Genomic DNA, 107,533 nt, shown 5'->3' on the forward strand with positions numbered 1-107,533 from the left:
CGGCGAGGCGGTGTTCGTCGACGAGGCGATGGACATGTCGCCGCTGCCGTACACCGTAATCGTGGTCGACGAGATCGCCGACCTGATGATGGTGGCCGGCAATGACATCGAGGGCGCGATCCAGCGTCTGGCTCAGATGGCACGCGCGGCCGGCCTCCACCTGATCATGTCGCGCCAGCGCCTGTCAGTGGACGTGATCACCGGAGCGATCAAGGCGAACTTCCCGTCCCGGATCGGCTTCCAGGTTGCCAGAAAGATCCAGAGCCGCACGATCCAGGGTGGGATGGGGGCGGAGCAGCGTCGGGGTCAGCGCGACATTGTGTTCTTGGCCGGGGGCGGGCGCCCGACCCGGGTGCACGGGGCGTTCTGCTCGGACAGCGGGGTCGAGACCGTGGTCGCCCAACTCACGCGCCAGGGCCGCCGCAGCTACCTCGACGCCGTCACGGCGGACGATGGGCCCGAGGAGCCCGCCAAGGAGGGCGGCCGCTCCGGCCGGGGCTCGAAGAGCGCCGCCGCCGACCGGGCGGACCGCTCGGAGGAGCCGGCCGAGGAGGCCCCGGTGTTCGACATCGGCGCCTTCGCGGCGGCCACGGGCGGCGACTCGGACGACCTGTACAAGCAGGCCATCGAGGTGGTGCTGCGCGACGAGAAGGCCTCGACCAGCTACATCCAGCGCCGCCTGCAGATCGGCTACAACCGCGCCGCCTCGATCATGGAGCGGATGGAGATCGAGGGGATCGTCGGCCCGGCCAACCATGCCGGCAAGCGCGAGATCCTGGTCACGGGGGCGTCGCACAGCTCGGCCGGGATGTACGACGACGAGTGAAACTCCGTCCGGGCCGCCTGCTCGTGCGGCGGCCCGGACGTCGCATCTTCGCCACAGGGCGAGGCTCTAAGCCTCGGGTCTCGCCCTCGTTTGCCGCTGAGGCCCGCCCGCGGGCCCGCCAGGAGACTCTGCCGATGATCGGCCGCCGCATCCGCACAGCCGGCTCCGTGTTCGCCGCCGGGCTGTGGCTCGCGACCGCCAACCCGGCCGAGGCTCAGGTTGGCGCGTTCATCGACAGCCTGTTCGGCCACAAGGAGGAGCCGGCCCCGCAGCCGGAGGCCGCCCCGGCTCCCGCGCCCGCCAAGAAGGCCGCGCCCAAGAAGGACGCCGCCAAGGACGCGAAGGCGGGCGCCAAATCCGCGAAGGCCGCCGAGAAGGCCGACCACAAGGCGCCCGAGTCCAAGGTTGCGGCGGTCGGCGCGCCTGCGGCGGTCGCCCCCGGCGAGCCGGCGGATGCCGCCACCCTGCTCGCCCAGGCCAACGCCTATTTCAACGGGATCAACACGCTGACGGGCAACTTCATGCAGATCGGCGCCGACGGGCGTCGGATCGGCGGCAAGCTGACGCTGGCCAAGCCCGGCCGCCTGCGCTTCGACTACGACCAGCCCTCGCCGCTGGAGGTGGTGGCCGACGGCACCTCGGTGGCGGTGCGCGACCGCAAGCTCAACACCCAGGATCTCTACTTCATCGCCCAGACGCCGCTGAAATTCCTGCTGCGCGAGAAGATCGACCTCGCCCGCGACCTCACGGTGACCGACGTGGCCAACGATCCCTCCGGCGTGCGCATCAGCCTGGAGGACCGCGCGACGCTGGGCGGGACCTCGAAGATTCAGCTGTTCTTCGATGCCGATCTCAAGACGCTGAGCCAGTGGCGGATCACCGATCCGCAGGGCTACATCACCACGGTGACGCTCTCGAACCTGCAGAGGGGCAAGAGCGTCGACGGCAGCTTGTTCTTCATCAATTACGGGCGCGCCGAGGACAAGGCGATGCAGCAGCAGATCCAGCAGTCGCAGCAGTAGGCGACGTCCTCACGCCGCCGTCGCGTCGAGGCCGGCGCTGCGCCAGCGGTCGAGCTCCCGGTCGATCGCCGCCTCGGTACAGCGCAGGAATTCGGCGGCCGGCAGGCCCGGGGCGACGGCGGCGAGGTAGCTGACCACGACGGTCCCGGCCCGGGTGGCCATCCCCCCTGGCCAGAACAGCCCGGAATTCACCGCCACCGGCACCACCGGCAGGCCGAGCCGCCCGTAGAGCAGTTCGACCCCGCGCTTGAAGCGCAGCGGCGCGGCAATGCCGCCGCGGGTGCCTTCGGGGAAGATCAGAACCGACCGGCCGGCCGCCACGGCGGCGCGCCCCTCGTCGATCATGGTGCGCAGGGCCTGGGTGCCATTGCCGCGGTCGATGATGATCATTGGCGAGCGCCGCAGGAACCAGCCGACCACCGGGATCGACAGCAGCTCCCGTTTGGCGACGATCGCCACGTCCGGCACCAGAACCAGGAAGGCCAGCGTCTCCCAGGTCGATTGGTGGTTGGCCACGATCAGGCAGGGCTCGGCCGGCAGGTGCTGGCGGCCCTCCTCGACGTAGCGCAGGCCGACGATGCCCCGCAGTCCGGCCAGAATCCCGCGGGCCCACAGCCGCGTCGCCCGGCGGATCGGCCGCTGTGGCGAGCCGGACAGCAGGAAGATCACCAGGGGGACGAGGAACAGAGTCGTCCAGGCCGCCCAGTAGACGGCGAACAGGAACGAGCGGGCATGGGCCATGGCTGGGCTTCGACGCGGGGACAGGGCAGCGCCCGGGCATAGCGCGTGCCTGCCGGACACGCACGGCCTTTTGCCTCATCGACGGCGAGCGGACTGTCGCGGACCGCGAAATCCGCTATCGGAGCACAGCCCCGTCCGAACCCAGACCCTGCCCGTGCAACTCTCCGTCACCACCTGGAACATCAATTCGGTGCGCCTGCGCATCGATCTCGTGCTGCGTTTCCTGGCCGAGCACAGACCGGATGTGCTGTGCCTTCAGGAGACGAAGTGCCCGGACGACGCCTTCCCGCTGAAGGCCCTGCGCGGCTCCGGCTACGAGCACGTGATGTTCGCCGGCCAAAAGGGCTACAACGGCGTCGCGATCCTCTCGCGCTTTCCCCTGCACACCCGCGCCGTGATGGGTTTCTGCGAGCGCCAGGATGCCCGCCACATCTCGGCGGTGCTTGGGCCGGAAGCGGGCGCCGCCGCGGGGATCGTGCTGCACGATTTCTACGTCCCGGCCGGCGGCGACGTGCCGGACCGCGACCTCAATCCGAAATTCGCCCACAAGCTCGACTTCCTGTCCGAACTGCGCGCCTGGGGCGGCAAGCGCGTCTCCGGTCCGGCGATCCTGATGGGCGACCTCAACGTCGCGCCACTCGAGCACGACGTCTGGTCGCACAAGCAGCTCCTCGACGTGGTGAGCCACACGCCCGTAGAGACCGAGGCGCTGGAAATCCTGCGCGGCGAGGCCGGCTGGATCGACACGGCGCGCCACCTCACTCCGGAGCCCGAGAAGATCTACACGTGGTGGAGCTACCGCTCCCCCGATTGGGCGGCTGCCAACAAGGGCCGGCGTCTCGATCACCTCTGGGTCTCGTCCGATCTCGCCGGCACGGTCCGCAAGGTCGAGGTGCTGCGCGACGCAAGGGGCTGGGAGCGACCCTCCGACCACGCGCCGGTCACATTGACGCTGGACCTCTGATCCCGAGCACCGGGCGGAACCGCGCTTCTTCCGGGGCATTGCCCGCTCACGAGCCCGTGACGTGAGGTGACCCGATGCGCAAGATCCTGATCGCCTTCCTCCTTCCCCGAGTCGTTTCGTTTCTCCGCAATCGCTACGGCAAGCCGCATGCGAACCGCGGCCGGGCGTTCTAAGCCGGCAGACGACCTGCGCGCGGCTGTGACGGCCGGGCGCAGACGGTTCGATCGGCCGCGGCCCTAGATCCGGCGGGACCCGTCCGCCCAGGAGCCGTACCGATGACCCAGGATCCCCGCGAGGCCGGCCCACGTCCGCCCTACCCCGGCGACCAGCAGCAGCCCCGCCCGGGGCTGACCACGAAGATGACGCCGCGCCCCGACCATGGCGAGGTGAGCTACGTCGGCAAGGGCCTGCTCGTCGGTCAGGCCGCGCTGATCACCGGCGGCGATTCCGGCATCGGCCGGGCGGTCGCCATCGCGTATGCCCGCGAGGGCGCGGACGTCGCGATCTCCTACCTCGACGTCGAGCAGAAAGACGCCGAGGACACGAAGGCCTGGGTCGAGAAGGCCGGCCGCCGCTGCCTGCTGCTGCCCGGCGATATCCGCGACGAGGCCCATTGCCGAAGCCTCGTGGCGTGCACCGTGGAGGCGTTCGGCCGCCTCGACATCCTCGTGAACAACGCGGCCGCCCAGGTGGTGAACGATGGCCTCGACGATCTGAAGGCCCCCGACATCGAAGGCTCGTTCCGGGCCAACGTGTTCGCGATGTACTATCTCACCCAGGCGGCGGTGCCCCATATGAAGCCGGGCGCGGCGATCGTGAACAGCACGAGCGTGCAAGCCAAGGTCGCCGATCCCAGCATGCTGATCTATGCGGCCACCAAGGGTGCGATCGCGAGCCTGACGATCGGCCTGTCGAACCTGCTCGCGCCAAAGGGCATCCGGGTGAACTGCGTCGCGCCCGGGCCGGTCTGGACCCCGATCCAGCCGATCGTGAAGGATCCCGAGCAGATCGCACAGCTCGGCGCGCAGACGCCGCTCGGCCGCGCCGGCCAGCCCGCCGAACTGGCCCCGGCTTACGTGCTGCTCGCTTCCCGGGAGGGCAGCTACATGTCGGGCGCCCTGGTGCCGGTGACCGGCGGCATGCCGATGCTCTGAGCACCGGATGGCGCGCGGGCCGGACAGCCCGGAGCCGTACCCGACTTCTGGCCGGCTGAGGCCTGGCGGATGCGCCCGCGATCGGGAGGACTACGCCGGGCAAACCTGTGCTTGCGTGGGGTGAGATCCGTACGATGGCGCCCAGCGGCGTCATCGGCTCGGATCGCGCCCTGCCGACCAAGCGTATACGGGTTCGGTCATGTGCGTACGCGGCCGACACAGCAGGTCGCGCATTCAATACAACTATAAGTGATTTCGAGAACGCGAAATTAACCACTGTAGAAAGGCGAAAGCAACCGAAGATTGCATATTCGGTTATTGGCGAAAATCGGAGGTGCTCATGTCGTCATCCCCACTCGCGATCCTCAGCCCCACCACGCGCTCGCTCGAATGGCTCGTCGGTCCAGGCGCGTTGCTCTCGTCCACTGCACTCTCGACCGGCCAGCTCGCGAGCCTCGGCCCGATCGCCTCGCAGATCGAGGGGGCGCTCAGCGCCGGCACGGGAAGTGAAGGCGGCTCGCCCCTTCCCGAAACGCTGGCCGAGACCGCCAACACCATCGTCCTCGATACGCATGCGCAGCTTGAGACGGTCGGCCACAACGTCGCGCCGCTGAACGGACCGCTGCACGGCCTCACCAATCTCGGCGAGACGATCGGCCTGGGCCATATCGGCGAGGCCGGCAACCTGATCACCGATCTTTCGGGCGCGGTCGCGAATCCGGCTGGTCTCGATACGGTCGCGCCGCTCCTCGCCGATGCCGGCCATGTCACCGATGCAGCCAACGCGCTGGTCGACTTGGTGGCGGCGGTTCCGAGCGCCGGCAACGGTCTCGTCGGCTCTGGCAGCGTCCTCACGCCAGCGACCGATATCCTCAACCAGACGGTGCTCGATCTCCATACGACGCTCGAGGATGCAGGCCATTCGATCCCGCAGCTCAACGGGCCGATCCACGGCCTCACGGGCCTCGGCGAGACGGTCGGCCTCGGCCATCTCGGCGAGCCGGGCAATCTGCTGACCGACACCCTCCCGGTCGCCGGATCGATCCTGAACGGCGGCGGCCTCGCCTCGGCGAGCCCTGTCCTGTCCGACCTCGGCCATGTGCTGGGTTCGACCGACACGCTGCTCGGCTCCGTCACCGGCGCCGTCAGCGGCGGCAATCTGCTGGCGTCGAATGGGCTCCTCGCCCCGGTCACGAACCTCGCGAACACGGGCGTCCTCGACCTTCACATGACCCTCGAGAATCTCGGCCATGAGATTCCTCTGCTCAACGATGCCATCCACGGCCTGACCAACCTCGGCGAGACGGTCGGCCTCGGCTATATCGGCACAAGCGGAAACCTCGTCACCGACGTGGTTGGTTTGCCTGGCGACGTGCTGGGTGGCCACGGGCTCGGCGCGGTGTCCCCGATCCTCGGCGATCTCGGCGCGGTGACACACTCCGCGGGCGGCCTCGTCGACGGGGTGACCGGCATCGCCGGCGGCCTCGGCAGCGGCGGGACCGGCATCCCGGCCGTCGGCAGCCTCCTCACGCCGGTGACCGCCACGGTGGACGGGCTGCTCGGCGATCACGCCACGGATCCGCTCGCCGGCCTCCTCGGCGGCGTGGCCGGTGGGGCGCAGAGTGGAACCGGTGCCCTGCTGGGAGCCGGCGCCCCGCTTCAGCCGGTGGGCGCTGTCGCCAACACGCTGATTGACACGGTCCATGCGGGCCTGGAGCAGGTCGGCCACGACGTGCCGGTGCTGAACGACCCACTCCATACCGTCATCAACCTCGGCAACACGGCGGGCCTTGGCGAGACGAGCAACCTCGTCACCGACGTGGTCAACCTGCCCGGGGCCGTGCTGGCCGGGAACGGCGTCCCTGCAGCGGGCCAGATCGTGAGCGACGTCGGTCATGTCGCGGATGCGGCGGGCGGGGTCTTGGGCTCGGTGACGGGTCTCATCCCCGCAGGCAGTGGCGCGGGATCGGGCGCGGTGCTCGACGGCGTCCTGACCCCGGTGACGACGGCTTTGGGCTCGGTCGGGTCCGGGGCCGCCGGAAATGCGGCCGGTACCCTGCTCGGCAACCTCACCGGCGGCACGATCGGCGATGGCGGCGCCGGGACGCACCCGCTGGTCGACGTGTCGGCAGGGCCGGCGACCACATCGCCGGTGGCGGACGCCGCGATCCTCACGCCCTCCGCTGATCCCGCCCACACTGTTCAGGTGAGCGCGGTCGCGGTAGGCGCCGATCAGCCGAGCCTGGCGACGGCGAACCTGCTGAGCGGTGACAGCATCCAACTGCCGCAGACCAGCGGCGGCGGCGTGGATTCCCTGGTCGGCCAACTCGCCAACGTTGTCCCGGCTACGCATGCGGGCTCGGCCGATGCCGGGGCGTCCCATGGCGCCAGCATCGATCTCGGGGTCGTCACGCTCGATCTCGGCGGCCACGCCGATGTCCAGCACACCGACCCGACCCCGCACACGACGACGAGCGGTCTGCACCTGCTCGGCCTCTGAGGCCGAGAGCCCCCGCCGCAGCCGCGGCGGGGGCCATTATCGCCGCCGCCGCGCCACACCGAGCAACCGGGGAAGTACCTGTGACCGACGAGCGGTTGTTGCGTGTTGCGAGGTGTCGCGAGTTCTGGGCCGCCCTCCGGGCCGGGCGCGCCAGTCTGATCACCGTGATGGTCGTCAGCGGCCTGATCAACCTGCTGATGCTGACCGCCCCGATCTTCATGCTCCAGGTCTACGACCGGGTGTTGCCGAGCCGGAGCATCGCCACGCTGGTCGGCCTCGCCGGCATCACGCTGATGCTGCTGGTGATCCAGAGCGTCTTCGAGATCTTCCGCGCGCGGATTCTGTCCCGGTTCGGACGCCTCATCGACGAGCGCCTCGGCCACCGGATCTTCCGCACCCTGCTGGCCCGCGGCTCCGAGATGCCGCGCAGCGACGAGGGCCCCCAGGCCCTGCGCGACCTCGATACCGTGCGCGGGTTCGTGTCGAGCATGGCGGTGAGCGCGTTCTTCGACCTGCCCTGGGTGCCGCTCTACGTGGCGGTCTGCTTCCTGTTCCATCCCTGGCTCGGGGCGGCGATTGCCGGAGGCGCCCTGTTCCTTTGCGTCCTGACGGTCCTGACCGACTGGGCCTCGGCCGCCGTTACCCAGGAGGCCGTCCGCGTGGCGGGCGAACGCCGGTCCTTCACCGACATGGCGCACCGGACGGCGCCGCTGCTCTCGGCGCTGGGGATGCGCTCCCGCATCGCGTCGATCTGGCAGGTCCGGACGCGCCGGAACCTCGACGTGGCGACCCAGGGGAACGACCTCGCCATCGGCTTCGGCACGACGGCACGCCTGCTGCGCACGCTGCTGCAATCCGGCATCCTCGGCCTCGGGGCGCTGCTGGTCGTGCGTGAGGAGGCGACCGCCGGGGTGATGCTCGCCGCCACGATCCTGTCGGCCCGGGCGCTGGCGCCGGTCGATCTCGCGATCGCCAACTGGAAATCGTTCACGGCCGCCCGGCAGGCCTGGGGCCGGCTCGTCGCCTTCCTGCCCCTGCGCGAGCCGACCGCCCCGACGCCCTTGCCGGCCCCGCGCGAGAGCCTGCGCGTGACCGCCCTGTCGATCGCCGTACCGGGCACCGACACGCTCGTGCTGCACGACGTGAACGTCGCCCTCGCGCCTGGCAGTGCCCTCGGCGTGATCGGCGCCAGCGGCTCCGGCAAATCGACTTTCGCCCGCGCCCTGGTCGGGCTGGCGCGGCCGAGCCGCGGCGTGATCCGCCTCGATGGGGCGGCCCTCGACCAGTGGGATCCCGACGATCTCGGCCGCGCGATCGGCTACCTGCCGCAGGATACCGAGATGTTCGACGGGACAATCGCCGAGAACATCACCCGGTTCGACCCGGCGCCCGATCCCGAGGCCCTGCTGGCCGCCGCCAAGGCTGCGGGCGTCCACGAGGTCGTGCTCCGGCTGCCGGGCGGATACGACGCCCGGGTCGGCGGGGTCGGCGGGCTCGGGCTCTCGGGTGGGCAGCGCCAGCGGATCGCCCTCGCACGGGCGCTCTACGGCGATCCTTTCCTGGTCGTCCTCGACGAGCCGAACTCCAACCTCGACGTCGATGGCGACCGTGCCCTGTCGGCGGCCGTCCAGGGCGTGCGCGTCCGCGGCGGCATCGTGGTGGTGATCGCCCACCGGCCCAGCGCCCTGGCTGCGGTCGACCGGATCCTCGTGCTCGGCGACGGGCGCGTACAGCTGCACGGGCCGCGCGACGAGGTTCTGACGAAGCTCAGCGCCCTGACCCGGCAGACACCCACGAGGGTCGCATGACGAAGCATCACGATCCCTCCGCCCGGGATGCCGACCCGACCGAGGGGACACGTCGCTCCCTGCGCCGCCACATCGCCGGGGTTGCCGCCGTGATCGCGGTCGCCACCGGCGTGGGCGCCTGGACCGCGGCGACGGATCTGTCCGGCGCGATCATCGCCACCGGGTCCCTCGTGGTCGAGAGCAACATCAAGAAGGTCCAGCATCCGACCGGCGGCGTCGTGGCCGAATTGCCGGTTCAGGAGGGCGAGCGGGTTCGGGCAGGCGACCTCCTGGTGCGCCTCGATGCGACGGCGGCGCGCGCCACCTACGACAGCGTCACAAAGAGCCTGTGGGAGATCGCCGCCCGCAACGCTCGCCTGGAGGCGGAGCGCGATGGCCGCCCGGATCTCGCGATCCCGGCCGAACTCAACGCAGCGGGGCCCGAGGTCGGGCGGATCATCGACGGGGAGCGCAAGCTGTTCCGCTTCCGCCGCGAGGCGCTCCAGGGTCAGAAGGCGCAGCTGCGCGAACGAATCGGGCAGCTCAACGAGGAGATCAAGGGCTTGGTCGAGCAGGCCGCCGCGAAGGAGCAGGAGACCACGATCATCGGCCGGGAATACGCCGGCGTCGAGGAACTGTGGAGGAAGAACCTGATCCAGCTGACGCGGCTCACCAGCCTGCAGCGCGACATGTCCCGGCTCAAGGGCGAGCGCGGCGTCCTCGTGGCCAGCATCGCCCAGACACGCGGCAAGGTCTCCGAGACCGAACTGCAGATCATCCAGCTCGAACAGAATCTGCGCAGCGAGGTCGGCAAGGAGCTGGCCGAGAACCGCGCCAAGACCGCGACCCTGATGGAGCAGAAGATCACCGCCTTCGATCAGCTCCAGCGCATAGAGATCCGCGCGCCGCAGACCGGCTACGTGCATGAACTTGCGGTCCACACCCGCGGCGGCGTGATCGCCCCGGGCGAGTCGATCCTGCTGATCGTGCCGAATGCGGATTCGCTCGTGGCCGAGGTTCGCGTCGCGCCCCAGGACATCGACCGGCTCCAGACGGGCCAAGGCGCGGGCCTGCGCTTCCCGAGCTTCGACCAGCGGACCACGCCGGAACTCAACGGCCGCGTCACCCGGATCGCTGCCGACGTCAGCGAGGACAAGCGGACCGGCAGCTTCTACTACCTCGTCCGGCTCGGCGTGACGAAGGACGAGCTTGCCAAGCTCGACGGGGCCAAGCTGATGCCCGGCATGCCCGTGGAGGCGTTCATCCGCACGGCAGACCGGACAGTTCTGTCGTATCTCACCAAGCCCCTCGTCGATCAGGCGCGACGGGCGTTCCGCGAGAAGTAGGGCACAGGGCCAGGATCGAGTCCTGGCCCTGTCGTACGTCTCCGATGTCGGGGGTGCTGACCCGCGACGAGGCCTAGAACGGGATGTCGTCGTCGAGGTCGTAGCCGCCGCGGCTGCCGCCGCCACCGCTGCCCGAAGAAGCGGGTGCCGGACGGCGCTCGCCGCCCTGAGCCCGACCGCCACCGCCGCCGAAATCGCCGCCGCGGTCCCCACCCCGATCACCGCCGCGACTGATCTGCCCGCCGCCCTCGTCCTCGCCGGCGAATTCGCCGCCGCCGCCACCGCCACGCCCGTCGAGAATCGTCATCTCACCGCGGAAGCGCTGGAGCACCACCTCGGTCGTGTACTTCTCGACGCCGGAATTGTCGGTCCACTTCCGGGTCTGGAGCTGGCCCTCAATGTAGACCTTCGAGCCCTTGCGCAGGTACTGCTCGGCGACCCGGGCGAGGTTGTCGTTGTAGATCACGACCGAGTGCCACTCGGTCTTCTCCTTGCGCTCGCCGCTCGCCTTGTCCTTCCAGGACTCCGAGGTGGCAATCCGAAGGTTGCATACCGGATCGCCCGAGCCGAGGCGGCGCATCTCAGGATCGCGCCCGAGATTGCCCACCAGAATCACCTTGTTGACGCTGCCCGCCATGCTTCTCTCCTTACCGTACGGATCTCACAGGGCACCTGCCCGGCGGCGCGCGAACCATGCGCCCGGGCCTCCGGAGCGGCAACCAGCGGTTCGAGCTTGTGCCCGCTTTCCGCAGTGTCGCCGGATTTGGATGTTCTATATCTGTTCTTTAACGGCAGCAAGCCTCTGTCAGGTCACGCGCACGACCAGCTTGCCGAAATTGCGGCCCTTCAACAGGCCGATGAAGGCCTCGGGCGCCTTCTCCAGGCCTTCGACCACATCCTCGCGATAGTGGACGCGGCCCTCCCGGATCCAGCCGCCGACCTCCTGGCGGAAGGTCTCGGCCTGATCGGCGAAGTCCCACACGATGAAGCCCTGGATGTGGAGGCGGTTGGTCAGCACCGAACGCATCAGGCCCGGCAGACGGTCGGGCCCGGGCGGGACCTCGGTGGCGTTGTAGGCCGAGACGAGGCCGCAGACCGGGATCCGCGCGAAGGGATTGAGCAGCGGCATCACGGCCGCGAAGACCGCGCCGCCGACATTCTCGAAATAGACGTCGATGCCATTGGGGCAGGCGGCGGCCAGCGCCCCCGGCAGGTCGTCGCCGCGATGGTCCACAGCGGCGTCGAAGCCGAGTTCCTCGGTGAGATAGCGGCACTTGTCCGGCCCGCCTGCGATCCCGACGGCCCGGGCGCCCTTCAGCTTGGCGATCTGCCCGACCAGCGAGCCCACCGGACCCGCGGCGGCGGCCACCACCACGGTCTCGCCGGCCTTGGGTCGGCCGATATTGAGGAGGCCGGTATAGGCGGTCATGCCCGGCATCCCGAGCACACCCAAAGCCGTCGAGGGCGGAGCGGCGCTGGGGTCGACCCGGCGCGAGCCCTTGCCGTCCGTGACGAAATACTCCTGCCAGCCCGCGAAGGCGGTGAGCAGATCGCCCACGGCGAAGTCCGGATGGTTCGAGGCGACCACCTCGCCCACTGTCTCGGCGGTGATCGGCGCGCCGATCTCCACGGGTGTCGCGTAGGATTTCGCGTCGCTCATCCGGCCGCGCATGTAGGGATCCAGCGACAGCCAGCGGGTGCGCAGCAGGATCTGGCCGGGGCCGGGCTGCGGCACCGGCACCTCCTCCAGACGAAAATTTTCGGAGCGCGGCTCACCGTGGGGGCGTGAGGCCAGGACGATGCGGCGGTTCATGGCGGTCATGAGAAGACTCCCGGAGACTGGCGGCCTGCCCCGATCTGGGGCGCCCGCCGTCATCCGCAAAGGCGTCTGGCGATCTCCGGGGCGGATCGCGCGTTGTCCCGTCTCGTGAGGCGGAGGCTCGGTATGCGCAGGACGGCACTCGGCCTCGGACTCGCGGCTTTGACGGCGGCGGCCTCCGCGGCGCCCCTCGACACCTATCGGGACCGTTCCCGTGTGCTGGTCCTGTCGGCGCCCGATGCCGCCGACGCGCAGCTCGCGGCCCAGCGCGCTGCGCTGGGGCCGGTCCGCGAGGGAATTGCCGAGCGCGATCTCGTGGTGCTGGAGGCGGTGGGCCCCGGCGCCGAGGCGCGCAACCTGCGGGCCGCGCTCGGGCTGCAGGACGACAGCTTCCGGGCCGTCCTGGTCGGCAAGGACGGTGGCGCCAAGCTCACCGCGGCCACGCCCATCCCGCCCCAGCGGCTGTTTTCCACCATCGACGCGATGCCGATGCGCCGTGCCGAGATGCGCGGCCGCCGGTAGGTTCAAAGTCCTTGGATCGGGTGTGGATGGGCGCGGTTCGGACACCAACGGTTAAGCCTACCGACCTATCACCGAACCGTGTCAACGGCCGCATCCCGGCCGTCCGTTGAGGCCCGTCAGGACGCTCGCACGAGACGCTCGTAACGATGAACCGCCACCATGTTGCCGACGCCATCCGCCGTCTCGTCGCCACGCAGGTCGAGGATATCGAGCGCGCGGTCCGCGACGGTCACAAGACCATCGCGCTGAACGAGCTGACGGACCTGAACCGCCAGCTCAAGGCCTTCGCGGCCGCCCTCAAGAAGGCGCCCGCCCGCATCTGAACGGGTCAGCGCGCTCTACCAGCGTGGCCCGTTCCAGTGTGAACCGCCCCAGTCCGGCCCGCCCCAGCGCCGGGGTGGGACGTCCTCCGGGGGCGGAGGCGGCGGGGGAGTGCCGCGGTCGAAGCCCGGCTCGTCACAGACCCGCACCCGGCGCACGACCGGCGCGCCGTCCGGATCGAACCGGCGCCGGACGAATTCCCGGCATGCCTCGGGAGGCGCCGCGCTGAAGCGCGGCCCGCGGAACCCCGGCTCGGGACGTGGCGGCGGCGGGGGCCGATGCTCGGGCCCGTCCTCCTGAACCGGGCCGCCCCAGCGGTGCTCCGGCGGATAGGGACCATCGAAATCGGCAGCCAACGCCGGGCCGGCGGCGAGTAGCAGGGCTAGAAAACCGGTACGGATGAGGAGACGACGGGCGGGCACGGGTGGCCTCGGCGTGATCGGGCGCGCGGGGATCGCGGCCATTCACCGGAGGTTGCGCCTAGCGGCCTGAACCGCCGCCAGAGCGCCTGTTGGCCGCCGTTCAGCCAGCTACTTCTGCATCGCGTTCACTTCGCACTGCGCGTACTCGCCGCTCGCCTTCACGTAGGCGTTGAGCTTCTGCAGGTAGGCGTCGGCGATTGGCCGGAAGGCCTGCGCCTGCAGGTTATAGGCCTTGATCGCATCGTTGTAGCTGTAGGCCTCCCAACCCGGGCAGCCCTCCTTGGTGTCGAGGCAGGCCGGCTTGTCCGGCAGCGCGGGTTTTGCCGGGCGCGCGGAGGCGGGCGGCGGCTCGGGCGGGCTGCAGGTTGCGACTGTCGGGGGGGCGGCCGGAGCGGCCTTGGCGGGCTTCGCGGCGGCCGGTGGCGCCGCATTCGGGGCCGCCTGGGCGGCGCCGGGTACGAGCAGGCTCGCGATGAGGAGAAGAGTGCCGCGCATGGCGTCCTGACAAGCTCCGCTGCAGCCCGGACCGTCGATGGCGGGGGCCGGCCGCGGGTTCTGCGGCATCAGGCCTGCGGCGACAAGGGTTCCGGCAACGCTTCCTTGGCGGCGGGCCGCCGAACCGGGGAGGCCGTCCGTCCGCCCACAGGTGCGCTCACCGTCCGCGCCCGCTTTCCGCGCACGAGCGCTATCGCCGGCAGGGACAGGCCGACCGCCAGCACCCACCAGGCGGGCCGGATCGGGCCTGAAAAATCCAGGTTGGCGGCGAGCACGAGGCTGGCCGGGACGCCGCTGGCGAGCCCATACCACGCCGCCTCCAGTGCCGCGGTGGCCAGCCCGGCAACGACCGCGAGCAGCAGAAGCGACCACGGCCGCTCCGGCCACTTGAACCGCCGCATCACCCGCCAGCCCATCAGCAGCAGGAACAGCCCGGCCGAGAAGACCGGGTCGCTGACGTCGATCTTCGATTGCAGGAAGTAGTGGACCAGAGCCAGCACCGCGATCGTGTAGACGAGCCGGTGCAGCCGGTTCCAGTTCGGGCCGAGGTTGCGGATCGCCGCATCGGTCGAGGTCAGCCCCAGGGCGATCAGGCCGATCAGCGCAACGAAGCCGATGGTCAGATAGAGCCGGAGCGCGATCTCGGAGACGATCTTGGTGAGAATCAGGTTCTGATCGACGGCGTAGAGGGTGAGGTGGGCCACCGCGTAGGCCATCACGGTGATGCCGAGCATGCGCCGGACCACCAGCACCTTCGGCCAATCGGCGATGCGGCGCAGGGGCGAGATCGCCAGGGAAAACAGCAGGAAGCGCACCGCCCATTCGCCGGTGGCGTGGATCAGAGCGGTGATCGGCTTGGCGCCGAGCGCGTCGAGCCGGTAGGCGGCGGCGAGGTACAGGGCCGGCGCGATGCAGCCCGCGAACACCGCAAGCTTCAGCCATGAGAGGCGTCCGGCCCGGTCGAGCCAGGGGAGGGGGATGCCGAGGGAGCCGGCGAGGCGGTCGATCATGGCTGGCGAACGGGGCTTTGATCGGTGGATGGAGCGCGAACAGGCCCCCGGGAACGGCTGCCTTGGAGCGTCGGTGCCGTCACGGGTCGGTTCGCCGCGGAGCCGCCACGGTTACAGGGCGGATTGACCTGTGTGGTTGACCTGAGCCGGGCTGCGGCGAGATAGCGGGGCGACGGACACCGGATGGATCCCATGCAGTACCGCAATCTCGGCCGCTCCGGCCTCAAGGTCTCGCCGATCTGCCTCGGCACGATGATGTTCGGCGGCCCCACCGATGAGGCCACCGCCGGCCGCATCGTCGCCAGCGCCCGGGACGCGGGGGTCAACTTTATCGACACGGCCAACGTCTACACGGATGGGCGCTCGGAGGAGATCACCGGACGCGCCATCGGGCCTGAGCGCAACGCCTGGATCCTGGCTACCAAGGTCGCCAATCCGACCGGTCCCGGCGTCAACGATCGCGGCCTGTCGCGCGTCCACGTGATGAAGGCCGCCGAGGACAGCCTGCGCCGGCTCGGCACCGAGTTCATCGACATCTACTATCTCCACAAGGAGGACCACGACACGCCGCTGGCCGAGACCGTGCGGGCGATGGCCGACCTCGTGCGGGCTGGCAAGATCCGGCATTTCGGCGTCTCGAACCACCGCTCCTGGCGCGTCGCCGAGATCTGCCGGCTGTGCGACGAGCTCGGCATCGACCGGCCGGTGGTGAGCCAGCCCTACTACAACGCCTTCAACCGCATGCCCGAGACCGAGCATCTGCCGGCCTGCGCGCATTTCGGGCTCGGCGTCGTGCCGTATTCGCCGCTCGCCCGCGGCGTGCTCACCGGCAAGTACGATCCCGACGCGCCGCCGCCGGCCGAATCCCGCGCCGGCCGGCAGGACACGCGGATGATGCAGACCGAGTGGCGGCCGGAATCCCTGCGCATCGCCCGGACGCTCAAGCAGCACGCCGAGGCCCGCGGCATCACGGCCGGCCAGTTCGCCACCGCCTGGGTGCTGAACAACCGCCTCATCACCGGCGTCATCGCGGGACCGCGGACGGAGGCACAGTGGCAGGAGTACCTCGGCGCCCTCGACTACGCCTTCACGCCAGAGGACGAGGCGCTGGTGGACGGGTTCGTGGCGGCGGGCCATCCGACGACGCCGGGTTACAACGATCCGGCCTATCCGCTGGAGGGGCGGGTGCCGCGCAGCGGCTGACGGATCGCCCTTGCACTTGTGTCGTTCCGCCGCTATCTAGCCGTCAACAGTTCTGATGGCAGTCGAGAGGCTGCGGTTCGGGAGTGGGCCCCACCGGGTCCGCTCTTTTTTTTCGCCGCACGTCTTTTTCGCCGCACAGCGCGGGCGAGCCACGCAGAACGCCGCGAAGGGTGTTCACCACCACACATGTCGTCCGAGATCGAAGCGGATCTGTCCGAGAAGCGTCTCGTCCGAGAGACGGGCGTCGCCGCGCGTGTGGCGCAGGCGATCGAGGGGCCCCTCCAGGGCCTCGGCTTCCGGCTGGTCCGGGTGAAGGTCAACAACATCAACGGCTGCACCGTGCAGATCATGGCGGAGCGGCCGGATGGCAGCTTCACCATCGCCGACTGCGAGGCGGTGAGCCGCACGATCTCGCCGCTCCTCGATGTCGATGATCCGGTGGGCGGCGCCTACAATCTGGAAGTGTCCTCGCCGGGGATCGACCGACCGCTGGTGCGGGTCTCGGATTTCGCCCGCTGGGTGGGGTACGAGGCCAAGGTCGAGCTGAGCCCGCCACTCGACGGTCGCAAACGCTTTCGTGGCATCCTCTGCGCGCCGGATCCGGCGGGGCTCACCGTCCCGATCGACCTGCCCGACGTGAAGGAAGGTCTGCCGAGCCGGATCGACCTGCCGCTGAAGGACCTCGCCGAGGCCCATCTCGTGCTGACCGACGAGTTGATCCGCGAATCGCTCCGCCGCGGTGGTCCGCCCGCGGACGACGAGGCCGATGAGGCCGAGGATGGCGAGCCCGCCGAGGAAGATGCGGCGCCGCCCGCGCGCGGCCCGTTCCGCCCGCAGGGGCCGAAGAAGGCCAGCCCGGCGGCCAAGCCCAAGCATCCGGTCCGGACCGGTCCGAAGAAACCGGTCGTGACCAAGGCGTCCCGGATCAAGGACCGCGACTCGCTGCACTGAGACCTCAAGCGTCGACCGCCCCGCGGCCGGCCCGAAGATTTGACGGAAGAGAAGGACCGACACCGATGGCCGTCGTTAGCGCCAACAGGCTCGAACTCCTCCAGATCGCCGACGCGGTTGCCCGCGAGAAGGTGATCGACCGCTCCATCGTGATCGACGCGATGGAGGAGGCGATCGCCAAGGCCGCGCGCTCCCGCTACGGCGCGGAGACCGACGTTCACGCCGAGATCGACAACAAGACCGGGGCGTTGCGCCTGTCGCGCCACCTCTTGGTCGTCGACGAGGTCGAGAACGACGCCCGCGAGATCACCCTGGATCAGGCCCGCCGCTACAATCCGGGTGCGCTGGTCGGCGACGTGATCTCCGACACCCTGCCGCCCTTCGATTTCGGGCGCGTGGCCGCGCAATCGGCCAAGCAGGTGATCGTCCAGAAGGTGCGCGACGCCGAGCGCGCCCGCCAGTTCGACGAGTACAAGGACCGGATCGGCGAGATCCTCAACGGCATCGTCAAGCGCGTCGAGTACGGCAACGTGATCGTCGATCTCGGCCGCGGCGAGGGCATCGTGCGGCGGGACGAGATGATCCCGCGCGAGACCTTCCGGCCCGGCGACCGCATCCGCTCCTACCTGTTCGACGTGCGTTCGGAGGTCCGCGGCCCGCAGATCTTCTTGTCGCGCTCGCATCCCCAGTTCATGGCCAAGCTGTTCGGCCAGGAAGTGCCCGAGATCTATGACGGCATCGTCGAGGTGAAGGCGGTGGCCCGCGATCCGGGTTCCCGCGCGAAAATCGCGGTGATCTCCCGTGACGGCAGCATCGACCCGGTCGGCGCCTGCGTGGGCATGCGCGGATCGCGCGTCCAGGCGGTGGTCGGCGAGCTTCAGGGCGAGAAGATCGACATCATCCCGTGGTCGGAGGACGAGGCGACCTTCATCGTCAACGCCCTCCAGCCCGCCGAGGTGGTGAAGGTCGTGCTCGACGAGGAGGCCGACCGGATCGAGGTCGTGGTGCCGGACGACCAGCTCTCGCTGGCGATCGGCCGCCGCGGCCAGAACGTGCGTCTGGCCTCGCAGCTCACCGGCTGGGACATCGACATCCTGACCGAGGCCGAGGAATCGGAGCGCCGCCAGAAGGAGTTCGCCGAGCGGACCCAGGTGTTCATGGAGGCGCTCGACGTCGACGAGACCGTCGGCCAGCTGCTCGCCGCGGAAGGCTTCCGGAACGTCGAGGAGATCGCCTACGTCGACATTCAGGAGCTGTCCGGGATCCAGGGCCTCGACGAGGAGACCGGCGCCGAGATCCAGGCCCGCGCGCAGGATCACCTCGCCCGGATCGAGCAGGAGCACGATGCCCGCCGCACCGAGCTGGGCGTCGCCGACGAGCTGCGCGAGATCGAGGGCGTCACCACGCCCATGATGGTGGCGCTCGGCGAGAACGACGTGAAGTCCATCGAGGATCTGGCGGGCTGCGCCACCGACGACCTCGTCGGTTACACCGAGGGTCGCGGCCCCGAGGCCGTGCGCCACGCGGGTTATCTCGACGGGTTCGATCTGTCCCGCACCGAGGCCGAGGCCCTGATCATGGCCGCCCGCCTCAAGGCCGGCTGGATCGAGGCTCTGCCGGAGCCGGAGGCCGAGGAAGGTGCTGAAGAGGGTGCCGAAGACGGCACCGAGGGCGAGCAGACCGCCCCCGCCCAGGCCGAGGCCTGAGACTCTCGGCGGGCGGAGGCGCGGTGAGCGAGGTCGAGGCCAACCCGCCCGAGGGCGGACCGGAAGCCGAGGGGCTCGATGCCGGCCCCGGCCGCCGTGCGCCCGGGCGGACCTGCATCGTCACGCGCACCGCACAGGCGCCGGACGCGATGATCCGGTTCGTGCGTGGGCCGGATGGGCGGGTCGTGCCCGATCTGCGCGCCCGGCTGCCGGGCCGCGGCGCCTGGGTCAGCGCCCAGCGGGACACGGTCGCGACGGCCGTGCGGAAAAACCTGTTCGCACGGGCGTTCAAGGGGCCGGCCCCGGCCGATCCCGATCTGCCGGACCGAATCGCAGTCGGGCTGCGCGCAGATCTGCGGCAGGCCATCGCACTCGCTAACAAGGCGGGCTGCATCGTGGCAGGCTTCTCGAAGGTCGAGGCGGCGATCGGTGGCGATCCCCGCGCAGTTGCGGTGATCCACGCGTCTGAAGCCAGTGCGGACGGTCGGCGCAAGATCGCTTCGGCCTTGTACCGGCGCCACGGTGAAGCCATGTCAAGGATACCGATCATCGATGACCTGTCCGAAGATGAATTGGACATGGCCTTAGGTCGGGATCATGTGATACACGCTGCGCTCGTCGCAGGAGCCGGAGCCGCCGGCTGCCTGTCGCGTTGGCGTCGGCTACGCTCCTTCGAGGGCGCCGCCGCGGCGACCGGGGAGCCCGATCCAGCCCGAATCGGCGGGATCGACGAAGCCTCACGTTGACGACGCAGGAATGATCTGACTGGCGCCACCGGGCGTCGGTTCACGGGACGATGGAAACCCTCAGGGTTCAGGCTGAATGAGCGATACGAATAACCCGGGCGACAAGACTCTGAATCGGACTTCCCCGAAGCCGCTGTCCGTCAAGCGGCCGATCGAGGCGGGAACCGTGCGTCAGAGCTTCTCCCATGGCCGCTCCAAGCAGGTCGTGGTCGAGACGGTGAAGCGCCGCGTCATCGGCGCAGCGCCGGCCGCCCCGGCGCGTGAACCTGCACCGGCGCCGCGTCCGGCAGCCCCCGCGCCGACGACGCCACCGCCGCGTCCGGCCCAGCGGGCCGCCTCGGGTGTCGTGCTGCGCACCCTGAGCGAGCAGGAGAGTGCTGCCCGCGCAGCGGCGCTGGCCGATGCGCAGCGCCGCGAGGCCGAGGCACGCCGCAAGGCGGAAGCCGAGGTCGAGGCGCGCCGCAAGGAGGCCGAGGAGCAGGCCCGCCGCGAGCGCGAGGCCGCCGAGGCTCGCCGCCGCGAGGAGGAAGAGCGCAAGGCGGCCGCCGCGGAAGCCGCGCGCGCCGCCGAGGAGGCTGCCAAGCAGGCCGCCGCCGAGGCTTCGAAAGCGGCAGCCGCCGCGCCGGTTGCGGAGCCACCGGCGCCTGCGGCCTCTGCCCCTGCAGCCGCAGCCAGTCCGGCGCCTGCGCCTGCACAAGCCGCGGCGACGCCCGCACCCGCTCGCCCGGCCGCTGCTGCCGCTGCGCCGGCCCGCCCGGCGCCTGCGCGTCAGCCGGCTGGCGCTCGTGCGGCACCGGCCGCCACGGCCGCGCCTGCCCCGCGTCCGCCGCTGACACCGCGGCCGTCCACGGGTGAGCCGCGCAAGACCATCACGGCCGATTCGCGTAAGCCCCGCGACCTCAACTTCATGGCCCGCCCGGCCCCGGCGCCCGAGCCCGAGAAGAGCGCGACGCCGACCACGGCCGCACGTCCCGCCGGTGCCGGTGCGGCGGCACGCCCCGCCGGTCGCGCGACCCAGACCAACGAGGACGAGTCCGAGACCAAGCGGGTGATCCGCCGTCCCGGCATGCCGCTCAAGATCATCGCACCGCCCAAGACCCCGAAGTCGCCGGGCGGCGACCGCAACCGCGGCCGCCTGACCATCGCGACGGCCACGTCGGGTGAGGACGAGCGCACGCGCTCGGTGGCGTCGTTCCGCCGCCGCCAGCAGCGCATGAGCGGTCGCGGCCATGTCGAGCAGAAGGAGAAGCTGTCCCGCGAGGTGACGATCCCCGAGTCGATCACCATCCAGGAACTCGCCAACCGCATGTCGGAGCGGGCCGTAGACGTGATCCGGATGTTGATGAAGCAGGGCGAGATCCACAAGATCACCGACGTGATCGACTCGGACAGCGCGCAGCTCATTGCCGAGGAACTCGGCCACACCGTCCGCCGCGTCGCTGAATCCGACGTGGAAGAGGGTCTTTCGTCCGACGAGCCGGATCTGGAGGAGGATCTCGATCCGCGTCCGCCGGTGGTCACGATCATGGGTCACGTCGATCACGGCAAGACCTCGCTGCTCGACGCGATCCGCAAGGCGAACGTCGTGGACGGCGAGGCCGGCGGCATCACCCAGCACATCGGCGCCTATCAGGTTGCGTCGCCGTCCGGCGACATGATCACCTTCATCGACACCCCGGGCCACGCGGCGTTCACGTCGATGCGCGCTCGTGGCGCCAAGGTCACCGACATCGTCGTGATCGTGGTGGCGGCCGATGACGGCGTCATGCCTCAGACCATCGAGGCCATCCAGCACGCCAAGGCGGCCGGTGTCCCGATGATCATCGCGGTCAACAAGATCGACAAGCCGGATGCCAAGCCGGAGCGGGTTCGCACCGAGCTGCTCCAGCACGACATCCAGGTCGAGTCGATGGGCGGTGAAACCCTTGAATTCGAGGTCTCGGCCAAGACCGGCGACGGTCTGCCGGAGCTTCTGGAGGGTATCCAGATCCAGGCCGAGATCATGAACCTGCGCGCCAACGAGAAGCGCGACGGCGAGGGTACGGTCATTGAGGCGCAGCTCGATCGCGGGCGTGGTCCCGTGGCGACGGTTCTGGTCCAGCGCGGCACCCTGTTCACCGGCGACATCGTCGTGGCAGGCGCCGAGTGGGGCCGCGTCCGCGCCCTGATCGATGACCTCGGCGATAACGTGCAGTACGCCGGGCCTTCGGTTCCGGTGGAGGTGCTGGGCTTCAACGGCACGCCCGATGCCGGCGACCGCGTGACCGTGGTCCCGAGCGAGGCGCGCGCTCGTGAGGTTACCGAGTACCGCGCCCGTCAGAAGCGCGAGCGCCAGAATGCGCGTACCGGCGGTGCCAACCGCTCGCTGGTCGACATGATGCGCGACCTCAAGGAAGGCGCCGGCCGCAAGGAGCTGCCGGTCGTCATCAAGGGCGACATGCAGGGCTCCGTGGAGGCGATCTCGGGTGCCCTGGAGAAGCTCGGGAACGACGAGGTCGCGGCTCGCATCCTCCTGGCGGGCGTTGGCGGCATCACTGAGTCGGACATCACCCTGGCGCAGGCCTCGAAGGCGGTGATCATCGGCTTCAACGTGCGTGCCCTCAAGGAGGCCCGTGAGGCCGCCGAACGGGGCGGCATCGAGATCCGCTACTACAACATCATCTACGACCTCGTGGACGACATCAAAGCCACGCTGTCGGGCATGCTGCCGCCGACCCTGCGGGAGGAGCGCCTCGGCGAGGCGACCATCCAGGAGGTGTTCGAGGTCTCGAAGGTGGGCAAGGTCGCGGGTTGCCGCGTTCAGGACGGCATCGTGGAGCGCGGCGCCTATGTCCGCCTCATCCGCGACAGCGTGGTGATCCACGAGGGCAAGCTGAAGACGCTCAAGCGCTTCAAGGACGACGCGAAGGAAGTCACCTCCGGCCAGGATTGCGGTATGGCCTTCGAGAACTTCGAGAACATGCGCGCGGGTGACACGATCGAGTGCTACCGGGTCGAGGAGATCCGCCGCACCCTCTGAGAACCCGGGCTCATCCGGTCAGGGCGGCCGCGGCACCTGCCGCGGCCGTCTTTTCTTTTTTCAGGACGTGAGCCGGCCACCTGCGGGGCGCCGGCCCGAGACAGAATGGCCCAGAAACCGACCGCCACCGGCCCCTCGCACCGTCAGCAGCGCGTGGCCGAACTCATCCGTCATGCGCTCGCCGAGGTGCTTCAGCGCGGCGACATCCAGGACCCTGTGCTCGGCACGCATGTCGTGACCGTGCCGGAGGTGCGGATGTCACCCGACCTGAAGCTCGCCACCGCCTACGTGATGCCGCTCGGCGGCGTCGACGAGGCGCCGGTGATCGCTGCCCTGGAACGGCACCGGAAGGTGCTGCGCCAGGAGGTGGCACGGCGGGTGAACCTGAAATTCGCGCCGGAGCTGCGTTTCCGGCGCGACGAGACTTTCGACGAGGCGGCGCGGATCGACCGCCTGCTGCGGGACGAGCGCGTGCAGCGCGACCTCGATCACGGCCAGGACGGCGACGAGCAGGACGGCGACGAACCGGAGACCGGGCCGGGGCATTGACCCCGAAAACCGAACGAGAATGGGACGGGGCATGACCCCGGGGGACACGAGGACATGACGGTTTCCATCGAAGATCATCCGCAGGGCGAGCGCCCGGCCGGCAGCTCGGCCGGCGAGCGCCGGCCCCCGGAGGGCCGTCGCCCGCAGCGTGGACCGCGCCCCGACCGCCCCAAGCGCCAGGACGTGTCGGGCTGGGTGATCCTCGACAAGCATGTCGGCATGACCTCGACCCACGCGGTCGCGGTGGTGAAGCGTGCCTTCAACGCCAAGAAGGCCGGCCATGCCGGCACCCTCGATCCGCTGGCCTCCGGCATCCTGCCGATCGCGCTCGGCGAGGCGACCAAGACCGTTCCCTTCGTGATGGACGGCCGCAAGGCCTACCGGTTCACGGTCCAGTGGGGCGTTGAGACCGACACGGACGACGCCGAGGGCCGTCCTGTGGCGAACAGCGAAGCCCGGCCGGATCGCGCCGCGGTCGAGGCCGCGCTGCCGGCCTTCGTGGGCGCCATCGAGCAGGTGCCGCCGCGCTACTCGGCGATCAAGATCCAGGGCGAGCGCGCCTATGATCTCGCCCGGGAAGGCGAGATCGTGGAACTCGTGGCTCGTCCTGTGCAGATCGACCGGCTCGCCGTGATCGAACATGACGGCGAGCGGACCGTGATCGAGGCCGAGTGCGGCAAGGGCACCTATGTCCGCGCGCTCGCCCGGGATCTCGGCCGGATGCTCGGTTGCTACGGCCACGTGGCGGCTCTGCGTCGGACCCGCGTGGGACCGTTCTCCGAAGCCGAATCCTGCCCGGTCGCCACTCTGTCGGAAGGCACCCCCGAGGCGGCGCTCGCTTATCTGCGCCCGGTGGAGACGGCACTCGACGCGATCCCGGAGGTCGCGGTGTCCCGGGATCTCGGCCTGCGCCTGATGCGTGGCCAACCGGTGATCCTGCGCGGCCGGGACGCCCCCGTGGAGGGCAAGGCTTTCGCCACCTGTGCCGGCATCCTGGTTGCCGTCGGCGATGTCGAGCGCGGCGAGCTGGTGCCGCATCGGGTGTTCCACCTCGGTGGAACGGCACCGGGCCGCGGGGTGTAACGCCGACGCCGCATCCCCGATCGAGCCGCAGCGATTCCCCTTTCCCCCGCCGGGAGAAGGGTTGTCGCGCAGCACACCGGCCAGGCTGCGATCCGAGCCGCCCGCAGGCACCTCAGTCCACCTGGGCGGATGCGCGCAGGCGGAACGAACCTCAGCGATAAGACTTTGGCCCCGGCGGGTGATCCGGGGGAATGATGGACGAGCTGGCGTGCGACGTCGCGGTGGTCGGCGCCGGAACGGCGGGGCTGGCCGCCTATCGCGCCGCCACCGAAGCCGGCGCCCACGCCGTCCTGATCGAGCGTGGCCCCGGCGGCACGACCTGCGCGCGGGTCGGTTGCATGCCCTCCAAACTGCTGATCGCCGCCGCGACCGCCGCCCATGCGGCGCGTAACACCGATCTGTTCGGAATTCGCGTGCGGGAGGTCGCCGTGGACGGACCCGCCGTGCTGGCGCGCCTTCGCGCCGAGCGCGACCGCTTCGTCGGCGGCGTCCTTGAGGGCCAGGACGATCTGCCGGAAGAGGCGCGCATCCGCGGCAGCGCCCGCTTCGAGGACGCCGGGACGCTCGCAGTCGGAGAGGGCCTGCGGGTCCGCTTCCGGGCCGCCATCGTCGCCACGGGATCGAGCCCGATCGTGCCGCGGCCCCTGCGCGGCCTCGGCGATCGCCTTCACACCACCGATACCCTGTTCGAGATGCCCGATCTGCCGGACTCGCTGGCCATCCTGGGGGCCGGCGCCGTCGGGATCGAGATCGCGCAGGCGATGGCCCGGCTCGGCGTCGCCGTCACGGTGCTCGACGCGGGCGATACCATCGCGGGGCTGAGCGAGCCACATCTCACCCGCCAAGCGGCCGGGATCTTCGGCGCCGAGCTGGACCTGCATCTCGGCGCCACGCTGGTGAGCGCGGAGCCGGAGGGTGACGGGGTCCGTCTCGACTGGACCGATCGCCAGGGCTGCGGGCAGGTGACGCGGGCCGCGCGGGTGCTGGCCGCCGCCGGCCGTGCGCCGAACCTGGACGACCTCGATCTCCCCGCGGCCGGCCTGCGCCTCGGCGCGGATGGCGTCCCGGACTTCGACCACAGCACCCAGGTCTGCATCGGAGCGCCGGTCCTGATCGCGGGTGATGCCGATGCCTGGCGGCCGGTGCTCCACGAGGCGAGCCGCCAGGGCAGGATCGCCGGCGCCAACGCCGCCGCCCTGGCGTCCGGGCGGCCGGTCCAGGCGGTGGCGCCCTGGACGCGCCTCGCCATGGTGTTCACCCATCCGCAGGCCGCCGCCATCGGTGCCCCCTACGATCCGGATGCTGACAACTGCGTGATCGGCGCGATGGATTTCTCCGATCAGGGCCGCGCCCGCGTTGAAGGACACAACCAGGGCGGCATCCGGATCTGGGCCGATCGGGACGGGCGACTGCTCGGTGGCGAGATGCTCGGCCCCGCCGTGGAGCACCTCGCCCACCTCCTCACCTACGCGGTCGCGGACGGGCTGACGGCCCGGGATGTGATCGAGCGGCCGATTTACCATCCCACAGTTGAAGAAGCGCTGAAGACCGCTCTGACCGACATGGCACGGACGAAAAACCAGTGCTGATCAAGTCGCGATCCCGAGCATTGCGCTCGGCCCATCTCACCGCCATACCCGTTCGATGAGCTGATTGGGTTCCTGATGCCGCCGAGTCCGGCCGACGACAGCACGATTGACCTCGATGTGCTCGCACCCGACGCGATCGACCGCCTGGATCAGGGGGTAATCGGTCTGGATGCCGCCGGCGCGGTGGTGGCCTTCAGCGAGGGCGCGAGCGTGCTTTCGGGCTTCGCGCGCGAGGCCGTGCTCGGACGCGACTACTTCCGCGACGTGATGCCCGGGGCCAACGTCCCGAATTTTCGGGGGCGCTTCCTCGCGGGCGCACGCCGCGGCGCCCTAAACGAGCGCTTCGACTACGTGTTCGGCCGGGTGCCGCAGCCGCTGCGGGCTCGAATCCACATGCGCCATGGGATCATGGCGGGCGGTCCGCCGGTGACGTGGCTGACGATCGATCCGCTCGAGAGCCTGGGTGCCGGCCAGTCCCGGGAAGCGGTCCTGGCGGCGATCGGGCGTCGGGTCCGGGCCGAGCCGGTGGATGCCAGCCTGTGCGAGCGCGAGCCGATCCATATCCCGGGCTCGATCCAGCCCAACGCCGTGATGCTGGCGGCCGATGTCAGCACCCTGATGGTGCTCGCCTACTCGGCCAACATCGATGAGATCGTCGATCCGATCGTTCCGCCCCTGGCGGGGCGCCCCCTCGGGGAGATCCTGCCCGCACCCTTCGTCGAGACCGTCCGGCGTCGGCTGGCGGACCAGACGCTGGATGACGGCCGCTCGGTTCGCGCCCGGCTCACCCTGCCGGGCCGCGACGCGACCTATTATGCGGTCGCCCACGCTCATGCCGGACGCGTGATCGTCGAGCTGGAGCTGGAGCCGGACTCGGCCGCCGATTTCGCCACCGCCAGCCAGGTCGATACGGAACTCGCCGTCGGACGCCTGCGCGCGGCCGAGACCCTGGCGGATGCCGCCCGGATCGCCGCCCTGGAGATCCGCGCGCTCACCGGCTTCGAGGCGGTGCTGGTCTATCGGTTCGACGTGGACTGGAACGGCGAGGCGGTGGCCGAGGACAAGGCGCGCGACTGGTCGCGCAGCCTGCTCGGCCTGCGCTTCCCTGCCTCCGACATCCCCGCCCAGGCCCGCGCGCTCTACACCAAGGCCAAGAGCCGCTTCGTAATCGACCGCGACAGCGTACCGGTGGGGCTGGTGTCGGCCGCGGGCGCCGGCAACGGCCCGATCGACCTGACCTTCGCCCAGCACCGGACGCTGTCGCCGATCCACCTCGAGTATCAGCGCAACCTCGGCGTGAACGGCTCGATGTCGATCTCCATCATGGTCGAAGACCGGCTCTGGGGCCTGATGATCGGGCATCATCGCCGCCCGCATTACGTCACGCCCGAGACCCGCTCGGCCGCCACCGTGCTGACCGATGCCTTCGCCATGCGGGTACAGGAGATCGAGTCGCGCCGGCTCTGGGCCGAGCGGCAGGCGCATCTCGATGTCGAGGGCCGCCTGGTGCGCCGCTTGACCCGCTCCGACGACTTCGTGGGCGCCCTGACGGACGGCGGGACGACGCTGCTCGATCTGTTCAGCGCCACGGGCGCCGGCATCGTCTCGGGTGGGCAGGTCACGCTGATCGGCCGTACGCCCCCGGCGGATCTGGTGACGGCGATCGCGAACTGGCTGCAGGCGCAGGTCCCGGCAGGAGAGTTCAGCTACAGCAGCATCAGCTTCACGGCCGATTATCCGGACGCGGCGCCGCATCGCGAGATCGCCAGCGGGTTGCTCGCGACCTTCGTGGATCAGTCGCGCGAGAACCTGCTCCTCTGGTTTCGCCCCGAGGTGCCCAGCACGGTCACGTGGGGCGGTGATCCGCGTAAGCCGGTGCTCGCCGGCAGCGGCCCGGTGGCGGTGCTGCCGCGGCGCTCGTTCGAGCGCTGGGTCGAGGAGCGGACCGGCTTCGCGGCTCCCTGGGCCGAGTGGCAGATCCAGCTCGCTGGCTCCCTCGCGGAGGCGGTGGAGGGCGTGGTGCTCCGCCAGCGCCGCAAGATCGACGAGCTGACCGGCCTGCTCGCCGAGAAGGAGCGGCTGCTGGAGCAGAAAGATCTGCTCACGCGGGAGATCGACCACCGGGTCAAGAACTCCCTGCAGATCGTCTCGGCCTTCCTGCAGATGCAGCGTCGCCAGATCTCCGACGGCGAGGCCCGTCAGGCTTTCGCCGATACTTCGGCGCGGGTGATGAGCGTCGCCCGGGTGCACGATAGCCTGTACCAAGCCGAGCGCGTGGACGAGGTCGATCTCGGTCAGACCCTCGAGAGCCTGTGCAACGACCTCGCGGAACTCGCGGGCGAGGGCCATGCGGTCGATCTTACCGCCGAGCCGGGCCTGATGGTGCCCTACCGCAAGGCGGTGGCGCTGTCGCTCATCGCCACGGAACTCGTGACCAACGCCTTCAAGTACGCGGCCAAACCAGCCGGCGGCGGCCGCGTCGAGGTCAGCGTCTCGGCCTCCGGCCCCGGCGCGGTGCAACTGCGCGTCTGCGACGATGGCGCCGGCCTGCCCGATGACTGGGCCAACGCGAAGGCCCGCGGCGGCAAGGGTTCGGGGCTCGGCATGAAGCTGATCCGGGCGATGCTCGATCAGATCAACGCCCGGCTCGACGTCGCCAACAATCCTGGCGCCTGCTTCACGATCACCGCGTGAGCCCCGCCAACCCGATCCGGCGCGACGGCCTGCACGCGCGTCTCCGTGCGGCCACCGACCCGGCGCACCGGGCGTTGGAAGCCGGCCTCGATTGGCAGGCGCGGGTGGCGACGCTCGCGGGCTATCGCGACCTGCTGGCCCGGCTTCACGGTTTCCACGCCACCTGGGAGCACGCGATCGGCACGCAGCTCGCCGACGAGCCGTTCCTGGCGCCGCGGCGGCGCCTGGCACGCCTGGCGGCCGATCTCCACCATCTCGGCCTCGCCCCGGCGGCGATCGCAGCGCTGCCACGGCCCGGTTCTGTCCCGCTCCTTGGTCCCGCCGCGGCGACCGGGGCGCTCTACGTGCTGGAGGGCTCGACCCTAGGCGGCCAGCTGATCGGCCGGCACATCGCGGGCCTGCATGGCCTCAGTGAGACGGGGCTTACCTATTACCGCGCCCACGGCCCGCGAACCGGGGCGATGTGGTCCGCCTTCCGGATACGCCTCGACGCATTCGGCGATGATGCGGAGGCGGAGGCTGCGCTGATCGGTGCGGCGGTGGCGACCTTCGCGGCAATGCGGACATGGCTCTGTGCGCCGCACGGGGTGCCGGCCGCGGGCTGACCCCACCGGGTCATCGGCCCACCAACGCGTCCCGCTCCGCCTTCAGGTGGACGATCAGCCGCTCGGCGAAGCGGCTCGTCGGCCGACCGGCCGGGCGCAGCAGCAACGTCTCGATCTGCAACGCGGGCCGGATTGATCATGCCGATCCTGCATCGACGCGCGCCCTTCGGGCATTTGACGGCATCGGCCGAAGCGGCTGTCAATGTCGGCCCAATCCAGCCCGTGAAGGTTCGTCGATGCTCGCCCTTGCCCTCTCCGCCCTGCTCGCTGTCCTGGCGGGCGCCGGTCTCGTCGTGCAGCAGATCCTGAACGCGAACCTGCGCACCGGGCTCGCATCGGCATCCTGGGCGGGGGTGGCCAGCTATACGGTCGGCCTCGCCTGCATGGCGCTTCTGGCTGCCGTCCTGCGCGATCCCATCCCAGCCACGAGCGTGGCTGGGCGCATCCCCTGGTGGACCTGGAGCGGTGGGCTGTTCGGCGCGCTCTTCATCGGGCTTGCGATTCTGCTGGTCCCGAAGCTCGGCGCCGCGACCTTCTTCGCCCTGCTGGTGACGGGCCAGATGCTCGCCTCGGTGCTCTTCGATCAGATCGGCCTGCTCGGCCTCGCGCAGCGGCCCATCGACCTGCCGCGCCTCCTCGGGGTCGGGCTCCTGATCGGCGGCGTCGTGCTGATTCGCCGGTAGGGAGCTTACGATGTTTCGGCCAGCAGCCCGTCCACGAAGGTCGCGAGACCCGTCCGGCGGGCGCGCTTCAGCCGCTCGGCCGCGAGGATCCCCTGCAGGGCCCGGAAGGCGTTCTGCAGGTCGTCGTTGACGATGACGTAATCGTACTCGACCCAGCGCTGGATCTCGGTCCGGGCGTTGGCGAGGCGCTTCTCGATCGTCTCGGCCGAATCCTCGGCCCGGCGCTCCAGGCGCTGGCGCAGCTCCGCCAGGCTGGGCGGCAGGATGAAGATCGTCACCACGTCCTGGGCGAGTTTGGCGCGCACCTGCCGCGTGCCCTGGTAGTCGATGTCGAAGATCATGTCCCGGCCGGCGCCCAGCACCTTCTCCACCGGGCGGCGGGGTGTCCCGTAGAAATTGCCGTGGACCTCGGCCCATTCGAGCAGGTCGTCGCGGGCGCGCAGGTCCTCGAAGGCCTCGCGTTCGATGAAGTGGTAGTGCCGGCCATCGATCTCGGAGGGGCGCCGGGCCCGGGTGGTCACCGAGATCGACAGGTCGAGTGCCCAGGCGGGGTCCTGCGCCACCGCCCGCGTGAGCGTGGTCTTGCCTGCCCCGGAGGGCGAGGACAGGATCAGGATCAGCCCGCGCCGGGCGATGGTGTCGGAGACGGTTCCGGCCGGCTCGGTCATCGGCGTGGCTCTGCGGTGTTGCGCATCCGTACCCTCACGTCACTCGATGTTCTGGACCTGCTCGCGGAACTGCTCGACCACGGCCTTCAGGTCGAGCCCGATCCGCGACAGGCTGATGTCGTTGGCCTTGGCGCACAAAGTGTTGGCCTCGCGGCCGAATTCCTGAGCCAGAAAATCCAGGCGCCGGCCGACCGCACCGCCGGCGGCCAAAAGCTCGCGGGCGCTGTCGAGATGGGCCCGGAGCCGGTCGAGCTCCTCGCGCACGTCGGCCTTGCCGGCGAGCAGCATCGCCTCCTGATGGAGCCGGTCCGGGTCGAGGCCGGTGCCGCCCAGCGCCGCGACGGCCGCCTCCAGCCGGGCGCGAACCGCCTCGGGCTGCCGGGCGGGGTTGTCCTCGGCGGCCTGGGTCAGCGCGGCGATCCGGTCGATCTGGGCGGTGACGACCTGTTGCAGCTGGCGCCCTTCGGAGCCGCGCGCCGCAACGAGATCCGTTACCAGCCGGACCGCCCCTTCGGTCAGGTCCTGGCTGAGTGCATCGCTGTCGGCCGTCTCGTCCTCGACCTCGACGACGCCGCGCAGGCCGAGCAGCCCGTCCATCGTGGCGGGGGCCATGCCGTCGGGGACCGGCACCCGCGCCACCGCCTGCGCGAGGCCCGCCAGAAGCGCCTGATTGATTCGCACGCGCGCGGCCGTCTCGGGCTTGGTCAAGGTAAGAGACAACTGGCACTGGCCGCGGGTGAGCGCCTTCTGGAGCGCGGCACGGGCGGCCTCGCCCGGCCCGTCCTGGCCGGCCGGCACCCGGACGCGCACCTCGAGGCTGCGCCCGTTGACGCTGCGGACCTCCCAGGCCCAGTGCACCGGCCCGGTGGTGCCCGCCGCCCGGGCAAAGCCGGTCATGCTCGCGATCTGGGCCAAGGCGAACCCCGTTGCGGTGAAGATCGGCGCCTGTAGCACGGATCGTCCCACCGGGAAGAGGCGCCAGCCGGGTTCTTCCGGAGTAAACGACCCTCAAGCATAGGGGAGTGGCCGGATCCTGCTCAGCGGCGCGGACCGGGCCCTGGTGGGTGTCCTTCGTCCCTCAACGCCGGCCCTTGGGCGCGGGCGTCGGCGCCGTGAGCGCCGGCACGGACTTCGGCGAGCCCAGATCGTAGCTGCGGTTCTTCAGCGGATCCAGCCGTGTGCCCTCGGAGGCGTCGAAGGCCCGGCTGCCCGGCGTGCCGGTTTCGAGGAAGGCCGCGTTCGTGCTTCCCCCGTTGTCACCGGGCGCATAGGCCGAGGCCCGGCCCGGCGTCGCCGGATCGGGGCCCGGCTCGACCTTGTCGACGGCGTCCGGCGGCGCCTGCCGGCTCTTCTCCACCGCCCGCCAGCGGGCGACGTTGCGCTGGTGCGCCTCCAGCGAATCCGCGAAGGCGTGGCCGCCGGTGCCGTCCGCCACGAAGAAGAGGTCCTTGGTGCGGGACGGGTTGGCCACCGCCTCCAGGGCGGCTTTGCCCGGATTGGCGATCGGGCCCGGCGGCAGGCCCTCGATCACGTAGGTGTTGTAGGGGGTCGGTCGGTCGATCTCGGAGCGCATGATTCCGCGGCCCAGCGTGCCGCGCCCGCCCACGAGGCCGTAGACGATCGTCGGGTCCGATTGCAGCTTCATCCGCTTGTTCAGGCGGTTGATGAACACGCCCGCCACCCGCGGCCGCTCGTCGGCCCGGCCGGTTTCCTTCTCGACGATGGAGGCGAGAGTGACCATCTCGGCCGGTGTCCGCACGGGCACGTCGGCGCTGCGGCGCAGCCAGATCTGGTTCAGCACCTCGCGCTGCTTCGTCTTCATCAGGTCGACGATCTTCTGGCGCGTCGCGCCGCGTTCGAACTTGTAGGTGTCGGGCAGGAGCGAGCCCTCCGGCGGAATCTCGTTGATCTCGCCGGTGAGCACGTCATTTTCATTGAGCCGCGCCACGATCTGCTCGGAGGTCAGGCCCTCCGGGAAGGTGATGGCGTGCTGGACCTGCCGGCCGGTGGCGATCGTGTCGAGCGCGTCGGCGATGCTGGCATGGGCCTTGAACATGTACTCGCCGGCCCGGAGCGCCGGGCGTCCGCCGAAGCGGGCGGCGAACTCGAACAGGCCGGTATGGTCGATCACGCCCTCGCGCTTCAGAGCGTCGGCGATCTCGCCGGTGCCGCTGGGCGGAATCACCACGACCTTGTCGGCCGCAAGCGGCCCCGCCTCGCGCACCTGCCGCTGGAACAGCGTGATGCCGATCATCGCCGCGATGGCGATGACCACCGCGAAGGTCAGCGCGCCGCTGACGACGCCGACGAAGCTGCCGCGCTCACGCTCGGGGCGCTCCGGGGGCGGCGGGGCGACGGTCGGCTTGATCGCCTCGCTGGGCGAGCGCGGCGAAAGCCGCTGCGGCAGGGCGGGCTCGTCCGTCGGATCCCGCACGATGCGTTCGGGCGCGGACGTCTTTGAGCGGCGGAAGAACATCGGGATCCTGTCTGGGTCCGCGCGACCCGTCACGCGTCGCGGGCCGGGATCGGCTGCCAGCAACCGGGTGCGCACGTCGAGGCTTGAGACCCTAGTCGGGTTTGTGGCGAAAATGCCGTTCCGCGGCATCGAAGGGCCGGATCGCCGCCATCGGACCGGGCCGTCAGCCGGGCGGTTGGCAGGTCACGCACAGGAAGGTCGAGCGGTTGGCCTGCACGATGCGGGTGATGGCGCCGCCGCATCCGGGCCGGGTGCAGGCGAGGCCGACCCGGTCGTACACCCGGAAGGCGTGCTGGAAGGCCCCCGAACTGCCGTCGGTGTGGGCGTAGTCGCGCAGCGTCGAGCCGCCGGCCTTCACGGCCGCCTCCAGCACCTGCACGATCGCCTTGGCCAGGGTGTTGGCCTTCGGGGCGGGCCGCCCGTCGGGCCGGGCGAGGGTTCCGGCCGGGGTCTCGGGATGCAGGCGCGCCCGGTGGAGGGCCTCGCAGACGTAGATGTTGCCGAGCCCCGCGATCAGGCTCTGGTCGAGCAAGGCGGCCTTCAGCGGCGTGATCTTGTGGCGGAAGAGCCCGGCGATCACCGCGCCGGTGAGCCCGTCCAGGGGCTCGACACCCATCCGGGCGAAGTGGCGGCAGGTTTCGAGATCGCGGCTTGGGACGAGGTCCATGAAGCCGAAGCGGCGCGCGTCGTTGTAGGTGACGGTGGCGCCGGTGCTCATGGCCATCACAACGTGGTCGTGCTTGGGCGTGCCCTGCGCGCCCTCCAGGTAGAAATCCCCCGGCGATAAATTGCTGCCGTCGGGCAAGGCCACATCGAACCGGCCGCTCATGCCGAGATGCATGATCAGCGTCTCCCCGGAATCGAGGCCGGCGGCGAGGTACTTCGCCCGGCGCGCGAGCCCGGTCACGGTGCGGCCCTCCAGCCGGGCGGCGAAGCGCTCGGGGAAGGGGAAGCGCAGGTTGGGCCGGCGCAGGGTGACGCGGCTGAACCGGGCCCCGACCATGGCAGGCTCCAGCCCCCGCCGCACCGTCTCGACCTCGGGAAGCTCCGGCATCTCACTCGCGGCTCGCGGCGCCTCGTGCGCCAGATGTCGGATATCGGCGGGATCGGCCGAGGCCGCAACGGCTTGGCCCCGCGCGGTTTGCCGCTCCTCAGCGCCGCCGCAGCCGGACGTAGAGTGCGCCGCCGCCGCCATGGTGGCGCGCGGCCTCCTCGAAGCCCAGCACGATGCCGTGAAGGTCCGGCCCCCGCAGCCAGTGCGGTACGCTGCGGCGGAGCACGCCGCGCTCGGCGAACGCCTCTCCGTAACGTGAGCCGCCCTTGCCGGTGACGACCAGCACATAGGCATGTCCGGCGGCCCGGGCCCGGAGCAGGAAGCCCGTCAGCGCGGCATGCGCCTCGGCCTGCACCATCCCGTGCAGATCGATCCGCGCGTCGATGGCGAGCCGGCCCCGGCGCAGACCGACCTTCGCGGTCCGCTCCAGCCCGGCACTCGGAACGTGGCTCTGAGGCGGCGCCTGGTAGGGCAGGGCGGTGGCGGGACGCGGCGGCTCCGAAGCCGGTTTGGGCGGGGGCTTCTTGGCGCGCGGCTTTTTCGCGCTCGGCGGCGCGGTCGGCTTCAGGATCGGGGCCGTCAGCGCCGGCATCGTGGCGGTCGCAGGCACCGGGGCGGGGACCGCCTCGGGAATCGGCGTGGCGCGGCCCGGCAGCGGCGTCACCAGCTTGGCGATCGCGTCCCAGAGCCGGGTCTCCCCGGCGCTGAGGCGGCGCCCGCGGCGGGGCGGCCTCATCGGGCGCTCCCGCCCGGCATGGCCTTCGGCAGAAGCACCACGAAGCCGATCGCGTCGCGCAGGTTCCCGGCCACGATGCCGGCCTGCGCGCCGGTCCCGACGAACAGATCGCCCCGGGCCGGGCCGACGATCGCCGAGCCCGTATCGGCCGCGATCACGAGGCGCCCGGCCTCGCCCGGCGCCGCACCCGGAAGCGGCCCCGCGAGCCAGAACGGCAGCCCGTAGCGCCACAGAGACGCGTCCACCGCGAGGCTGCGGCCGGGGCTGAGCGGCGCGTTCGCGGCCCCCGGCGGCCCGAGGGCCGGATCCTCGATCGGGGCGAGGCGGAAGAAGATGTAGGAGGCGTTCGCCCGGATCAGGCGCTTGGCGATATCGGGGTGATCGCGCAGCCAGCCGGTCCAGCGGGCCAGCGTCAGGCCTTCCAGGGGCAGATGCCCCTCCTGCACGATCAGCTTGGCCACCGCCGTGTAGGGCCGCCCGTTGCGCCCGTCGTACAGCACCCGCACCGCGCGTCCGTCGGGCAGGCGCACGCGCCCGGAGCCCTGGACCTGAAGGAGCAGCAGATCGACCGCGTCGCGCAGCCACAGGATCGGTCGCGCCTGCGCGCCGAGGGCTCCGTCCTCGATGGCGGCGCGGTCAGGGTAGGGGCCGAACCCGTCCGCGGTGGCGCGGGCGGCGCGCAGGGATGGATCGAGACCGGGTCGGGTCTCGCCGGGGCCGAGGGACACGAGGTCGTCGGGTCGGGCGAGGACCGGCGTCGGAAAGTCCGGTCCCGGATCGAGCGAGCCCACCAGCTCGGGTTCGAAATAGCCGGTGAGGAAGCCGGTCTGGCCGGCACCCGCGCGGTCGATGCGGAAGGCGTCGAAGCGATCCCGGAAGAACGCGGCCGCGTCCGGCACATCCCCTTTCGCCGCCGCACAGGCCTCGGCGAGTGCGGCTGCGTCACCGGCGATCCCGGCGGGCTGCGGCAGAGCCGGCGCCGGGGCGACGCAGACCCGGCGGAACGCGTCCAGGGCTGCGGCAACGTCCTGTCCGGGAAAACCCGGAAGGGCCTCGATGGAGATCGGTGTCAGGGTTGCGCCGCCGACCACGGCCGGCGCGGCGGCCGATACTCCTGTCGGAGCCATCGCCAAAAGGGCAGCCGTGACGGCTCCGGGCCAGGTGCGCGGGATCGTCACGATGCAGCTATCAAGCGGTCAGGCGCCGGCCTCGGTGGCCACGAGCTGCCAGTTCGGGTCGCGCGAGCCGAGGGTCCGCGCAAAGGTCCAGACATCGGGCACCTCGACCACGGTCTCGGCGCTGCCATCCACCACCTTGCCCTCGGCATTGCGGGTGGCGGTGATGAGGTTCGACAGGAACCGTACAGTGATCTGCGCGACCCGATTGCGCACCTCGACCGCCACGATCTCGGCCTTGTCGATCGACACGAAGGTGGTCTCCAGGGTCTGCCGGTTGCGCTCGCGCTCCGCGATCGCCCGCTCGAACGCCTCGCCGACCTCCTTGGACAGGAGCCCGCGCAGGGTCTTCCGGTCGCCCTTGGCGAAGGCGATCATGATCGCTTCGTAGGCCGACTTGGAGCCCTCCAGGAACGCGCGCGGATCGAAGCCCGGCTCGGCCTGGGCACAGGCTTCGAGGCCCCGGGCGACCTCGGAGCCGGGCTCGGCGATTCCGCGCCAGTCGCGCGACGCCGGAGCGGCGGCCGGGGGCGGGGCCGCTCGGTCGGCGCCCGGCAGGCGCACGACGTTGTCGCCCTCGCTGCGCGCCTGCGGCTCGGTGCGGCTGCGGTCGACCGGCTTGAACGGCGAGCGTTCCGCGCCGGTCTTCTGGCCCAGCACCGAGCGCAGACGCCAGATCACGAAGACCGCAAGCGCGAGGAAGATGATCGTCGTAACGTCGAAACTGTCCTGCATCACCGATCCGATGGTGGCCGCGGCGCGACCCTGGGCCCCTTGCTCAGGTCGCGCGCACTGCGACGCCGGCAAAGCGCGCATAATCCTGGCGACTCATATCTGACCAACGCGCCGGGAGCGAGCCGGTTATACCCGCGCATCCCGAACCCGCGATCAGGTTCCGATATGGGTCACGGCGGCCGCCGCGGCCAGCGCCCCGCCAGCTCGCGCGACCAGCTCGCTTGTCCAGGCCCGGCGCCCGTGTTAGCGGCCCTGCCGTTCGGGGCAGTTCCGCGGCGCGATCCAGCGGCACCCGCTGAGACAACCCGCGCCGGCTCCGCCGGCCGATCGAGAGGGAAAATCCGCATGGCCGATTCACCGGCAGCGAACGGCAACGGCGGCGGCATGCCGCAGGGCGATATGCCGATGATCAACGCCCTGGCGCAGTACACGAAGGATCTCTCCTTCGAGAATCCGAACGCGCCGCGCTCCCTGCAGCCCAAGGAGGGCCAGGGGCCGCAGATCAACATCCAGGTCAACGTCAACGCGTCGCAGCTCTCGGAGACGGACTTCGAGGTCGAGCTCAAGCTCGATGGCGACGCCAAGATCCAGAGCGAGGTTCTGTTCGCGTTCGAGGTGACCTATGCGGGCGTGTTCCGCCTGCAGAACATCCCGGCCGACCAGATCCATCCGGCCGTGATGATCGAGTGCCCGCGCCTGCTGTTCCCCTTCGCCCGCCAGATCGTGGCCGAAGCGGTGCGCAACGGCGGCTTCCCGCCGCTCTACATCGATCCGATCGACTTCGTCGGCCTGTACCGGCAGAAGGTCATGGAGCAGCAGGGCGCGCAGGGCCCGCTCGACTCCTGAGCCTCCGACCGGTGTCGTGACCCCCAGTGGCCCTTCAGCGGCCACCGGACCCACGATAGGCCGCGGCCAACGCGCGCAGCGCGTCCGCGGCCGGCCCCCGCAAGGGGCGCGCGTGCAGCATGATCCGGGTGAGCGGGAGTTCGGGTAGGCCGAGACGGTCGCCGCATTCCACCACCCCGGCCGGCGCCGTGCTCGGTGCCAGCGCTGCCACCGCGAGTCCAGCCGCCACGGCGGCACCGATTGCCGCCACGCCACCGCCGACGAACACCTCCCGCCAAGGCAGGCCGGCCGCGTCGGGGGCCGCCTCGGCCGTCATCCGGACATTGCAGGAACTTGCCAGGGTGGCGAGCGGCAACGGCCGTCCCGACTCCTGGAAAGCGAGCCCGGTCGCGTCGTCGTCGGAAGCGGCTTCTGGTTTCCGTTTCAAGGCGCTCTGCGGCCGGTTTCGCCTTCGGGCCCCACTATCTCAGCATCGCGCGGGACGCGGATCTGGTGGTGATCCAGATCACCGCCAATGCGACCCGCACGATCGACCAGAAGCGTGCCCTCTACGCGGCCATCGCCCGCAACCTCGCGGATAACCCCGGGGTGAAGCCCGGCAACGTGTTCGTCAATCTGGTCGAGGTCTCGCCAGAAAACTGGTCATTCGGCGACGGACTTATGCAGGACGGGCCGCCCATGTGACGGAGGGCAGGCTTGACCGCACGGGTGCCACGGCTCAGTTCGGGCACCCCTTGCAGTTTCGCCGGTCGGAATGTCTCCCACAACGCATCTTGCCTTCATCAACGTCTTCATCGGCGACATCCAGGGCGGTCTCGGCCCGTTTCTCGGAACCTGGCTGGCCGAGGCGGCCTCATGGAGTCCGGCGCGGGTCGGCTTCGTCATCACGCTGGTCGGGTTCGGGACGCTGTTCCTGAGCGGCCCGTTCGGCGCGCTGGTGGACCGCTTTCCGAAGCCCCGCCTGCTGATCGCGCTCGCCTGCAGCGGGATTCTGGCCGGGACGCTGCTCCTGCTGCCGGCGCGCAGCTTCGCCGCGGTGCTGTTCGCCCAGCTCCTGGCCGCAGCGGGCGGCACGCTGTTGCTGCCGGCGGTCGCCGCCTTGACCCTCGGGATCGTCGGGAAGGACGGCTTTCCCAAGCAGCAGGGGCGCAATCAGGCCTTCAACCATATCGGTATCCTGGTCGCGGCCGGCGGCATCAGCCTGGGGACGGGGTATTTCGGCCCGGCCATCGCCTTCTGGGTGCTCGGCGCCATGGCGGTGGCCGCGATCGTCGCGAGCCTGACGACGCCGGCCAGCGCCTGGAACCGGCGGCGGGCGGTGGGATGGCAGGAGGATGCGGAGGACGAGCCCCAGCGCGGCGGAATCCGGCAGGTCCTGGGTAACCGCCGGCTCCTCGTGCTGACGGTGGCGCTGACCCTGTTCAACCTCGGCAATGGCGGCATGCTCTCGCTGCTCGGCCAGAAGCTCGTGGCCACCGCGGCTGACGCGACCACCTGGACGGCCCGCTACGTGATGGTCGCGCAGCTCGTGATGGTGCCGGTGGCGCTGTTTGCCGGCTCGCTCGCGGACAAGCGGGGGCGGCGCCAGCTTCTGATGGTCGCCTTTGCGGTTCTGCCGGTCCGGGCCGTCATGTCCGGCCTGATCGACGATCCGGTCTGGCTCATCGCCGCCGAGGTTCTGGACGGCGTGGCCTCGGGGATCGTCGGGGTGGCGGTGCCGGTGGTGGTCGCGGACCTGACCTGGGGCTCCGGCCGGACCCAGACGGCCCTAGGCAGCGTCAATGCGGTGCAGGGAGTCGGGGGCGCCCTGTCGGGCTGGTACGGCGGCTTGTCCTACAGCCTGTTCGGCTGGACCGGCGCGTTCCTCGCCCTCGGCGTGCCGGCGCTTTTCGCCCTGGGCCTCGTGATCTGGCTCGACGCCACGCCCGAGCCCGGCCGACGCCGCAAGCGGCGGGAGCGGCGCAGCGCGGCGATGCAGCAGGCCTGAGCCCCGGACACAAAAAAGCCCGGCCAAACGGACCGGGCTTGTTTCAACGTCTGTAAGGTCGATCAACCGATATGCGGGCTGCCGGTGGCAGCGGGGAACCGATCGGCCAAGGCGCGGCGGAGCTTCTCAAGGGCCCGGTTTTCGATCTGGCGGACCCGCTCCTTCGAAATGCCGAGGCGCTGCCCAAGGGCTTCGAGCGTCGCCTGATCCTCGGCGAGCCGGCGCTCGCGCAGGATGCGCAACTCGCGCTCGGAGAGGACAGTCAGCGCCTGCTGAAGCCAGCTGAGGCGCCGCTCACCATCGACCGTGGCGCTCACCGTCTCGTCCGGCAACGCGGCGCCATCGACGAGGAAATCCATCCGCTCCGAGGAGGCGTCGCTATCCTCACCCACGGGAGCGTTGAGCGACATGTCCGGGCCGGACAGACGGGCGTCCATCAGGGCGACGTCGTCGCGCGAGACGCCGATGGCGGTGGCGATGCGGCGGTGGATCTCGTCGCCGACATGCTCCTCGGTCGACTGCATCAGCCGGGCGCGCAGGCGGCGCAGGTTGAAGAACAGGGCCTTCTGAGCCGAGGAGGTGCCACCGCGCACGATCGACCAATTGCGCAGGATGTAGTCCTGGATCGAGGCGCGGATCCACCATGTCGCGTAGGTGGAGAAGCGGACATCCCGCTCCGGCTCGAACCGGGCGGCGGCTTCCATCAGGCCGACGTGGCCTTCCTGGACGAGATCGGCCATCGGCAGGCCGTAGTGACGAAAACGCCCCGCCAGGGCGATGACGAGGCGCATGTGGGCCGAGATCAGGCGATGAAGGGCACGCTCGTCGCGATTGTCCTTCCAGCTGACGGCAAGACCACGTTCCTCCTCGCGGGCCAGGAACGGCGCCTCCATCGCAGTCCGGATGAACTGCCTGCGTATCCCTGCGATCTCAGCCATTCCGCCTGCCTCTTGTTGTCGAGTGCTGGTGCGGCGCCGGACCTTCTGGCCGGCGCACAGGCGCAGCCGCAAAGCAACGCCTGGCCATCGACAACGGGAGGCTCAAGGAGAAAGTTCCGCACCGCTGCCGTTGAATGCGACAGGCGGCCGGGCACGATTTCGTGTTCCGTTAGGGTGACATGGGGGGCGGGGATCGCGAGTCCAGCCCCTCGGGTGCAAAAACGTCGCGCCCCGGGTGGGCAGGCGGTGCGCCCATAAAAAAACCCGGCCGCAAGGGCCGGGTCTGTCGGTGCTGCAGGGAGACGTGTCGCTCAGGCGGCTTCTTCCTGAATGTCGTCGCTCTCGCCCTCGGGCTCCGCCTCGGCCTCGGCCTCGCTCTTGGCCCGGCGCGGAGACTTCGCGAGGCTCTGCTCGATGAGCTTGAGCGCCTCGGTCTCGGTGATGCGGTTCACGGAGGAGATCTCCCGCACGATCCTGTCGAGGGCCGCTTCGTAGAGCTGACGCTCGGAATAGGACTGCTCGGGCTGGGCCTCGGAGCGGAAGAGATCCCGCACCACTTCTGTCACGGAGAGCAGGTCGCCCGAATTGATCTTGGCCTCGTATTCCTGAGCCCGGCGCGACCACATGGTGCGCTTGACCCGGGCGCGGCCGGTCAGCAGGTCGAGGGCCTTCTTCACCAGCTCCGGCTCGGCGAGCTTGCGCATGCCGACACTGTTGGCCTTCGCGGTCGGTACGCGCAGGACCATCTTGTCCTTCTCGAACGAGACGACGAACAGCTCAAGCTTGTAGCCCGCGATTTCCTGCTCCTCGATCGCAGTGATGCGACCGACGCCGTGGGCCGGATACACGACAGACTCGCCGGTCTTGAAACCTTGCCGGCCTGTGGTCGTCGTCTTCTTGGCTGTGGTCATGCGAGAAGGGCCTCCACTGGCGCGCAGCGTCCAGCGCCGCACGAAACCGTGTTCTTCCGGGCGGGACACCCGGTTTGCCTCGCCGCTCCCGAGCCCTCGCCACGTGCAAGGGCCGGGGAATTCCCCGGCGCAACCGCGCAAACGCCTGGACCTCCCGCCGAAACATTTTCGGCGGTCAATCGCGTACCACTCCTATGACCCACGATGATCGAAGGTGTTTCAACCGGAGGAGGCACGTCAGGCACGAGCGACGGCAGGCAGATTGTCTACCACAATCTGGCGCGCAGAGCAAAGCATACCGGAAGACGTGCGCGGGCCCATGGACGGCATCCGTGCCCGGCGACACCGCGTTTTACACCGGCTTGGCCGGAGGGAAATGAGCCTGTTGCAGGGCTGGGCTTCGCCAGCTGCAGATCAGGCCGCGCGGGCGACGGGCGCGGACGACCCCACCGCTTTTCCCCGGTCCGGCCCGCCTGTCTCGGGCCGGCATCACGGCGTGAGGATCGCCGCGCCCGCTCAGTCGCCCGAGCCGGGGTTGGCCGAGAAGTAGGCCTCAAGCTTTCCGGACTTGCCGTCCCAGTCCTTGGCGTCGGCCGGCGCCTCTTTCTTCTGCGTGATGTTCGGCCAGGTTTTGGCGTAGTCGGCGTTCAACTTCAGCCACGTGCCGAGGTTCGACTCGGTGTCGGGCTTGATCGCCTCGGCGGGGCATTCCGGCTCGCAGACGCCGCAATCGATGCACTCATCCGGGTGGATGACGAGCATGTTCTCGCCCTCGTAGAAGCAATCGACCGGACAGACCTCGACACAGTCCGTGTACTTGCACTTGATGCAATTGTCGGTGACGACATAGGTCATCGGATGTCTTCGTCCTCAAACACGACTTGGCCCGGGCGGAGCCTCGGGATGGCCCGCACGCCCGGGTGGCACTGCGAGGGAATGCCGGTGCAGCTCGGCTCTGGGCCGGGCTTTGGAGGCAACGGCCTTAGACTCTGGCTCCCGGGCTGACAAGCGCGCGGGCGCCGCATCCCGACCTCGCCCGAGCGCTGTTGCCCAGCCTCATCACCCGGGGGGCTCCGGCGCAGCGGCTGCGCCCGACAGGTCGTCGTAGAGCAGACGCGCCTCCGGTGCCGGTCCTCGCCGCATTCCGAGATCGAGCACCCGGACCGCCAGCGTGGCGTGCGGCGCGGCCACGGTCACCACGTCGCCGATGCCGATTCCCTTGGCGGGATTCTCGGCGCGTACCCCGTTCACCCGCACGAAGCCGCCGGTGGCGAGCTGCGCCGCGAGGGAGCGAGTCCGCGCGAAGCGCGCGAACCACAACCACTTGTCGAGGCGCTGCCGGTCTTCCCGCATGCGCGGGGGTCAGCGCTTCCCGCCGTCGCCAGCTTCGAGCTGCGCCTTGAGCGCCGCCAGCTTGGCGAAGGGCGAATCCGGATCCGGCGCCCGCTCGCGTCGTGGCGGCCGCGAGTCGGGCCGCGGACCCGCGTTACGCTGCTCGGCCCCACGCTGGTCGTCCCGGCGCTCGGGACGGCCGGTCCCCTCGAAGCGGTCGCGACGGGAGCCACGCTCCCGCCCGGGACGCGGGCCGCCCTCGCCACCCTCGGCGCGGCGCGGCTCCGGCCGGCCACCCTCGGGCCGGCCGCCGTCCGGACGGTTTTGGCCCTGTTGCTGACCGGGCTGGCCGCCGTCCCGGCCTCGACCGGCCCCACGCGGGCGGTTCTGCGGGCGCTGATGGGCCGGACGCTGGTGACGCTGGAGGCGCCAGACCTCGATCAACGGCACTTCGGCGGAGGTTTCACCCGCGGCCCCGTCGGCCTCCGGCGCGGTCTCTGTCTCGGTAGCCACCTCGACGGGCTCGGCCTCGCTGGCGGGTTCCGGTGCCGTCGCCTCGGAAGCGGCCTTCGGCTCCGGGCCGGGCTCGACATGCGGCGCAGCGTCGGCCTCGGGCTCTTCCCGGACGCCGGCCGTCTCGTGTTCCTCAGCCGCGGCCGCATCGACTGCCGGGCCTTCATCGATCTCGGGACTCGCGTCGGCCGCTTCCGAGGTCGTGGCGGCTTCTGCCGGGCTCTCGGCCTCCGTGGCCGCGGCCTTGGCGGCAGGTCCCTCACCGGCGGCGTCCTCACCGGTTGCCTCGGCCGCCCCATCGGCTTCCGCGGCCGGAGCCTCGTCGCCGGTGATCTCTGCAGCCTCCGCCTGCGCGGTGACCGATTCATCGGAGGCGGTTTCGGCGGTGGCCGTCGCGGCGGGTGTCGTGGCGGCGGCCGGGACCAGCGGCACGGTGATGGCCGGGCCGGGCCGCGGCTCCACGTTGTAGCCGAGCGATTTCAGGATCGAGGCGAAGTCCTCGCCCGAGCAGCCGACCAGCGAGGTCATGCCGACGGTGGCCACGAAGCCGTCACCGTCGGCCGTGCCGTCCGGCGGGGCGCCCGGCGTGGTGCCGGGCCGGTAGGCGATTGCCGGCCGGATCAGGTCGGCGAGCCGCTCCAAAATATCGACCCGCACGGCGCGCTCGCCGCTCACCCGGAAGCCGGCCGCGCGGTAGAGGCCCTTGGCGATCTCGCGATCGACCTTGATCGAGGTGCGTCCGGAACCGGCCAGATGCGCGATCTCGTCGAGGCCGCGCTGGTCGAGGCCGCCGTTGCGCAGGGCCCAGAGCTGGGCCGCGAGCGTGCGCGGCGCCGGCTTCAGCAGGGCCGGCAGGAAGATGTGGTAGGCGCCGAAGCGGACGCCGTGGCGGCGCAGGGCCCCGCGGCCGTCCTGATCGAGGCTGCGCATCTCGTGCGCCACCTTCGAGCGTTCCAGGACGCCGAGCGCCTCGACCACCTGATAGCCGATACCCTTGGCGAGACCGGTGAGATCGGCCGCGGTCTCGATCTCCATCAGCGGGCCGAGCAGGCGGACGATATAGGCTTTCAGCCACGCATCGAGGCGCGCCTCGACCTTTTCGCGGTGAGCGCCGGTCAAGCTGTCGTCGGCCAGCAGACGAATCTGCGGGGCGAACAGCTTCTCGCCGGGGTTGAGCTTGGCCACCGGCGCGCCGGTCCAGCGGATCGTACCATCATGCGCGAGCACGAGGGTCGAATCGGCCGTTGCCGAGAACCGGTCGGCCCGGGTCTCGATCTCCCCGGCGAGCGCCTTATCGGCGGCGCTCCTCAGGGTCTTGGCTTCGTGACCCTCCGCGGTGGCATCGGGAACGAACAGGAATCCGTGAAGGTGGCCGACATGCTGACCCTCGACGGTGACGTCACCGTCGGCGGTGATCTGGGCTTCGAGCATCGTGTTCTCTCTCAGGCGCCGCATCAGGACGCTTGTGCGCCTGTCCACGAAGCGGCTCGCGAGGCGTTCGTGCAGGGCGTCGGACAGCCTGTCCTCTACCCGACGCGTCTCGCCCTGCCAATGTTCTGGGTCGCGCAGCCAGTCGGGACGGTTTGCCACGAAGGTCCAGGTGCGTCCGTGGGCGATCCGGCGGGACAGGGTATCGATGTCGCCGTCGGTGCGGTCGATCATCGCGACCTGCTCGGCGAACCACGCGTCGGGGATGCGGCCCGCCATGCCCTTCATGAGGAATCGGTAGAGCTGGGCCACGAGGTCGGCATGCACCTGCGGGTGGACCTTGCGGTAATCCGGCACGCCGCAGACGTCCCAGAGGCGGCGCACCGTGGCGGCGCTGCGCGCCATGTCGCGGACGTCGTCCTCCTTCATCAAGATCTCGAGGGCCTGCTGATCCTCGCCCATAGGGGCGCGGGTCAGGCCCGATTCGCGCGGGTGCTCGTCCAGGCTCGCCTGCAGCCCCTCCAGGCTTGAGAAGCTCAGATCCGGGTTGCGCCATTGCAGGATGCGCAGGGGGTCGAAATCGTGTGCCTCCAGCCGCTCGACCAGTTCGGCCTCGAAGGGCGGGCAGCGCCCGGTGGAGCCGAATGTGCCGTCCGCGAGGTGGCGCCCGGCCCGGCCGGCGATCTGACCCATCTCGGCGGGGGTGAGCTTGCGGAAGCGGGTGCCGTCGTACTTCCAGTTCGCTGCGAACGCGACGTGATCCACGTCGAGGTTGAGGCCCATCCCGACGGCGTCCGTGGCGACGAGGTAATCCACGTCGCCCGCCTGGTACATCTCGACCTGGGCGTTGCGGGTGCGCGGCGAGAGGGCGCCCAGCACCACCGCGGCGCCGCCGCGCTGGCGGCGGATCAGCTCGGCGATGGCGTAGACCTCCTCGGCCGAGAACGCGACGATCGCGGTGCGCCGGGGCAGACGCGACAGGCGCTTCTCCCCCGCGAAGGTGAGTTGCGACAGCCGCGGCCGGGTCGTGGTCTGGACGTTGGGAATCAGGCTCTGGACCAGCGGCAGCATGGTCGAGGAGCCGATCAGCAGGGTCTCCTCCCGGCCGCGGACGTAGAGCAGGCGATCGGTGAAGACGTGGCCGCGGTCCATGTCGGCGGCGAGCTGGATCTCGTCGATGGCGACGTAGGCCACGTCGAGGTCGCGGGGCATCGCCTCGATGGTGCAGATCCAGTAGCGCGGCCGGTCCGGCTTGATCTTCTCCTCGCCGGTCACCAGCGCGACCTTGTCGAGGCCGACCTTGGCGACGACGCGCAGGTAGACCTCCCGGGCGAGCAGCCGCAGGGGCAGCCCGATCATCCCGGTCGGATGCGCGAGCATCCGCTCGATGGCGAGATGCGTCTTGCCGGTGTTGGTCGGCCCGAGGACCGCCATGACGCCGCGGGCGCGGGCATCGCGGGACAGCGAGCGGCTGGGCGTGGGGCGGAGCAGCGCGTCGATGGTCGGCGGTTCCTTCGGATGAAGGCCGTCGCGGCGCCGTCGCGGCGCGGGCGGGGAGGGGCTGTGGAGGCCGGTCGCGTCAGGGACGATAGGGCCGGCTTGATCTCCCCCCATATGGGATGCCACCGCCTCCAGGTCCAACAGGTTCACCCTGCGGCGTGACGAGCGGGTAGACGTCGACCTGCGTCGTCGGCGTGCCCGGCTGGGGTGCGAGGTCGGCGCAGAGCGTGTCGGGCATCGCCACGAGGGGGCCGCGGCGGTGCTGGACGATCTCGGCGGAGGAGAAGGCGTCGCCGCCGCAGCTCGACTCCGCGGAGCCGGCGGTCAGCGGCTGCCCGGCGGCCGGGCCGGCGAGGGCGGTCAGAGCGAGGGCGATTCGGAGGGTGGGCGCGCGCATCCGGCATTATCGCGGGAATCGTGAAGATTCATGCCACCGCCTGTGGCACGCCGAGATAGCCGTGCACGGCGCGCAGAACACGGCGCTCCAGATCCTCGCCGTCCCGCTCGCCGCGCTCGCCCGCGGCGTCGACCATGCCGCGCACGAGGGCGAAGAGGTCGCCCGCGGCAGTTCCGGGTTCGGCCGGAAGCGCGGCGCCGAGGCGTGCCAGCAGGGCCAGCAGCGCAGCTGTCACGTCCTCGGCGACGGAGCCCAGGGTGTCGGCGAGTTGGAGCCGACTCTCTTCCCGGTCGAGAAGCAGCGCCAGGCGAGGCCGCGCCATCTGGTGGGTGACGCAAGCCCGAACGATCAGGCGGAGCCCGTCCTCCGGTGTCGCGGCGCCCGGCGCTGCGCGCACCGCCTCAATCAGCACAGCGGTCTCCCGGGCCAGCAGGGCCGCGGTCAGCGCCTCCTTGCCGGGGAAGTACTGGTAGACCGAGCCGATCGACACGCCCGCCCGCTCGGCGACGGCGTTGGTCGTGTAGCCGTCCAGGCCGTTTTCCTCGAGAACGCGAGCCGCGCCCTCCAGGATCGTCCGCACCGTCTCGGCCGAGCGCGATTGTCCCGGACTTTTCCGGGGCTTGAGCGCCGGCCGGCGCGGCCGCGCGGCGCTCATGAAGGCGAGTACGTCGCAGGCCCGGCCAAAGGCATCATCGTGGCGTTCCGACAGACTTCTGGAGCGTAGAACCCCATGTCCGACAAGACCTTCGACCCCAAGCTCACCGTCTTCATGCTGGTGAAGACCTCCCCCGAATGGCTCGCCTTGCCGATCGACGATCGCTTCGCGCGGTTGCGTGAGACCTTTGAGCCGATCCTGCGGCGGCATGCCGAAACGGTGCGGCTCCGCTTCTACGACGCCGAGTTCTACACCGCCCGCCTGACCGACCTCTGGGTCTGGGAGGCCGCCGATCATCACGCCTATGAACTCGTCGTCGAGGCCCTGCGCGAGACGGCGTTCTGGGACCGGTGGTTCGCGATCGTCGAGATCATTCCGGCGGTGGAGAACGCCTACGCGACGAATTACGGCCAAGTCCCGCTGGCGGCCTGACCGGTGGACGAGGGGGCGGCTCAGTCCGCCCCTTCGACCAGCACCACCTCGCCGATTCCCGCCGGCCGGCGCTTGGCGATGGCGGCCTGATATTCCGGCGAGAAATAGTAGGCGCGCGCCGCCTCGTAGGATTCGAATTGCAGCACGACGTTGCGCGGCCGGGCCTCGCCCTCGAGCGCCTCACTGCGACCGCCGCGCACCAGCGGCGTGCAGCCGTACTTGCGCATGGCCTCGGAGGCCATGGCGGCGTATTCCTTGTAGGCGTCCGGATCGGTGACCGTCATCCGGACGATGATGTAGCCCTTGGGCATTCGCTGGCCTCCCTGGCGCGGCTGTCGCACCAAGCGGACGTGCCGGGAAACCGGCCTCCCGTCAAAGCCCGCGCGCTACTCCCCCTGCAGGCTCGCCTGCGCGACGCTGGCGCCGGCGGCCCCTGCCGTGCCGGTGGTGCCCGCCGTGCCGCCCTGGGTCCAGCGGGACGCCTCGATGATGTTGGTGCCGATCGTGGTGAGCACCGAGATGCGCAGCGGGATCAGTGCCCGCGTCCCCTCGACGGGGGCGAGCCAGACCGACATCTCGCGGTTCTCCTCCATGAATTTCACCCCCGGCCGGTCCGGCCGGTGGCCGGCCACCGCCTGGTAGCGGGCGGTGCACACAAGGACCTGGCCCGCGTAGCCGGGCTTCTGCACCGGGCGGGTCTCGGCGTAGCTGAGCACCACGTTGAAGCGGGTCGCACCGTCGAAGACCGGCAGGGTCCGGTTGCAGTTCTCAGGGTCGAGCGGCTCGCCGCGGCCCTGGACCGGCATCAGCAGGGCACTCACCGGATCGAGGATGCCGCGCGTGTGGGCGGGGGTCACCGGCACGCGGTCCTGCATGTCGATGAGCGGCGGCGTGATCTCGGCCTGCACGACGTTCCCGTGGGCCAGCGCCATGCGCACCGCGATGCCGGAACTGGCCGTGTGGGTCGCGATCGAGAAGGCGCCCGGCTGCGGCGCCGCCGCGAACGTTCCCGAAGCCCGGGCCGACCCCTTGCCGCCGGTGATCGCGCCGACGAGGCCGGTGAGCACCGCCGACACGTCCATGACGTAGCGATCGCGCTCGAAGGTGCCGGCGAGACGCGCGGTGCCGATCGGCAGGCCGGCGAGGTTGATGCTGTAATCGACCGCCAGGGTGGCGGCCGGCGCCGCCGCCCGCTTCGACCGGCCGGTGCGTGCGGAGACGTCGGCGGGCGCGACGAGCGCCGCAACCGCGAGGGCGCCGACGACCAGCCGTCCGGCGGCGTGCTTCGTCGGCGACTTGATCGTCCGATGGTCAGGCGTGGCGCTCATGATCCGGATCGCATCCCAGGACGGGCGGCCGAGGACTTGGGTCCCGCGTCTGCCCTCTCGAACACACCCGCCCGGCGGCATCCTCGCGACGCCCGAAGCCGGGTGAGGCGCCTTCCTGCGGGGTGAAGAAGGCTATATCCCGGCATCGTGGTTAACAGACCGTTGGACCGCACGGGCAGCTTGCCGCCTGACCGGACCTTGACGCGACGCCCCTGCGTCGCCTATAGGCTCGCGCCTTCAACAGGACTCCGCCGGACCTGGAAAACGCAACGGGCACTGCCCGCTGCGGCAAAGATCGCGCTGGCCGTGATCGGGTCTTTCGAGCGGAACGAGACGGGATCGTTATTTATCATGGCGCGCCGCTGCGAACTCACCGGCAAGGCCGTTCAGGTCGGCCACCTCGTGAGCCACTCGAACCACAAGACCAAGTGCCGGTTCCTGCCGAACCTGTGCAACGTCACCCTCCAGTCCGACGCGCTCGGCAAGCGGGTGCGCCTGCGCGTCACCGCGCACGCCCTGCGCTCGGTGGAGCATCGCGGCGGGCTCGACGCCTTCCTGATCAAGGCTGGCGAGGGCGACCTGTCGCAGACCGCCCGCCTGCTGAAGCGCGAGATTCACAAGAAGCTCGCCGAGACCCCGGCCATCGCGGCCTGACGTTTCGGGCGTCTCGCCCTTCGTCATTTGCTGATGAACCGAACACCGCCACGGCCCACGAGGCTGCGGCGGTGTTCGCTTGCGCGTTCGGCAAGACGGGTCGCCGCTATGCTGGGTCTGCCCGCGCGATTCGCACCAGCCATTGCCGGATGACCGCCTGGTCGGCAGTTCCGAGATTGCCCAGCATCTCCGCCTCCAGCGCGTAGACGCGCCCCTTGGCGGCTTCGAGGAGCGATTGTCCCGCCACCGTGAGCGCGATCGTCTGAATGCGGTCGTGGATCCGGTGCGGTTGCCGCGCGATCAGATCGGCCTTCAGCAGATTCGCCACGATCACGCTCATCGTCTGCGGCGTCAGCAGCGCGAGGCGAGCCAGATCGGCGTTGCTGTGCCCTGGATAGGCCGCCAGCATGGTCAGCACCGAGAATTGCGGGAGCATCAGGCCGAGATCGGCCAGCACGCGCTCGACGCGGTTGCGGTGCGCCTGCGCGGCGGCGGGATGGTCGCGTTGGCCGGCTGGCGGATCGAGGAGAACCTGATCCACGGCCGGCACCTCTATGTCGACAATCTCGTGACCGAAGCGGCGGAACGGAGCACGGGCCTCGGCGGCGCGATGCTGACCCATCTCTTCGGGCTCGCCCGTGGAGCCGGGTGCGCGAAGCTCCTGCTCGACACACCCGTCACCAACGTGCGTGGCCACCGCTACTACGAGCGCCAGGGGCTGGCCGCCGGGGCGCTCCGGTTCAACATAGCGATCACACGTCAGGTCAGACGCAATCAGCGCCGGCCGCCGGCCGCCCGCAGCATCCGGCCCGTCGGCACCGACTCGCCATTCTCCTCGAACAGCTCGGCGAGCTTTTCCGTCATGGCACCGCCCAGCTCCTCGGCGTCGATGATCGTCACAGCGCGGCGGTAGTAGCGCGTCACGTCGTGGCCGATGCCGATGGCCAGCAGCTCGACCGGCGAGCGCGTTTCGATCTCCTCGATCATCCAGCGCAGGTGCCGCTCCAGATAATTGCCGGCGTTGACCGACAGGGTCGAATCGTCCACCGGCGCACCGTCGGAGATCACCATCAGGATCTTGCGCTGTTCCGGCCGTCCGAGCAGGCGCTTGTGCGCCCAGTCGAGCGCCTCGCCGTCGATGTTCTCCTTGAGCAGCCCCTCGCGCATCATCAGGCCGAGGTTTTTTCGCGCGCGCCGCCAGGGTGCGTCGGCCGACTTGTAGACGATGTGGCGCAGGTCGTTCAGCCGGCCGGGATTCGGCGGCTTGCCGGCGGCGAGCCACGCCTCGCGGGTCTGACCGCCCTTCCAGGCCCGGGTGGTGAAGCCCAGGATCTCCACCTTCACGCCGCAGCGCTCCAGCGTCCGCGCCAGGATGTCGGCGCAGGTCGCCGCCACGGTGATCGGCCGGCCACGCATCGATCCGGAATTGTCCAACAGCAGCGTGACGACCGTATCGCGGAAGTTGGTGTCCTTCTCCTGCTTGAAGGAGAGCGGCTGATAGGGGTCGGTGACCACGCGGACGAGCCGCGCCGGGTCGAGCTGGCCCTCCTCAAGGTCGAAGTCCCAGGCGCGGTTCTGCTGGGCGAGCAGCCGTCGCTGCAGCCGGTTGGCGAGGCGCCCGACCACACCCTGCAGGTGCGAAAGCTGCTTGTCGAGGTAGGAGCGCAGGCGCGACAGCTCGTCGGCGTCGCACAATTCCTCGGCGTGGATGACCTCGTCGAATCGGGCGTTGAACACCCGGTATTCCGGCCCGCGCGCCTCGTTGCTCGGCCGCTGCGGCGGGCGCGAGGCTTCGGACGCCTCCTCGGCCTCCGCGTCTTCGGCCTCGTCCGGCAATTCACCCGAGGGTGCGTCCTCAGATTCCTGGGCGCCGTCCTCGATCTCGTCGGAGGCCTCCTCGGAGGTTTCGATCTCGGCTCGCTCGCCCTGGCTCTTCTCCTCCGAATCGCCCTCGCTCGGGTTCTGCTCGTCGTCCTGGCTGTCGTTCTCGTCGTCGTTCTCGTCGTCCTCGGCGTCGAACGGCGTCTCGTCCGACATGTCGAGCGAGGTCAGGAGCTCGCGCACCGAGCGCGCGAACTTGCGCTGGTCCTCGATCGAGCCCAGCAGCCCGTCGAGGTTGGGACCGGCCTTGGCCTCGATATGCCCGCGCCACAGCTCGACGATCTTGGCCGCGGCCTCGGGCGGCTGCTGGCCGGTGAGGCGCTCGCGCACCATCAGGGCGACAGCGTCCTCCATCGGCGCGTCGGCCCGGTCGGTGATGTTTTCGTACTTGCCGCCGCGGTGGTAGCGGTCCTCCAGCATCGCCGTGATGTTGCTGGCGACACCTGCCATCCGCCGCGAGCCGATTGCTTCGACCCGGGCCTGCTCGACGGCATCGTAGACCGCCCGCGCGGCCGCGTTCTCCGGGGCGAACCGACGGTGCAGGGTGATGTCGTGGCAGCCGAGCCGCAGCGCCATGGCGTCGGCATTGCCGCGCAGCACCGCGACATCCTGCGCCGAGAGTTTGCGCGGGGGCTCGGGCAGGCGGGCCTTGTCGCCGGTGAGCGCCGGCCGGTCGGTGGCGTAGGTGACCTCGACCTCGGAGCGCCGGGCGATGGCGCGCAGGCACCCGGCCACCGAGCGTTTCAGGGGCTCGGCCACGGGTTCGCGGCGCTCGCCGGGCTTGCGGTTGGAGATGGACATGCGGGGCTACATCTTCACCGAGTCGAAGTCGAAGGGGCGCTCAAGCAAATCGTCCCAGGTATAGGGACATTCCGGTGGAAACTCGCTCGGCAGGAGCTGGCACTCGTCCGCCGCCCAGTTGCGGGAGATCGGGTAGATCTCGTCCCGCATCGTATCGCGATGCGGCTTCAGGCCTGGATTTTTCCGAAGAATCTTCGCGTACCGCAGGCGCTGCTCGCGGATCGAGTAGATCCAACTTGGCGTGCGCTTCTCGGGCTGCTGATCCCACTTGAGCATGTGCATGATGAGCACGCGCAGCGCGCTTTCCAGCTGACTATACTGCGCGCTGCCCACGTCGCTCAGCTCCTCGGCGATATTGTCGAGGTCGAGCGCATCCACCCGGCCGGCGCGGAGCAGCGCCACCTGCTCCTGCACCCAGGTATAAAGGTCGTCCCCGTAGCGCGTGCGAGCGGACAAGGACGCAGTCGGCACGTCCATCACATCGATCTCGGCCGGGCGCGCCACGGGCTCCTCCATGCGGGTCAGCTCAGCGCGACGTTCACCGCGCTCTCGGGCAGCTCCTTGCCGAAGGCGCGCTGGTAGAACTCGGCCACCAGCGTCCGCTCCAGCTCGTCGCACTTGTTCAGGAAGGTCACCCGGAAGGCGAAACCGACATCCTGGAAAATGTCGGCGTTCTCGGCCCAGGTAATCACCGTGCGCGGGCTCATGACGGTGGAAAGATCGCCGTTCATGAACGCGTTGCGGGTGAGATCGGCCACCCGCACCATCCGGTTGACGATGTCGCGGCCCTGGTCGCCCCGGTAATGGACCGCCTTCGACAGCACGATGTCGACCTCGCGGTCGTGCGGCAGGTAGTTCAGCGTGGTGACGATCGACCAGCGGTCCATCTGGCCCTGGTTGATCTGCTGGGTGCCGTGATAGAGGCCCGACGTGTCGCCCAGGCCCACCGTGTTCGCCGTGGCGAACAGCCGGAAGGCCGGATGCGGGCGGATCACGCGCTTCTGGTCGAGCAGCGTCAGCCGGCCCGAGAGTTCCAGCACGCGCTGGATCACGAACATCACGTCCGGGCGGCCGGCATCGTACTCGTCGAACACCAGCGCGACGTTGTTCTGCAGCGCCCAGGGCAGGATGCCGTCCTGGAAGGCGGTGACCTGCTTGCCGTCCTGAAGGACGATCGCGTCCTTGCCGACGAGATCGATGCGCGAGACGTGGCTGTCGAGATTGATGCGGATGCACGGCCAATTCAGTCGGGCCGCGACCTGCTCGATATGAGTCGATTTGCCGGTGCCGTGATAACCGGTGACCATCACGCGGCGGTTGCGCGCGAAGCCGGCCAGGATCGCGAGCGTCGTTTCCCGGTCGAAGATGTAATCGGGATCGAGATCGGGCACGTGCTCCTCGGACTCGGCATAGGCCGGGACCTTCAGGTCGAGGTCGATGCCGAAGACCTCGCGGACGGAGACGGTGCGGTCGGGGAGCCGGGCGGGCGTATCGTCAGAGCGCATTCGGAACCTCGTGAGGCGCGGGCGCTCCACTCCCAACAGTGAAGCATCCGCGCGGAAGAACGTCGAGCCGGGCCTCCGCGGCGGGGCGGAGCCATCCTTAGACGGCGGCGCGTTCAGGCGCCACCGACCGGCATGGATCCCATATAGGGCCGCGTCGCGCGGTTTGCCCTATCCTAGATGCGAACCGGCTTGCATCGTTCGTGCCGGTCAACAGAGCCCGGCCGCGCGCAGCACGTCGTGAGCCCGGATGATGTCGCGCAGCCGGTCTTCGAACGAGCGGTCGCCGCCGTTGGCGTCGGGGTGGAACTGCTTCACCAGCACCTTGTACTGCGCCTTGATGGCGGCCGTGTCGGCCGTCTCGTCGAGCCCCATCACGTCGAGGGCGCGGCGCACGGTGGCGGAGTGGCGCGGCTTCTGCGGCTCTTCGGGCTGGCGGGCACGGCGGCGCGCATCGCCCACGCCTTCGCCCCGCAGGATGCCGAGCGGATCGACATAGGCCCAGTCGCGGACCGGCTCGTCGGCCGGCTTGGCCTCGCCGGTCCGGTTCACGCCCATGGCCCAGGTCGGGCGATGGCCGATGATCGCGTCCTTCTGGTAGGCCTGCACGGCGGCGTCGTTCATGCCGTCGAAATAATTGTAGCTCGCGTTGTAGGCGCGGACATGATCCATGCAGAAGCGCCAGTACTGGCCCTCCGCCTTCCGGCCCTTGGGCGCCCGGTACAGGCCCGGCCGCGTGCAGCCCGGACTCTCGCAGAGGCCATCGGTCGCGGCCTTCGGCTCGTCGCAGGAGGGCTTGATCCGGATGCTGTCGAACAGGCGCGAGTTGAGATCCATGACGGGCCGATTATGAGGGGGCGGACTGAAGACACAAGGGCACCGGGCCTGATGACGCATGCGCGGGATCGGGCTTGACGGGGCCCCACGAACACGACGCGAGGACAGGATGGCGGACGGCACGGGCGCGGGCGGCACCCTACGGGACTGGATGGAGGCGCGGCTGCGGGAGCAACTCGCGCCCGAGCGGCTCGACGTGATCGATGAATCGCACCTGCATGCGGGCCATGCCGGGGCACGGCCGGGGGGCGAGACCCATTACCGGCTCGACATCGTCGCCTCCGCGTTCGCCGGCAAGAGCCGCGTCGAGCGGCACCGGGTGGTGAACGCGCTGATGGAGGAGGCGTTCACGCGTGGCCTCCACGCCCTCGCCCTGCGGGCCCGCACGCCCGAAGAGGCAGCCTGAACCCCGGAGGCGCCGACACCGTTGTGGATGGCCATCCGGGGCTCACGAAAGACGATATGGCGATCCTGGGCCTCGTTCGCAGCCCCGCGCGCAGCCCCGCATGCACCTGCGCGCGCACCGATCTCGCGCCGCGCCGCGCAGGGAAGGATCACGTCCGGAGGTCGCCATGTCCCTGCAGGTGACCCCGCGCATCGCCATCGCGGACGATGAAATCGAGATGTCGTTCCTGCGCGCCTCGGGGGCGGGCGGCCAGAACGTCAACAAGGTCGAGACGGCCGTGCAGCTCCGCTGGCCGGTCCTCGCCTCGCCCTCCATCGACGACCGGGTGAAGGCGAACCTCGTGCGGCTCTCCGGGCGGCGGATGACCAAGGACGGCGTTCTCGTGCTCACCGGGCAGCGGCACCGGACGCAGGAGCGCAACCGGGCGGAGATCCTGCAGCGCCTCATCGACCTCGTGGCGGAGGCCGCCAAGCCGCCGCCGCCGATCCGTCGTCCCACGAAGCCCACGAAGGGCTCCAAGGAGCGGCGCATCGGGGCTAAGAAGAACCGCGCCACGATCAAGCAGGGGCGGGGCAACGTCCGGGATTCCGAGGGCTGACGAAGCGTTCGTGCATCGCGTCGCGCGCCGTCTCGGTCCAGCAAGGCCGCTGCAGCCGGCGCCATTGACCTGGAGTGCGCTCCAGGACGTACACCGCCCCGGCGCAGCGAATCTTGCCCGATGAAGATCAGCGACTTTTCCATCCGCAGCGGCCTCAGCATCGATACCCTCCGCTATTACGAGCGGATCGGATTGCTGCCGCGCACCGCCCGCGACGGCGGCGGACGGCGCAGCTACGGGCCGGATGACCTCGCCTGGGCGCGCTTCCTGGGCAAGCTCCAGGCCATGGACATGCCGATCCGCGAGCGGCTCGCCTACAGCCGCCTGCGATCGGAGGGGGACGCCACCCTCGGTGCGCGGCGCGCCATGCTGGAGGCGCACCGGGCGGCGCTCGTCGCCCGCCAGGACGAGCTTCACGGGCTGATCGCGGCGCTCGATGGGAAGATCACGCACTACCGCGAGCGCGAAACCCAGAGTGGAGACAGCCAATGACGCGCGATCGACACACCGTGATGGCCGGCGCTGCGGCGCTTCCGCAGGCCGAGGGGTCGGGACCGCCTGACGGATCGAAAACCCAGGATCGCTACCGGCGCGGTCTGGACCAGCTCACGGCCATCAGCGGGCCGCAGGGCGCCGCGGTGATCGAGAGCCTCAACGACATCGCGCCCGATCTCGGCCGCTACATCGTCGAGTTCGCCTACGGCGACGTGTTCGCGCGCCCCGGTTTGGACGTGAAGACGCGCGAACTCGCGACGGTCGCGGCCCTGACCGCCATGGGCACGGCCGCCCCGCAACTGAAGGTCCATATGCGGGCGGCGTTGCGGGTCGGAGCCTCGCGCCAGGAGATCGTCGAGACGGTGATGCAGATGATCCCCTATGCCGGCTTCCCGGCCGCGCTCAACGCGATCGGCATCGCGCGGGATGCCTTCGCCACCGAATAAGCCATCGCAGGGCGAAGGCCGCGGGACATCAGCGCTCCGCGGCCATCGACCGGATGCCTCAATGGATCGCGTCGATCACCTCGGCCTTCGGGCTCGCGTCGGGCGCCGGGGATGAGCCCGCCACCAGGGTGCTGCCCGGCTTGGCGATCGTCAGGGCGATCGCGATCAGCGCCAGCACGGCCGCCAGGGCCGCCGGAAACAGGAACGCCGACTCGCCGTAGCGGATGTCGAGCAACCCGCCGATCACCGCGCCGGTGCTGAGCCCGGCCCAGAGCGGCGCCTGGATCCAGAACGAGGGCGCCACCGTCCCGAGCAGCAGGTTGGCGCAGCCGGTGCCGAAGCGCACCACCGCGCCGGTGACGTAGGTCAGCGCGATGGAGCGGCCGCCCTCGTCCTGGAGCGTCGCGTTCTGGAGCCCCAGCGCCAGCACGATCGGATAGGCGTGGAGCGGATACGCGAAGGTGCCCCAGGGCATCAGCAGGCCGCCGGCCAGCAGCAGGGCCTGGATGGTCAGCAGCACGGCCAGGCGCCAGCGTCCGACCCAGGCGGCGATCAGCGTCCCCAGGAAGGCGCCGAAGCAGAAGATGCAGATCGTGCTGGCGACCCGGGTGACGTTCTCCCAGTCGGCATTGGCCACCGCCACGCCGAAGCGCGTGGTGTTGCCCGACATGAACGACATGAAGAGCTGCGAGAATTCCAGGAAGCCGATGGAATCGGCGCAGCCCGCCAGCATCGCCAGCGCGATGGCGAAGGGAATGCGGGTCCGCGGATCGGCCGGAAACGACTTGTCGGCCGGCGGCTCGCGCTTTTGCTCCGGCATGCCGATACCCGTCCGATTACCGTAATCCGCCATGCTGATCCCCCGATGCAGCGGCCGCACCTGTCGCGACCGACTGACAATGGACGAATAGCTGGGCGGTTTCATGCCGCGGTGCGGCGTAACACAACGACGCGGCCCGGCACCGGCAGCCCGGCCTCCCGCCGGACCCCGGCCGGACGCAGGGTGAGGGTGCTCAGGCCGGCGGCGGCGGATGCCTCCGCGATATGGGCATCCGCATGGGCGTAGCGCCCGTCGGCGCCCAGGACGGCGCCCGATCCGTCGTCATGGGACTGCACCGTGAAGGCGGCGAGCCCGCCCGGTCGCAGCACGCGGCCGATCCCTGCCAGGACGGGGCCGAGATCCGCCACGTAGATCAGCACGTCGGCGGCGAGGCAGAGGTCAGCAGAAGCCTCTGTCTCCACTGTCAGGAAGCCGGCCAGATCGCCCTCGGCGAGGCGGTCATAAAGCGGCCGGCCCTGCCAGGTCTTGGCCCGCGCCAGGGCCAGCATGCCCGGGGAGAGGTCGACACCCGCGAGGTGCCCGACCCGCTCGCGGATCGCCGCGCCCATCAGGCCGGTGCCGCAGCCCAGATCGAGGGCCGCCGCGAAACGCTCGGGCACGCGGGGGAGGGCGTCGCTGACCAGTTCCGGGCCGATATAGGCGAGGCCCCCGACCAGATGGCGCTCGAAGCGCGGCGCGTAGCCGTCGAACAGGGCGCGCACATAGGCGGGCGAGAGTGCCGGCAGGCCGTCCCCGACGCCCAGGCGGCTGAGCTGTGCCCGCACGCCGAGCATGTCGTCCGGGTCGATGTCGAGGGCGCAGGCATAGGCTCGGGCCGCCGCGTCGCGCATCCGCTCATCGCCGCGCGCCGCCAGCCCCTCCCGCGCGCGGCCGAGCAGCAGCCAGGCCGGGGCGTAGCGCGGGGCGATCTCCAGAACCTGCTCGGCGAGATCCGCGGCGGCTTCGGGGTCGCCCTCGGCCAGGCAGGCTTCGGCGTACCGATAGCGGCGGTCGGCGAGGAGATCGCCGGAACTGTGCTGCGTGGCCATGCGTCTGCCGGTTCGGGGGCGCCTATATACCGGGGCCACCGGCGAACTCCACCGGCAGCACGGACCCGATGCCGATACGCGCCAGCGATCTCCTGACCCTGACCCGCGAGGGCCTCTATTGCCCCCTCGGAGGCTTCCACGTCGATCCGACCTGGCCGGTGGAACGCGCGCTGATCACGCACGGCCACGCCGACCACGCCCGCTCCGGCCACCGCCACGTGCTGGCGACGCCCGAGACCCTGCGGATCATGGCGGTGCGCTACGGCGCGGATTTTTGCGACCATCGGCAGGCGGCGCCCCTCGGCGAGCCGATCCGCATCGGCGACGTCACCGTGCGCTTCGCCCCCGCGGGCCACGTCCTCGGCTCGGCGCAGATCGCCATCGAGCGGGAGGGCGCCCGGGTGGTGGTCTCGGGCGACTACAAGCGGGCGCCGGACCCGACTTGCCTGCCCTTCGAGGTCGTGCCTTGCGACGTGTTCATCACCGAGGCGACGTTCGGGCTGCCGGTCTTCACCCATCCCGATACGCGCGGCGAGGTGCGCAAGCTGCTGGACTCGGTGCGGCTGTTCCCGGAGCGGGCCCACATCGTCGGTGCCTACGCGCTCGGCAAAGCGCAGCGGGTGATGGCGCTGCTGCGCGAGGAGGGTTGGGACCGGCCGATCCACCTGCATGGGGCAATGGAGAAGCTGACCGCTCTCTACAAGGAGGAAGGCGTGCCGCTCGGCGAGACGCCGAAGGTGGTGGCCGCCGAGCGCAAGGACCTGCACGGGGCGATCGTGATCTGCCCGCCTTCGTCGATCCAGGATCTCTGGTCGCGCAAGTTCCCCGACCCGGTCACCTGCTTCGCCTCGGGCTGGATGCGGGTGCGCGCCCGCGCCCGCCAGAAGGGCGTGGAACTGCCGATGGTGATCTCCGACCATTCCGACTGGCCGGACCTATGCCGCACCATCCGCGAAACCGGCGCCGAGGAGGTCTGGGTGACGCACGGGCAGGAGGATGCGCTGGTCCATTGGTGCGGGACGCAAGGCATCCGGGCCAAGCCGCTGCACCTGCTCGGCTACGGCGATGACGGCGAGGCCGAGCCGGCGTCCACGGAGCCTGGCCCCGAGAAAGAGGCGGTCGCGTGAACGAGTTCGCCCACCTCCTCGACCGCCTCGCCTACGAGCCCCGTCGCAACGCCAAGCTGCGGATGCTCCAGGATTATTTCGCGCGCACGCCCGACCCGGAGCGCGGCTACGCGCTCGGCGCCATGACGGGCACACTGAGCTTTCGCGAGGCCAAGCCGGCCCTGATCCGGGGGTTGGTGGAGGAGCGCATCGACCCGGTGCTGTTCCGGCTGTCGCACAATTACGTGGGCGACCTCGCCGAGACCACGGCCCTGATCTGGCCGACACCGCGCGATCTCCCTCCCCCCTCTGCGGGGGAGGGTACCCTGCACAGCAGGGGGAGAGAGGGGCTGCGCGACGATGCGGGTTCCAACTCGCGAAGCGACCTTCCCGGCAGCGTCGCTCCCCTCTCCCGACCCGGCCTGACGGCCGGCCCACCCTCCCCCGCAGAGGGGGGAGGGGATGCGCGCGTCGGGATCGGTCACAACAACCCGCCACCGCACGTCCCGACCCTGGCCGAGGTCGTGGAAACCCTCGCCACGATCCCGAAGCGCGAACTCCCCCGCCACCTCGCCGACTGGCTCGACGCCCTCGACGAGACCGGGCGCTGGGCGCTCCTGAAGCTCGTCACCGGCAATCTCCGCGTCGGCGTCTCGGCGCGGCTTGCAAAGACGGCGGTCGGCGCGCTGGGCGGTCACGATGCCGATGCGGTCGAGGAGGTCTGGCACGGGCTCACGCCCCCGTTCGAGACCCTGTTCGCCTGGGTCGAGGGCCGGGCCGAGCGCCCCGAGACCCTGAACCCGGCCCCGTTCCGGCCACCGATGCTCTCCCACCCGATTGAGGAGGAGACCGACCTCGACAAGCTGGAGCCGGAGGCGTTCTCGGCCGAGTGGAAGTGGGACGGCATCCGCGTCCAGCTCGTCGGCGGTCGCGACCGGGCGGGAGAGCAGGTCGGAAAGGTCTATTCCCGCACCGGCGAGGACATCACCGGGGCGTTCCCCGATCTCGCCGAGGCGATCACCTTCAAGGGCACGCTCGACGGCGAGTTGCTGATCCTGCGCGAGCGCCGGGTTCAGAGCTTCAACGTGCTGCAACAGCGCCTGAACCGGAAGGCGGTCACGGCCAAGCTCTTGGAAGAATTCCCCGCCCATGTGCGGGCCTACGACCTGCTGACGCTGGACGGCGACGACCTGCGGGCCGATCCGTTCGTGGAGCGTCGGGCGAAGCTGGAGGCCCTGGTCACGCGCCTCGATCATGCGCGCGTCGACATCTCGCCGCTGGTGCCCTTTGCCGACTGGGAGGCGCTCGCTGCCGCCCGGGCCGATCCGGCCTCGGTCGGGGCGGGTGACGATGCCGATGCCATCGAGGGCATCATGCTCAAGCGCCGCAACAGCCCTTACCTGCCGGGCCGCCCGAAGGGTCCGTGGTGGAAGTGGAAGCGCGAGCCGCACGTGGTCGACGCCGTGATGATGTACGCCCAGCGCGGGCACGGGAAGCGCTCGTCCTTCTACTCGGACTACACGTTCGGGGTCTGGCGGGAGGCACCCGAGGGCGGCGACGAGCTGGTGCCGGTGGGCAAGGCCTATCACGGCTTCACCGACGCGGAACTGGCCAAGCTCGACCGCTACGTCCGCAACAACACGACCAAGCGCTTCGGCCCGGTGCGCGAGGTTGCGCACGGGCAGGAGGCCGGGCTCGTTCTGGAAATCGCCTTCGAGGGCGTGCAACGCTCGACCCGGCACAAATCCGGGGTGGCGATGCGCTTCCCCCGGGTCAGCCGGATCCGTTGGGACAAGCCCCCCACGGAGGCCGACCGGATCGACGTGCTGGAGCGCATCCTCGCCCGGGGCGAGCGCGAGATCGCGCCCGGGGCGGCTTTGCTGGAGACGGATTCATGAGGCAGGGCAGGGGGGCGGGCCAGATCGGTCCGGTGGAGGCACTGGCCTCAGGCGCAGTGGAGCGCCACGCCAGCGGGCGGCTCACCATCGCGACCGCCGGACAGGGATTTACGGATTTCACCGCCGCGGTGGCGGCGTTCGTGCGCGGCAGCGGGATTCGGGAGGGGTTGGTCACGGTCTTTTGCCGGCACACCTCGGCCTCGCTCACCATCCAGGAGAACGCCGACCCGGACGTGCAGACCGACCTGATGACCGCGCTCGACGGCCTCGCCCCCCGTCATGCCGGCTACGTCCACGGCGCCGAGGGGCCGGACGACATACCGGCCCATATCCGCACGCTGGTGACCGATTCGGCCCTGAGCATCCCGTTGATCGACGGCCGGCTGGCGCTGGGCACGTGGCAGGGGATCTACCTGATAGAGCACCGCGACCGGCCGCACCGGCGGGAGATCGTGCTCAGCGTGATCGGGGCGTGATCGGGTCGGCACGTGGCAGCCGGCAACACACCGGCGGTTAACCATGCCGGGCGCTTATGGTCCGGGTCGGAAGGTGTGATGCCGCTCCGATACCTTGCCGCTCCGACGCACGGAGACCCCGATGAGCCTCTACGCCGCGCTCGCGAACTCGATTTCCGGCGCCTCGGCCCAGTCGCTGGCGCTCAACAACATCTCGGGCAACATCGCCAACACGCAGACGGCGGGGTTCAAGACCACCGAGACGCACTTCGCCGACATGCTGGCGCAGACGCAGCGCGGGCCGCAGCAGTCGGGCGGCGTGGCCAGCAGCACGCGCGATACGCTGGGTATTCAGGGCACGATGCAATCCACCGGGGTCTCGACCAACCTCGGCATCTCGGGCAACGGCTACTTCATCGTCCGGGCCAACACCGGCACCGATGAGAGCCCGACCTTCACCGGTCAGACCGCCTACACGCGGCGCGGCGACTTCGCCCCGGATGCCAACGGCTACCTCACCAACGGCGCCGGCTACTACCTGTTCGCGGGTCCTTCGGCGACGGCGCCGGTCACGGTGCCGACCGGCGCCAACACCCTGGCGGACCTGTCGGTCTCCTCCGCCGGCGCCATCACGGGCACCGCCGCGGATGGCAGCACCGTGCCGCTCGGCTCCCTGACGCTGGCGCAGTTCGGCACCCAGGAGAACCTGACCTCCCTCGACGGCGGCGCCTACGTGGCCAACGGCCAGTCGGAGACGCCGAGCTACGGCCTCAACGGCGCGACCCTGAAGGCCGGCGCGATCGAGCAGTCGAATGCCGGCATCGCGGACCAGTTCTCGAAGATGATCGAGACGCAGCAGGCCTACACGGCCAACACCAAGGTGATGAGCACCGCCGACCAGATGCTGCAGGACGCCATCGCGATGTACGCGTGAGGACCTGTCTGAGTCAGGTTCGGGGTTCCCAAAGGATGTGCCCTTTGGCGGGTTCTGAGTGCGGAGCCCTGAGATGAGTACCAGGGCTCCGCCCTGGACCCGCGAAAGGTCTGGACCTTTCGAAACCGCGACTTGATCCGTTTATGCGTCAGAGGATCTTGAGCGGATCCGTCTCGGGTGGTGGCGGCGCGACATCCACGCGGTTCCACCAGCCGCCGCCGAGCGCCACGAACAAAGCCGCCGTGTCGGCGTATTGCGTCGCCCGCGCACCGGCCGAGGTGACCAGCGCCGAGAGATAGCCCTGCTGGGCGATCAGCACCTGCGAGGAGGTGACGGCGCCTGCCGTGTACTGCTTGCGGATCAGCCCGAGGCTCTGGTTCGTCGCGCTCACCGCGGCATCCGCGGCCGCGACCGCCCTCGCGTCGGCCTGGAGCGCCCGCAGGGCGTCGGCGACGTTCTGGAAGGCGGTGATCACCGTCGATTTGTACTGCGCCTGCGCCTGCGTCAGCGTCTCCTCCGCGGCCCGCTGGCGGCGGAACAGTGTGCCGGCATCGAAGATCGGCGCCGTCGCCTGCCCGATGATCGTGAAGAAGGCTGCGCCCGGATTGGTCACCTGCGCGATCCGCGTGGCGCTCGATCCGCCGGTCGCCGTCAGGCTGAACTGCGGCAGGCGGTTGGCCACGGCGACGCCGACACTGGCGCTCGCCTGCTGGACCAGCGCCTCAGCGGCCTTCACGTCGGGCCGCTGCTGCACCAGCCGCGAGGGCAGGCTCACCGGGAGCTTGGTCGGCAGGCGCAGGGCCGAGAGTTCGAAGGTCTCGCTGACCTCGTCCGAGGGCAGGCGTCCGGCCAGTGCAGTGAGCAGGTTGCGCTGCTGCGCCAGGGCCTTCTCCAGCGGCGGCAGCAATTGCTGCGACAGGGCGAGCGCGGCCTGCTGCTGCACCACGTCGGCCCCGGCGATCTGACCGAGCGACAGCTGCTTGTTGTAGAGCTGCAGGATCTCGGTCTGCGCCTGGATGACTCGGCGGGTCGCCTCGATCTGCGCCCGCAGGGACGCCTCCTGGATCGCGGCGGCGACGACGTTGCCGGTCAGGCTGAGATAGGCCGCCTCCAGCTGGAAGCGCTGGTTCTCGGTGGTGGCTTCCAGGGACTCGATCTGGCGGCGGTTCCCACCGAACACGTCCGGGTTGTACGAGACAACCGCCTGCGGGGTCGACAGGCTGTAGAGGTACTGGAACTGGTTCTGGAGAGGCGATTGCAGGTCGAGGCCCGGCGCCAGGGCGCCCTGGATCTGCGGGGTCGCGGTCAGGCTCGGGTAGAGCGTGCCCTTCTGGGCCAGCACGTTCTGTTGGGCGATCCGGAGCGAGGCCTGGGCGGCCTCCAGCGTCGGATTGTTGGCGAGCGACTGCTCGACGAGGCGGTTCAGCGCCTTGGAGTGGAACAGGGTCCACCACGAGCCGGGAATGTCGGCGCCGGAGACGAAGCTCTGATCGGCCGATCCGCCCTGCCGGGTGCGGATGCTGTCGGCGGCGGACGGGTTCTTCAGCGGCTCCCGGGTGTAGCGGCTGACCACCGGGTCCTCCGGCGGCACGTAGTTCGGGCCGACCGCGCAGGCCGACAAGGACAGGGATGCGGCGAGCACGGCCACCGCCCGTCCGCACCGTTTCGGCGCACCCATCACCATTCCGCCCCCGGAAGCCTTCCTCCGGTAGAGCGGCGCCGCGCGCATCCAAGTCAATGCAGCTGTCTCCAGATGGCGCAAGCGGAGCGTCCGTTGTGGCGCGCCGGCAACGCGCCACGCCCCCGTCGTCGAGGGGATCACGCGGCGGCCCGATGCTCGGTGCGCGCCAGCGCGTCCGGGTTCGGCTTGCGGCGGGAGAACAGGGAGATCAGCACCGGCACGACCACGAGGATCAGGTTCGGCGCCAGGATGATGCCGCCGACCACCACCAGCGCCAGGGGCTTCTGCACCTGGGAGCCGATGCCGGTGGACACCGCCGCCGGCAGCAGGCCGACGCAGGCGGCCACGCAGGTCATCATCACCGGGCGCATGCGCACCACGGCGGCGTTCCAGACCGCCTCCTGCTTCTTCCAGCCCTCGTCGAGGAGCTGGTTGTAGTAGGCCAGCAGGATCACGCCCTCCATGGTCGAGATGCCGAACAGGGCGATGAAGCCGATCGCCGCCGAGATCGAGAACGGCGTGCCGGTCACCGACAGGGCGAAGATGCCGCCGATCATCGCCATCGGGATCACCGACAGCGTCAGCAGCATGTCGGCCACCGACGAGAAGTTGATGTAGAGGAGCAGAGCGATCAGCAGCAACGTGATCGGCACCACGAGGCTCAGCCGGGTCGCCGCCTCCTGCAGGTTGGTGAACTGCCCGACCCATTCCAGCCGGTAGCCCGGCGGCAGGTCCACCGCCTCGGCCACCTTGCGCTGCGCCTCGATCACGGCGCTGCCGAGGTCGCGCCCGCGCACCGAGAACTTCACCGGGATGTAGCGCTCTTGGTCCTCGCGGTAGATGAACGAGGCCCCCGAGACGAGATCGACGTCGGCGATCTCGGACAGCGGCACCTGGATCACGCCGCCGTTCGGGTTCTGGGCGCCGACCGCGATGTTGCGGATGCCGGCGAGCGACGAGCGGTACTCCTTGGCGAGGCGCACCCGCATCGGGAAATGCCGGTCGGAGCCGTACTCGTAGAGGTCGCCCGCGGTCTGGCCACCGATCGCCGCCTGGATCGTGGTGTTCACGTCGCCGATCGACAGGCCGTAGCGGGCGGCCTTGTGGCGGTCGACATCGATCCGCACGGTCGGCTGACCTAGCGACTCGAACACCGACAGGTCGGTGACGCCCTGGACCGTGGCCAGCGCCGCCTTCACGGCGTTGGCGGTCTTGGTCAGCTGCGCGAGGTCGCTGCCGTAGATCTTGACCGAGTTCTCGCCCTTCACGCCGGAGGCGGCCTCCTGGACGTTGTCCTCGATATACTGCGAGAAGTTGAACTCGATGCCGGGAAACTCGGATTCGAGCTGCTTGCTCAGGGTGGCGATCAGCGTCTCCTTGTCGAGGCCCTTGCGCCACTGGTCGATGGGCTTCAGGGGCGCCAGGATCTCGACGTTGAAGAAGCCGGTGGCGTCGGTGCCGTCGCTCGGCCGGCCCTGGTGGGACAGCACGGTGACGACCTCCGGGACCTCCTGGAAGATCTTGCGCATGCGCTGGACGTAGGCGTTGCCGGCCTCCAGCGAGATCGAGGACGGCATGGTGCCGCGCACGTAGAGGTTGCCCTCTTCGAGCCGCGGCAGGAATTCGAGGCCGAGATTGCGCGCGGCCAGCCCCGAGACGAGCAGCACCGCCAGCATCACGCCGATCGCCAGAACCCGGTTCTTCAGGCCGAAGCGCAAGGCCGCCTCGTGGCCGACCCGCAGCACCCGCACGATCAGGGTGTCGCGCTCCTCCAGCTTCTTCGGCAGCATCAGGGCTGAGAGTGCGGGCGAGACCGTGAAGGTGGCGAGCAACCCGCCGATCAGCGCATACGCGTAGGTCTTGGCCATCGGGCCGAAGATGTGGCCCTCGACGCCGGTCATCGTGAACAGCGGCAGGAAGCCGACGATGATGATGGTGGCCGAGAAGAAGATCGCCCGGTTCACCTCGCGCCCGGCCACCGCGATGGTGCCGAGCCGCCCGGTCAGGCCGTCAGGCGGCGTCTCGCCCTTCACGTGGTCCGGCTCGGCGATGTGGCGGAAGACGTTCTCGACCATGATCACCGTCGCGTCGACGATCAGGCCGAAATCGATGGCGCCGAGGGAGAGCAGATTCGCCGAATCGCCGCGCACGACGAGGATTAGGATCGCGAAGCCCAGCGCGAACGGGATCGTGGCCGCCACGATGATCGCGCTGGTGAGCGAGCCGAGGAACAGCCACTGCACCACGAAGACCAGCACCACGCCGAACACGAGGTTGTGCATCACCGTGTGTGTGGTGGTGTGGATCAGCCCCGAACGGTCGTAGATCCGCTCGATCTTCACGTCGGGCGGCAGGATCGACGAGCCGTTGATCTTGTCGATCTCCGCCTCGACGCGCTCCAGGGTCGGCAGGCTCTTGCCGCCGCGACTCATGAGCACGATGCCCTCGACCACGTCGGCCTGGTCGTCGTGGCCGACGATGCCGAGCCGCGGGGCGTTCGACACGCGCACCTCCGCCACGTCGCGCACCAGCACCGGGGTGCCGTTGACGAGGCTGATCATCGTGTCCTTGATGTCGTCCATGTCGCGGATCAGGCCGATGCCGCGCACCACTGCCGATTGCTGCCCGACGTTGAGCGTCTGCCCGCCGACATTGATCGAGGCGTTGTTGAGCGCCGTGGTCAGCTGCACGAGCGTCAGCCCCTGTGCCTGGAGACGGTTCAGGTCGACCGCGATCTCGTATTCCTTGGCCCGGCCGCCGAAGGCCGTGACGTCGACCACTCCGGGGATCGCCTTGAACCGGCGCTGCAGCACCCAATCCTGCAGCGTCTTCATGTCCATGGGCGAGTAGCCCGCCGGGCCGACCAACTTGTAGCGCATGATCTCGCCCACCGGGCTCGTCGGCGAGATCTGCGGCGTGGCGCCGTTCGGCAGGGTCGGCGCCTGCGACAGGCGGTTGAGCACCCGCTGCAGCGCCTCCTCGTACGTGTACTCGTAGTTGAACTGCACCTTCACGTCGGACAGGCCGAACAGCGAGATGGTGCGCACCACCTGGGCGTTCGGGATGCCGGCCAGCGCCACCTCGAGCGGAATCGTGATGTAGCGCTCGATCTCGTCGGCGGACTGGCCCGGGTTCTGGGTGATCACGTCGACCAGCGGTGGCACCGGGTCGGGATAGGCCTCGATGTTGAGCTGGGTGTAGGCGCCGTAGCCGATGCCGAGCATCACCACGAAGAGCAGCACCACCAGCACCCGCTGGCGGAGCGAGAAGGCGATCAGGGCGTTCATCGGACCGGATCCTCGCTCAGGACGCCTTGTCGCCGGTGGCGGCCCGGTCGATGAACAGGGCGCCACGGGTCACGACCTGCTCGCCCGCCTTCAACCCGTCGACCACCTGGGCGCTGTCACCGTTGATCAGCCCAAGCTTGATGTCGCGCGCCTCCACGGCCCCGTCCGGCCGCGCCACCCAGACATGGGTGCGGTCGCCCTCGTACACGATCGCCGCAACCGGGATGCTCGGGCTCGGCTCGCCCTTGCCGGTGATGATCGTGAAGGTGGCGAACATCTCCGGCCGCAGCACCCGGTCCGGGTTGTCGACCTCGCTTCGCACGGCGAGCCGCCGGGTCGCCGGGTCGAGGCTGGAGGCCATGTAGTTCACCCGGGCCTTGAACACCCGCGTGCCGAAGCCCGCGACCTTCGCCTCGACCTCCTGGCCGATGCGGATCTTCGGGATCTCGCTCTCGCGCACGTTGGCCACGAGCCAGACGGTGGACAGATCGCCGATCACGAAGACGGGGTCGCTCGACGCCGACAGGTACTGCCCGATGCCGACCTTCCGCTGGACGATCGTGCCGGGGATCGGCGCCCGGATCTGGGTCTCCGGGCTCATCGTGCCCTTCTTCTCGTAGGCGGCGATCTCGGCGTCGGTCTTGCCGAGCAGGCGCAGGCGGTTCTTCACCGCATCCAGCGCCGCCTCGGCGGTCTTCAGGTCGCTCTGGGCGGCGATCACGTCGTTCTGGGCGGACTGGTAGTCCTTGAGCGCCGTGGCCTTGGCCTGGAACAGCTCCTGCTGGCGCTGCGCGATGGTCTGGTCGAGCTTCAGCAGGGCCTGCTGCTTCCCGAGGTTGTTCAGCGCTGCCTGATAGTCGTTCTGCGCCTGGACCATATCGGTGGCCTCCAGCGTCAGCAGCACGTCGCCGGCCTTCACGTCGTCGCCGGCGCGGACCAGCACCTTGGTCACCCGGCCCGCATAGGGCGAGACCACCGGCACGTTGTCGTCGTCGTTCAGCGCGATGCGGCCCTCGGCGGCCCCCTCCGGCCGGAACATCTGCGTGGCCACCGGCAGGATCTCGAAGGCGGCGCGCTGCTCCTTCGAGGGCCGGAACACCCGCTCCACCGGGCCCGCCTTCACGGCATCGATGCCCGGATCGGGATTGCTGGCGCTGCCGAACAGGCCGGTCACCGAGCCGGCGAGATGTGAGGCCGTCTCGCGGGCGCGGTCCGGGAACGCGAAGGCCAGGCCGCCGAGGGCCGCCAGCAGCACGACGACGACAAGCGGGCCCGACAACCGGCGCTTGCGCGGCGGCGCCAGAATCGTCTCGTCCTGCTCCAGCGGGTTTCGGGCGTCCATGGATATGTTCTTCTGCGTCCGGACGAAGAGACCGGGCTGTCTCGAGTGGATAGGATTCGCGTGGAACGCCGCCCCTATCAATGCGATCGCTGGTGCTTTTCTGTGGCGAATCGCGCGGGTGTTCCCCGGCGACCCCGCGTGCCTAGAGCAAAGCTTGTCCGACGTGCAATCGATGGGCGGCCCCGGTCGCGAAACCGTGTGGCGCCGTCTTCCTTTGACGGGATTTGTTACAATATGACAACGGTCGTGGGCCGAGCCTTGCCCGATCCTCCTTCACACCCGAAGATTTCGCCATGACCGACACGAGCCCCGCTCCCGCCCAAGCCGGCATCCCAGCTGGATCGACCTCCGGCAAGATCCCGGTCACCGTGCTCACCGGCTATCTCGGCGCGGGCAAGACCACGCTCCTCAATCGGATCCTCACCGAGAACCACGGCAAGCGCTACGCCGTGATCGTCAACGAGTTCGGCGAGATCGGCATCGACAACGACCTCGTCGTCGGCGCTGACGAGGAGGTGTTCGAGATGAACAACGGCTGCGTCTGCTGCACGGTGCGCGGCGACCTGATCCGGATCATGGACGGGCTGGTGAAGCGCCGGGGCAAGTTCGACGCGATCATCGTGGAGACCACCGGGCTGGCCGATCCGGCACCTGTGGCCCAGACCTTCTTCGTCGATCAGGATGTCGGCGAAGCTGCCCGGCTCGACGCCGTGGTGACGGTGGCGGACGCCAAGTGGCTCACCGACCGCCTGAAGGACGCCCCCGAGGCCAAGAACCAGATCGCCTTCGCGGACGTGATCCTGCTCAACAAGAGCGACCTCGTCGCGCCCGCCGAGCTCGACCGGGTCGAGGCCGAGATCCGCCGCATCAATCCCCTGGCCAAGCTCCACCGGACGCAGAACTGCGCCGTCCCCCTCGAGGCCGTGCTGGAGCGCAACGCCTTCGATCTCGACCGCATCCTCGAGGTGGAGCCCGACTTCCTGGAGGAGGGGCACCACCACCATCACGATTCGGACATCCGCTCGATCTCGGCGAAGATCGAGGGCGAAGTCGACCCGGAAAAATTCATGCCCTGGATCTCGAACCTGACGCAGGTTCAGGGGCCCGACATCCTGCGCTGCAAGGGCATCGTGGCTTTCCCGAACGAGCCCAAGCGCTTCGTCTTCCAGGGCGTGCACATGATCCTCGACGGGGACGTGCAGGGGGATTGGGCGCCGGACGAGAAGCGGGTCTCCCGGGTGGTGTTCATCGGGCGCAATCTCGATGAGGTGGCGATCCGGGAGGCGTTCGAGGCCTGCCGGGTGTGAGGGGCTGAAGAGTACCCGCGCGTCCCCCTCTTCCTCAGAGGTCGGGCTGTTCACACCCTTCAGAACCGCCCGCGAGTTCCCCTCTCCCCGCGGGCGGGGAGAGGCCCACATCGGCCTTGTCGTCCATGCGGGAAACGTAGGCGAAGCCGGAGTGGCGGTGAGGGGGCTTGGCCGGACGAGCCTCGTTCGGCACCTCCCCCTCACCTTCGGCTGCCGCCTCGCTCCGGCGACGACAAGGTCGCCAAAGCCCTCTCCCCGCCCGCGGGGAGAGGGGGCTTTTGCGGCTCCAAGGTTTCATCTCCGCAGCCCTGGACACCCCCGTTTCTGCCCCGAAGCCGATTCTCAACGATTGAATGTCACTCTAGCGGCTGCGGGCCTGCGTACTCGGCCCGCGGAGCCCGCGTATCATGGCCCACAGCGCAGCCGCCGGAGCCCCATCCGGCGTCGCATCCGGAATCCCGCTCATCGTGGCCGTCGAGGCGATGGCGAAGGCGTTGTTTGCCGCCTTCATCTTCTTCGCCTGCTTCGCGTTCTCGGACACGTCGCCCTACGACGCGGTGGCGATCCCGACGATCCTGCTCTGGCTCTGCCTCGGCGTGCGCCTGCACCGGGGCATGGTGCCGCTGCTCGCCCTGCTGCTGCTCTACCTCGCGGCGATCGTCTGCGCGCTGCTGCCGTACCTCAACGAGGAATTTCCGGTCACCTGGACGATCCAGCTGATCTATCTTGCGATCACCGCCATCTTCTTCGCCATGTTCTTCGCGGATGACACCCACGCGCGGATGGAGCTGGCGCTCAAGGCCTACACGGCGAGCTGCGTGTTCTCGGCCGCGCTCGGCATCATCGGCTACCTGCAATGGCTCGGTATCGAGGACCTGTTCTACAAGTACGACCGGGCGTCGGGCACCTTCCAGGACCCGAACGTGTTCGGCTCGTTCCTGACGCTCGGCGCCCTCTACCTGATGCACGGCCTGCTCACCGGCTCGGCGCGCCGGCCTCTGGCCTCGCTCGCGGGCCTGCTGATCATCGTGGCCGGCATCTTCCTGTCGTTCTCGCGCGGCTCCTGGGGCGGGAGCGCCGTCGCGGTGCTGCTCATGGTCGGCTCGGTCTACGCGGGCAGCCGGTCGATCCGCCTGCGCCGCCGCATCGTGCTCCTCACCCTCGCCACCCTCGTGCTCGGCACCGTGGCGGTGATCGCCCTGCTGTCGATCGATCACGTCCACAAGATGTTCGAGACCCGCGCAGCCCTGACCCAGGATTACGATCAGGGCGAGACCGGCCGGTTCGGCAACCAGATCCGGGGCCTCACCATGCTTCTGGAGCGCCCGTTCGGGATGGGGCCGATGCACTGGCGGCTGGTCTTCGGGCTGGAGCCGCACAATTCCTACATCGGCTCCTTCGCCAATGGCGGCTGGCTCGGGGGGGCGGTGTTCATCGGCCTCGTGCTGACGACGGGCTTCGTCGGGTTTCGCCTGCTGGTGCGGCCGTCGCCGTTCCGGGCGCATGCCCAGATCGTCTGGCCGGCGCTGCTGATGTTCTTCCTGCAGGCCTTCCAGATCGACATCGAGAAGTGGCGCCATGTCTATATGATGCTCGGGATGGTCTGGGCGCTCGAAGCGGCGCGGCTGCGCGTGGGTCGGTCGCATCGGGGTGTGCTTGAAACACGCTCCCGGGCGGGCCATCCCTCGTCCGGGGCCAGCGGATCGCCGGTCGGAGGTCCGCATCCGGAGACGGTCACGTGAGCACACAGCCGGACAGCGAGGGGCCGCGGCTCGCATCCCTCCAGGCCCTCGGCATCCTGGGCACGGCGCCCGAACCGCATTTCGACGCCGTCTGCCGCGCCGCCCGTCGCCTGTTCGGGGTGCGCACCGCCCTCGTGAACTTCATCGACGCGACGGAGCTGTGGCCGAAGACGCCCTGCATCGAGCTGCCGGGGGCGATCCCGCGCGAGAACGGCATCTGCGATCACACGATCCGCAGCGACGCCCTGCTGGTCGTGCCCGATGCGCAGGCTGATCCGCGATTCCGAGACATGCCGGGGGTCGCCGCCGCGGGAGGCTTCCGCTTCTACGCAGGCCTGCCCCTCAGCCTGCGGCCGGGCCTGCGGATCGGCACCTTCTGCCTGATCGATCCGGAACCGCGCGCTGGGCTCTCGGACGACGAGGTGGCTGCCTTCCGCGACCTCGCCGAGATCGTCCTCGCCCATCTGCGGCTCACCGAGGCCAACGCCCGCCGGGGGCGGGAAATCGAGCGGGCGGCGATCCGCGAGGCCCTGATCCGCGAGCAGCACCGCGAGATCAACGCCCGCGCCCGGGCCCAGGAGGCGGCCAACCAGCAGCTCACCATGGCCGAGCAACTGGCGAGCGTCGGCAACTGGCGGGTGAACCTCGCCGACGGTCAGCCGGTCTGGTCGGCCAGCCTCTACGCGATCACCGGCCGCGATCCCGCGACGCCGCCGCCGCGCCTCGACGTCTTCGCGCAGCTCTACCACCCCGACGATCGGGCCCGGCTGGAAGCGATCGTGGCCGAGGCGATCGCGCGCCGCGCGTCCTTCGACTTCGAGGCACGCCTGCTGCGGCCGGACGATGCGATCCGCCACGTGGTCGTCCGCGGCGTCTGTCGTGAGGATCAGGGCGCAATCGGCCTGAGCGGCGTGCTGATCGACGTGACCGAGCGGCGCCGCGCCGAGGACGAGGTCGGGCGCAGCGAGTTGCGCTATCGCGGGCTCGCCGAGACCCTGCCGCTGCTGGTCTGGACCATGGGGGTCGGCGACGGACGGGCCACCTACGCCAACGCGCAGTTCCAGGCCTTCTATGGGCCGATCGGTCCGGAGCGGGCCGAGCGCCTGGCCCGGAATCATCCCGCCGACGCCGACGCCATGGAGGCGGCCTGGACCCGGGCGATCGAGACCGGCGTCGGCTTCAGCGGTCAGTGGCGGATCCAGCGCCGTGACGGCGTCTACCGCTGGCACAAGATCTCCCTGATCCCGATCCGCCTCGATCCCGCGGACGGTGCCGTGCTGGAATGGCTCGGCACCGCCCTCGACGTGGACGACATCGTGACGGCCCGCCTTGCCGTGGAGGAGGCGCGCGGCCTGCTGGGCATCGCCCTCGACGCCGCGGAGGCCGGGACGTGGGACTGGGACATGCGTACCGGGCTCGCCAACCTGAGCCCTGAAAGCGCGCGCATGCACGGGCTGCCGGAGACCGGCTTGGCCCACACGATCACCGCTGCCGACTGGACCGGGCTGCTTCACCCAGGGGATGTCGGCGACGTCTGGAACGAGATCCGGCGCGCGGTGGAGACATCCACGCCCTACGCGGCCGAGTTCCGGGTCGGCGAGCGCTGGCTCTACGCGCGCGGGCGGACCGTGTTCGGGGCCGAAGGCCAGCCGCAGCGCATGGTTGGGCTCCATCTCGACATCACCGAGCGCAAGGCGGCCGAGGCAGCTCTGCGGGTGGCTACCCGGGACGCGGAAGCCGCCCGCGCCGAGGCGGAGCGAGCGAGCGCAGCCAAGAGCGAGTTCCTGGCCGCCATGAGCCACGAGATCCGCACGCCGCTCAACGGCATCCTCGGCTATGCCGACCTGCTCCTCGACGAGGGGTCACTTCAGAACGAGGACCGGCGCCGCCTGGAGCTGATTCAGAGCTCCGGCGCGGCCCTGCTCACCGTCGTCAACGACATTCTCGACTTCTCCAAGATCGAGGCCGGCGAGCTGACCCTCGACCCGGTCGGCTTCCCACTGGTCTCCACCGTCGACGCCGCGGTCTCGATCGTGCGCGGCAGCGCGATCCGCAGCGGCCTCGCGATCGAGGGCCGGATCGACCCGGCGCTCCCGGATCACGTGGTCGGCGACCCCGGCCGCCTGCGGCAGGTGCTGCTCAACCTGCTCAACAACGCCGTGAAGTTCACGCCGGCGGGCTCCGTCACCCTGACGGTGCAGCGAGAGGGCACGGGCACCGCCCCCGACGGCAGCCCCGGCGACGTCATCCGCTTCGCCGTGACCGATACCGGCATCGGCATCGCGCCGGCGCAGCAGGACAGGCTGTTCAAGCGCTTCAGCCAGGTGGACGGCTCGATCAGCCGGCGCTTCGGCGGCACCGGCCTCGGGCTCGCCATCTCCCGCCACCTCGTGACGCTGATGGGCGGCGAGATCGGCGTCGAGAGCCGCGAGGGGCAGGGCTCGACCTTCTGGTTCCGCCTGACTCTCCCGCGGAGCGCCGGAGCGGCTTTGGGCCACGCGGCGCGTATCGAGCCGGCCGTCGGTCTCGGCCCGCCGCGGACGCAGACCGCGGCCGCGGCTCCTTCGGATCCCGCACATCTGCGCCTGCTCCTGGTCGAGGATGTGCCGCTCAACCAGGAACTGGCCTGCGCAGTGCTCGAATCCCAGGGCTACACGGTGGAGGTGGCCGGCGACGGCGCCGAGGCAATCACGGCGGTCGCCGCCGCGGTCACGGGCGGGCGCCCGTACGATCTGGTGCTGATGGACGTCCAGATGCCCCGGGTCGACGGGCTCACGGCCACCCGCCGCATCCGCGCGCTCGCGCCGCCGGCCTGCGACATCCCGATCGTGGCCATGACCGCGAACGTGCTGCCCGCCCAGATCGAGGAGTTGCGCGCATCCGGGATGGACGACTACGTCGGCAAGCCGTTCCGCCGGGCCGATCTCTTCGCCACGATCAGCCGCTGGACCGCGCCCGGCGCCCGGCGCCCGGTGCGGGCGGAGGAGACGCGCCGGGCCACGCAGGTCGATGCCGCCATCCTCGACGCCACGGTGCTGACCGAGATGGAAGCGAGTTTCGGGGCGGACCGGGTCGGCGCGTTGCTGGATCTCCTGGCGAACGAGCTGTCTGAGCGGTTCCGGCCGAGCGAGACCGACCGGCGCCAGATCGCCCACGACGCGCATGCCCTGGTGGCGGCGGCGGGTCTTCTGGGCTTTGTCGGCCTGTCGAGCCTGTGCCGGGAGGTCGAGGCAGCCGCCCATGCGGGGGCCGATCTGATGCCGCTGATCCGGCGCCTTGAGGTGCAGCGGGCGACGGCTCTGCGTGCGATCCGGCAGCTGCGCGCGGCCTGAGTCTCCCGCTTGCGCGCCCGCCGGCGGCCGGCCTCAGGCCGACCGGGCCAGCGGCACCGCGAGGCCCGCTCCGCCGCTGCGCATCGGCCCGGAGCGGGCGAGGTCGTCCACCGCCATCAGGATGCCCGCCATGGCGTCGCGGCTGGCAAAGGCCGCCTTCAGCGCGCCGCCGCGCTGCCGGAAGGCCGGCTCGGTGAGCACCCGGGCCACCGCCTCCTGTAGGATGTCCGGGCTCGGCGTGTTGGTGGCGAGGTTGATCCCGGCGCCGGACCAGCCGACGCGGGCGTTCACCTCGGCCTTGTCCTCGGTGAGGCCGGCCGAGACGATCGGGACTCCGGTGGCGAGCGCCTGCGAGACGCTGCCGTAGCCGCCATTGGTCACGAGCACGCTCACCCGCGGCAGCAGATCGCGGAACGGCAGGAAGCTGGAGACGCGCGTGTTGGCGGGGATCGGCCCGCGCAGGGCGGTGACGGGCCGCCCACCGGTGGTGGCCAGGACGAGGAGATCGTCCCGGTCGGCCAGGGCCGCGAGGGTCGGCTCGACCAGCTCGCCGAAATCCGCGTTGGCCAGCGTCCCCTGCGTCACCAGCACCACGGGCTTGCCCGCTGCGTTCGCCGCCTCGAGCTCCGGCCACCAGTCCGGCGGGGGCGCCGGCGGGGTGGGCGGCTGAAGGAGTCCGATGAAGCGCAGGCCCGGGGGCAGCGCGCCGTAATCGTACTCGAAGCCCGGCACCGTCGGCTGGAGGAACAGGTCCGGGAGCACCACGATCGCGTGTGGCAGCGAGGCCGGCAGCGGCGGCAGGTCGAGCCTCGCGAGCTGCCCATCCGTGTAGGCGCGCACCGGGTTGGTGAAGGCCGCGTCCATGCCGGCCTTCAGGGCGGCGTAGCGGATGCGCTCGGCCCGGTCCCGGGCGGGAGGCAGCCCGAGCCCGACCGGAGCGTGGTCGGGCCGGTCCAGGAACAGGAAGCTGACATTGACGGTCACGATCGGCGGTCGCGGCGCCGGGTCGAGGAGCAGCGGCAGCACGCCGAGGAACATGCTGCCGGCCACGATCACGTCCGGCGCCTCTTCGGCGATCAGCCGGCGCAGCACGGCCGCCTGATCCGGCATCGGATCGATGAAGCGCCGCTCGAACTCGCGCCGGTAGCGTTCGGGTCCCGCCGGCAGCTCGGTCTCCCGGAACGTGGCCGAGCCGTTGTCGGCATAGGCCGTGAAGCGCAGGCCCGCCGCCTCGATGGTTTCGCGAAACAGTGCGTCGGACAGCACGAGCACGTCGTCACCCCGCGCAGCCGCGACGCGTCCGACGGCGAGCAGCGGGTTGACGTGGCCGGTGAGCGGCGTCGCGGCGATCAGGATCTTCATTACGGCCTCCTCGGGCGACGCCAGCGTCGTCGGCTTCGCCCCTGTCGAGGTTTCAGCGCCCGCTCCAGACAGCGCCTCGGACATGATCCAGCGCCGGTTTCAGAAGGAAAATCGCCCGCAAATCCATTTGGTTACAGCGGTGGCCGGGATTCGTGCGGCAGCGCACAAAACAGCGTCGGCGGCCTCGACGAACCGAGCTTCGGTCCGACCGCGCCCGCGGAGCGGGTGCAGCTTGGAAAAGGGCGTTGATGCCGTGCTGGAGCCCGCCGCCGCTGGCCGCGCGAACGCGTGGCGTTCACTCCACCACGATCACCCGGTTCGGCAACTCGTCCGGATCGTCGGGCCCGGCGGGCAGATGCTCCGCCAGGCGGCTGCCGATGGCCTCGATCGCCGCCGTCAACCCGGCTTCGATTTCACCCCGCCCGAGGGCCGTGATGAGATCGGCCAGGATGCCGTCCCAGGCGGCGGGCGAGACTTCACGCAGCACGCCGAGGTCGGTGACGATCTCCGCGTGCCGCTCGGCCAGCGACAGGTAGAGCAGCACGCCGGTGCGGGATCGGGTCAGGCTCAGGCCCCGGGACCAGAAGGCCCGTTGCGCTGCCTCCCGGGCGCGGGCGCTGCGCAGGCGACGCGGCACGAGGGCGAGACGCAGCCGCTCGCTCTGGCTCGCCAGGAGAATCACGGCCACGAGGGCGGCCTGCGCCAACACGATGGCGGCCGCGCCCCAGGCCGTCAGTGCGATCAGCGGCCAGGGCAGAACCAAAGCCGCCACCAGCGTCGCCAAGAGGACGAGCGAGCGGTAGGCACCCGCCCGCGCGCTCACCATCACGACGATCTCGCCGGACGTGCCGGCCTCGGCCCGCGCCACGGCCCGGGCGAGGCGGGCGCGCGCCTCCGGCGTCAGCGCCTCAGCGAGGCTACCAGCCATCGGACGCCCCTCCGCCACCGGACGAGCCGCCCCCACCGGAGAAGCCGCCGTCGAACCCGCCCGAAGACCCCCCATCCGAGAAGCCGCCGCCCCAGCCGCCCGAGCCGGGGCCGGGCAGGATCACGATGCCGCCGCCGCGTCCCGCCCGGTTGCCGAGCCGGACCATGCGCCACGCGACCGTCACCACGATCAGGAGCAGGATCACGAAGATCGCCACCTGAACGGGATCGGCCGCCTCGTCCTTCGCCTCCGGGGCGCGCTGCCATTCCTGTGCGTCCCGCGCCAGGATTGCCAGGATCCCGTCCACGCCCGCATCGAGACCGTTATACCAGTCGCCGGTCTTGAAGCGGGGCGTGATCGCGCTGGCCGTGATGGTGCGGGACTGGGCGTCGGTCAGCGCGCCTTCGAGCCCGTAGCCGACTTCGATGCGGACCTTGCGCTCCTGCGGCGCCACCAGGAGGAGGACACCGTTGTTCGTCTTGGCCTGCCCGAGCTTCCAGGCCCGGAACAGGCGGTTGGCGTAATCCTCGATGGTCGTGCCCTGGAGGTTCGGCACGGTCGCGACCACGACCTGATCCGAGGTCTTGTCCTCGTGCGCCTTCAGCTTGGCTTCGAGCGCGTGGCGCTGGTCCGGCGTGAGGAGGCCCGCCGCGTCGACGACGCGACCGGTGAGCGTCGGGAAGGTCAGCTCGGCGGCGAGCGCCCGGACCGCGTAGAACGCCAGGCAGGCCGCGATGACGGCGAGCGCTAGGGCGAGCCGCACCCGTACCGGGATGTTTCGGCTCACGGACGGTTCCTAGAACTTCACGTTCGGCGGCCGGTCAGCGTTCGGCGTCGCCGTGAAGGTCTCCATGGGCTTGGCGTCGGGATAAAGGAACGCCGCGATCCAGCGGCCCGGAATCGTGCGCACCTCGGTGTTGTAGGCCTGGACGGCGGTGATGTAGTCGCGCCGGGCCACCGCGATGCGGTTCTCGGTGCCCTCAAGCTGCGATTGCAGGGCCAGGAAGTTCTGGTTCGATTTCAGATCGGGGTATTTCTCCACCGTCACGAGCAGCCGTCCGAGCGCGCCGGAGAGCTGGTTCTGCGCGTCCTGGTACTCCTTGAACTTCTGCGGGTCGCTGACCGTAGAGGCATCGACTTTCACGCTCGACGCCTTGGCGCGCGCCTCGGTGACGCCGATCAGCACGTCCTTCTCCTGCTGGGCGTAGCCCTTCACGGTCTCGACGAGGTTGGGGATCAGGTCGGCCCGGCGCTGGTACTGGTTCTGCACCTCGCTCCAGGAGGACTTCGCCTGCTCCTGCAGGGTCGGCACCCGGTTGATCGCCCCGCAGCCGGACAGGCCGATGGCCACGAGGGCGATCGAGAGCAAGCCAATGAGGCGCGCCGCGGAGGGCTGGCGCGGGGCGCCGGCCGTCAGGGTCATCATCATTCCGTTCCCCGTCCACCGGGTGAGTCCCAGCCCGTTGATCACAAGACCGACAGATACCGATTCGATCCATCAAGGTAAGCCCCACCCCCTGCTCAAGCATGGGGAGGATTTGTCGATCGACCCGACGGTGTGCGGCCCCACGTTCGGAACGTCGCCGCCGGATCCGGATCGCGTTGCAACCGGAACAACTCTCGGTCCTTGTGCTGCAGGCGCAGGTACGCGTGCCGGAGCGGCGTCGCTTGAGACGTCCCCTGGGCCGGTCAGCGCTCGAAGGGGTGCCGCGGAGGTCAGAGATGGATGCAGGGCTCGCCGATCACGTCAGGGCCGCCAGCGCGGTCGCACGGCGCCATGCGCTCGCCTTCCGGGCGCCCTCCGGCAAGGACGCGCTGCCCTGGTCGGTCATCGAGGCCTACGATGCCCGGGTGCGCGGCCATGTCGAGCGCGATCCGCGGCTTGAGGACGAGCGCGACCGGGTGCTGATCGCCGCCGTGAAGCTCGCCGAGACGCCGGTCGAGGAGGGCGAGGACACCATCGCGGCGGCCCGCGCGCATCTCATCGGCGCGATCGATTACCTCGAGCAGGCGGTGATGCGCTTCGGCCGCGTCAACCGGCAGGGGGCGAAGCTCGGCTACGGCAGCTACGGACAGCCGGTCGGCTCGCCGGACTGATCCGGGGCAGACCGGATGTCCGCAGGCCCGCCCATCGCGGCGACCCTGAGCCGCCTCGACCTGAAGACGCTGCGCCTGTTCGCGGCGATCTGTGCGGAGGGCACGCTCAACGGTGCGGCGCGGCGGGCCGCCATCGCCCCGTCGGCCGTGAGCAAGAGGCTCGCCGAACTGGAGCACGCGCTGGGCTGCACGCTGCTCGTCCGGGAGCCCCGCGGCATGCGCCTGACCCCGGCAGGGGAAACGCTGCTGCACCACACCCGGCGCATGCTGGCCAGCGCCGAGCAGATCGCCCTGGAACTCGCCGAGCATGCGAGCGGCGTGCGCGGTTTCGTGCGGGTGCTCGCCAACCTCTCGGCCATCGTGGAATTCCTGCCGGAGGATCTTCAGGCGTTCCTGGCCTTGCAGGACGGGATTCGGGTCGATCTGGAGGAGCGCCCGAGCGGCGGCGTCGTGGCCGGCGTCGAGGAGGGGCTCGCCGATCTCGGCATCTGCGCGGGCGGCAGCGATATGCGGACGCTCACCGCCTATCCCTACCGCGCCGACCGGCTCGTCCTGGTCGTGCCGGAGGGCCATCCCCTGAGCGATCGCACCGCCATCGCACTGGCCGAGACCCTCGACTACGACCATGTCGGGCTCCACGTGGAAAGCTCGATCTACGCGGCCCTGCGGGACGAGGCCCGGCGCCTGGGCCGGCCGCTGCGCCTGCGCATGCACGTGCCGAGCTTCGACGCGATCTGCCGGATGGCGCAGGTCGGGATGGGGCTCGGGACCATCCCGGAGCATGTCCACGCCCTGCTCGGACCGCCGATGCGGCTCGTCGCGGTGCCGCTCACCGACCCCTGGGCGCAGCGCAAGCTGAGCCTCGTCGTCCGCCCCGGATTCCTGCCCCCGGCCGCCGCGCTGCTGCTCGATCACCTCCGCGCCGCCGGGGGCCTGCGTTCTCCCTCTGAGAACGCAGGGTGATGGATGGTGTTTGGACATCCGCCCTGCGACGGCCCTATTCAATCCGTTAACAAAATATGGAGGAGAGAATGTCCGGCCCGCTCAGCGGTATCCGTGTTCTTGAGCTCGGCCAGCTGATCGCCGCGCCGTTCGCAACGCGGCTGATGGCCGAGTTCGGCGCCGACGTGATCAAGGTCGAGGCCCCCGGCGAGGGCGACCCGCTGCGCAAATGGCGCAAGATGCACGAGGGCACCTCGCTCTGGTGGTACCTGCAGTCGCGCAACAAGAAATCGATCGCCGTCAATCTGAAGTCGCCTGAGGGGCTCGACATCGTCAAGCAGCTCGCCACGAGCGCCGACGTGGTGGTGGAGAACTTCCGCCCCGGCGGCCTGGAAAAGCTCGGGCTCGGCTGGGACGTGCTCTCGGCCCTGAACCCCAACCTCGTGATGGTGCGGATCTCGGGCTACGGCCAGACCGGCCCGTACCGCGACCGGCCCGGTTTCGGCGCCATCGGCGAATCGATGGGCGGCATCCGCTTCACCACCGGCAGTCCGGAGGCGCCCCCGGCCCGGGTCGGTGTCAGCATCGGCGACACCCTGGCCTCGCTGCACGGCGTCATCGGCGCGCTGATGGCGCTCCTGCGGGTGAAGACCGGCCAGGGCGCCGGACAGGTCATCGACGTCTCGCTGGTCGAGAGCGTGTTCAACGTGATGGAGAGTCTCGTCCCCGAATACGATCTCCTGGGCGAGGTCCGCACCCGCACCGGCGGCGCGCTGCCGGGCATCACCCCGTCGAACACCTACCCGACCCGGGATGGCGGCTACGTCGTCATCGCCGGCAACAGCGACCCGATCTTCCGCCGCCTGATGGCGGTGATCGGCCGGCCCGACCTCGCCGAGGATCCGGCGCTGCGCAACAACGACGGCCGCTCGAAGCAATCCGCGATGCTGGATGGCCTGATCGCGGACTGGTCGAAGTCCAAGAGCGTCGAGGAGGCGCTGGCCGCCCTCGATGCCGCCGACGTGCCGGCCGGCCGGATCTACTCGGTGGCCGACATCGTGGCCGATCCGCACTATCAGGCCCGCGACATGATCCTCCAGGCGGAGCTGCCCGGCGGGACCCAGGTCAAGATGCCCGGGATCGTGCCGAAGCTGTCCGAGACCCCCGGTGAAGTCCGCTGGCAGGGCCCGGCGCTCGGTGCCCACACGGATGCGGTGCTGGCCGAACTCGGCCTCGACCCGGAGCGCATCGCGGCCCTGCGCGCGAAGGGAGCGGTGGCATGAGCAACGATAGGATGATCGTCCAGGAGGTCGCCACCCGCGACGGCTTCCAGATCGAGCCCGTCTTCGTGGCGACCGATGAGAAGATCCGTCTGATCGATGCCCTGGCGGATGCGGGCTTCAGCCGGATCGAAGTCTCGTCCTTCGTCTCGCCCAAGGCCGTGCCGGCGCTCGCCGACGCGGCGGAGGTTTTTTCGGGGATTCGGCGCCGGCCGGAGACTGTCTACGTCGCCCTGGTGCCGAACCCGAAGGGTGCCGAGCGGGCGCTCGCCGCCAGGGTCGATGAGATCAACCTCGTCGCCTCGGTGAGCGAGACCCACAACCGCGCCAACATGGGCATGAGCCCGGCCGACTCGATCGCCGGCTTCGCGCGGATCATGGATGCGGTGCAGGGCGCACCGGTCGGCACCAACGCCACGGTGGCGACGGCCTTCGGCTGCCCGTTCGAGGGCGACCAGCCGGTCGACAAGGTCGTCGCGCAGGTGGAGCGCTACCTGTCGCTCGGCGTCGACGGGGTGACGCTCGCCGACACCACCGGCATGGCCAACCCCCGGCAGGTGGCGCGTCTCGTCGCCCAGGTGCTGCCGCTGGTCGGACCGGGACGCCTGACGCTCCACTTCCACAACACCCGCGGCCTCGGGCTGGCCAACGTGCTGGCGGCCTACGACACGGGCGCCCGGCGGTTCGATGCGGCGCTCGGGGGGCTGGGCGGCTGCCCGTTCGCGCCCGGCGCCACCGGCAACATCTGCACCGAGGATCTCGTCAGCATGGCGCACGAGATGGGCGTGCCGACCGGCCTCGACCTCCCGGCGCTGATCGGCCTGTCACGGGACCTGCCCCGCCTCGTCGGCCACGACGTGCCCGGCCAAGTCGCCAAGGCCGGCCGGCCCGGCGACCTGCATCCGGCGCCGGCCAGGGCGGCATGAATTGGAGAGCGACATCTCTGACGGACGCGACGGGCCCCCTCTCCCGTGCGGGAGAGGGTTGGGGTGAGGGACGAGAACTCTCCGGATGCGGCACGCCGTCGACGCGCCGGCAGGGGGCGCCTCGTCCGGAAATACCTGATCCCTCACCCTGTCCCTCTCCCGCACGCGACAGGGGACCTGCGCCCGGTCCGGCGAAGACGGCATCACCGGTGTGGGTCGTGAACCTGCCTACTCAAGCCTGATTTCGCGAAAAGCCGTCCATCCGAAGGCGGCACCGCTCCCCCAAATCCCAAAAAAACGGAGGAAACCATGACCGCAGCCCTGTCCGGGTCGTCGGCCGCCGAGGCCGGCGCGGCGACCGAGAACGGCATCGTCCGCAAGGTTGCGTGGCGGCTCATGCCGCTGATCATGATTTGCTACATGTTCGCGTTCTTCGACCGCATCAACATCAGCTTCGCCAAGTTCCAGCTCCAGAGCGATCTCGGCTTCAGCAACGTCGCCTACGGGCTCGGCGCGAGCATGTTCGTGGTCGGCTACGTGATCTTCGAGGTGCCCTCGAACCTGTTCCTCTACCGGGTCGGGGCGCGGCGCTGGATCGCCCGGATCATGATCTCCTGGGGCATCGCCACCGCGCTGATGATCTTCATCCACACCGAGTGGCACTTCTACGCTCTACGCTTCCTAATCGGCGCCATGGAGGCGGGGTTCGCACCGGGCATCCTCTACTACCTGACCATCTGGTTCCCGGCCTCGCATCGCGGGCGGATTACCAGCTTCATGTTCGTGGCCTCGGCATTCTCAGGGATCTTCGGGGCGCCGGTGGCGGGGCTGATCCTCGGTGGACTCAACGGCGTCGGGGGCTTGGCCGGCTGGCAATGGCTGTTCCTGGCCGGTGGCCTGCCCTGCCTGATCCTCGGCGTGCTCGTGCTGATGCGCCTCGACGACCGGATCGCCGACGCGAAATGGCTGTCCGAGCCCGAGAAGGCGCTGCTGTCGAGCCGCATCGCCCACCACAACCGCGACATCGGCGACCACTCGCTCCTCGGGGCGATCAAGCAGCCGGGCTTCCTGATGATCGGGCTGATCTACTTCCTGCTCCAGATCGGTTCCTACGGCCTGAACTTCTGGGGGCCGGACCTGATCAAGACCGCGAGCGGTGGTCAGGCGGCCTCCGTCGGCTTCCTCACCGCGATCCCCTATATCTGCGGGGCGATCAGCATGGTGGTGATCGGGCGCCTGTCCGACGCCTCGGGCGAGCGGCCGAAATTCGTCGCCGGGCTGGCCATCGCGGCGGCGCTCGGCTTCTTCGGCGCCGGGATGTTCGATAAGCACATCGTGCCGCTGATGTTCGCCCTGGCGCTGCTGGGGGCCGGCATCGTGGCCTCGATCCCGACCTTCTGGACCCTGCCGGCCAAGCTCGTCACCGGCGTCGGCGCGGCGGGCGGCATCGCGCTGATCAACACGCTCGGCCAGTTCGGCGGCATCGTCAGCCCCGTGATGGTCGGCTGGGTGAAGGACCTCACCGGCTCGACGACGCCCGCCCTCTACGGCATCGGGGCGCTCTGCCTCGTGGCCGCCGTCCTCGCGCTCTTCGCCCTGCCGGCGAGCCTGCGCCGGAGCGATCGCTCGGCCTGAGCGGGCGGAAAACGCAGCGTCCCGGACCGGTCGGTCACGGGACGCCCAACGGGGCGGCTCGTCTGTATTCCCCTGGGTGTCGTCCCAGCGCGCGCCTGAGAGCAGCGGGCGAACTGTGCCGCGTTGGCGAGCCCGCACGCCGAGAGGCAAGGGGCGCAGCGCGGACAGGCAAAACGTCGGACCGTCATTTCGAGACGCTCACCATTCCGAAGCGGTCGAACGATGCGCAAGTCGCCACGATTTAAGTTCTGCAATCATTCCGGCGTTGATTTACTGCCGAGATCGCCATGTCTGAGGCGAACGATAAATAATGAGACACTTTTCGTGATACCTGTCCCGCGCGCGAGCGAGGTATCGTCGAGACGCTCTGCTTCGATCTGCGGCGGCTGGTGGCGCACATGTCGCGTCAGACGGGAACACTGTTTCCCAAGTGATCATCAACGCTCGAAAACAGCAGATGCATTGATATTTTTAACCTTGATGTTGCTGCTCTGCGCGGCTGGGCAAAAATCCTCGCGCCGCCGGACAAGCGCCGATCCGTACATATTGTATATCTTCTGCATCCTCAGGAAACGAACTTGAGGTCGGATCAGTCTCACTCACCCGAGCGGCTTTCGGCGTCGATCTATCTCCATGCCAACATGGATGAAATTCAACCCGATCGGCGGTCCCGCGAAGGTCTAACAGATGGCGAAGCTCGCAATGGATAACCTGAAAGAAACCCATCCCGTGTTCATGCTCGAGAAGGTCGGCGCCATCGTGGCGGCTTACGTGTCCCGTAACGCGGTCGAGGCCGCGGAACTGCCGAACCTGATCGATCAGGTGCATACGGCGATCTCGGATCTGCGCGACCGGTCCAGGCAGGGCGGCGCGCGGTGGACCGGGGCGAGTGCCGAGAAGGTCGAGGCGTCGATCCAGCATGACGGCCTGATCAGCTTCATCGACGGCCGGTCCTACAAGACCCTGAAGCGCCACCTCACCGCGCACGGGCTGACGCCGGAGCGCTACCGGCTCCAATACGGTCTGCCGGCTGATTATCCGATGGTCGCTCCGGGCTATGCCGCCCGGCGGTCCGAGATCGCCCGAGCGATCCAGCTCGGTCACAAGGCGGCCTGAGCGATGACGCCCGGCTATCCGCAGGGGCCGGCGCCGTCGCACGCGCCCATGCCCATGCCCATGCCGGAAACGGCCCGGACCCGGAACGGCCTCGCGCGCCTCGCGGACGTGCTGCGTGTTCCGGTCACGGTCTTCTCCCCAGAGACGGAAGGACAGGACGAGGCGATCCTGCAGGCCGCGGATCTGGTCACGATCTTCGCGGCGATCGATAATCCCGCCGCGCGCCGGACCTGTCTGGCCTTCGTCCGGGCCATGGCGAGTTCCTGAGGCGCTGGGGGGCGCCGCAGCCGGCCGGGCGATACGCTGCCCGCTCCGTGCCCGGGGGGGCGTGCGGGGCAGGCCCAGCGAACCCGGCCGGCTGCGTTATGAAGATGTTCCGCGTCGCGCGAAGGGCTCTGCTCTGGCAACCATCTCAGGGCTTCGCCCTGAGCACCCACCAAAGGGCTGAAGCCCTTTGGAAACCCGAATCCCGGGTCGAACTGGCACACAGACAGCATCGTCCCGAGGCCGGCGCTCACCGGTCGGGATGATGCCCGCGCGTCAGAACACGTGGCGCAGGATGAAGAACAATCCGGCCGCGAGGGTGATGGCGGCCGGCAGGGTCATGACCCAGGCCAGCGCCATGTTGCGCACCGTCGACATCTGGAGCCCCGAGCCGTTGGCCGCCATCGTCCCGGCGACGCCCGACGACAGGATATGGGTGGTCGAAACCGGCAAGCCGTAGAGTTCGGCGAGCCCGATCGTGCCGGCGGCCACGATCTCGGCGGAGGCACCCTGTGCGTAGGTCAGGTGCGTCTTGCCGATCTTCTCGCCCACCGTCACGACGATGCGCTTCCAGCCGACCATGGTGCCGAGGCCGAGCGCCAGGGCCACGCAGATCTTCACCCAGCCCGGGATGTAGCGCGTGCCGTCGTTGAGCAGCCCCGCGTAGCGCTTCAGGGTGCCGGTCTCGGCGTCCGAGAGGTCGGCGCCCGTCTTCGGCAGGAGCCGCACCGCGTCGGCAGCGAGGTACATGTCGCTGCGCATGTTCTGCGTCTGGGCGGCCGGCACCGTGCGGATCGCGCCATAGTTCTTCACGTTGGCGGCGATGTCGTTGGAAAGCGCCGCGAGGGCCGCGAAGACGGGCGCGCGGTTCAGGTCTTTGGTCTTCAGCGCCTCCGTCACCGTCCGGCGCGCTTCGGCCGCCTCCGGCACCGGGGTCCCGGGGGCACGGGCGGAGAAGACCTGGCTCGCCGAGGTCGAGGCCTGCACGAAGATCGGCGTCGTGTCGTCCGCCATGGTGCGGTTCAGCGCGTAGGCCGTGGGGGCGGCGCCGATCAGGATCAACATGATCAGGCCCATGCCCTTCTGGCCGTCATTGCCCCCGTGGAAGAACGAGACCAGCGTGCAGGTCAGGATCAGCAGGCTCCGGATCCACAGGGGGGGCGGCGTGTCGCCCTTCGGCGCCTCGTAGAGGTCCTTGCGGCGCACGGTGAATTTCAGGGCGAGCAGCAGCAGCGCCGCCAGCACGAAGCCGCAGATCGGCGAGAACAGCAGCGCCTTGAACACGTTGAAGGCCTGACCCCAGTCGACGCCGGAGGTACCGTCCGCGCCGCTCATCAACTGGTTGGCGAGGCCGACGCCGAGCACTGAACCGATCAGCGCGTGGGACGAGGAATTCGGCAGCCCGAACGCCCAGGTGCCGAGATTCCAGATGATCGCCGCCAGCAGCAGCGCGAAGATCATCGCGTAGCCCGCTCCCGAGCCGACATGGAGGATCAACTCCACCGGCAGCAGGGTGACGATGGCGTAGGCCACGGCCCCGGAGGAGAGCATCACGCCGAGGAAGTTGAAGAAGCCCGACCAGATCACCGCCACGAGTGGCGGCAGCGAGTGGGTGTAGATCACCGTGGCGACGGCGTTGGCGGTGTCGTGGAACCCGTTCACGAACTCGAAGGCGAGGGCGATCAACAGGGCCAGACCCAGCAGCGCGAAGGCGCCGTAGGCCAGGGGCGCTTCGCCCACCGCGTTCATGTCGGTGATCAGGCTCACGACCGCGTAGCCGAGCCCCGCCACCAGGACGAGGAGGAAGGCGATCACGCCGCCGGGGTGCATCCCATGATCGAGGCGGGGGGCGCCGGCCGGTCGACTTCCTGCGACCCCCGGTGACGACATCACGGCGGAATCGGACATGAACCCTCACGCGGAATCGAGTGTGTTGGTAAAAGCGGCCTTAAGAGGCGCCCGTGACGCTTCGGTGACGCGAGGTCGCAACGCGGGCCGCTGGGAACAGCATTCGCGCGGCGAACGACTTCACTTTGTCGTCATTGATCTTGCAGGCCGTAGATTTCAGTTGAACGGCAGCTTGCACCAACAGCAAGGTTCAGAGCTGCGATCTCCGCCCAAATGATCGGGTCGACAGACTCTATGGGCGCAGCGGGAGCTTTCCGGAAAGCAGAAGAAAGACATCGCAACACGGCATCATGTGTTGTCTAAGTTAATTTCCTGTTGCTCAGATGCGACATGAAGCTCTTTTGCTTATTATGACTGGATTATGACGTAACCGGGTCCGGCGTTTTCGCTAAATCTCCCGCCGCAGCCGAATGGCCGCGGGCTTTGGGGGCCGGATATGCGGTTACGACACGGGGTTTCGATTGCGGCCTTGACGGTCGCGGCCTTCGGTTCCGGCGCGCAGGCACAGACCGCCAACACGACGCCGTCCGATGTGAACGTGCTCAATCTTCTAGCGCCGTATCTGGCGCTCAACGCGACGGCCACCGGCCAGCAGACCCTGCAGCTCAACCTCGTGCAGGCAGCCGCCACCAACACCGGCGCCGGCCTCGCGCAGCAGCAGCTCGCGATCAGCGACAAGAACCTCCTCGGCTCGGCCAGCAACAACCTGTCTTCGTCGGGGCTCGGCACCTACGGCGTGGCCGCCAACCTCGCGGGCGGCCTGCCGGCCCAGACCCCGATCAACGGGATCGTCCCGCAGCAGCGCGTGGGTGGCCTCGGCGCCCAGCTCGGCCCGATCTACCAGCGCGGCGTCGCGCAGGGGGGCACCGGCCCGCTCGGCAGCGTGGTCAACCTCTTGGTCGGCGCCTACACGTTCAGCGGCAACAATCTCGGCGTCGCCAAGAACTACTTCGCCAACGGTGCAGCCAACAACCCGAGCGTCACGCCGAACAATTACGTCGCGACGCCGGCCGTGGCGCCGGCCGGCTACAGCCTGCCGAGCTATAACGGCCTGCCCAACACCTCCAACAGCGTCTACGATCTCGCCTACGGCGTCACCAACACGCAACCGGGCCAGGACGTCTACGGCTCCTCCCGGCCGGTCCAGGCGGCACCCGCTCGCTTCAACATCTACGATCCGACGGCGCTCAGCGGGATCGCCACCAACCCGTCCTTCCCGAGCGGCCACACCACCTACGCGTTCACGGATGGCATCCTGCTGGCGATGCTCGTGCCGCAGCAGTACCAGAGCATGCTCGCCCGCGCGGCCGACTACGGCAACAGCCGCATCGCGCTCGGCGTGCACTACCCGCTCGACATCATCGGCGGCCGGGCGCTGGCGGCCTACAACTTGGCCCAGGCGTTCACCAACCCGGCCTACATCAACAACGCCGCGGTGACCGGCACGGCGATCAACCTGCCCGCCCAGTTCGTCGCGGCCCAGGCCCAGCTCCAGGCCTACCTCGCCGCCCAGTGCGGCAACACCGTCGCGGCCTGCGCGGGGAGCGCCGCCAATCAGGCCGGCAACCCCTACATCCCCTCGGCCGCCAACCAGGTTGCCTACCAGAGCCGCCTGACCTACGGCCTGCCGACGCTGAGCTTCGCCCAGGCGCCGCGCGAGCAGGCCCCCGCCAACGGGCCCGACGCCTCGATCCTGCTCGCGCCGCTCTACGGCGGCTCGACCGGCGCCGCCCGCACCCTCGCGCCCAATGGCGGCCTGTACGGTCAGCTCTCCACCGGGACGATCAGCCAGATCCTGGTCAACACCGAGACCAACGCGCTCGCCGCCTTCTACGGCAGCCCGCTCAGCTACTGGAGCCGCCTCGACCTCTATTCCGCCGCCGGCTACTTCGGGAACGTCACCGGCACCCTGACCATGGACACCGCCGATCGCCTCGGCATCGACGTCGCCGTCGGCCAGGGCGGTGCCCTGTACGCCAACGGCACGATCTCCGGCACCGCCTTCGTCGGCTCCGGCGGTCTGCTCGGCGGCTCGGGCACGCTGGGCGGGATCAGCGCGCTGTCGGGCGGCACGGTGTCGCCGGGCAACTCGATCGGCACGCTCTCCGTCACCGGCAACGTCGCCTTCGCGCCGGGCTCGACCTACCGGGTCGAGGCCAACGCCGCCGGACAGGCCGACCGGATCACCGCCGCGGGCGTCGCCGCGCTCGGCGGCGGCACCGTCCAGGTGCTGGCCGCCTCGGGCAGCTACAATCCACGCACCACCTACACGATCCTGTCGGCCACGGGCGGCGTGTCGGGCCAGTTCGCGGGCGTCACGTCGAACCTCGCCTTCCTCAGCCCGGGCCTGCGCTACCTGCCCAACGAAGTCGACCTGACGCTCACCCGCAACGACGTGCCGTTCTCCGCCAGCGCCACCAGCCGCAACGGCAGCGCGGCGGCCAACGCCGTCCAGGCGATCGGCCCCGGCCGGCTCACCGACGCGGCTGTGGGCTTCACCACCGGCGAGGCGGAGAGCGGCTTCCGGGCGCTCGCGGGCGACATCCACGCCAGCACCGTCTCCACCGCCTACGAGACCGCCTTCTTCGTGCGCGAGGCCGTGCTCGACCGCCTGCGCTGGGGCGATCCCGGCACAGGGCTCGACTACGGCACCCTGCCGGCCGCCTACACGGCCGACCTGCCCGGCCGGCAACAGGTGGTGGCGAACGTGCCGGTGCGCACCCTCGACCCGCAGGTGTTCGGGCTGTGGGGCCAGGGGTTCGGCGCGTTCGGCACGGCCGATGGCGGCGGCAACGCGTTCGACCTCGACCGGCAGATCGCGGGCTTCGCGGCGGGCGCGGACATACGCTTGGCCAACGGGCTGCGCTTCGGCGTGGTCGGCGGCTACACCGAGGCGTATCTCGACAGCGCCGGCCGGGTCGGCGGCCAGAGCCGGGCGGAGAGCGCCACGCTCAAGAGCGGGTTCGGCGGCGTGTACGGTGGGTATGAGGTCGGCCCGCTGTCGCTGCGGCTGGGCGCGATCTACGCCGACACGGATGCGCGCACCCGCCGGGCGGTGCTGTACGGGCTGTCCGACACGCTGAGCGGACACGGTGGCGGCTACACCGTGCAGGGCTTCGGCGAGATCGGCTGGAAGATCCCGCTGGGCGCGCCTGCGGTGGCGGCCCTGGTGTCGAAGGACGGGGCCGCGGTCGCGGTTCAGCCGACGGCGACTTATGTCGAGCCGTTCGTGGGTGGGGCCTATGTCGGGATCCGGCGGGACGGGTTTACCGAGGCCGGAGGTGCGGCGGCGCTGGTGAGCTTTGCCCGGGACTACGATCTGGGCGCGGTGACGGCGGGCGTGCGGGCGCAGACGAGCCTGGATCTGGGTCTGGGCCTGCCGGTGACGCTGCGGGGCTTGGTCGGCTACCGGCGCGCGTTCGGCGACGTGGTGCCGACTGCGCTGCTGCGCTTCGGTGCCGGCGGCCCGGCGTTCCTGAGCGCGGGCGTCCCGATCGACCGGGACGCGCTGGTGGCGCAGGTCGGGCTCGATCTGGCTGTGGCGCCGAACGTGACGCTCGGCGTGGCCTATACCGGCCAGACCGGCAGCCGCGCGCAGGATCAGGCCGTGAAGGGCAACTTCACCCTCCGGTTCTGAGGACCTGTCCGACGGGAGCGCGGATGGCGCCCGTCCTGGTTTCGAAAGGGCTGAGCCCTTTGGAAACCCGGGACCCCGGGGCGCGCCGGACTGCAGGATTCCGATCCATCCCGCGCGTGTCACACGACTGACGCGGTCCGGCCGTTAGCGACCGGGCCGCGCACGATGCTGAACGGGGACCCGCATGATTGACGCCACGGTGCCGGCTCTCGCCCTCGGCGCGCTTCTGTCCCTCGTCCAAATCGGCAGCATCGCCATCGCGGCCCGGCGCCTTGGCAGGATCCACGGGCCGTCGCGGTTTCCAGCAGGGGCGCCCGTCTCCCTGGTCCGCCCGCTGCGCGGCCTGGAAGCCTACAGCGAGGAGATGCTCACCCGGAGCTTCCGCCTCGACTATCCCGCCTACGAGCTGATCTTCTGCGTGGCCGACCCGGCCGATCCGATCGTGCCCCTGGTCGAGCGCCTGATCGCCGCCCACCCCCGGGTTCCGGCCCGCCTGATCCTCGGCGACGAGCGCGTCAGCGACAATCCGAAGCTGAACAATTGTCTGCGCGGCTGGCGCGCCGCCGCGCACGAGTGGGTGGTGCTGGCCGATTCCAACGTGGCCATGCCGCCGGATTACCTCCAGCGCCTTCAGGCGGCGTGGCGCGACGACACCGGTCTGGTCTGCTCGACCCCCGTGGGCGCCCGCCCGGGCAGCTTCATGGCCGAGGTGGAATGCGCCTTCCTCAACACCCTCCAGGCGCGCTGGCAATACGCCGCCGAGGCGTTCGGCCTGGGCTTCGCGCAGGGCAAGAGCATGCTCTGGCACAAGCCGTTCCTGGAAGCGCACGGTGGGCTCCAGGCGCTCGCCGCCGAGATCGCCGAGGACGCGGCCGCCACCAAGCTCGTGCGGGCCGCCGGCAAGCGCGTCCACCTCGTGGCGAGCCCGTTCGAGCAGCCGCTGGGCCCGCGCGGCTTCCGGGAGGTCTGGGCGCGGCAGCTGCGCTGGGCTCGGCTGCGGCGTGTGACCTTCCCGCTGTTCTTCGCCCCCGAGATCGGCAGCGGCGTCCTGCTGCCGGCGCTGCTGCTGGCGCTCTGGGCCGGCAGCCTTGGCGGGGTCGTCGGCGCTGCATGCCTCGCGGCCCTGTGCTATGCCGCCGAGGTCGGGCTCGCGATCCGCGCCGGCTGGCAGCGCGCCCCCCGCATGCTGGCGGCCTTCCTGGTGCGCGACGCCCTGATCCCGGCGATCTGGCTGGGCGCCTGGGTGCAGCGCGCGATCGTGTGGCGTGGCAACGCCATGGATGTTCGCCCGCGCCGGGCCGCCGAGGCGCGGACCTATGCGCCGACGGCCTGATTGCGGTCGCCCCGCGCTCCGGAGGTGAAGACGTGACGCGCCGCTACGCCTTGTATTGGCTGCCCGCCCCGGGCTCCCCCCTGGAGGCCTTCGGCCGGAGCGTGCTCGGGTACGACACCATCTCCGGGGAGGCGGTCGCACACCCGGCGGGACTGCGCGAACTCGCCGCCGTCAACGCGGGCGCCCGGGTCTACGGTTTTCACGCGACGCTCAAGGCGCCGATGCGCCTCGCGCCGGGGGTGACGGAGGCCGATCTTGTCGTCGCCGCCCGCGGCCTCGCGACCGTGCACCCGCCGGTCCTGCTCGGGCCGCTGCGCGTCGCGGCGCTCGGACGGTTCCTCGCCCTGGTGCCGGAGGTGCCGCCGCCGGAACTCGGCCTGCTCGCGGCGGAATGCGTCGCGGCCCTCGATCCCCTGCGGGCGCCCCTCACCGAGGCCGAGCGCGCCAAGCGCCGGCCGGAGCGCCTGGATCCGCGCGCCCGTGCCCTGCTCGACCGCTGGGGCTATCCGCACGTGTTCGAAGCCTTCCGCTTCCACATGACCCTGACTGATGCCCTGCCGGAGCCCGATCGCGACGGCTGGTACCGCCGCCTCGCCGAGGCCTACGCCACCTCGAGCCCGGAGCCGGTGACGATCGACGCGATCTGCCTTCTGACCCAGGATGCGGGCGGGCCGTTTCGGCTCCTGGCGCGCCTGCCCTTCGGTGCGTCTTATGGCTGAGGTTCCCAAGGCTTCCCCGCCCCTCGGACTCGAACCCGCCATCGACCCCAGCGCCCGGATCGAATCCTGCCGACTCGGCCACTACACCGAGATCGGCGCCCGCACCCGCCTGACCGAGACGAGCCTGGACGATTATTCCTACATCGGCCAGGACGGCGAGGTGATCTACACGACGATCGGCAAGTTCTGCTCGATCGCCGCCAGCGTGCGGATCAACCCGGGCAATCACCCGATGGAGCGCGCCTCGCAGGCCCACTTCACCTATCGGGCGCGCGCCTATTGGCCCGAGGAAGCGGACGAGCCCGCCTACTTCGACCGGCGCCGGGCGAGCCCCGTCACGATCGGCCACGATGTCTGGATCGGCCACGGCGTGGTGGTCCTGCCCGGCCGAACCATCGGCACCGGTGCGGTGGTGGGGGCGGGCGCGATCGTCACGCGCGACGTCGCCCCCTACGCGATCGTGGTCGGCAACCCGGCCCGGCCGGTCCGGCGCCGGTTCCCCGAGGATATCGCCGCGCGGCTGGAGCGCCTCGCGTGGTGGGACTGGGACCACGAACGCCTGCGCCGTGCGCTTCCGGATTTCCGCGCCCTGTCGATCGAAGCATTCCTCGATCGATACGAAACGTGAGGCCGCTATCGGGTAGATATCCTGCGCCGGCAAACAACATCAAAATGTATTCGTCATCCAATCGTCGCGTAAGCGGCGTTTAGCTGCGGCTATTCCGCAGCGGATGGATGCATGCTCGTCATCGAGGATCTTACGCGCCAGTACGGTGACCGGCGTGCCGTGGACGGCGTCACGTTGCGAATCGAGCCGGGCAGCTTCGTCGGTGTGATCGGCCGGTCCGGCGCCGGCAAGTCGACGTTGCTGCGGCTGATCAACCGGCTGGCGGACGCGAGTTCGGGCCGTATCCTCCACGACGGGCGCGACGTCACAGCCCTGAAGGGTCGGCATCTGCGGGAGTGGCGCACGCGCTGCGCCATGATCTTCCAGCAGTTCAATCTCGTCGGACGCCTCGATGTGATGACCAACGTGCTGATGGGGCGGCTCAGCCACGTGCCGAGCCCTCGGGCCTTGCTGCGCCTGTGGTCCGATGAGGACCGGGCAATGGCGCTCGCCGCCCTGGAGAGCTTCGACATGGGCGAGTTCGCCGGCCAGCGGGCCGACGGACTGTCGGGCGGCCAGCAGCAGCGCGTGGCGATCGCCCGCGCCCTCGTGCAGGAGCCGCAGATCCTGCTGGCCGATGAGCCGGTGGCCTCCCTCGACCCGCGCAACACCCGCCTCGTGATGGACGCGCTCGCCGAGGTGAACCGGCGCTACGGCATCACGGTGCTGTGCAACCTGCACTCGCTCGACTTGGCTCGCGCCTATTGCGACCGCCTCGTCGGACTCGCCGACGGCCGCGTGGTGTTCGAGGGCGGCCCGTTCGACCTGACCGAGGATGTGGCGCGCCGGCTCTACGGGCTGGAGGCCGGCGAGGTGCTGGACGATTCGGCCCAGCGGGAGGCGGAGCAGCGGGCGGCGCTGCCGGGTCGCGTTCCGGCTCGGCCGATCCGCGAGGCCGCCATCGGCGCCTGAATCGGGCCCCGGCCCCAAAACAAACGACAGATCGGGAAACGCCCGGCCGACCCAGAGGGCGGCCGAAGCCCGCACCAACGCCGAAGGACCGTACGATGATCACCCGACGCACCCTCGCCGCCGCCGCGGCGGCCCTCGCCCTGCTCGGCCTGCCTGCCGCCGCCGAGGACTGGAAGGCCAAGTATCCCGAGCTGACGCTGGCGGTCATCCCGGTGGAGAACGCGAGCGGCACCGTCGACCGCTACACGCCGCTGGCGGGTTATCTCACCAAGGCGCTCGGCGTGCCGGTGAAGCTGCGGGTGGCGAGCGATTACGCCGCGGTGATCGAGGGCCAGCGGGCCGGCAACATCCAGATCGGGTATTACGGCGCCGCCTCGCTCTCCCGCGCCGTCATGACCGGCGTGAAGATCGAGCCGGTCGCGAGCCCGAAGCACGAGACCGGCATCTCGGGCTACTATTCCGTGGTCTACGTGCTGGCTTCGAGCCCCTACAAGACGGTCGCGGATCTCAAGGACAAGAACCTCGCCCTGGTCGATCCGAACTCGACCTCGGGCAATCAGGCGCCGCGCTTCCTCCTGCGGCGGGCCGGCTACGATGTGGACAAGTTCTTCGGCAAGGTCTTCTTCGCCGGAAGTCACGAGAACGCCGTGCTGGCGCTGACCCAGGGCACCGCCGACGCGGCGGCGAATTTCTGGAATTCCGAGGCCGACAACAATCTCGCGCGCATGCTGACCAAGGGCATCGTCAAGGATGCCCAGGGGCGGTCGATGACGAAGGACGACTTCCGGACCGTGTTCAAGTCCGATCTCCTGCCGGGGGATGCCTACGCCGTGCTGTCCAGCCTGCCGGACGACCTGAAGACCAAGATCCGCGACGCGCTCCTCGCCCTGCCGACCGCCGACAAGGCGGCCTTCGACCGGCTGTCGGACGGCAAGGATCTCGGCATCATCCCGGCGACGATCCAGGACTACCAGCCGGTCATCGACATGCTGCGGTTCAACGACGAGCAACGCAAGAAATCCTGATCCGGACCGTCGGCCTTGCGTAGCCTGACCAAGCTGCCGCCGGAGCGGGAAGCCGCCCTCTCCGGCCTCTACGCGGCGGCGACCGGCGCCGCGCGCCGCCGCACGCTCGCGGGCTTCGCACTCGTGGCGGTGCTCGCCGTGCTGGCGGGGCTCGTCGCCGAGGTGCGGCCGCTGATCTTCGCCGAGAACATCGGCAAGTTCACCGCCTACATCCGGCAGATCCTGCCGCCGGTTGGCCTCGACCACCCGGTCGCAGACCTGCGCGAGTGGTACTGGGGCCTGTCCGGCTGGCTGGCGCTGCTGGGTGAGACCCTGTTGATGGCCTATCTCGGCACGCTGCTCGGGGGACTCGCGGGCTTCGTCCTCAGCTTCGCCGGCTCCGCCAACCTCATGCGGTCGCGCGTACTGCGTCTGCTGACCACGCGCTTCCTGGAGATCTGCCGCACCGTCCCGGACATCGTGTTCGCGCTGATCTTCGTGATCGCCTTCGGTCTCGGGCCCATGGTCGGCGTGCTGGCCATCGCGATCCACACCACGGGGGCGCTGGGCAAGCTGTTCTCCGAGGTGGTCGAGAACATCGACATGCGCCCCGTCGAGGGTCTGTCCGCCGCGGGTGCCACCTGGGTCGAGACGGTGCGCTTCGCCGTGCTGCCACAGGTTCTGTCGAACTTCGCCTCCTACGGGCTGCTGCGGTTCGAGATCAACGTGCGCGGGGCGGCCGTTCTCGGCTTCGTCGGCGCGGGCGGTATCGGCCAGGAGTTCCTGGGCGCGATTCGCAACTTCTACTATGCGGATGTGAGTGCGATCCTCGTGCTGATCATCCTGACGGTGTTCTGCATCGACCTCGCCACCGAGCAGGTCCGTCACCGGTTGATCGGCCCGGAGAACCCCCGATGAGCGCGGCCCGGACCGGAAACCTGCGGGCTGAGGCCCGGGACAATCTCGCGCGGCTGCGCGGTCGCTATCCTGCGCAGTTCCGGGTGGATTGGGCCGCACGAGCCCGATTCGGCCTCGGGCTCGGTGTCCTGATCGGCCTTGCCGCCCTGGCATGCTGGCGCCTCGACGTTTCCGCGGCGCGGATCCTCAACGGGCTCGGGCGGCTCGGCTCCTTCGCGGTGCTGATGCTGCCGCCGTCCCCGGAGGGCCATCTCTGGACCTTCCTGCACGCCCTCGGCGAGACCCTGGGCATCGCGTTCCTCGGCACGCTGACGGCGGCGATCCTGGCCTTCCCGGTCGCGTTTTTGGCGGCGCGCAACGTTGTGTCGAACCCCTTCGCGCATTTCGCCGTCCGGCGCGGCCTCGACGTGATGCGCTCGGTCGACGTGCTGATCTGGGCGCTGATCTGGATCAACGTCGTGGGCTTGGGCCCCTTCGCGGGGGCACTCGCCATTGCGTGCTCGGATTTCGGGGCACTCGGCAAGCTGTTCTCGGAGGCGGTCGAGACCTGCGACCGGCGCCCCAGCGAGGGCGTCGTCGCCTCGGGGGGCTCCAGCCTCCACCGGATCCGCTTCGGGCTGATCCCCGGGGTGCTGCCGGTGCTGGCGAGCCAGGTGCTGTACTTCTTCGAATCGAACACCCGCTCGGCGACGATCATCGGCATCGTCGGCGCGGGCGGCATCGGCCAGTACCTGACCGAGCTGATCCGCGTGCTGGAGCTGCAGCAGGTCGCGTTCCTGGTGCTGATGATCCTCGTCACCGTGGCGGCGATCGACTGGGTCTCGACCCGGCTCCGGCGGGCACTCATCGGGCCGGCGGCGCGCTGAGCCGGTCATGGTTTCCAAAGGACGTGTCCTTTGGCGGGTGCAGGGCAGAGCCCTGCAGACGGATCTCCGACCCCCGGAAGGGGGGCGGAGATCCGTTCGTCGGGATTTCACCCCGACACCCCACCAAAGGGCCACGCCCTTTGGAAACCCATCCGCTCGATTGAGACGCTTCGGCCCTCAGCCGCCGATCACCAGCTCCACCCGGTCGGCGGCGAACAGGGTCCGGTTCGCCTGGATCGGCACGCCCGCGGGATCGATATTGACGCTCGACACCACCAGTACGACCCGCCCCGGCGCGATGTCGAGCCGGGCCGCCTCCTGGGCTTCGGCCAGGCGGGCGCGGACGCGTGTCGAGAGCCGCGTGTAGTCGTGGACGCCGCAGGCCGCGAGCGCCCGGGTGATCGAGCCGCGCTCGGCATAGGCCTCGGCGAAGCCGGCAAAGCGCGGCAGCGGCACCCAGGTCAACGAGGTGGAGAGGGGTGCGTCGTCGGCCCGGTGGACCGTCAGCAGTTCCAGCACCGGCGCGCCGGGGGCGATGGCCAGCGCCGCCGCCGGCTCGGGCGCGGCCGCGACGGTGGCCGACGCGATGAGATCGCCCCAGGCTTCCCGCCCGGCCTCGGCGACGATCTCCGAGAAGCGCGTGCGCGGCCCGATCGGGTAGGCGAGCGGCGGCTCCTCCACGAAGGTGCCGCGGCCCTGGCTGGCGCGCACGAGGCCGCCCTCGGCCAGGGCGGCGAGCGCCCGGCGGACGGTATGCCGGTTCACCGCGAAGCGCGCCGCGAGCGCCGCCTCGGTGGGCAGTTGCTGGCCGGGCGCGTATCGGCCCGCCGCGATATCGGCCGTGAGCGTGTCGGCGATCTGCCGCCACGCCGTCAGCCCTTCGCCCCGGACGAGGCCGGGCGCCTGTGCCTCTGCATCCATCCTGTCATCCAAACTTCATTTGTCCGGCGGGCGCCAGTTGTCTATAGATCTATACAACAATGCGACGGAGGGATTCGCAATGACCCCGAACCCAGCAGGCCCAGAACCCGGACCCGAGATCGTGGCCCGGCAGGCCGTGATGGCCCTGTGCGCCGACGCGAGCCGGACTGAATTGGAAGCCGCGCTGACGCGTCTTGATGTCCCCGCTGCCGAGGACTTGCGCCCCCCAGAGACCGGTCTCGTGATGGCCACTGGCCGGATCGGCGGCGATGGGCGCCCGTTCCATGTCGGCGAGGTCAGCGTCACCCGGGCGGCGATCCGTCTGGCGGATGGGGGCACGGGCTTCGCCTACCATCTCGGCCGCGACCGGACGAAGGCGCGCCTCGCCGCGATCCTCGACGCGCTCTGGCAGGATCCGGCGCAGCGCGCCCACGTCGAGGCCGCCCTGGCGGATGCCGCCGACCGGGCCGAGGCAGATCGCCGGAAGGCGGCGCGGCAGACCGCCGCCACGCGGGTCGAGTTCCTGACCGTCGCCCGTGGGGAGGATTGAGCATGCTCGCACCCGGCTTCGCCGACCCGGTCCACGACGCCCAGGCGACGTTCCGCGCCGTGATGGACGCCCTCGCCCGGCCGGGGCTGCCCCGGCCGCTCACCCCGGGCCTGACCCCGCCGGCGCCGCTGACGCCGGAACTCGCCGCCGTCGCGCTCACCCTGGCCGACGCTGACACGCCGGTCTGGCTCGATGCCGGGCTCGCGGCGTCACCCGCGGTCGCCGCCTACCTGCGCTTCCACACCGGCGCTCCCCTCACGGAGGACCCGGCCGCGGCCGCCTTCGCGCTGATCAGCGATCCGGCCCGCTGCCCGCCGCTGAACGCCTTCGCCCCCGGCACGCCGGCCTATCCCGACACGTCCACGACGCTCGTGCTCGCCCTCGACGCGATCACCGCGGGGGAGGGGCTGTGCCTGACCGGGCCCGGCATCCGCGGTACCACCCGCGTCGCGCTGGCGCCGCTGCCGGAGGGCTTCGTCGCGCAGCTCGCCGGGAACCGCGCGGATTTCCCCCTCGGCGTCGACCTGATCCTGACCGCCCCCGGCCGCGTGGCTGGGCTGCCGCGCTCCACAGCCGTCACGGAGGGCTGACCCATGTATGTGGCCGTGAAGGGCGGCGAAGCCGCCATCGACAACGCCCACCGGCTGCTCGCCGAGGCGCGCCGGGGCGACACCACCGTGCCGGAACTGTCCGTGGCGCAGATCCGCGAGCAGATGGCGCTGCTGGTCGACCGGGTGATGACCGAGGGCTCGCTCTACGACCCCAATCTCGCGGCGCTCGCCCTGAAGCAGGCCCGCGGCGATGTGGTCGAAGCGGTGTTCCTGGTCCGCGCCTATCGGACGACGCTGCCGCGCTTCGGCGCCTCCGTGCCGCTCGAGACTGGTGCCATGGCGGTGGCCCGCCGGGTCTCGGCGACCTTCAAGGATCTGCCGGGCGGGCAGGTGCTCGGGCCTACCTTCGACTACACGCATCGGTTGATCGATTTCGCGCTGGCCGCGGAGGGTGAGATCGAGACCGCCGCCGAGGCCGAGCCCCGCGCCGATGCCGCGATCTGTCCCCGCGTCACCGACCTGCTGGCCCAGGACGGGCTGATCGAGGCCTCGCCGCCGGACGAGGGCGCCCCCGTGGGCGATCTCACCCGCGAGCCCGTGGATTACCCAGCCGACCGGGCCCTGCGCCTCCAGGCGCTGGCCCGGGGCGACGAGGGCTTCGTGCTCGGCCTCGCCTACTCGACCCAGCGTGGTTACGGCCGCACCCACCCGTTCGTGGGCGAGATCCGGGTCGGCGAGGTGGCCGTGGAGTTGGTGCCCGAGGAGTTGGGCTTCGCGGTGCCGCTCGGCCGGATGCAACTCACCGAGTGCCAGATGGTCAACCAGTTCAAGGGTTCGGGCGCGGCGCCGCCGCAATTCACCCGCGGCTACGGGCTGAGCTTCGGCCAGAGCGAGCGCAAGGCCATGGCGATGGCGCTGGTCGACCGGGCGTTGCGCGCCGAGGAACTCGGCGAGCCGGTGGTCAGCCCGGCGCAGGACCAAGAATTCGTCCTTGCCCATTGCGACAGCCTCCAGGCGACCGGCTTCGTCGAGCACCTCAAGCTGCCCCACTACGTCGACTTCCAGGCGGAGTTGGAGCTGGTTCGCCGGCTAAGGGCCGAATTCGAGCAGAGATCCGAGCCCGTCGAGATGCAGGAGGCCGCGGAATGAGCGGGACACATACGGTCTTCCCTCCCCCCTCTGCGGGGGAGGGTACGCTGCGCAACAGGGGGGGAGAGGGGAGCGACGGTGCAGAACGAAGCTCTCCCCCTCATGAAGATCGCGCCCTATCCGGAAGCCGGGTTCCCCTCTTGCGGGACTTCGTCCCGGCCCAACCCCTGCTGACGCAGGGGCCACCCTCCCCCATCCCAAGTCGGGCTCGCCCGACTTGGGACGAGCAGGATGCCAATCTCGGGCAGGCCCGAGATCGGTCGGGGGGAGGGAGTGCTGCGGAGCCGTCCGCTCCGCAATCCGGCTACAACTTCGCCTATCTCGACGAGGGCACGAAGCGGATGATCCGCCGGGCGATCCTCAAGGGGATCGCGGTGCCGGGCTATCAGGTGCCCTTCGCCTCTCGCGAGATGCCGATGCCCTATGGCTGGGGCACCGGCGGCGTGCAGGTGACGGCCGCGATCCTCGGCCGGGCGGACGTGCTCAAGGTGATCGACCAGGGCGCCGACGACACCACCAATGCGGTCTCGATCCGCCGGTTCTTCGCCAAGACCTCCGGGGTGGCCACCACCACCCGCACCGCGGAGGCGACGGTGATCCAGACGCGCCATCGGATCCCCGAGACGCCGCTCACCGAGGGCCAGACCCTGGTCTATCAGGTGCCGATTCCCGAGCCCCTGCGCTACCTCGAACCGCGCGAGACCGAGACCCGCCAACTCCACGCGCTCGCGGAATACGGCGCCATGCACGTGAAGCTCTACGAGGATATCAGCCGCCACGGGCACATCGCCACCACCTACGCCTACCCGGTCGAGGTGGCGGGCCGCTACGTGATGGACCCGTCGCCGACGCCGAAATTCGACAACCCCAAGATGGACGGCTGCCCGGCGCTCCAGCTGTTCGGCGCAGGGCGCGAGCGACGGATCTACGCGGTGCCGCCCTACACGCGCGTGCGCAGCCTCGACTTCGAGGACCATCCGTTCCGGGTTCAGGAATTCACGCATCCTTGCGCCCTGTGCGGGGCCAAGGGCGTCTATCTCGACGAGGTGCTGCTCGACGATGCCGGCAACCGGATGTTCGTGTGCTCGGACACCGACCATTGCGAAGGGCGCCGCGCGGACGGCCATGTCGGCACGGGAGAGGCGATATGAGTGATCTCACGGTCCGCCGGGCCGGGACGCCCGACCTCCCGGCCATCCTCGACCTCTACGCCGAGCTGAACAGCGGGCGGGTGGCCAGCCTGGAGCAGGCCGAGGCGCTGCTCGACCGGCTCACGAGGGCCTATCCCGATTACGGGCTCTACGTGGCCGAGGTCGACGGCGCGATCGTCGGCACCTTCTGCCTCATCATCCTCGACAACATCGCCCATTGGGGCATGCCCTCGGCGCTGGTCGAGAGCGTCGTGGTCTCGTCGGGGCAGCGCGGCGGCGGTCTCGGCCGGGCGATGATGCACGAGGCGTTCCGCCTCGCCCAGGCGCGGGGCTGCTACAAGCTCGCTTTGTCGTCGAATGTCGACGCCAAGCCCGCGCATGTCTTCTACGAGCGCCTCGGCTTCGAGCGCTACGGCTACAGCTTCCGCCTGGATCCGCCCTTCACGCCTGCCGCCGCCGAGGTGACCCCATGAGCGAGCCCCTGCTTCAGGTCCGCGGGCTGACCAAGCGCTACGGCGCCCGCCTCGCCTGCGCCGACGTGTCGTTCGATCTCGTCCCCGGCGAGGTGCTGGCGATCGTGGGCGAATCCGGCTCCGGCAAGTCGACGCTGCTCTCCCTGATCGCCACCGAACTGGCCCCGGATTCCGGGACGGTCTCCTACCGGATGCGCGACGGCGCGCTGCGTGACCTCGCCGGCTTGAGTGAGGCCGGGCGCCGGGCACTGATGCGCACCGACTGGGGTTTTGTGCGCCAGGACGCGACGAAGGGCCTGCGCATGGCGGTTTCGGCCGGCGGCAATGTCGGTGAGCGCCTGATGGGGCTCGGCGAGCGGCATTACGGCCGGATCCGCGCCCAGGCCCTCGACTGGCTTGGCCGGGTGGAGATCGATGCCGGTCGGATCGACGACCCGCCGAGTCAGTTCTCGGGCGGCATGCGTCAGCGCCTGCAGATCGCCCGCAACCTCGTCACGGCTCCGCGCCTCGTGTTGATGGACGAGCCGACCTCGGGTCTTGACGTCTCGGTCCAGGCCCGGTTGCTCGACCTGATCCGTCGGCTCTCGGCCGAACTCGGGCTCGCCGTGATCATCGTGACCCACGATCTCGCGGTGGCGCGGCTACTATCGCACCGGATCGCCGTGATGCGGGCCGGCCGCGTGATCGAGACCGGTTTGACCGACCGGGTGCTCGACGATCCCGAGCACGCCTACACCCAGCTCCTCGTCTCCTCGGTGCTTGCCGCATGACCGCGCTCCTCACCTTCCAGGACGTCGCCAAGAGCTTCACCCTGCATCTGCGCGACGGGGTGGTGCTGCCGGTGGTGGGCGGCGTCAGCTTGTCCGTGGCGCCCGGCGAGTGCGTGGTGCTGGGCGGCCCGTCTGGAGCCGGCAAATCTTCGCTCCTCAAGATGGCCTACGGCAATTACCGATGCGACGGCGGCGCGATCCTGGTCCGCGACGGCGACACGATCGTGGATGTGGTCTGCGCCGATCCGCGGGTGGTGCTGGCGCTCCGGGCGCGGGTGATCGCCTACGTGTCGCAGTTCTTGCGGGTGATCCCGCGGGTCTCGACCCTCGACGTGGTCGTGGCCGCGGGCCGCGAGGGTGGATTGTCCGAAGAAACGGCGCGGGCGCGGGCCAAGGACTTGCTGGCCCGGCTCAACCTGCCCGAGCGGCTCTGGGGCCTGCCGCCCGCGACCTTCTCGGGCGGCGAGCAGCAGCGGGTCAACATCGCCCGCGGCCTGATCGCCGACCGGCCGCTCCTGCTGCTCGACGAGCCGACCGCCTCCCTCGACGCGCAGAACCGCGCCGTGGTCGCCGAGCTGGTGCGCGAGAAGCTGGCGGCCGGGGCCGGCGTGCTCGGCATCTTCCACGACAGCGAGATGCGCGACGCTGTGGCGACGCGAATCGTCGACGTGACGCGGTTCGCGCCGCAAGCCCGGGCAGCCTGAGGACGGAGACGATGGACGACTTCATCATCGAGAACGCCACCCTGGTCCTGCCCGACCGGGTGCAGCGCGGCTGGCTCGCCGTGTCCGATGGGGCGATCGCCGAGATCGGCGAGGGCCGCCCGCCGGCCCGCGGCCATGATTTCGGCGGCGATCACCTGATCCCCGGGCTGATCGAGCTGCACACCGACCATCTGGAGAGCCATTACGCGCCGCGTCCGAAGGTGCGCTGGCACCCGCTCGGCGCGGTGCTCGCCTATGACGCCCAGATCACCGCCTCGGGCATCACCACGGTGTTCGATTCGCTGCGTGCCGGCAGCGATCCCGACGGCAGCGGCCTCGGCTCCGAGCTGGAGCAGCTTGCGGGCGCCATCGACACCGCCCGCGCCCAGGATCTGTTCCGGGCCGAGCACTTCACGCATCTGCGTTGCGAACTGCCCTCCGCGGACGTGCTCGACACGGTGGCGGCTTTCACGGCCCGCTACCCCGTGGGCCTGATCTCGCTGATGGACCACACCCCGGGCCAGCGGCAGTTCCGCGACATGGACAAGTACTACACCTACGCTACCCGCGGCGGCCGGCCGATGGAGGAAATCCGCGCCAACACCGAGCGCAAGATCCGCGACGGCAAAGCGCTCAACGCGCAGAATCGCCCGGCCCTCGTCCAGTTCGCCCGCGAGATGAACATCCCGCTGGCGAGCCACGACGACACCACCCTGGCGGATGTCGAACTTGCGGTCGGGGAGGGCGTGCGGCTCGCCGAGTTCCCCACCACCCGGGAGGCGGCCGAGGCTGCGCATGGCAAGGGGCTCACCGTGATGATGGGCGCGCCCAACCTGATCCGCGGCGGCTCGCATTCCGGCAACGTCGCGGCCCTGGCGCTCGCCGAGGCCGGGCACCTCAACATCCTGTCGTCGGATTACGTGCCGGCGAGCCTGCTGATGGCGGCCTTCCTGCTGCCCGAGCAGGCGCCGGACATCACCCTGCCGGAGGCGCTCGCCACCGTGACTGCGAATCCGGCCCGCGCCACCGGCCTGACCGACCGCGGCGCCCTGGCGCCGGGGCTACGGGCCGATCTCGTGCGGGTGCAACTCGCCGAGGGCGTGCCGGTGGTCCGCGAGGTCTGGCGCACCGGCCGGCGGGTCGCCTGATGCCGGGCTGCCTCGTCCTCGTTGTCGGGCCGAGCGGAGCCGGCAAGGACACGCTGATCCGGCTGGCGCGGGCGGCACTCGCCGACGATCCCCGCTACGTCTTCCCGCGCCGCCTCGTCACGCGGCCCCCCTCGGCGGATGAGGACAACGACGAGATCGATGAGGCCGCCTTCGTGGAGGGCTGCGCGGCGGGCCGCTTCACCCTGCACTGGCGCGCCCACGGCCTCGGCTACGCCATCCCGGCGGAGGCCGGCCGTCTGGCGGAGGCGGGCCAGGTGGTGGTCTGCAACGTGTCCCGCCGGGTCGTGGGGCAGGCTCGCGTCGCCGGGCCGCCTGTGAGCGTTGTGGAGATCACGGCGCCGCCGGAGATCCTGATGCAGCGCCTCGCCGCCCGGAGCCGGGCCGAGGACGGCGACCTCGCTGCACGGCTTGCGCGGGAGGTGTCGGTCGCGGCGGATCTGCGGATCCTCAACGTGGGTGCGCCGGAGGTGGGGGCCGAGCGTCTCGTGGCGCATCTACGCGCCTGTTGAGCCGCTTGTCCGCGGGATCCGCCGGGACGGGGCATACAACAAGGCACCCTGCTTTCCCGGACGGGTGGAGCGAAGTGGAACCCGATCCGGGAGCCAGCACAGGACGCGCCGCGTCAGCGGCACAGCTTGATCAAGATCGACGCTGCGCTGTGTTCCGTGCGGGATCCCGGGTCGCATTCCGCCGGCGCTGCATGCGCCCGGGATAAGGGGCGGCGCTCGACAAGGCGCGCCGCTCGGGCATGAAAAAAGGCGCGCGCCGTCTCCGGCACGCGCCTGTTCGATCGCCCGGGGCAGGAGCCCCGGGGATCGCTGGGAAGACTAGAAGCCGCCGAACTTGTAGTTGAAGCCAGCGCGGACGATGCTGCCTTCCGTGCGGAAGCGCGAGATGTAGGAGCCGGTGCCGACGCCCGGGACGGCGGCGACCAGCACGCTCTGGCTGCCGAGATCGTAGTGCAGGTACTCGGCCTTCACCGTGATGGCGTCGTACTTGATGCCGAGGTAGCGGCCCAGCGCGAAGGTGTTCAGGAAGCTGTCGGTCGGCAGCGCGAACTCGATGCCGCCGCCATACGCGAAGCCGGTCTTGAAGTCGTCGTAGCGGCCAGCGAACTGCAGGGCGCCGCCGGGGGTGTAGAAGTTGGCATCGTGGAACACGTTGCCGTAGGCGAGGCCGCCCATCCCGTAGACCAGGACCCGGTCGAACGCGTAGCCGGCGCGGCCCGTGAGGGTGCCGAGCCAGTCGAGGCTCTGGCGGAACTGGCTGAGGTTCGGCGGGCCGCCGGCGACGTTGCCGGTGCCGAGCACGACCCGGTTCTTGGTGATGTCGGTCCAGTCGATGCTGTTGGCGATACCGACCACGATGCCGGAGCCGGGCGTGAACTGGTAGTTGTAGCCGGCGGTGCCGCCGATGTTGGCGAAGCCATCCTGCGAGGTCGAGGTCAGGCCCGGGCGGCGGCCGAGCGCAACGTTGGTGATGTTGCCCGGCAGCACACCGGCGGTGGTGATGCGCTCGCGATCGGTGAAGGTGTAGGCCGACTCGAGACCGGCGTAGAAGCCCGTCCAGGTGAAGACCGGCACCGGCGTGAAGACCGGCGGCGGCGCGGCTCGGCGCGGCAGGTCGGCGGCCGAGGCGGCCGTCGTGACCAGGGCGGTCGCGGCGGTGGCGAGGAGGAGCTTCTTCATCATGGTTGCGGGATCCAAGCTTGTGCGTTGTTGAACGCACTTAAGCGCGGCGGCACAGATCCCGCTATGCCCCCGCTGCCACAGTGTGGCTCGAAAGTGTCTGATGGATTTCTGGAGACTGATAATTCCGCGTTCAAGACACGGCGTTGGCGCTTGACAGTCGAGGCAGTCGCAGGACCCCGCCGCGCCCGGGACCTTGATCCAAACCGGCCGACCCTCTAAGCGGACCGCGTTTTGCGCCCCTGTCCGAGGTCGGGGCGGCCGATCAGGATCCGGGGCTCCGCACGGTCCCCGCCGCAGGAATGGGAATCATGGGCAAGGAAAAGTTCGCTCGCACCAAGCCGCACTGCAACATCGGGACGATCGGGCACGTCGATCACGGCAAGACGTCACTGACGGCGGCGATCACGAAGGTGCTGGCTGAGACGGGCGGGGCGACGTTCACGGCCTAC

101 protein-coding genes and 1 pseudogene are annotated in these 107,533 nt (G+C 70.1%); 62 read left to right on the forward strand and 40 right to left on the reverse strand.

All coding sequences use genetic code 11. From position 1 onward, the window contains the following. Positions 1-826, forward strand: an 826-nt coding sequence (locus tag MKK84_RS16610; RefSeq protein ID WP_279599571.1) for a DNA translocase FtsK, incomplete at its 5' end; no start/stop codon positions are given. 134 nt (positions 827-960) lie between these two features. Continuing rightward, positions 961-1,848 carry a LolA family protein gene (locus MKK84_RS16615; RefSeq protein ID WP_243921566.1) on the forward strand — a complete coding sequence of 296 codons (888 nt, stop codon included), beginning with the start codon at positions 961-963 and terminating at the stop codon, positions 1,846-1,848. A 9-nt stretch (positions 1,849-1,857) separates the two neighbouring features. On the opposite strand, the gene MKK84_RS16620 is transcribed toward MKK84_RS16615, so the two are convergent. Further along, complete coding sequence (locus MKK84_RS16620) at positions 1,858-2,589, reverse strand: lysophospholipid acyltransferase family protein (protein WP_243921567.1); 732 nt, start codon at positions 2,587-2,589, stop codon at positions 1,858-1,860. A 154-nt stretch (positions 2,590-2,743) separates the two neighbouring features. Between MKK84_RS16620 and xth the strand changes: the two genes are divergently transcribed. From xth to MKK84_RS16645, 5 genes are all read left to right on the forward strand, one after another. Next, positions 2,744-3,553, forward strand: coding sequence for an exodeoxyribonuclease III (xth, locus tag MKK84_RS16625; RefSeq protein ID WP_243921569.1), 810 nt, complete (start codon positions 2,744-2,746; stop codon positions 3,551-3,553). Between the two features lie 275 nt (positions 3,554-3,828). Beyond that, on the forward strand, positions 3,829-4,707 hold the full coding sequence (locus tag MKK84_RS16630) for an SDR family oxidoreductase (RefSeq protein ID WP_243921571.1): 879 nt from the start codon (positions 3,829-3,831) through the stop codon (positions 4,705-4,707). Positions 4,708-5,047: 340 nt separating this feature from the next. After that, entirely contained in the window at positions 5,048-7,207 is a 2,160-nt protein-coding gene (locus MKK84_RS16635; protein ID WP_243921573.1) for a hypothetical protein, read from the forward strand. A gap of 80 nt (positions 7,208-7,287) precedes the next feature. Continuing rightward, entirely contained in the window at positions 7,288-9,015 is a 1,728-nt protein-coding gene (locus MKK84_RS16640; RefSeq protein WP_409566516.1) for a type I secretion system permease/ATPase, read from the forward strand. After that, the gene (locus MKK84_RS16645) at positions 9,012-10,340 is read left to right on the forward strand and encodes an HlyD family type I secretion periplasmic adaptor subunit (protein WP_243921577.1); all 1,329 of its coding nucleotides are present in this window, start codon (positions 9,012-9,014) and stop codon (positions 10,338-10,340) included. Before MKK84_RS16640 ends, MKK84_RS16645 begins: the two co-directional genes overlap by 4 nt. A 73-nt stretch (positions 10,341-10,413) precedes the next feature. Here the strand turns inward: MKK84_RS16645 and ssb are convergent, their stop codons facing one another. After that, positions 10,414-10,977 (reverse strand): single-stranded DNA-binding protein, encoded by a 564-nt coding sequence (gene ssb, locus MKK84_RS16650; RefSeq protein ID WP_243921579.1) that lies wholly within the window; start codon positions 10,975-10,977, stop codon positions 10,414-10,416. 168 nt (positions 10,978-11,145) lie between these two features. Continuing rightward, a complete protein-coding gene (locus tag MKK84_RS16655) occupies positions 11,146-12,162 on the reverse strand; it encodes an NADP-dependent oxidoreductase (RefSeq protein WP_243921581.1) in 1,017 nt (338 codons plus the stop codon). 123 nt (positions 12,163-12,285) lie between these two features. Here MKK84_RS16655 and MKK84_RS16660 point away from each other — a divergent pair, with 123 nt between their 5' ends. Together MKK84_RS16660 and MKK84_RS16665 are read left to right on the forward strand one after the other, a co-directional pair. Next, entirely contained in the window at positions 12,286-12,681 is a 396-nt protein-coding gene (locus tag MKK84_RS16660; protein ID WP_243921583.1) for a DUF4174 domain-containing protein, read from the forward strand. 146 nt (positions 12,682-12,827) lie between these two features. Next, positions 12,828-13,004: a hypothetical protein gene (locus MKK84_RS16665; RefSeq protein ID WP_243921585.1), complete on the forward strand. Its 177-nt coding sequence runs from the start codon at positions 12,828-12,830 to the stop codon at positions 13,002-13,004. A gap of 15 nt (positions 13,005-13,019) precedes the next feature. On the opposite strand, the gene MKK84_RS16670 is transcribed toward MKK84_RS16665, so the two are convergent. From MKK84_RS16670 to MKK84_RS16680, 3 genes are all read right to left on the reverse strand, one after another. Next, a complete protein-coding gene (locus tag MKK84_RS16670) occupies positions 13,020-13,424 on the reverse strand; it encodes a hypothetical protein (RefSeq protein WP_243921587.1) in 405 nt (134 codons plus the stop codon). A 108-nt stretch (positions 13,425-13,532) separates the two neighbouring features. Then, on the reverse strand, positions 13,533-13,919 hold the full coding sequence (locus tag MKK84_RS16675; RefSeq protein WP_243921588.1) for a hypothetical protein: 387 nt from the start codon (positions 13,917-13,919) through the stop codon (positions 13,533-13,535). Between the two features lie 68 nt (positions 13,920-13,987). Beyond that, positions 13,988-14,929 (reverse strand): sulfite oxidase heme-binding subunit YedZ, encoded by a 942-nt coding sequence (locus MKK84_RS16680; protein ID WP_243921590.1) that lies wholly within the window; start codon positions 14,927-14,929, stop codon positions 13,988-13,990. A 192-nt stretch (positions 14,930-15,121) separates the two neighbouring features. Here MKK84_RS16680 and MKK84_RS16685 point away from each other — a divergent pair, with 192 nt between their 5' ends. The 11 genes from MKK84_RS16685 (at position 15,122) to MKK84_RS16735 (ending at position 29,757) form a co-directional block, all read left to right on the forward strand. Beyond that, positions 15,122-16,132, forward strand: coding sequence for an aldo/keto reductase (locus MKK84_RS16685; protein WP_243921592.1), 1,011 nt, complete (start codon positions 15,122-15,124; stop codon positions 16,130-16,132). Between the two features lie 186 nt (positions 16,133-16,318). Next, on the forward strand, positions 16,319-17,083 hold the full coding sequence (gene rimP, locus MKK84_RS16690) for a ribosome maturation factor RimP (RefSeq protein ID WP_243921594.1): 765 nt from the start codon (positions 16,319-16,321) through the stop codon (positions 17,081-17,083). 65 nt (positions 17,084-17,148) lie between these two features. Continuing rightward, on the forward strand, positions 17,149-18,789 hold the full coding sequence (nusA, locus tag MKK84_RS16695; RefSeq protein WP_243921596.1) for a transcription termination factor NusA: 1,641 nt from the start codon (positions 17,149-17,151) through the stop codon (positions 18,787-18,789). A gap of 23 nt (positions 18,790-18,812) precedes the next feature. Then, positions 18,813-19,535, forward strand: a complete 723-nt coding sequence (locus MKK84_RS16700; protein WP_243921598.1) for an RNA-binding protein — start codon at positions 18,813-18,815, stop codon at positions 19,533-19,535. A 76-nt stretch (positions 19,536-19,611) separates the two neighbouring features. Next, positions 19,612-22,554: a translation initiation factor IF-2 gene (gene infB, locus MKK84_RS16705; protein ID WP_243921600.1), complete on the forward strand. Its 2,943-nt coding sequence runs from the start codon at positions 19,612-19,614 to the stop codon at positions 22,552-22,554. A 105-nt stretch (positions 22,555-22,659) separates the two neighbouring features. Continuing rightward, complete coding sequence (gene rbfA / locus MKK84_RS16710; protein WP_243921601.1) at positions 22,660-23,103, forward strand: 30S ribosome-binding factor RbfA; 444 nt, start codon at positions 22,660-22,662, stop codon at positions 23,101-23,103. Between the two features lie 54 nt (positions 23,104-23,157). After that, positions 23,158-24,186 (forward strand): tRNA pseudouridine(55) synthase TruB, encoded by a 1,029-nt coding sequence (gene truB, locus MKK84_RS16715; protein ID WP_243921603.1) that lies wholly within the window; start codon positions 23,158-23,160, stop codon positions 24,184-24,186. A 194-nt stretch (positions 24,187-24,380) separates the two neighbouring features. Continuing rightward, entirely contained in the window at positions 24,381-25,775 is a 1,395-nt protein-coding gene (locus MKK84_RS16720) for a dihydrolipoyl dehydrogenase (RefSeq protein ID WP_243921740.1), read from the forward strand. Between the two features lie 75 nt (positions 25,776-25,850). Continuing rightward, positions 25,851-28,469 (forward strand): histidine kinase dimerization/phosphoacceptor domain -containing protein, encoded by a 2,619-nt coding sequence (locus MKK84_RS16725; RefSeq protein WP_243921605.1) that lies wholly within the window; start codon positions 25,851-25,853, stop codon positions 28,467-28,469. Further along, positions 28,466-29,074: a biliverdin-producing heme oxygenase gene (locus MKK84_RS16730; RefSeq protein WP_409566517.1), complete on the forward strand. Its 609-nt coding sequence runs from the start codon at positions 28,466-28,468 to the stop codon at positions 29,072-29,074. Before MKK84_RS16725 ends, MKK84_RS16730 begins: the two co-directional genes overlap by 4 nt. A gap of 236 nt (positions 29,075-29,310) precedes the next feature. Continuing rightward, positions 29,311-29,757: a DMT family transporter gene (locus MKK84_RS16735; RefSeq protein ID WP_243921607.1), complete on the forward strand. Its 447-nt coding sequence runs from the start codon at positions 29,311-29,313 to the stop codon at positions 29,755-29,757. Between the two features lie 5 nt (positions 29,758-29,762). Here the strand turns inward: MKK84_RS16735 and gmk are convergent, their stop codons facing one another. The 7 genes from gmk to MKK84_RS16770 form a co-directional block, all read right to left on the reverse strand. Then, entirely contained in the window at positions 29,763-30,425 is a 663-nt protein-coding gene (gene gmk, locus MKK84_RS16740) for a guanylate kinase (RefSeq protein WP_243921609.1), read from the reverse strand. A gap of 39 nt (positions 30,426-30,464) precedes the next feature. Then, positions 30,465-31,322 (reverse strand): YicC/YloC family endoribonuclease, encoded by an 858-nt coding sequence (locus tag MKK84_RS16745; RefSeq protein ID WP_243921744.1) that lies wholly within the window; start codon positions 31,320-31,322, stop codon positions 30,465-30,467. A gap of 181 nt (positions 31,323-31,503) precedes the next feature. Further along, a complete protein-coding gene (mltG, locus tag MKK84_RS16750; RefSeq protein ID WP_243921611.1) occupies positions 31,504-32,901 on the reverse strand; it encodes an endolytic transglycosylase MltG in 1,398 nt (465 codons plus the stop codon). 163 nt (positions 32,902-33,064) lie between these two features. Continuing rightward, positions 33,065-33,955 (reverse strand): bifunctional DNA-formamidopyrimidine glycosylase/DNA-(apurinic or apyrimidinic site) lyase, encoded by an 891-nt coding sequence (gene mutM, locus MKK84_RS16755; protein ID WP_243921614.1) that lies wholly within the window; start codon positions 33,953-33,955, stop codon positions 33,065-33,067. A 97-nt stretch (positions 33,956-34,052) separates the two neighbouring features. Continuing rightward, positions 34,053-34,691, reverse strand: a complete 639-nt coding sequence (locus tag MKK84_RS16760) for a Smr/MutS family protein (protein WP_243921616.1) — start codon at positions 34,689-34,691, stop codon at positions 34,053-34,055. After that, entirely contained in the window at positions 34,688-35,869 is a 1,182-nt protein-coding gene (locus MKK84_RS16765) for a murein transglycosylase A (protein WP_409566518.1), read from the reverse strand. Before MKK84_RS16765 ends, MKK84_RS16760 begins: the two co-directional genes overlap by 4 nt. An 18-nt stretch (positions 35,870-35,887) precedes the next feature. Continuing rightward, a complete protein-coding gene (locus MKK84_RS16770; protein ID WP_243921618.1) occupies positions 35,888-36,601 on the reverse strand; it encodes a Tim44/TimA family putative adaptor protein in 714 nt (237 codons plus the stop codon). Between the two features lie 345 nt (positions 36,602-36,946). On the opposite strand from MKK84_RS16770, the gene secB reads away from it, so the two are divergent. Continuing rightward, positions 36,947-37,447, forward strand: coding sequence for a protein-export chaperone SecB (gene secB, locus MKK84_RS16775; protein WP_243921620.1), 501 nt, complete (start codon positions 36,947-36,949; stop codon positions 37,445-37,447). A 34-nt stretch (positions 37,448-37,481) separates the two neighbouring features. Here the strand turns inward: secB and MKK84_RS16780 are convergent, their stop codons facing one another. Then, positions 37,482-37,874: a hypothetical protein gene (locus tag MKK84_RS16780; RefSeq protein WP_243921754.1), complete on the reverse strand. Its 393-nt coding sequence runs from the start codon at positions 37,872-37,874 to the stop codon at positions 37,482-37,484. Between MKK84_RS16780 and MKK84_RS16785 the strand changes: the two genes are divergently transcribed. Both MKK84_RS16785 and MKK84_RS16790 read left to right on the forward strand, forming a co-directional pair. Continuing rightward, positions 37,781-38,131, forward strand: coding sequence for a tautomerase family protein (locus MKK84_RS16785; RefSeq protein ID WP_243921622.1), 351 nt, complete (start codon positions 37,781-37,783; stop codon positions 38,129-38,131). The genes MKK84_RS16780 and MKK84_RS16785 overlap by 94 nt on opposite strands. 70 nt (positions 38,132-38,201) lie before the next feature. Beyond that, entirely contained in the window at positions 38,202-39,434 is a 1,233-nt protein-coding gene (locus tag MKK84_RS16790; protein ID WP_243921624.1) for an MFS transporter, read from the forward strand. 62 nt (positions 39,435-39,496) lie between these two features. Here MKK84_RS16790 and MKK84_RS16795 read toward each other — a convergent pair whose 3' ends face one another. The 7 genes from MKK84_RS16795 to MKK84_RS16825 all read right to left on the reverse strand — a co-directional run bounded on the left by MKK84_RS16795 (position 39,497) and on the right by MKK84_RS16825 (position 47,108). Beyond that, positions 39,497-40,372, reverse strand: a complete 876-nt coding sequence (locus tag MKK84_RS16795) for an RNA polymerase factor sigma-32 (RefSeq protein ID WP_243921626.1) — start codon at positions 40,370-40,372, stop codon at positions 39,497-39,499. A gap of 311 nt (positions 40,373-40,683) precedes the next feature. Next, positions 40,684-41,283, reverse strand: a complete 600-nt coding sequence (locus tag MKK84_RS16800) for a CarD family transcriptional regulator (protein WP_243921627.1) — start codon at positions 41,281-41,283, stop codon at positions 40,684-40,686. Positions 41,284-41,799: 516 nt separating this feature from the next. Continuing rightward, the gene (fdxA, locus tag MKK84_RS16805) at positions 41,800-42,138 is read right to left on the reverse strand and encodes a ferredoxin FdxA (protein WP_243921629.1); all 339 of its coding nucleotides are present in this window, start codon (positions 42,136-42,138) and stop codon (positions 41,800-41,802) included. Between the two features lie 204 nt (positions 42,139-42,342). Beyond that, positions 42,343-42,636, reverse strand: coding sequence for an RNA-binding S4 domain-containing protein (locus MKK84_RS16810; protein WP_243921631.1), 294 nt, complete (start codon positions 42,634-42,636; stop codon positions 42,343-42,345). Between the two features lie 9 nt (positions 42,637-42,645). Then, positions 42,646-45,990: a helicase-related protein gene (locus MKK84_RS16815; protein WP_243921633.1), complete on the reverse strand. Its 3,345-nt coding sequence runs from the start codon at positions 45,988-45,990 to the stop codon at positions 42,646-42,648. A 145-nt stretch (positions 45,991-46,135) separates the two neighbouring features. Further along, entirely contained in the window at positions 46,136-46,453 is a 318-nt protein-coding gene (locus tag MKK84_RS16820) for a hypothetical protein (protein ID WP_243921635.1), read from the reverse strand. 28 nt (positions 46,454-46,481) lie between these two features. Continuing rightward, a complete protein-coding gene (locus MKK84_RS16825) occupies positions 46,482-47,108 on the reverse strand; it encodes a TetR/AcrR family transcriptional regulator (RefSeq protein ID WP_243921637.1) in 627 nt (208 codons plus the stop codon). Positions 47,109-47,183: 75 nt separating this feature from the next. Between MKK84_RS16825 and MKK84_RS16830 the strand changes: the two genes are divergently transcribed. Next, on the forward strand, positions 47,184-47,540 hold the full coding sequence (locus MKK84_RS16830) for a darcynin family protein (protein ID WP_243921639.1): 357 nt from the start codon (positions 47,184-47,186) through the stop codon (positions 47,538-47,540). A gap of 20 nt (positions 47,541-47,560) precedes the next feature. On the opposite strand, the gene MKK84_RS16835 is transcribed toward MKK84_RS16830, so the two are convergent. Together MKK84_RS16835 and MKK84_RS16840 are read right to left on the reverse strand one after the other, a co-directional pair. Further along, a complete protein-coding gene (locus MKK84_RS16835) occupies positions 47,561-47,851 on the reverse strand; it encodes a DUF1330 domain-containing protein (RefSeq protein WP_243921641.1) in 291 nt (96 codons plus the stop codon). Between the two features lie 75 nt (positions 47,852-47,926). After that, entirely contained in the window at positions 47,927-48,868 is a 942-nt protein-coding gene (locus MKK84_RS16840; protein WP_243921643.1) for a DUF3108 domain-containing protein, read from the reverse strand. Between the two features lie 351 nt (positions 48,869-49,219). On the opposite strand from MKK84_RS16840, the gene rpmB reads away from it, so the two are divergent. Then, positions 49,220-49,522 carry a 50S ribosomal protein L28 gene (gene rpmB / locus MKK84_RS16845; RefSeq protein ID WP_243921645.1) on the forward strand — a complete coding sequence of 101 codons (303 nt, stop codon included), beginning with the start codon at positions 49,220-49,222 and terminating at the stop codon, positions 49,520-49,522. 106 nt (positions 49,523-49,628) lie between these two features. Here rpmB and MKK84_RS16850 read toward each other — a convergent pair whose 3' ends face one another. Further along, positions 49,629-50,072 (reverse strand): MarR family winged helix-turn-helix transcriptional regulator, encoded by a 444-nt coding sequence (locus MKK84_RS16850; RefSeq protein ID WP_409566519.1) that lies wholly within the window; start codon positions 50,070-50,072, stop codon positions 49,629-49,631. Between MKK84_RS16850 and MKK84_RS35955 the strand changes: the two are divergent. Further along, a pseudogene (locus MKK84_RS35955) lies at positions 50,019-50,180 on the forward strand (hypothetical protein); the annotation flags it as partial. The gene MKK84_RS16850 and the pseudogene MKK84_RS35955 sit on opposite strands and share 54 nt — an antisense overlap. 116 nt (positions 50,181-50,296) lie before the next feature. Here the strand turns inward: MKK84_RS35955 and cobT are convergent. The 4 genes from cobT to MKK84_RS16870 form a co-directional block, all read right to left on the reverse strand. Then, positions 50,297-52,204: a cobaltochelatase subunit CobT gene (gene cobT / locus MKK84_RS16855; protein ID WP_243921648.1), complete on the reverse strand. Its 1,908-nt coding sequence runs from the start codon at positions 52,202-52,204 to the stop codon at positions 50,297-50,299. Positions 52,205-52,210: 6 nt separating this feature from the next. Beyond that, positions 52,211-52,708 carry a DUF29 domain-containing protein gene (locus MKK84_RS16860; protein ID WP_313899344.1) on the reverse strand — a complete coding sequence of 166 codons (498 nt, stop codon included), beginning with the start codon at positions 52,706-52,708 and terminating at the stop codon, positions 52,211-52,213. Positions 52,709-52,725: 17 nt separating this feature from the next. Continuing rightward, entirely contained in the window at positions 52,726-53,709 is a 984-nt protein-coding gene (gene cobS / locus MKK84_RS16865) for a cobaltochelatase subunit CobS (RefSeq protein WP_243921650.1), read from the reverse strand. 207 nt (positions 53,710-53,916) lie between these two features. After that, positions 53,917-54,543, reverse strand: a complete 627-nt coding sequence (locus tag MKK84_RS16870) for a J domain-containing protein (RefSeq protein WP_243921652.1) — start codon at positions 54,541-54,543, stop codon at positions 53,917-53,919. Positions 54,544-54,652: 109 nt separating this feature from the next. Here MKK84_RS16870 and MKK84_RS16875 point away from each other — a divergent pair, with 109 nt between their 5' ends. From MKK84_RS16875 to MKK84_RS16890, 4 genes are all read left to right on the forward strand, one after another. Further along, complete coding sequence (locus MKK84_RS16875; RefSeq protein ID WP_243921654.1) at positions 54,653-54,949, forward strand: BolA family protein; 297 nt, start codon at positions 54,653-54,655, stop codon at positions 54,947-54,949. 166 nt (positions 54,950-55,115) lie between these two features. Then, entirely contained in the window at positions 55,116-55,547 is a 432-nt protein-coding gene (arfB, locus tag MKK84_RS16880) for an alternative ribosome rescue aminoacyl-tRNA hydrolase ArfB (protein WP_243921656.1), read from the forward strand. Between the two features lie 120 nt (positions 55,548-55,667). Continuing rightward, positions 55,668-56,039 (forward strand): MerR family transcriptional regulator, encoded by a 372-nt coding sequence (locus MKK84_RS16885; protein WP_243921657.1) that lies wholly within the window; start codon positions 55,668-55,670, stop codon positions 56,037-56,039. Further along, a complete protein-coding gene (locus MKK84_RS16890; protein WP_243921659.1) occupies positions 56,036-56,488 on the forward strand; it encodes a carboxymuconolactone decarboxylase family protein in 453 nt (150 codons plus the stop codon). Before MKK84_RS16885 ends, MKK84_RS16890 begins: the two co-directional genes overlap by 4 nt. Positions 56,489-56,546: 58 nt before the next feature. On the opposite strand, the gene MKK84_RS16895 is transcribed toward MKK84_RS16890, so the two are convergent. Together MKK84_RS16895 and MKK84_RS16900 are read right to left on the reverse strand one after the other, a co-directional pair. Next, on the reverse strand, positions 56,547-57,341 hold the full coding sequence (locus tag MKK84_RS16895; RefSeq protein WP_243921661.1) for a YoaK family protein: 795 nt from the start codon (positions 57,339-57,341) through the stop codon (positions 56,547-56,549). Between the two features lie 68 nt (positions 57,342-57,409). Then, entirely contained in the window at positions 57,410-58,357 is a 948-nt protein-coding gene (locus tag MKK84_RS16900; RefSeq protein WP_243921663.1) for a methyltransferase domain-containing protein, read from the reverse strand. Between the two features lie 68 nt (positions 58,358-58,425). Between MKK84_RS16900 and MKK84_RS16905 the strand changes: the two genes are divergently transcribed. The 4 genes from MKK84_RS16905 to MKK84_RS16920 all read left to right on the forward strand — a co-directional run bounded on the left by MKK84_RS16905 (position 58,426) and on the right by MKK84_RS16920 (position 62,750). After that, a complete protein-coding gene (locus MKK84_RS16905) occupies positions 58,426-59,484 on the forward strand; it encodes a ligase-associated DNA damage response exonuclease (protein WP_243921665.1) in 1,059 nt (352 codons plus the stop codon). Next, positions 59,481-61,361 carry a cisplatin damage response ATP-dependent DNA ligase gene (locus MKK84_RS16910; RefSeq protein WP_243921666.1) on the forward strand — a complete coding sequence of 627 codons (1,881 nt, stop codon included), beginning with the start codon at positions 59,481-59,483 and terminating at the stop codon, positions 61,359-61,361. Before MKK84_RS16905 ends, MKK84_RS16910 begins: the two co-directional genes overlap by 4 nt. Further along, positions 61,358-61,837: a secondary thiamine-phosphate synthase enzyme YjbQ gene (locus tag MKK84_RS16915; protein WP_243921668.1), complete on the forward strand. Its 480-nt coding sequence runs from the start codon at positions 61,358-61,360 to the stop codon at positions 61,835-61,837. The genes MKK84_RS16910 and MKK84_RS16915 overlap by 4 nt, the downstream gene beginning before the upstream one ends. A 121-nt stretch (positions 61,838-61,958) precedes the next feature. After that, entirely contained in the window at positions 61,959-62,750 is a 792-nt protein-coding gene (locus MKK84_RS16920; RefSeq protein WP_243921670.1) for a flagellar hook basal-body protein, read from the forward strand. A 148-nt stretch (positions 62,751-62,898) separates the two neighbouring features. On the opposite strand, the gene MKK84_RS16925 is transcribed toward MKK84_RS16920, so the two are convergent. The 3 genes from MKK84_RS16925 to MKK84_RS16935 form a co-directional block, all read right to left on the reverse strand. Beyond that, positions 62,899-64,434, reverse strand: coding sequence for an efflux transporter outer membrane subunit (locus MKK84_RS16925; RefSeq protein WP_313899345.1), 1,536 nt, complete (start codon positions 64,432-64,434; stop codon positions 62,899-62,901). Positions 64,435-64,568: 134 nt separating this feature from the next. Continuing rightward, positions 64,569-67,718, reverse strand: a complete 3,150-nt coding sequence (locus MKK84_RS16930) for an efflux RND transporter permease subunit (protein ID WP_243921674.1) — start codon at positions 67,716-67,718, stop codon at positions 64,569-64,571. Between the two features lie 16 nt (positions 67,719-67,734). Then, positions 67,735-69,060, reverse strand: a complete 1,326-nt coding sequence (locus MKK84_RS16935) for an efflux RND transporter periplasmic adaptor subunit (protein ID WP_243921676.1) — start codon at positions 69,058-69,060, stop codon at positions 67,735-67,737. 293 nt (positions 69,061-69,353) lie between these two features. On the opposite strand from MKK84_RS16935, the gene MKK84_RS16940 reads away from it, so the two are divergent. The 3 genes from MKK84_RS16940 (at position 69,354) to MKK84_RS16950 (ending at position 75,441) form a co-directional block, all read left to right on the forward strand. After that, positions 69,354-70,367, forward strand: coding sequence for a CobW family GTP-binding protein (locus MKK84_RS16940; RefSeq protein ID WP_243921678.1), 1,014 nt, complete (start codon positions 69,354-69,356; stop codon positions 70,365-70,367). A gap of 407 nt (positions 70,368-70,774) precedes the next feature. Further along, positions 70,775-72,109, forward strand: a complete 1,335-nt coding sequence (locus MKK84_RS16945) for an O-antigen ligase family protein (protein ID WP_243921680.1) — start codon at positions 70,775-70,777, stop codon at positions 72,107-72,109. Beyond that, the gene (locus tag MKK84_RS16950; protein ID WP_243921682.1) at positions 72,106-75,441 is read left to right on the forward strand and encodes a GAF domain-containing hybrid sensor histidine kinase/response regulator; all 3,336 of its coding nucleotides are present in this window, start codon (positions 72,106-72,108) and stop codon (positions 75,439-75,441) included. Before MKK84_RS16945 ends, MKK84_RS16950 begins: the two co-directional genes overlap by 4 nt. 33 nt (positions 75,442-75,474) lie before the next feature. On the opposite strand, the gene MKK84_RS16955 is transcribed toward MKK84_RS16950, so the two are convergent. The 4 genes from MKK84_RS16955 to MKK84_RS16970 all read right to left on the reverse strand — a co-directional run bounded on the left by MKK84_RS16955 (position 75,475) and on the right by MKK84_RS16970 (position 79,160). Beyond that, positions 75,475-76,803 (reverse strand): glycosyltransferase, encoded by a 1,329-nt coding sequence (locus tag MKK84_RS16955; protein WP_243921684.1) that lies wholly within the window; start codon positions 76,801-76,803, stop codon positions 75,475-75,477. Positions 76,804-77,098: 295 nt separating this feature from the next. Continuing rightward, positions 77,099-77,731 (reverse strand): TPM domain-containing protein, encoded by a 633-nt coding sequence (locus MKK84_RS16960; RefSeq protein WP_243921686.1) that lies wholly within the window; start codon positions 77,729-77,731, stop codon positions 77,099-77,101. Continuing rightward, positions 77,721-78,494, reverse strand: a complete 774-nt coding sequence (locus MKK84_RS16965; RefSeq protein ID WP_243921750.1) for a TPM domain-containing protein — start codon at positions 78,492-78,494, stop codon at positions 77,721-77,723. Before MKK84_RS16965 ends, MKK84_RS16960 begins: the two co-directional genes overlap by 11 nt. A 33-nt stretch (positions 78,495-78,527) precedes the next feature. Then, positions 78,528-79,160 (reverse strand): LemA family protein, encoded by a 633-nt coding sequence (locus MKK84_RS16970; protein WP_243921688.1) that lies wholly within the window; start codon positions 79,158-79,160, stop codon positions 78,528-78,530. Positions 79,161-79,453: 293 nt separating this feature from the next. On the opposite strand from MKK84_RS16970, the gene MKK84_RS16975 reads away from it, so the two are divergent. The 7 genes from MKK84_RS16975 (at position 79,454) to MKK84_RS17005 (ending at position 85,994) form a co-directional block, all read left to right on the forward strand. Next, a complete protein-coding gene (locus tag MKK84_RS16975; protein ID WP_243921690.1) occupies positions 79,454-79,828 on the forward strand; it encodes a hypothetical protein in 375 nt (124 codons plus the stop codon). A 15-nt stretch (positions 79,829-79,843) separates the two neighbouring features. Then, on the forward strand, positions 79,844-80,791 hold the full coding sequence (locus MKK84_RS16980; RefSeq protein WP_243921692.1) for a LysR substrate-binding domain-containing protein: 948 nt from the start codon (positions 79,844-79,846) through the stop codon (positions 80,789-80,791). A gap of 68 nt (positions 80,792-80,859) precedes the next feature. Next, the gene (locus MKK84_RS16985) at positions 80,860-82,053 is read left to right on the forward strand and encodes a CaiB/BaiF CoA transferase family protein (protein ID WP_243921694.1); all 1,194 of its coding nucleotides are present in this window, start codon (positions 80,860-80,862) and stop codon (positions 82,051-82,053) included. Continuing rightward, positions 82,050-82,976: a hydroxymethylglutaryl-CoA lyase gene (locus MKK84_RS16990; RefSeq protein ID WP_243921696.1), complete on the forward strand. Its 927-nt coding sequence runs from the start codon at positions 82,050-82,052 to the stop codon at positions 82,974-82,976. The genes MKK84_RS16985 and MKK84_RS16990 overlap by 4 nt, the downstream gene beginning before the upstream one ends. Before the next feature lie 309 nt (positions 82,977-83,285). Then, a complete protein-coding gene (locus MKK84_RS16995) occupies positions 83,286-84,611 on the forward strand; it encodes an MFS transporter (RefSeq protein ID WP_243921698.1) in 1,326 nt (441 codons plus the stop codon). A gap of 702 nt (positions 84,612-85,313) precedes the next feature. Then, positions 85,314-85,727, forward strand: coding sequence for a MucR family transcriptional regulator (locus MKK84_RS17000; protein WP_409566520.1), 414 nt, complete (start codon positions 85,314-85,316; stop codon positions 85,725-85,727). A gap of 54 nt (positions 85,728-85,781) precedes the next feature. Continuing rightward, entirely contained in the window at positions 85,782-85,994 is a 213-nt protein-coding gene (locus MKK84_RS17005) for a hypothetical protein (RefSeq protein WP_243921702.1), read from the forward strand. Between the two features lie 273 nt (positions 85,995-86,267). Here MKK84_RS17005 and MKK84_RS17010 read toward each other — a convergent pair whose 3' ends face one another. Beyond that, positions 86,268-87,899 carry an inorganic phosphate transporter gene (locus MKK84_RS17010; protein ID WP_243921704.1) on the reverse strand — a complete coding sequence of 544 codons (1,632 nt, stop codon included), beginning with the start codon at positions 87,897-87,899 and terminating at the stop codon, positions 86,268-86,270. Between the two features lie 469 nt (positions 87,900-88,368). Here MKK84_RS17010 and MKK84_RS17015 point away from each other — a divergent pair, with 469 nt between their 5' ends. From MKK84_RS17015 to phnE (MKK84_RS17050), 8 genes are all read left to right on the forward strand, one after another. Beyond that, positions 88,369-91,536 (forward strand): autotransporter domain-containing protein, encoded by a 3,168-nt coding sequence (locus MKK84_RS17015; RefSeq protein ID WP_243921706.1) that lies wholly within the window; start codon positions 88,369-88,371, stop codon positions 91,534-91,536. A 184-nt stretch (positions 91,537-91,720) separates the two neighbouring features. Next, the gene (locus MKK84_RS17020; RefSeq protein WP_243921708.1) at positions 91,721-92,869 is read left to right on the forward strand and encodes a ceramide glucosyltransferase; all 1,149 of its coding nucleotides are present in this window, start codon (positions 91,721-91,723) and stop codon (positions 92,867-92,869) included. 32 nt (positions 92,870-92,901) lie between these two features. Next, a complete protein-coding gene (locus MKK84_RS17025) occupies positions 92,902-93,588 on the forward strand; it encodes a DUF1045 domain-containing protein (protein WP_243921710.1) in 687 nt (228 codons plus the stop codon). Next, the gene (locus MKK84_RS17030) at positions 93,581-94,216 is read left to right on the forward strand and encodes a chloramphenicol acetyltransferase (RefSeq protein WP_243921711.1); all 636 of its coding nucleotides are present in this window, start codon (positions 93,581-93,583) and stop codon (positions 94,214-94,216) included. Before MKK84_RS17025 ends, MKK84_RS17030 begins: the two co-directional genes overlap by 8 nt. Before the next feature lie 111 nt (positions 94,217-94,327). After that, positions 94,328-95,167: a phosphonate ABC transporter ATP-binding protein gene (phnC, locus tag MKK84_RS17035; protein WP_243921713.1), complete on the forward strand. Its 840-nt coding sequence runs from the start codon at positions 94,328-94,330 to the stop codon at positions 95,165-95,167. A 95-nt stretch (positions 95,168-95,262) separates the two neighbouring features. Continuing rightward, on the forward strand, positions 95,263-96,192 hold the full coding sequence (gene phnD, locus MKK84_RS17040; protein ID WP_243921715.1) for a phosphonate ABC transporter substrate-binding protein: 930 nt from the start codon (positions 95,263-95,265) through the stop codon (positions 96,190-96,192). A 15-nt stretch (positions 96,193-96,207) separates the two neighbouring features. Continuing rightward, positions 96,208-97,089 carry a phosphonate ABC transporter, permease protein PhnE gene (gene phnE / locus MKK84_RS17045; protein WP_243921717.1) on the forward strand — a complete coding sequence of 294 codons (882 nt, stop codon included), beginning with the start codon at positions 96,208-96,210 and terminating at the stop codon, positions 97,087-97,089. Next, complete coding sequence (gene phnE / locus MKK84_RS17050; RefSeq protein ID WP_243921718.1) at positions 97,086-97,955, forward strand: phosphonate ABC transporter, permease protein PhnE; 870 nt, start codon at positions 97,086-97,088, stop codon at positions 97,953-97,955. The genes phnE (MKK84_RS17045) and phnE (MKK84_RS17050) overlap by 4 nt, the downstream gene beginning before the upstream one ends. Positions 97,956-98,132: 177 nt before the next feature. Here the strand turns inward: phnE (MKK84_RS17050) and phnF are convergent, their stop codons facing one another. Further along, the gene (gene phnF, locus MKK84_RS17055) at positions 98,133-98,876 is read right to left on the reverse strand and encodes a phosphonate metabolism transcriptional regulator PhnF (RefSeq protein WP_243921721.1); all 744 of its coding nucleotides are present in this window, start codon (positions 98,874-98,876) and stop codon (positions 98,133-98,135) included. A 79-nt stretch (positions 98,877-98,955) separates the two neighbouring features. Here phnF and phnG point away from each other — a divergent pair, with 79 nt between their 5' ends. From phnG to phnN, 9 genes are all read left to right on the forward strand, one after another. Beyond that, the gene (gene phnG / locus MKK84_RS17060; RefSeq protein ID WP_243921723.1) at positions 98,956-99,426 is read left to right on the forward strand and encodes a phosphonate C-P lyase system protein PhnG; all 471 of its coding nucleotides are present in this window, start codon (positions 98,956-98,958) and stop codon (positions 99,424-99,426) included. A 2-nt stretch (positions 99,427-99,428) separates the two neighbouring features. Then, positions 99,429-100,016, forward strand: a complete 588-nt coding sequence (phnH, locus tag MKK84_RS17065; RefSeq protein WP_243921725.1) for a phosphonate C-P lyase system protein PhnH — start codon at positions 99,429-99,431, stop codon at positions 100,014-100,016. 3 nt (positions 100,017-100,019) lie between these two features. Further along, the gene (locus tag MKK84_RS17070; protein WP_243921727.1) at positions 100,020-101,126 is read left to right on the forward strand and encodes a carbon-phosphorus lyase complex subunit PhnI; all 1,107 of its coding nucleotides are present in this window, start codon (positions 100,020-100,022) and stop codon (positions 101,124-101,126) included. Between the two features lie 341 nt (positions 101,127-101,467). Beyond that, positions 101,468-102,277 (forward strand): alpha-D-ribose 1-methylphosphonate 5-phosphate C-P-lyase PhnJ, encoded by an 810-nt coding sequence (locus MKK84_RS17075; protein ID WP_243921752.1) that lies wholly within the window; start codon positions 101,468-101,470, stop codon positions 102,275-102,277. Next, positions 102,274-102,750 carry a GNAT family N-acetyltransferase gene (locus MKK84_RS17080; protein WP_243921729.1) on the forward strand — a complete coding sequence of 159 codons (477 nt, stop codon included), beginning with the start codon at positions 102,274-102,276 and terminating at the stop codon, positions 102,748-102,750. Before MKK84_RS17075 ends, MKK84_RS17080 begins: the two co-directional genes overlap by 4 nt. Next, on the forward strand, positions 102,747-103,520 hold the full coding sequence (phnK, locus tag MKK84_RS17085; protein WP_243921731.1) for a phosphonate C-P lyase system protein PhnK: 774 nt from the start codon (positions 102,747-102,749) through the stop codon (positions 103,518-103,520). The genes MKK84_RS17080 and phnK overlap by 4 nt, the downstream gene beginning before the upstream one ends. After that, on the forward strand, positions 103,517-104,224 hold the full coding sequence (gene phnL, locus MKK84_RS17090) for a phosphonate C-P lyase system protein PhnL (RefSeq protein WP_243921733.1): 708 nt from the start codon (positions 103,517-103,519) through the stop codon (positions 104,222-104,224). The genes phnK and phnL overlap by 4 nt, the downstream gene beginning before the upstream one ends. Positions 104,225-104,235: 11 nt before the next feature. Beyond that, positions 104,236-105,372 (forward strand): alpha-D-ribose 1-methylphosphonate 5-triphosphate diphosphatase, encoded by a 1,137-nt coding sequence (locus MKK84_RS17095; RefSeq protein WP_243921735.1) that lies wholly within the window; start codon positions 104,236-104,238, stop codon positions 105,370-105,372. Next, positions 105,372-105,902: a phosphonate metabolism protein/1,5-bisphosphokinase (PRPP-forming) PhnN gene (gene phnN / locus MKK84_RS17100; RefSeq protein ID WP_243921737.1), complete on the forward strand. Its 531-nt coding sequence runs from the start codon at positions 105,372-105,374 to the stop codon at positions 105,900-105,902. The genes MKK84_RS17095 and phnN overlap by 1 nt, the downstream gene beginning before the upstream one ends. A gap of 318 nt (positions 105,903-106,220) precedes the next feature. Here the strand turns inward: phnN and MKK84_RS17105 are convergent, their stop codons facing one another. Next, positions 106,221-107,084 carry an outer membrane protein gene (locus MKK84_RS17105; protein WP_243921739.1) on the reverse strand — a complete coding sequence of 288 codons (864 nt, stop codon included), beginning with the start codon at positions 107,082-107,084 and terminating at the stop codon, positions 106,221-106,223. A 308-nt stretch (positions 107,085-107,392) separates the two neighbouring features. Here MKK84_RS17105 and MKK84_RS17110 point away from each other — a divergent pair. Continuing rightward, positions 107,393-107,533 (forward strand): GTP-binding protein (locus MKK84_RS17110; RefSeq protein ID WP_243920259.1); only part of this gene is annotated, 141 nt, incomplete at its 3' end.

It is taken from the genome of Methylobacterium sp. E-065 (genome assembly GCF_022829605.1).
Taxonomy (GTDB): Bacteria; Pseudomonadota; Alphaproteobacteria; order Rhizobiales; family Beijerinckiaceae; genus Methylobacterium.

Excerpts from the sequence above, each read along its gene's own strand:
- phnK (WP_243921731.1), top strand. The coding sequence starts at position 102,747 with ATGAGCGAGCCCCTGCTTCAGGTCCGCGGGCTGACCAAGCGCTACGGC.
- truB (WP_243921603.1), top strand. The coding sequence starts at position 23,158 with ATGACGGTTTCCATCGAAGATCATCCGCAGGGCGAGCGCCCGGCCGGC.
- rpmB (WP_243921645.1), top strand. The coding sequence starts at position 49,220 with ATGGCGCGCCGCTGCGAACTCACCGGCAAGGCCGTTCAGGTCGGCCAC.
- MKK84_RS16890 (WP_243921659.1), top strand. The coding sequence starts at position 56,036 with ATGACGCGCGATCGACACACCGTGATGGCCGGCGCTGCGGCGCTTCCG.
- phnN (WP_243921737.1), top strand. The coding sequence starts at position 105,372 with ATGCCGGGCTGCCTCGTCCTCGTTGTCGGGCCGAGCGGAGCCGGCAAG.
- MKK84_RS16675 (WP_243921588.1), bottom strand. The coding sequence starts at position 13,919 with ATGCGCGGCACTCTTCTCCTCATCGCGAGCCTGCTCGTACCCGGCGCC.
- MKK84_RS16835 (WP_243921641.1), bottom strand. The coding sequence starts at position 47,851 with ATGCCCAAGGGCTACATCATCGTCCGGATGACGGTCACCGATCCGGAC.
- MKK84_RS16970 (WP_243921688.1), bottom strand. The coding sequence starts at position 79,160 with ATGATGATGACCCTGACGGCCGGCGCCCCGCGCCAGCCCTCCGCGGCG.
- MKK84_RS16895 (WP_243921661.1), bottom strand. The coding sequence starts at position 57,341 with ATGGCGGATTACGGTAATCGGACGGGTATCGGCATGCCGGAGCAAAAG.
- MKK84_RS16615 (WP_243921566.1), top strand. The coding sequence starts at position 961 with ATGATCGGCCGCCGCATCCGCACAGCCGGCTCCGTGTTCGCCGCCGGG.
- MKK84_RS16955 (WP_243921684.1), bottom strand. The coding sequence starts at position 76,803 with ATGAAGATCCTGATCGCCGCGACGCCGCTCACCGGCCACGTCAACCCG.
- MKK84_RS16935 (WP_243921676.1), bottom strand. The coding sequence starts at position 69,060 with ATGGACGCCCGAAACCCGCTGGAGCAGGACGAGACGATTCTGGCGCCG.
- MKK84_RS16770 (WP_243921618.1), bottom strand. The coding sequence starts at position 36,601 with ATGCAGGACAGTTTCGACGTTACGACGATCATCTTCCTCGCGCTTGCG.
- MKK84_RS16620 (WP_243921567.1), bottom strand. The coding sequence starts at position 2,589 with ATGGCCCATGCCCGCTCGTTCCTGTTCGCCGTCTACTGGGCGGCCTGG.
- MKK84_RS16900 (WP_243921663.1), bottom strand. The coding sequence starts at position 58,357 with ATGGCCACGCAGCACAGTTCCGGCGATCTCCTCGCCGACCGCCGCTAT.
- MKK84_RS16980 (WP_243921692.1), top strand. The coding sequence starts at position 79,844 with ATGTCCGCAGGCCCGCCCATCGCGGCGACCCTGAGCCGCCTCGACCTG.
- MKK84_RS16870 (WP_243921652.1), bottom strand. The coding sequence starts at position 54,543 with ATGGATCTCAACTCGCGCCTGTTCGACAGCATCCGGATCAAGCCCTCC.
- mutM (WP_243921614.1), bottom strand. The coding sequence starts at position 33,955 with ATGCCGGAGCTTCCCGAGGTCGAGACGGTGCGGCGGGGGCTGGAGCCT.
- MKK84_RS16635 (WP_243921573.1), top strand. The coding sequence starts at position 5,048 with ATGTCGTCATCCCCACTCGCGATCCTCAGCCCCACCACGCGCTCGCTC.
- MKK84_RS17000 (WP_409566520.1), top strand. The coding sequence starts at position 85,314 with ATGGATAACCTGAAAGAAACCCATCCCGTGTTCATGCTCGAGAAGGTC.
- MKK84_RS16665 (WP_243921585.1), top strand. The coding sequence starts at position 12,828 with ATGAACCGCCACCATGTTGCCGACGCCATCCGCCGTCTCGTCGCCACG.
- MKK84_RS16630 (WP_243921571.1), top strand. The coding sequence starts at position 3,829 with ATGACCCAGGATCCCCGCGAGGCCGGCCCACGTCCGCCCTACCCCGGC.
- MKK84_RS17020 (WP_243921708.1), top strand. The coding sequence starts at position 91,721 with ATGATTGACGCCACGGTGCCGGCTCTCGCCCTCGGCGCGCTTCTGTCC.
- phnC (WP_243921713.1), top strand. The coding sequence starts at position 94,328 with ATGCTCGTCATCGAGGATCTTACGCGCCAGTACGGTGACCGGCGTGCC.
- MKK84_RS16685 (WP_243921592.1), top strand. The coding sequence starts at position 15,122 with ATGCAGTACCGCAATCTCGGCCGCTCCGGCCTCAAGGTCTCGCCGATC.
- fdxA (WP_243921629.1), bottom strand. The coding sequence starts at position 42,138 with ATGACCTATGTCGTCACCGACAATTGCATCAAGTGCAAGTACACGGAC.
- MKK84_RS16875 (WP_243921654.1), top strand. The coding sequence starts at position 54,653 with ATGGCGGACGGCACGGGCGCGGGCGGCACCCTACGGGACTGGATGGAG.
- MKK84_RS16840 (WP_243921643.1), bottom strand. The coding sequence starts at position 48,868 with ATGAGCGCCACGCCTGACCATCGGACGATCAAGTCGCCGACGAAGCAC.
- MKK84_RS17095 (WP_243921735.1), top strand. The coding sequence starts at position 104,236 with ATGGACGACTTCATCATCGAGAACGCCACCCTGGTCCTGCCCGACCGG.
- MKK84_RS16800 (WP_243921627.1), bottom strand. The coding sequence starts at position 41,283 with ATGACCACAGCCAAGAAGACGACGACCACAGGCCGGCAAGGTTTCAAG.
- MKK84_RS17075 (WP_243921752.1), top strand. The coding sequence starts at position 101,468 with ATGATCCGCCGGGCGATCCTCAAGGGGATCGCGGTGCCGGGCTATCAG.
- MKK84_RS16825 (WP_243921637.1), bottom strand. The coding sequence starts at position 47,108 with ATGAGCGCCGCGCGGCCGCGCCGGCCGGCGCTCAAGCCCCGGAAAAGT.
- rbfA (WP_243921601.1), top strand. The coding sequence starts at position 22,660 with ATGGCCCAGAAACCGACCGCCACCGGCCCCTCGCACCGTCAGCAGCGC.
- MKK84_RS16810 (WP_243921631.1), bottom strand. The coding sequence starts at position 42,636 with ATGCGGGAAGACCGGCAGCGCCTCGACAAGTGGTTGTGGTTCGCGCGC.
- MKK84_RS17030 (WP_243921711.1), top strand. The coding sequence starts at position 93,581 with ATGGCTGAGGTTCCCAAGGCTTCCCCGCCCCTCGGACTCGAACCCGCC.
- MKK84_RS16930 (WP_243921674.1), bottom strand. The coding sequence starts at position 67,718 with ATGAACGCCCTGATCGCCTTCTCGCTCCGCCAGCGGGTGCTGGTGGTG.
- MKK84_RS17080 (WP_243921729.1), top strand. The coding sequence starts at position 102,274 with ATGAGTGATCTCACGGTCCGCCGGGCCGGGACGCCCGACCTCCCGGCC.
- MKK84_RS16795 (WP_243921626.1), bottom strand. The coding sequence starts at position 40,372 with ATGGCTGAGATCGCAGGGATACGCAGGCAGTTCATCCGGACTGCGATG.
- MKK84_RS16905 (WP_243921665.1), top strand. The coding sequence starts at position 58,426 with ATGCCGATACGCGCCAGCGATCTCCTGACCCTGACCCGCGAGGGCCTC.
- phnL (WP_243921733.1), top strand. The coding sequence starts at position 103,517 with ATGACCGCGCTCCTCACCTTCCAGGACGTCGCCAAGAGCTTCACCCTG.
- cobS (WP_243921650.1), bottom strand. The coding sequence starts at position 53,709 with ATGCGCTCTGACGATACGCCCGCCCGGCTCCCCGACCGCACCGTCTCC.
- phnH (WP_243921725.1), top strand. The coding sequence starts at position 99,429 with ATGCTCGCACCCGGCTTCGCCGACCCGGTCCACGACGCCCAGGCGACG.
- MKK84_RS16680 (WP_243921590.1), bottom strand. The coding sequence starts at position 14,929 with ATGATCGACCGCCTCGCCGGCTCCCTCGGCATCCCCCTCCCCTGGCTC.
- MKK84_RS16915 (WP_243921668.1), top strand. The coding sequence starts at position 61,358 with ATGAGGCAGGGCAGGGGGGCGGGCCAGATCGGTCCGGTGGAGGCACTG.
- gmk (WP_243921609.1), bottom strand. The coding sequence starts at position 30,425 with ATGACCGAGCCGGCCGGAACCGTCTCCGACACCATCGCCCGGCGCGGG.
- MKK84_RS16735 (WP_243921607.1), top strand. The coding sequence starts at position 29,311 with ATGCTCGCCCTTGCCCTCTCCGCCCTGCTCGCTGTCCTGGCGGGCGCC.
- MKK84_RS16645 (WP_243921577.1), top strand. The coding sequence starts at position 9,012 with ATGACGAAGCATCACGATCCCTCCGCCCGGGATGCCGACCCGACCGAG.
- MKK84_RS16820 (WP_243921635.1), bottom strand. The coding sequence starts at position 46,453 with ATGCGCGCGCCCACCCTCCGAATCGCCCTCGCTCTGACCGCCCTCGCC.
- MKK84_RS17010 (WP_243921704.1), bottom strand. The coding sequence starts at position 87,899 with ATGTCCGATTCCGCCGTGATGTCGTCACCGGGGGTCGCAGGAAGTCGA.
- MKK84_RS16655 (WP_243921581.1), bottom strand. The coding sequence starts at position 12,162 with ATGACCGCCATGAACCGCCGCATCGTCCTGGCCTCACGCCCCCACGGT.
- MKK84_RS16975 (WP_243921690.1), top strand. The coding sequence starts at position 79,454 with ATGGATGCAGGGCTCGCCGATCACGTCAGGGCCGCCAGCGCGGTCGCA.
- phnD (WP_243921715.1), top strand. The coding sequence starts at position 95,263 with ATGATCACCCGACGCACCCTCGCCGCCGCCGCGGCGGCCCTCGCCCTG.
- secB (WP_243921620.1), top strand. The coding sequence starts at position 36,947 with ATGGCCGATTCACCGGCAGCGAACGGCAACGGCGGCGGCATGCCGCAG.
- cobT (WP_243921648.1), bottom strand. The coding sequence starts at position 52,204 with ATGTCCATCTCCAACCGCAAGCCCGGCGAGCGCCGCGAACCCGTGGCC.
- MKK84_RS17005 (WP_243921702.1), top strand. The coding sequence starts at position 85,782 with ATGCCCATGCCGGAAACGGCCCGGACCCGGAACGGCCTCGCGCGCCTC.
- MKK84_RS17105 (WP_243921739.1), bottom strand. The coding sequence starts at position 107,084 with ATGATGAAGAAGCTCCTCCTCGCCACCGCCGCGACCGCCCTGGTCACG.
- MKK84_RS16790 (WP_243921624.1), top strand. The coding sequence starts at position 38,202 with ATGTCTCCCACAACGCATCTTGCCTTCATCAACGTCTTCATCGGCGAC.
- MKK84_RS16745 (WP_243921744.1), bottom strand. The coding sequence starts at position 31,322 with ATGACCGGCTTTGCCCGGGCGGCGGGCACCACCGGGCCGGTGCACTGG.
- nusA (WP_243921596.1), top strand. The coding sequence starts at position 17,149 with ATGGCCGTCGTTAGCGCCAACAGGCTCGAACTCCTCCAGATCGCCGAC.
- arfB (WP_243921656.1), top strand. The coding sequence starts at position 55,116 with ATGTCCCTGCAGGTGACCCCGCGCATCGCCATCGCGGACGATGAAATC.
- ssb (WP_243921579.1), bottom strand. The coding sequence starts at position 10,977 with ATGGCGGGCAGCGTCAACAAGGTGATTCTGGTGGGCAATCTCGGGCGC.
- MKK84_RS16760 (WP_243921616.1), bottom strand. The coding sequence starts at position 34,691 with ATGAGGCCGCCCCGCCGCGGGCGCCGCCTCAGCGCCGGGGAGACCCGG.
- MKK84_RS16920 (WP_243921670.1), top strand. The coding sequence starts at position 61,959 with ATGAGCCTCTACGCCGCGCTCGCGAACTCGATTTCCGGCGCCTCGGCC.
- MKK84_RS16925 (WP_313899345.1), bottom strand. The coding sequence starts at position 64,434 with ATGGTGATGGGTGCGCCGAAACGGTGCGGACGGGCGGTGGCCGTGCTC.
- MKK84_RS16725 (WP_243921605.1), top strand. The coding sequence starts at position 25,851 with ATGCCGCCGAGTCCGGCCGACGACAGCACGATTGACCTCGATGTGCTC.
- MKK84_RS16815 (WP_243921633.1), bottom strand. The coding sequence starts at position 45,990 with ATGGCGGTCCTCGGGCCGACCAACACCGGCAAGACGCATCTCGCCATC.
- phnE (WP_243921718.1), top strand. The coding sequence starts at position 97,086 with ATGAGCGCGGCCCGGACCGGAAACCTGCGGGCTGAGGCCCGGGACAAT.
- MKK84_RS16960 (WP_243921686.1), bottom strand. The coding sequence starts at position 77,731 with ATGGCTGGTAGCCTCGCTGAGGCGCTGACGCCGGAGGCGCGCGCCCGC.
- mltG (WP_243921611.1), bottom strand. The coding sequence starts at position 32,901 with ATGTTCTTCCGCCGCTCAAAGACGTCCGCGCCCGAACGCATCGTGCGG.
- phnG (WP_243921723.1), top strand. The coding sequence starts at position 98,956 with ATGACCCCGAACCCAGCAGGCCCAGAACCCGGACCCGAGATCGTGGCC.
- MKK84_RS16830 (WP_243921639.1), top strand. The coding sequence starts at position 47,184 with ATGTCCGACAAGACCTTCGACCCCAAGCTCACCGTCTTCATGCTGGTG.
- infB (WP_243921600.1), top strand. The coding sequence starts at position 19,612 with ATGAGCGATACGAATAACCCGGGCGACAAGACTCTGAATCGGACTTCC.
- MKK84_RS16945 (WP_243921680.1), top strand. The coding sequence starts at position 70,775 with ATGGCCCACAGCGCAGCCGCCGGAGCCCCATCCGGCGTCGCATCCGGA.
- rimP (WP_243921594.1), top strand. The coding sequence starts at position 16,319 with ATGTCGTCCGAGATCGAAGCGGATCTGTCCGAGAAGCGTCTCGTCCGA.
- MKK84_RS16940 (WP_243921678.1), top strand. The coding sequence starts at position 69,354 with ATGACCGACACGAGCCCCGCTCCCGCCCAAGCCGGCATCCCAGCTGGA.
- MKK84_RS16995 (WP_243921698.1), top strand. The coding sequence starts at position 83,286 with ATGACCGCAGCCCTGTCCGGGTCGTCGGCCGCCGAGGCCGGCGCGGCG.
- MKK84_RS16985 (WP_243921694.1), top strand. The coding sequence starts at position 80,860 with ATGTCCGGCCCGCTCAGCGGTATCCGTGTTCTTGAGCTCGGCCAGCTG.
- MKK84_RS16990 (WP_243921696.1), top strand. The coding sequence starts at position 82,050 with ATGAGCAACGATAGGATGATCGTCCAGGAGGTCGCCACCCGCGACGGC.
- MKK84_RS17070 (WP_243921727.1), top strand. The coding sequence starts at position 100,020 with ATGTATGTGGCCGTGAAGGGCGGCGAAGCCGCCATCGACAACGCCCAC.
- MKK84_RS16720 (WP_243921740.1), top strand. The coding sequence starts at position 24,381 with ATGGACGAGCTGGCGTGCGACGTCGCGGTGGTCGGCGCCGGAACGGCG.
- MKK84_RS16660 (WP_243921583.1), top strand. The coding sequence starts at position 12,286 with ATGCGCAGGACGGCACTCGGCCTCGGACTCGCGGCTTTGACGGCGGCG.
- phnF (WP_243921721.1), bottom strand. The coding sequence starts at position 98,876 with ATGGATGCAGAGGCACAGGCGCCCGGCCTCGTCCGGGGCGAAGGGCTG.
- MKK84_RS16885 (WP_243921657.1), top strand. The coding sequence starts at position 55,668 with ATGAAGATCAGCGACTTTTCCATCCGCAGCGGCCTCAGCATCGATACC.